This is a genomic window from Gottfriedia acidiceleris, assembly GCF_023115465.1.
In the GTDB taxonomy this organism is placed as follows: Bacteria; Bacillota; Bacilli; order Bacillales; family Bacillaceae_G; genus Gottfriedia; species Gottfriedia acidiceleris_B.
Map to the genome: position 1 here is coordinate 2,017,600 of NZ_CP096034.1, position 115,343 is coordinate 2,132,942.

A 115,343-nucleotide genomic window follows, 5' to 3' on the forward strand; every position below is an offset into this window, starting at 1 on the left:
TGTGGATGGGCATACGAACTGTACCAAGAAGTATTAAGCGGTGGTAAATCAGAGTTAAGTGAACGTCCACAACTACAACGCATGTTAAACAATATTGAATTATATGACGGAATATTGGTAGTAGAGCTAAGCCGTTTAAGCAGAAATGGGCTGATTAGTGAAAAAGTGTTGCAGACATGTGTAGATTATAATAAGCCAATCATTACAAGAGAACGAATTTACGATTTGGCAAATAGTCAATCCGACGTATTAATGTACCGTTTTGGAAGTTTAATTGCTTCACAAGAACACTCCTTAATTGGTGCGCGTAGTAAAAATAATAAGTTATCAATGGTTAAACAAGGTATGCATGTTAGTGGAACTGTCCCTTACGGTTACAAACGTAATAAGAATACTAAACGGTTAGAAATAGATGAGAAAAGTGCAGAAATTATTCGCTACATATTTAAGCTGCAAAATGAAGGATTAGGAAGTTATCGTATACGAGATTTACTTAATGCAGAAGGATATAAAAGTGCAACAGGTAAAGCGTTTAACTTACCGAGTATTAGACGTATCATTCGTAATCCAGCTTATAAGGGGATGGTAGTGTTTAATGATCGTAAGCGAGTTAAACAGAATGGTAAGTACGTTTATGTTAACGTTAACACAATAGAAGTAGAAAATGCACACCCCTCAATTGTTACTGTAGCAGAATGGGAAAAGGCAAACAGTATTCGAGATGCCAGGGCAGAAACGGCAAAGATTATTAGAGAACGACCTAGTTCTGTTACAGGTGTAACGATTTTAAAAGATTTATGTTATTGCCAAAACTGTGGTAGAAAGCTAGTTATTTGTAAAAACAATAGAAATGCAAGTTATTACATTAAAGGGTGCGAGTACTTAATGGAAGATGGTACTAAATGTCCCAATATGGGTATAAACGTTATTTATGTTGAAGAATTAGTAATGGAGGAAGTTGATAAGTTAAGAGGTGAAATAGAGCTAGAAATTGAACGCCTACTTACTAATGATACAACTGATTTAACAATCAATTTAGAAGAACAATTAATTCATATAAACGGAAAAATAGAAGAGCAAACAAAACAATTTAACAAATTAATTGAATTAGCTATTAGTGGAGTATTTACCGTTAATGAAATAGCAAGTAAGAAAGAATCAATAACAGATACAATTGAATTACTTAATGCAGAACGTGAAGAATTGACTGATAGGCTAGCAAATACTAATACTGCAACAGCAACAGAAAAGCTGTCTAATGTTTTATCTGTGTTGGATGATATTGAAAATGGTAATGCAGATCCTATGGAAATAAATACTCACTTAAAACGGTTTATACGTAAAATTTATTATAGACGTATGTTAGAACCAGATTTGAAAAACCTATCACCTAATAACCCGATACGTAGGAACTCACCGTTTACGATTGAATTAGAATACCTTTGATAACATTTGTTAACTCAGGTATTTTTTTATTTTAAATTAGATGTTGGCTCATTTTTCTTTGCAGAATATAAAACAAACAATAGTATTTTGAATGAAATATTATTAAAAAAGCTATTTGTTAGTAAATAAGATAAACAAGCCCTTCGTGTAAAAGGAAAAAAGGTCTTTCATTGAAAAGTAAATCTAAGCAGTAGACTACTTGCTTATCTTATTCAACATAATGGCAGTTTAGTGCAATAAGATACTGTATAATTAAATTCATATTAGGTGGTGGAATTATGAATTTAAAAGAAAAATTGAAGTTATTACTTAAGAAACTGTTTTTGATTTAATAAATAAAGACTTTGTAAAAATTAGTTCCAAACTAATCGAAGAACTTACAATCGAGGACATTAAAGAAGAACTAAATTACTGGGGGACACTTACAATCCCACCTGAATTAGCTTACGAGAATATTAACTATATTGAGTACAATTATGGCGAAGGATATGCAATGGAATTTGAACTTTGGATTGATAATGAGGAAAGTGACTTAACATTGTCTTGTGAAGCAATAATCGACCAATCAGATAACGTTTTATCGTTTTCAATCACAAATTTACACGTTTTATAGTTTATCGTTATTCAACTAACGCATGCATTAGTTGAAGATCATGAGTCACAGAAGTGGCTCATTTTTTATTGAAGTAAATGGCAGTTTAGTTGTATAAGGATTATCTAAAATTCTATGTAGAGAAGGTAAAAATACCCCATTACTAATACTTACTTGGTTGTTATACTTAAATTAAATATTATAATCTGGAGGATAAAAAAATGACTACCCGAGAATTTCTTAAAGAACATAGTATGAACATAACATTTAATATAACATTGATAATCTCAATTATCTTGAGATACACAGGAATATTAGAGAAAGGCAATAAATCTCTAGTCATTATTTTAATTATCTTTTTAGTCAGTTTTATAATAGTTAAGTTATTTAATAAATTATTATTAAAACAAAATTTATTAGGAAATGTGTTAGAGGAAAAAAGTAAAAGAAAATATAAGCGATTTATAAACTGGTCATATATTTTAATAGTTGTTATTGTAATTTTTGGAAGGTAATTCAACTAACGCATGCTTTTGTTTAATAACGGTAGACAAAAATGGGGGATGGAAATGAGTATTCTTGAACTACTCGGATGCTTTACTGTTGTTTTCGTTTTAAGTTATTTTATCGACTCTAAATATAAAAAAACGAAAAAGAAACACATTGTTATTGGAATCGTAATTACTACATTATTAGCTTTTATTATTCAATCGGGGATACGTTTCTTATTCAACTAACGCATGCGTTAGTTGCATAAGGTTTATTGTGTTTTACAGAAAAAATCCTCTGCTAAATTTTTAATAACAAGATAACCCCAGGTTGAAAATGTGGAGTATTTCTCCCATTCTTCTTTGTTTATTGGGCGAATTTTTTCGTAGCCTTTCATTAATTTACAGGTTTCAGAAAATACACTTTCTGATTTAAACATATCAGGAACGATATCATCTTCTTCTAGTGAACGGTAGCCTAGCACCATCCCTTCAAAACCTGTTTCATGGATAGTTTTTATATGAGCATCACCTTGCATTAAAGTCTTTTTTCCTGCAATTGATTCTGAAGTTGGCGGTTCATCACCTACCCAGTCCATTAATCCTGCCAAAAATCCTCGTTTATCTTCCTTTGAAACTTCTATTACACGACCACATGCGAATTTGTTGTTTTTTAATGGAATTGCCCAGAATTGTCCTGGAATTAAAAATGAATTTGACTTTGGTAAGAATGGATAAGATACTTTTCGCATTTTCTATAATTCTCCTATATATTTTGTATCGAACTAACGCATGCGTTAGTTACTTAACACGAGCTGCTTAAATGCGGCTTTTTTTATTGTAGTAAGTGGCAGATTAGTTAAACAATATTAGACAAATTACTTATTTTATTTGTGTTACTATCTTTATAACAACAAGATGGAATTACTTACCAAATTAAAATAGGAGGTTTATTTATGAAAAGAAAATTAGTATTATCAATTGGCTTTGTAAGTGTTCTAGCATTATCAATTGTATTTGCAAAAGACTTTCCAAATGCAAAGGTATATGCACAGACTAATGGAGACCAATACAGATTTGTATCAGTAGAAGAGCAAAATTGGAGTGAAGCTATGTTAGCTGAAGGAAAAACTGAACAAGTTACTAATGGAGATAAATACACATTCATATCAGCAGAAGAGCAAAACATGGTCGAAAATAGTTCTGCTCAACAAGGGTTTGTTCCACAAGAAAATGGGACAGGTTTCTATTTTGTAAGAGTTAAATAAATTAAACTCCTTATTCAACTAACTGATGCGATTCTTCAATAACGAAGGATCGTTTTTCTTATGCAGCTAAATGGCAGTTTAGTTAAATAAGAAAAATGTTTAAAGAACGATTATTTAGTAGATAATCGTTCTTTTTTTCTTTGTCGATTTTTATTAGAAGGATAATATTTCATATTATCGAATACCTTGTATAACAGAGTAATAAAGATATAAAGGATATGAGGTGAGAAAACTGGATATTAACAAAGAGGTTCTAAAAGGTCACATTGATACAATCATACTTTCACTCTTACACACGAAAGAAATGTATGGATATGAGTTGGCGAAGTATGTACGTGAAAAAAGTGATGAACAATTTGAATTAAAAGAAGGAACTCTTTACCTTTCTTTAAAACGCTTAGAAAAAAATGATTGGATTTCTTCTTACTGGGGAGAAGAACAAGGACCTGGTGGAAGACGAAAGTATTATAGCCTTACTGCATTAGGTAAAGAGAATTTTGAACTAAAACGTAAGGAATGGTTCTTTGTTAAACGAATTATCGATTCATTTATTGAAGGGAGCGATTCAAAATGAAACAAATTGACGCATTTGTCGATTCGGTTTATCTAAATGCTGGTGGAAATCGGAAGGAAATCCAAGAGTTAAAAGCAGAGATGAAAAGTCATTTGTTAGAAGCTGTTTACGAATTAAAATCAGAGGGAAAGTCCGAACAGGAAGCTATTAAACGTGCTATTGAGCGTTTTGGTGGAGAAAAAGAAATGCGTTCAATAGTTGGTCAATTGTTTCAAGCACAAAAAACTTTTGCCAAGTGGGTTCTATACTGTTCCATAGCTTTTCTTTTAATATTTTTATCAATCTTTGGGTTCGTTTGGCAATACGAAGAACAACATTCACACGAACTTTCAGTAATCGCTACACAAATAGCAGACGAATTAGCCAACAAGGAGAAAGTTTCTCCAGAATCGAAAAAAGAAATAGCAAAATTAGTAGAAAGTAAGGACTTTATTTCTAAAGTTAGCATTTATAGTTCAAAGAAGGTAAGAACCCAAGGAGAGGATTGGGATACTTTGAACTTAGTGAAACCAGACTATCAATATAAAAAAAACGTCTGGGCTCCTGAATGGTTAGTTCCCGACTTTTATCCTTCTGGAAGTGCAAATAAAGATTGGTATGTCGAAATGGAACACAGAAGCTTTGGTTCTTTTTCAGGTTATGTGTTATTAGCTGGATTAGTTATCTATTGGACTCTATTTACGATTTGGGCAACTGTCAATGCGTATCATAATAAACGATTAAAGACTGGCTGGGTCATTGTGTTTGCTTTGTTTAATGTGTTAGGATATTTAGTTTATAGATATCAATTTGTCTTTAGAAAGTTTAAAACAATAGTAATTAGATAAAGTGCTTATCCAACTAACGCATGCTTTAGTTAAATTAGAAAAAGCAAATGACTATGAAGTGAAGCTTCTGTTTAAGGTTCAAATTATTAGTTTTAGAAAGGTAGTAACTAGATGAGAAAAGCAAGGTTTAGGGATAAAGGAGAATGGATTGGTGATTTTTATAATCATATTCTTGTAGAATGTCCACAATGTAAAAAAGGCACAAAAATAACCTGGGTGGCTGATAAAACGAAACTAAAGTTAACTTGTCAAAAGTGTGGAATTGTTTCTGGATCGAACTTTTTTAGTAGCATCGGTGGTGAAGAAAGTTTGTGGTTACAGACACATTGTTGTGGCAAAACACTTTGGGCATACAATGAAGAGCATCTAGATTTATTAGAGAACTATGTTAGTGCAAGTTTAAGAGAACGTGTGCCAAACATTAATAAAAGTTTAGCGAGTAGATTGCCTAATTGGATCAAGAGCGCAAAAAATAGAGAAGAGGTTTTAAAAGGTATTAGTAAACTAAGAAAAAAAATGAACGAAATATAAAAAATATTTATAAGCTTATATAACTAACGCTTGCATTAGTTGAGCAACAAAATCGGCTTTTTAGTCGATTTTTTTATTCAACAAAATGGCAGTATAGTTGAATAAGAAAACTTCTAAAAATTGGAATTAGAGGACGTAGAACTCTTAAAAAAACACCCAAATTAACAAAACAAAGCCCCCAGCATCTGCTAGGGGCTTTCCATTAATGACCTGGTGGGATATAGCGTTCAAACAGCACTTTTTTCACCTTGTACTCCTTACCTGTCCACTCATATGTCAAAATAAGATCACCAATAGGCGCACCAACGAAGGTAGCTTTCACGCCAACATACGCAGTAAGCTTATTTTTTACTATATAAAAGTCTACTGGATGCGTAAAAACTTCTGTTGCATTCGAATCTATTTTGTACCCAAACAGTTCTTTGATATCGAGTCCAATTTCCTTTTGTACAGTCGTCGTAATCGTAACCCAGTCACCTTTTCTCTTCATTTTGACTAGTCTTTTCACAGCATCATCAGGGTGTTCAACAGGCTCTTCTTTGAAATGACGGGTAGGATTGATGTATTCATTTAACACGTGAATAGGATTGTCGGGATTGTCTAGTGCCACAATAATATCCTTCAGGTTGTCCCCATTTACATCCGCATGATACACATGAGGTCCATATTTGAAATCGCGCCATTTTGGAAAGTAATACAATTCACGACCATCATTTCCGACTTGCACCACATAGTTCTTCGTTGTAAAACCATCTCCTCGATTAGCTAACAAGAACACACTGTCATACCAAACTTCATCGTGTACGTAACCTACCACTACACGTTCTGCGTGAGTTTTCTCATGAATACACAGGAAAGACGCGATCAGACTGATTAGACCAATGATTAACCTTCTAGGCACAGCAGCACCACCTTTATTCATAAGTTCTCCAATTTCGTCATTTCTTATAAAAGGAAGATTAATTGAACTACTTTTGCAACAAAATGGTACCAATTTACTAGCGATGGGCTATTTGGTCAAGCGAGTGAAAAAAGGTCCATGCTGTTTAAGAAACTTCAAAAAGGTAACAGGAGAATATTTTTTCTTATTCAACATAATGGCAGTTTAGTTCAATAAGAAAGGTTTAGAAATTTAGCTAAACAATCTACAAAAGAAGGGAAAATTTTCCTTTAGATAGAAATGAATATACTTGGATATTAATTTTTATAGGGAGAATTTTAAATTATGATAAAACTAAAAGTAGTCATATACACTATTATTGTAATTTCTATATGCATTGGTGCTTTTTATTTTTTTAGTTCTAATCAGACAAACTCCATTACAGCATTGGAGGATGTCAATATTAAAAATCTTGATGTAATTAAACAACTTGAATCTCCTGACAAGAAACATAAACTAACGATTTATTTAAATGGCGGAGTTTTTATGAAGTCAGATTATAGTTATATTGGTCAGTTGAGTTCTAAAGATAAGAAGGAAAAAGAAAAATTCATATTGTGGTTACCAGGTGAACCTTTTAGTATTCAATGGATAAATAATCAAGAAATATTAGTGAATCAGAAACAAATTAATATCAACAGTGAAAACTATGATTTCAGAAATATGTAAAGTCATATCCAACTAACGCATGCATTTGTTGAATAACATGAAAGGAAAAAAGTATAAATGAGTATTGATTTCTGTATAGCAGATACAATTAATGAAGCAGCAAAATCTAGTAGATATGTAGCTTTTGAAGAAGAAGTACACGAATTCCTAATTAAAGAAGAAAAGTTTTATGTTAGAAAGAAGAATAAGGAATCTAAAAATTTAGATTTGCTTCTTGGATTAGATCCATATGGAGATAAAATATTTAATGATCAAGAAATAAAAGAATTGATAAGGATTTGTGAGTATATAATTTATAATTTCAAGAATGATTTTAATGAATTATATATTTTTTCAGTGGAATTAAAGGAACTTTGCTTAAATGCTTTAGATAAAGGAAAACAAATTGTTGCAGTAGGAGATTAATAAATAAAATTAAATTTCCTAATTGAACTAACGCAATGCGTTAGTTCAATAAGGATTAATTATTCTAAAAGAAAGGTTGCTTGAATTATAATATTTAAGTTAATAAAAAAAGACGTAAAAACGTCTTTTCATTTACCTTTTATGGATTTGTTCCTAAACTTACAACGACTGAAAATACATTGTTTTTGTTCCCATCATCATAATGGATAATTGCAATACAAGTACCTACTTCTTCAGGTGAAGGGAATGCAGGGAACACTGTTTTTAACTTATTACTTTTATACTCAATAACTGTTGTCATCTCATCTTTTGCGTATTCTTTTACCTTTGTTGCATCAGAAGGGATAAAGCCTTTGGCAATCGTAACTGCTTCGTTAAAATCTCTTCTTTTTGTCGAGGTACTTTCGAATTGAAGTGTAATATTCCAAGCTTTGTCATCAAGGAATACAGGGAGTATGTAATCATTCTCAAAGCGTCCCAATTCTTTATCACCATTATTTTCTCCATGATGTTTCTCGAATAAAGAAAGTGTATCGCCAAGACCTACTTTTGGTGAGACTGGTGATTCTAAATCTGTTGATTTTTTTACAGGTTCTGATTTCGCCTGTTCTTTTTTCTTTTTAGGTGCTTCTTTCTCAACTGGCTTGTTGTCTTTCTTTTCCTTTGCTACAACTGGAGCTGCCTTTTCTTCTTTTACATTATCTTTGGCTACATTCATAGATGGATCTTCAGAAAAAATTGAAAGAAGAATGAAAATCCCAAAAAATGCTGAAACTATGATTCTTGCAATCACTGGAAAATGTTTGTGTCTCCACATCAAATATAAACCTACTGGAAAGAAAAAAATTAAAAATAAAATTGCTACCCATTGCTTACTCATGAATAAGTACTCCTAACTTTTATTAAAGTATTTTAATTATAGCACCTTGAGGGTATTATGACATCGTTGCCCCCAAAAAATAAGTGACATTATGAAATACAGCTGGTTCGTTTGAGTTCCCAAATAAACTAGAATTTATTGGATTGTCTTGTCTGAATTGGAGAAAAATAAATGGAAGACTCCAAATAAAAGAATGAGTGTCTAATAGAGCATAATAACGAATTTCCTACTTGGAAATGTAAGTTCTTATTGAACTAAAGCGTGCATTAGTTGAACAACAAGATCGGCTGTTTAGTCGATTTTTTTTTATGTCACTAAATGGCAGATTAGTTTAAGTGAAATACTTCACAAATACAGCAGCAAGCAATAATATGCTAATAACAATGAATTTTTGTTTTGATTGGATAATTTTGTAATTTTTCACTTAAGTGTTTTTGTAATGCTAAAGATAATTTTAAAAATGGTATAATAGGCTTAATATTTTGAATTATAAATTTCCAATCGATATAGTTAAACTTATTTAAGCGAAAATATAAGGAGGAGTAGATAATGTACAGAGTTAAATTTTATTCGGCTAACGATTTTGGAGGGACTTCTCAGTTAATAAATGCAGAAAAGGTTTTGAGGGAATTTGACACTAATAAGGATATTTACAACATTAATGAAATAATCGAGTTTTATAATATTAACCAATATATTGAAAGAGGGATATATTTAAAAACTTGGTCAAGACAAGATATTAAAGATTTTAATAGTTGTTCTAAATTTTCAATAAAATTAATCGTAACATTTTTCAAGTCTATTTCGGATGAAAACTTCGGTGCCTTATATCATCAGGTCGATGTTAATTATACAGATGACTTTTGGAAATTAATAGAAAAATATAAAGTATATAAAGAATTATCTAAAGTTGCATTTGAAGAACTACTGAAACAATCGGATGTTCTATGGTACGAGTTACTTAGACATAAAAAAGTTGTAGAGCATTTTGGTGCTGTTATTAGAGAACAACTTCTCATGGAAGATTCATCAGCGGAAATAATATTAGATAAATATGAGGTTGAAAATCAAAAATCATTATTCTTACCAAATGAAATTACAACGGCAGACAAAGAAGTAATAATAAATAACTACATCAAGAGTCAAAATCCTAATCCTAATTATCTCAATTTAATAATAAATATCCAGAGCACTGGCGAATTTAGTATTTCAGATCGTACTCGTTTATACGCTAGAAAACGAGCTGAAGAGGAACAAGAACGACTTTTTGATCACGCTTCAGGCATTTCAATGGAAACTTTGGTAACTTTTCTTCCAAATCAAAAAGAGGTAGTAAAACAAGAAAATAATGAACATAATTGGAAGGTTACATATGATTTAAATTGGATTGAAAACGAAAATGATAATAACACACTTTTGAATAATTTTATTTATTTGTTTGAGTTTGTTGATTTACAAATGCGTTTTTTATTAGTTAATAAGCAGCAAGAAATGGGTGTATTTGAAAAACATTTTATGCGTTCAAAAAAAGCTTATATTAAAGGATTTGCTTTTGATCAAAAGGATATTTTATCAAAGTTACAAATGTTTGCTTATAATAGAGAGCTAAACAAACTAGGTATTAGATTAGAAGAATTGATTGAATGGTTTTTTAAAGAATATCTATTGTTAGAATTTAATATTTCTGATTTTAGAATAAAAATGCCTTCTGAAAAATCATTGTTTATTGAAAAATGTAGAGCAGTTTTACCTGAAATGGAGTCAGTACTAAAACAATTTTGTTTATTTGTTGAAGATAAGGAAATTAATCATGAACTATTACAGATGTCCTCAGGACATCTACGTTTTAGCAATATACCGAGCTTACATAATATTAAGTATGTTTATGCTAATGGAGATGAATTTAATCGCATTACCTATTACCTGTTTTCCGATCAATGTATGTTATCGTATATCGAAAGAATTGGAAGCAAGTACAAAAATTTTTATGAATTATTAATTAATGAAAATGTTTCGGTTGACGATTACGGTGGATATTATGATCTTGATTTAGAGTGGTTAATTAATCATGATTTTATCAAAGTAAATAATGAAGGGTATCTCAAAATATGTGATATTAGTAAAATAAATATATTGAAGGATTTATACAATAATGAGGTAATAAATTATTGGCGATATCCATTGGAACTTCGTGAAAAAATTAATGATATGAATAAAGTATCATTAGTAAAATTTGAAAATACATTATTCTCAAAACCTGAACAAGATTATTTAAATTATTACTTAAATAAGTCAAGATTTAATAATGCTTTAGATTTACGAAATATGTATAGTCATGGTACTCAACCAACAGGTGAAAATGTTCATAATATAAATTATATGATTTTTTTGAGGATATTTATATTAATAATTATAAAAATCAACGATGATATGTGTTTAAAAAGTAGTAGTGTATGATTAGGTAATTATTTATTTTAGTGAATACTGATAGTTTTTAAAAAAAGTGGAAGGAAGGCTCTTCACTTATTTTTTATCGAATACTTAATTTATAGTAAACCGTTAACTATTGAAATTAATCCATTTACAGGCTCAGCTAACACTTCAAATGAAAAAAAGTAACCACAAACTTACTATTCTAGAGCTTTAGTTCAACATCTTGATCGACTATTAAGTCGGTCTTTTTGTGCGACGGGCAGTCGCATAGGTTGCCGACTTTGTCAGCAACCTTCATTTTCTTAACTGGACAGAGACGGCATTGCGGTGTAACGACTGGATGAAGGATAAAATAATGAATTCCAGATGGTGAAAATCCATACTCGAGGAGACTGATCTAGCTCGTGAAGTCTAATCTAGGGCATTATCGTGAGGTAGTGTCTGAAGGAGATGCGGTAAATCGAGAGACCCGTAGACGAAAAGATAGACCCTAATGCAAGAAGTGTGAAGCACGGCGGCGGGATAAGTTGGCGACTCTGCGAAAAGTGAGGAAGCCCACTAAAACGGCATTTTCTTTAGAAGTCAGAGCGAGAAAATGTACCTTATAACGTGATGGTGCAGGGTATGTCTTGAAGGAAAATGCGATGACCCCGTGAGATCTCCACCTTACCGAACAGGCAGGGTTCTAATCTATAAAGGTAATCCGAAGTGATGAAGAACAGGTGGAGAAGTCAGACGTTCTCATAGTACAGAAGTAGTTCGGTGACCATAACACCGAATGAATGGAAGGGGAACGACCTATGGCTCCATGTCATGGACAAGATGTTATGTTAACAATTGACTTACTGCGGTAAAACCGATTGGATGAACATTAAGAAAAGGTATGGAATAGTACTGAGCCAAGAGTGGATGCATAATGCCTGGAAAGCAACTTCTTGGTAATCAATATAACATATGGGTAAGCCGTATGCCTTAATAGGGCACGTACGGTTTGATAAGGGGGAAGTCTCGTAAGAGATTTCCCTACTTTCATTTATTGTGCTGACAATAAAGTTCAATAAGAAGGACTAATATTACTAAAAATAGAATTATGAAAAAGTACGAAAAAAGGGGGAGATTTTATTAAATACGTTTATCATATTGTTCCAAAAAATATGAGTGGAGAAACACTTTTGTCCTTAAATAAAATAAAGCTTTTGGATGCAGAATTATATAAACAGTATGAAAAAAAATATTATGACCACCCTGAACGACCAAAACTTTTGGAAAAAGAAATTCCAAAATTGGATTGCTTGTGGAATGATGTCATTCATTTTTTACCCATACATCCACATCTTGTTTATGATACTCTAAGAACTGTTGGTGTTAAAGTAAAAGCAGATTTAATGTTTTATAAGATCCCGACTAAAAACTTAGTAAATAATATGAATGTGATTTATTTATACCGTAAAGAAAAATATTTAGGACCTTCTTCGAAAATAAATAGCGAAGATGTTCATTTTATTGATATTGAGGAATATGAAGAAATTACTGAGCTTTCAATAGATACCCGAAATTACTATGAAGGAGAAAATAAGAAAGGCAATAAGTTTGGAATGTTTCCATTTATTCCTCACATTTTAAGCTTAGGAGAAGTAAGTGTTTTAGAAGCAGAGGTAATAAATTGGAGACTAAACAACTAGAAATACTATTACCCTATTGAACTAACGCATGCGTTAGTTACATAAGAAACAAAAAGGATCTTTTTCTTTACGATGGATCCTTTTTTTAATTAGTATTTATTTTGGAGGTTTAGAATGCTTAATTGATAAGAGCTTAACCTTTGAAGCAGCTATGTTTCTTTTATTCATTTCCTTATTAAAAAGAAGAGGAGACACACCGAAAGCTATGGTATCTTGCCCAAGTCGTTTTCCTTTTTCCTTGTTTTCGTAAGTTAAAACTGTAAATCGAACTATATACGGATGACTTAAGTTTCTATTTGGTCTAAAACCTTTTATCTCTAAGAATTCATAATTTCAAATTCACTCCTTAAAGGTATTTTTGATTAAAAACCAATAGTTATTCAACCAACCCATACTTTAGTTCAATAGAAGGGCTGTTACGGCAGTCCTTTTTATAATGGATTCAGGATATGAGCAAGGAAATTATTAATTTTATAGAGAATATTGATATATAAAGATGAAATTCTATCACTTATAAGATTATTAGATTTTTGGAGGAACAAAAATGATCGATGTTAGGAAAGATGAAGCAAAGCAAAAAGTTGATATTGGTGGAATCGAGTTACATTATGAGTTTTTTGGAGTAAAAAATGCAAATGTAACAATGGTATTTGACTCTGGATATGGATGGGACCTAAATAATTGGAAAACGATTAGGAATGAAGTATCAAAGTTTGCGAAGATGTTTATATATGATAGAGCAGGAATTGGTGAAAGTGGAAAAGATGATAGACCCCGACATAGTAAGCAAAATGTTGAAAACCTTCGTACTTTACTTCAAAAAGTAGGAGTGAAACCACCATATGTATTAGTTGGACACTCTTTTGGTGGAGCAAATGTTAGGTTATTTGCAAGTGAACATCCTGAAGAAATTGCTGGGGTAATTCTTTTGGACTCAGTTCATGAGGATCAGAATAAATATATGGCACCTTTATTTTCAGATAAAGTTAAAGAAGAATATTATGGTCAATTTAGATTTGAAGCTTCATTAAATGAATTTGAAGAAAGTCTTGAACAAATTCGTGAGACTAAGTCACTCGGAAATATTCCACTTTTGGTCGTTACTGGTGGTACACAACCTTATCATACACCTGAGTCTTGGATTTACTGGACTAAATTTCAAAAAGAACTTGTTAAATTGTCCTCAAATAGTAAACATATCATAGTCAATGATGCTGGTCATGCTATACATATCGATCGTCCAGATGCAGTTATAAAAGCATTAAAAGAAATGAATGAAATCGTAAGATAACACAATGTCAGAAAATTGTCTTATGCAACTAACGCATGCTTAGTTGAATTAGAAATATAAAAAAGCTGCTAACTTAATGCTTAGCAGCCTCATATTTTTTAAGAAGTCAATTCTCTTGTTTTTGCGTTAGCGATCGCTTCGCCTAATCCGCTTAACTGTCCGCCGACTGTTCGGTTTATAATAAATTTCGGATGAAAGAAATTTATAAAATTATCTTCAAAGTTATAAATGGAATATGTTTTATAAGCAAAGATTCTAGTTGTGTCTAAAGCTCTGAAACTGTCAATCGACAACATAGAATTATCTTTATTTCCAAAGATTAAACGGTCAAATTCTTTTTGGTTGCTCCAATGTGCCATAATACGCTTTTTTATATTTTTGCTTTGCCCTATATAAACTTGTTTGTATTCATCGAGAACCATCATGTAATACCCAGTAACATTCTCAAAATCATTAAGATTAGTAACTTCTACAAACACTTCATTATCTAAAAGAAAATCATTAATTTCTACATGAAAATCTTCTTTATTTAAAGAGCTGAAATTTTTCATATTCAGATCAAAGTTATAAAAACAATTTTCTGTATGTCTACTAATAAACTCATCATCGTAAATCTTTGTATATCTTCTAAAATATGGTGGTTCTTCGCATCTTTCGACTGAAGGAAAGGAACTTTTATTACTTACTTTTATGTAGTTTTCTTTAGTTAATTTTAACCCGTCTGATTTTGTACGAACGTTTACTCCAAAGTGTTCAATCATTCCCCGAATAACTTGAAGTTCATCATATTTTATAACTTCACCTTCTTTTGTTCTTATTTCTCCTGTTTTTTCCCACTCTGTACAGTGACTTTTACAACAACCTTTTTTTATGCCTTGCTTGTCACAATCTTCTACAATACAAACTTTAGTATTTCTTGGCACGTTATCCCCTCCTATATCTATCTTCCTATTGGTTTAATTATACAATGCTTAGAGCGAATGGGACGACAAGTCATGCGCGCAGCTCATTTTAATTGCGGCAAATAGGCGCATACTAACAATACTTTTGGCGCATCGCCCCTGATTAGTTCCGCTATTCTTTTTCTTTAAATGGACATACTAACATTGGTTTCTTAATTAAATATCATCGTTTCCGTAATTCCTTAAAGAGCCTTGTTGGTACTGCCCTACCGATAGGGCTTTTTTTGTTTTTTTACAATTTAAAGGAAAACTATTAATTTGAAGTGTATATTGGAAAAAAGAAATGAATGACTGTAGACAATTGCTAATTTATTTGGCAGTTGTCTTTTTTGTTTTTACTTGTGTACATGAGTTATTACAAAAAGCATTTTTATATAAGTACAATTTGTTTTTTATTGAGAATGAAAAAATGTTAACTGGTCATACTATTGGTATTAATTGAAAGGATGATAACCATGAAAAAACATGAAATTCAAAAATTATCTATAGGATCAATTCGATATGTATATGACGAACAAGCAGCATCTAAATGGTTCAACACATATGTAGAAATAGTAAAAGAAAATCTTATCAACAATGCGTCTAAAATAGATGGACAAACGTATATTGAAAATGAAGGGAGTTGATGCAATCAGTGAAAAAAACTGTAGCCTATTTTCGTAATTCCACAGATTTACAAGAGAATTCAATTCAGATGCAAAAATCTATGGCTTTACATTATTCGAGTAAGAAAAGGATTATCATTGATGAAGAATTTGAAGACGTGGATACGTCTGCTAGAAAACGGAGTTTAAAAGATCGACCTGGTATTAGTAAAATAATGAAACAAATAGGACATGGATTAATTGAAGGAATTGTGGTATATAAACGGGATCGCCTAGCAAGAAATATACAAGAACATTTAGAATTGTATCAGCTTTTTAAAAACCATGGTATCACGGTTCACTTTACTTCACAAAATGAAGTACCTATGATGTATACACCTGTTGGGGAATATTTAGAAACAATTCTTGGTGCCATGGCTGAGCACGAAGGTAAGCAAATTGCTCTTCGCATTTTAGAAACCAGGATTGCAAATTATACAAAAGGAATTAAAGTAGGAAATCCTCCATTTGGGTATAAAGTAATTAAAGTTGAAAATGAATTGCCTTCCATTGTAATAGATGAAGAGGATATTAAAATTGTCAAAGCTATATTTGAGGCAGTCTTAAGTGAAAAGTATGAAAGCATTTCGGCTATTTACAATTATTTAAATACTGAAGGGAAAGGATTAACGAGATTTACAAAAGCAGGTGAAGTTCGTAAATGGGATACAAATCAATTACAAGACATAGTGGGAAACATGATGTATGCGGGTACTAGAATCATGAATTTTAATAACGAACCCTTTCCCAAAAAGTACGATGATTTAGCAATTATCACTGAAGAGCAATGGAATGATGCAAATAGAATTTTTGAAAGACTTCTAGAGAATAATGGCAAAAGAGTTAAATTCCGTTGTCCATTTTTAAAATTCCTTTATTGTAAGGAGTGTAAAACAAAGGTAATTCTAAGCAAACAAATGGTCAAAGGGAAAAATTATCGGATTGTAATATGTGAAAACGAGGGATGCTTAACAAAAGCTTATTTAGACGATATTGAACAGAATATTAAAGTACAATCAGTATATTTCTTTGAAAATCTTCTTTCTAAACATTTTAGTGAACTATATAATCGACAGCAAAAAGCAAATATAAATAGATTAAAGTTACTCATTGAGAAAAATAATCGTAACGTAAAACAATTAGAAAAAGAAGCAATTCAAAAGACAGAGAAATTTGCAAAAAATAGAAAACAAATACATAAGGATGAACTAATTATTTGTTATCGTAGGTTAAAAGAGATTAAGAAAGAAATAGCTTATTATTATGAGAAGTTAGAAGAAATTAAGGAGTTTATGGATAAAATGAAGGAGTCGCATGAGCTTTTTAAAAGTGATATTTTAAATAAATTAGCCAATGATGAGTTGGAAGTATTTTATTCTGATATTATTGATAAAATCAATATTAGTCGTTACGAGATAGATTTTCATTTTAAACATCCATTTTTTACAGCAAGGGAGATGTATGATCATGAAACAAAAACAGCTAACTTATCATGAAGTCCTTCAACCTTATCGTAAAGCAGCATTTTATGCTCGATACTCAACAGATAAACAGGACTTCATTATGCAAAAAAACGCTGTTAAGAATTTTCTGGCTGAATATGGTTGTGTTTTTCTTGATGATCACCAGTACATAGATGAGGGTATATCAGCTATTAAGATTCCACTGGAAAAAAGAACGAGATTACAAAAAATGAAAAATGCAGCAAAGAATGGAGAATTTGATTTTATAGTTATCTATAAGGACGATCGAATAGCACGGGACACACTTGAACATCAACAGTTCAGAAAAGAAATGAATGAAATAAATATGCCAGTTGTTAGTGCATCAGACAGGGAATTATATACATCATTGGATGTGATTCCTCGTGCTGTAAAAGATGGGATGACACGAATGGAATATGTAAACATTCGAGAGCGTACCTCTGATACATTAAGAAGCAAAAAAGAAAGAGGAGAGTGGACAGGTGGAAAAGCTCCTTTTGGGTATAAATATGATATTAATACAAAAAGTTTTTCTTTAATTGAAGAGGAAAAACAAATTGTAATTAAAATCTTTGAATGGTTTAAATTAGGATATGGTTTTAATGAAATTGTTGTAAAAATTAAGAATGAATGGAATGATGGAATTAAAAAATGGAGTAAAGATAAAGTGAAAATGATTTTAACAAATCCATTTTATGCAGGATACATTACAGCGAATCGTTTGGAAAACAATAAATTGACTGATCGGAATCAATGGAAATTTGCTAGGAATTCGACGATTATACCCATAATCTCATTTGAAGAATGGGAATATGTAATGCAAATATATGAAAAGAAGAAAAGCAAAGGTCATAATCCTAAACGTTTTAATACACCCTTTTATTTGAAAGATATCTTGAGGTGTCAGTACTGTCATAGTATCTTAAAGACCAAGAATCAAAAGAAGACAGTATATACTACTGTAGGGGATAAAAAGGATTATGGGAACGTATTTTACTTTTGTGACTCTGAAAAATGTTTATTTAGTTTAGAGGCAGATAAAATCCACAAATTTTTTGAAGAGGAAATACTTCCTAGTTTATTGGCATCCAGTAAAGATAAAGCTGAGAGTAAGGCAAAACAAGAATTAAGTATTGATCGTAAAAATTTAGTAGATACAATAGTTCATTTAAAAGAACATGCACGAGAACATAGTGTTTTAATAAGTGAAATGGAAATATTTCAGAAAGAAATGTTTTATAAGGATATGGATGATAATGAAGAAAATGCGTTATTTCTGGAATCTCTGACACATTATCAATTATTTAAGCAGAAAGAAAAAGATCAAATACTTAATCAAATTACGAACTTAGAAAAAAAACTTATGCAGTTAGAAAAAGCAATTAAATATACTGAGAAAGCTCTTTTAGTGACTCCATTGTTGGATGTAGGTGATCAAGTTCAGATTCGAAGATTGATTTTAGAATTAGATCCAGTTCTATATGTAGATTTAGATGGAAAGCTGCATTTAGAGGTAAATCAATTAAATAATTGAGATAAACCAAGAACATTTGAGTTCCTGGTTTTTTTTTGTGAAAATATATTTTTCTTAATTTTTTAAAAATTTATAACTTATAAAAGGCAGAAAAGTAAGAAAAAAAAATAACAAAGATATGTGGAACCTAGATTCACGGAGGGGGTGAATCAAACTGTGGAATAAAAACTAAATTTCTTCACAAATAATCACATAAGATAATTGGGATGGACAGGGCTTTAAAAATGAACTAATACGAACATTCAATTTGATTAAGATACTTAAAGTAGTTTAATTGGGTTAAATATAAATAGATTCGACAATTTTATACAAGTTTTTATTCGGTTAATAGGATACCTTAATATCACCCTTTCGGTTTTTGGGATGGAAACCGATCGGTTTCTATCCTATTTACCGAATAAAAATTTAAAAAAATGTGCTCGTACCTATTGATTTCAAGGGTTCCAGTCCATTGGTTGGTAAATTTAGAATAGTTAGATTTCTGGTTTTCGGTAATTATGATTGCTCGGTATTGGACACGCGGTTATTAAGATTTATCGTTTAGGTAAATTTTTATTTTATTTTAGTAGAAATATAGAAGATGATTACGAAACTCTTAGAGAATTGTCAATTACAGTTTACTGAAGTAAATTTACTTCAGTAAAAGTGGCTAAAATAAAGGGATTTAAGCTTGTCTTGTAAAAAGTTCTGATCATTTTCTATATGTTTAAACTTTAAAAAGAAGTATTTAGTAGTTACACTCTTGATCAAAAATGGACTAATTCTCTCGCTCCAACAATCAAATAAACTGTTTTTTTTAGAGAGTTAGGTTGTAAATTATGTGTTTTTCTTGTGATGAACAAAAGCAGAATTTTAAAGAAGTCTGCTTGAAATGGAATCTTGTAAAAGATAATCCAGAATACAAACCAGCGCTTTTCATTTTTAGTGTACAGCTCATTTTTAATCACGTTAAAGTTGAGTGGATGAATTTTATTTTGTAATAAATTTCAGGGAGATAAATTTTGTTTTGCAATACGAAGTTCTGTTGTATGTACGAAGAGTTATTACATGAAGTAGAAGTGCTAAAAAATATATTAGTAACAATCGCTAATGGTGGTGTATCGAATAAGTATTCTAACCGTGTTACACCAATTCATTCAACAAGCAATTACCAAGTATTAACACCGATTTATGATCCGAGTTTTTCGGAACATAGTTATGGATTTTATACAAAAATAAGAGGGCATGACGCAGTAAGTGTAGCGAAAGGATACACAAAAGAAGTATTTAACTGTGTAGCTGAAAAACGACTTCTTAACCTTTCATACGTTAGTTTTAGCATTCTTAAGCACTAAGATGATAAATGCGACCGTCGAATAATATTAAAATGCAATAAGTTAGTCAATTTTTTTATTTTTCCCACATAAAATTACTTGAGTTATTATGAATAATTAAGGAGAAGCGTAATGAAATATTACACTATCAAAGAAGCATTTATATTGTTAGAGCAATTTGAAATTTCTAAATCGAAACAAGTTGTTACCAGATGGGTCAGTAAAAATATAATAAAAAGTGAGAAAAATGATAATATATATCAGATTAGTGAGGAAGAACTATTTAAATTTATCAATGCAAAGAAGCCTAAAATGCTTGAGTTACTTGATAATACAAAAGAAATAAATAGTTCAATTGATACATTAACCGAAAAGGTAGAATCAATTGAACAAAAAATTGCCCATGCTTTCCAAGTACAGGCTGAAGAACTTATTTCTATAAAAGCAATTGAAAAACAATTAATTCACATAACAAACAGTGTGTCTAGTCTTAATGAAAATTTGAATTTAATCAAGCAAATAATAATTTCTCTTCAAGAAAGCGGATTAAATAATACTGTTACTAGTAAAAGTAAGTTAAAAAATAAGTCAAAAAAAGAGGATGGATTTACTCATCTTGACATTATCGAAAAGCAACCAGTAAATGAGGAAGAATCAATGGTTACAAATATTCCCTTTAAAGATAAACAAATTCTAGATGCAATGCAATTTATACTAACAATTGATATCTTTTCAAAATATAAAGAAGAAATCTTAAGGAGTATCAAAGATACATTATTAAATAGAAATTCAGAATGGAACCAGCCACAAGGTAAAAAGAAATTTAAGTGTTTATTTTCAGGAAAACTGTTTGAAAAAAGTAAACCATTTTTGAAGCAGACAGCCAAATTTGTTTCAGATGAACTTTTGGAAAAGAGAGGGATGAATTGATTTGATTTAAGAATGAAGCAACTAATGAATTACATGAAAAAATTGTATAGTCATTAAAAATCAGATTACTCGTTATCTAACTTTCTTTTCAATAAACCATTTTATATTCGATTCTAGACTAAAAAGAACAAACTCATATGATTCTTCATCCACTTCTTTTAGTAAGTCCATTTGTTGAAATAAACGTCTCATTCTTGAGTTTTCATCTAAATTTAATGGTAATAAAGCAAGTTCTTCTTGAAATCTTTGAAGTAGAGAAAAGGAAATATTCTCAGTTTTACCTGTTTCTAATTGACTTAAGTAACTCGGTGAAATATTTAGTATTTTAGCAAATTCATTTAATCCATACCCTTTTTGAAGCCGCAATTCCCGCATTTTTTCACCTAGGTCTAGTAACATAATTTTCCTCCGAATCATGCTTTGTTAAACATTAATTTCGATAAATATTAATATTTACCTTTAAAATTATGCGTTAATTATATGAATTTTATAGATCTATTTTAAAAGAGTAATAAATAAGTCTATAATCATGAAAGAAATACTGTCCACATATAATGTTTTAAATATTAGAAAGCAAACTAACATTCAAAAATGGAGGGTGAATCATGTTTTTTATTAGCCCAGAACATGAGAAGAATTATGAATTCCTCTTGAATTATTTTAAGAATGAACATAAAGACTATTTAAAGGCTTGCTATGTTGCAGCTATTCCTAAAATTTTTAAACGAATTGATTTTACCAATCGATTACATGGACCGTTTGAATGGTATTTTAAGAAAGAAAATTCCAAATTAGTTTATTCTTTAAAAGATGGAGAAGGTACAAATTATTTAGTTGACTTAGGACTTCATTTTTGGTCAGGGGACAATCCTTTTCATTTAAATAATGCTGCATATGCATGGAGAAATAATGAGGATTATTTTAAGGTACTTCAACAAATTTGTGTTATGTAGTTAGAAATGACCCTTTGTCAATGAGGGTCATTATTTATTTTATACAGGGAGTGTTATTTAGAACAAATATACTTAAATGAATATCGGTATTGGAATTATCGAAATAATGTGTTCTTTTTCTGATTATCGACGTAAATTCAGTAAAGTTATATTTTTATTTTAGAAAAAAATCTTGTCCCTAATACATAAACATTAACAATGCAGCTATTTTACTTTTAAAGATTAAAAACTTCGTATTATCTGTTTCCTTTAGTCCCTTCCTATTGTTATCGTTTTGTAAAAAGAATGATATATAAATTGCACGTTATCTGCACATTTCTAGAATAGTATTAAATTAGTCGTTATTTGACAGAAAATGTAGAAACTTGCACAACGCAATGCGAAGAAAGGCAAAAGAGAAATAAGATGAAACTAAAGAATAATCGAATCGCACTAGTGGTACTTGCAAGCAGTATATCGTTAGCATCACTTCCAGCAAGTGCATTTGCACAAAACAGTTCTAATGCTGAGGTTAATAGAATTCAAGAAAAAAAAGCAACTGTTCATAAGCAAACCCAAGAAGCGAAAAATGAGATTGCCAAATTAGAAAATCAGCAAAGAGCGCTATTAAACTCATTAGATACACTTGAGGCTACAATTAAAGAAGCGAAAAATAAGACTGTAAAAAAAGAAGATGAAATTAATCAGGGTAAAAAGAATATAGAACGATTAGAAAAGGAATTAAATGAGTTGAAAATCCGAATGGATCAACGACAAGAAATATTAAATGAGAGAATGAGATCGCTACAAAAATCAGGTGGAAATGTTACTTATTTAGATGTCATTCTTGGTTCAGCAAGTTTTAATGATTTGATTCAACGAATATCTGCTGTTGGCACATTTATGAAAGCAGATAAAGAAATTATTAATGAACAACAAAATGATTTAAATTCGGTTAAGGAAAAAAAGAATAAACTAGGCGAAACACAAACAGTATTAGAAAAAGATAAAGTGAAATTAGTTACTTTAAGTAATACACTTATAAAACAAGAAAATGAAATGAAGAAATTACTTAATGAAATGAAAGACCAAGTACACGAAAAAGAGCAAAATGTATTAAATTTAGAAGAACAAGAAGAACTGTTAACTCAACAGGAAAAAGCAATGAAAGCAGCAAGAAGTGGCACTAGGAAGACTTTCTCTAATGTTGCTAATTCAAGTGGATTACCAACAGTTTCAAGTGGAAATTTCACAAGACCAGCTGATGGTTTTTTATCTTCAGGTTTTGGATATCGTAAATTTGATAATGAAATGCACTGGGGATTGGATATTGTTAAAAAGGGAAATGTTCCGATTGTATCAACCGCAGACGGAGTAGTAATTCGTGCTTATCAATCTTCTAGTTATGGAAATGTAGTTTATATAACGCATAATATAGATGGTAAAACATTTACTTCTGTTTATGCTCATATGACAAAGTTTATCGTTTCGACAGGACAAACAGTAACGAAAGGTCAACAAATTGGAATTATGGGTAATACAGGTCAATCATTTGGTCAACATTTACACTTTGAACTACATGCAGGACAATGGAACCAAGCAAAATCAAATGCCGTTGACCCAGCGAAGTATATTAATATGTAAATTTGATATAAATCCCCTCTATTAAATAGTTAGCATGATAAAAACGACTGCCTTTTTTGGTAGTCGTTTTTAATTGGATATGTATATAAAAGTCGTTGTTACTTAATAAAACACGACTCGACTTTGAGTCGTTAATTTAGATAATTATTGTATTGTGTGTTAACCAATTCTCTACATTTAGCACATTCAAAATCGTATCCATCAGCTATTGCACTCATTCCGTGAGGATATTCGTCGTTTATGATAATGCTTGATGTACTGTGCTGACAATTAACTTTTGTTTCAATTGAATTATTTTTCATAAATTTAATATTTCCTTTCTGCGCGGGTACTACATCTAGTCTGGCGTAAAAATCAACTGTGTTTAATATAACCATTAAATATGCAGATTATGAGTTTCTATTTTACTTTCAATGGGTAATAAAATGGTGAAAATTGTACCAACATTTACAGTACTTTCAACAGTGATATTGCCATCATGTAAATCAATAATTTCCTTAACAATTGCTAAACCTAATCCAGTCCCACCTGATAGCCTAGTACGAGATTTGTCGACACGGTAAAATTTTTTAAATATGTGTGGTATGTCTTCTTTCGGTATTCCTAAACTATGATCTTGAATTGAAATCGTTATAAAATCATTCTTCACCTCAGAAGTTAAATAGATTGTCGATTGTGGAAAAGCATAGTTTGCTGAGTTCAACAATAAGTTTTGAAATACTTGGATCATACGGTGTTCGTCTACATAAGTAGAAACGTCCGATTCACAAATTACGTGTAACTCGATTTGTTTTTCGTTTAAGATTCCTGAAACTTTTTCTTCGACAGTGTGTATTAAAGAACAGATACTTTTGTACGACTTTGTCAAAGCGAAGTTATGGGTTTCTGTTTGAGCAAGAAATAGTAAATCTTGAACAAGAGCTGTCATCCGATCTGTTTCTTCTTTAATAATGGATAAGTAATTCGTACGTTCTTCTAAACTAATCTTTTCTCTTGAAGCAATATCAGCATAACCTCGTATAAAAGTTAACGGTGTTCTCAATTCATGAGCAACCGAAGCCAAGAATTCATTTCTTTCATTCTTCATTTCATCAAGTTCCGTAGCTAATTTTTGTATCGATTTTGCTAAATCACTTATTTCATCATTTGATTCAATTTTAAAAGAAACCGATAAATTTCCTCTAGCAATTTTCTCCGTTTCATCTTTCATTGAAATTAGTGGTCGAGTTACTCGTTTTGATAAAAATAAGATTGTAATAATTGTGATGAAAAATGTAATGATAGCTGCTAAACTAAAAATGATTTTTAGTCGAGTAACAAGATCCTGAATTGATTTTGTCTTTAAGAACATATATACATAGCCTTTTAGATCTTTGTTAATGATAATCGGGCTGACCGTCGAAATGTAATTAGCTTTTTTCCAATCAGAATGTATTACGGTACCATTGACTTTAATATGAGATTTATTTATGTCTAAATGTTCTTTCATTAAGGTATCGAGTGAATTCGATTTACCTAATATCGTTCCATCTACTGATTGAATAACTACCTTCGTTTCTGCATACGATTCCATTTGAGCAACGTGCATTATAGTAGCTGACGTGAAATCTTTTTCTAATACATCTCGATGACTATTTCCACGTGCCATGAGTGAATGAATTTCTTCATTAACACGTGTATTTACTAATGTGAGATATAGAGTTGAAAAGATTAACGTTTCAATCAATAGTGTAAGTAGTAAAAAAGAAACTCCTAATTTTGTTGAAACTGATTTTAATTTATACATAGTTCTCCTCTAAATAATAGATAGCCATTTATAACCAACACCATAAACAGATTTAAGATGATCATCAACTGGAAAATGTGCTAATCTCAATTTGTCCCTTAAATTGCGAATGTGTGAATCTACGGTTCTTCCTTCTGTGACAGCAGAAAAACCCCAAACTTTTTCAATTAAATGTTCACGACTAAATACTTGATTAGCATTTTTCAAAAATAAACCTAATAAAGAGAATTCAATTGGAGTCAATACAAGAGACTGTTGTTCAAATGTAACGAGATGTGTATGTTCATCCCATGTTAATCCATTAAAAGCTATTTTATCGATTGGAATCACTCTACGTAAGATAGCTTTGATTCGCTCAATAAGTTCTTCTTCATGAAATGGTTTTGAAATGTAATCATCTGCTCCCATTTGTAATCCCTTTACCACATCATTTTTTTGATCTCTTGCTGTAACCATAATAATTGGTAAGTTACTAAATTCTCGTATTTGTTTACAGGTTTGCCATCCGTCCATTTCTGGCATCATCACATCTAGTATTACTAAATCGATATCCATGTCTAGTAGTATTTTGATTGCCTCATTACCTGACGAAGCCTTTATGCAACGATAGTTATGTGGAGTTAAATATAAAGATAGTAAATCTAACATTCTTGGTTCATCGTCTACAAGTAAAATAGAAATCATCTATCCCCATCCTTTACCTTATTTTCATCTAAAATAACATAAAAAAATGCAGAAATAATGCAGAGAAACATGAGCTTTCTGCACGGTTTCTGCACAGTTACATCATACACTAAGTAGGATTAAGGAGGGAACTAAATGAAAAAATCATTAGTAGTCAGTATTCTAACTGTTAGTACACTTATTTTAAGTGCTTGTTCTGGAAATGGTATGGGCGGGCATAATATGTCCAATATGAATAACGATCAACAAACTAATACAGAAAAAATTAATCTTAATAAATTAAAAGAAGGAAAACCACTTGAGGTTTTAAAAGGACCTGAAGTAACTTTAGTTGCAAAAGAAGCAAAACAAACATTAAAAAATGGTGTAGTTGTACCTGTTTGGACGTTTAATGGGGCAGCACCTGGTCCAGAAATCAGAGTAAAGAAAGGTGAGAAGGTAAAGATTACTCTGAAGAATGAGCTACCTGCTCCCGTATCAATTCATTGGCATGGATATCCTGTACCAAATTCAATGGATGGAATTCCAGGAGTAACCCAAGACGCGATAGCTCCTGGTAAATCATTTACTTATGAGTTTGTAGCAAATGAGGTAGGAACTTATTGGTATCATTCACACCAAGACTCTGTAAATCAATTAGACCGTGGATTGTACGGAGCATTTATAGTAGAAGATGATGTGAAATATGATAAAGACTATACTTTGATGTTAGATGAATGGGTTAGTGATGAAAAAAAAATCGCTGAACAAATTTCGGAAATGAAAAATGTTTCAAGTAAAAAAGAAAATGATTCAAAAATGAATATGAATCATATGAATATGGGTGAGCATTCATCTGGTGGGATGATGGATCATAACATGAATGAATATGATGTCTATACAATCAACGGTAGAAGTGGTGAAAAGATCAAACCTTTGAAAGTCAAAAGAGGAGATCGGGTTCGAATTCGGTTAGTTAACGCTGGATATCTTACCCATAATCTTCATCTACATGGACATAATTTTAAAGTAATAGCAACAGATGGACAAAAAATTCAACAACCAAAAGAAATCAAAGACGAGTTGCTTGCGATTGCACCTGGTGAACGTTATGATGTTGAATTCATTGCGGATAAACAAGGGAAATGGTTGATTGAAGAACATGGTGACAATAAAGCATCAAAAGAAATGAAAGAATTTATTCAATATGAGGATAAGACATCCTCAAATGATCATTCAAATGCATCCAAAAAACTACCAATTTTTAATTTATCAAATTATGGTCTATTTGAAAAAACACCTTTTACATTAAATACAAAATATGATATTGAATATACGATGAACCTTGGTACTGAAATGAAAGATAATAATATGGAGTACACAATAAACGGTAAAACGTTCCCGAATGTCCCACCATTAAATGTAAAAAGGAATGATTTAATAAAAGCAACAATGAAAAATACATCAATGATGGATGATCATCCAATGCATTTACATGGTCACTTTTTCCAAGTTTTAAGTAAAAATGGAAAAGTGTTTATTGGAGCTCCAATTATAAAAGATACGTTAAATTTAAAACCTGGAGAAGAATATGTTGTTGCGTTTAAAGCGAATAATCCAGGGAATTGGATGTTCCATTGTCATGATTTACATCATGCAGCAGCAGGTATGGTTTCAGAAATAAAATACAAAGATTACAAATCTACTTATCAACCTGATCCAAACGCTGGAAACATGCCAGAATAAAGAAAAAGCGAATTCAAATACTGAATTCGCTTTTTTGTTTAGTTAAGTTTTATCCATGTATTTCCTTGATTGGAACTAGTGTAAACCAAAGAATTCATTGTGGAAAAAGTAATATTATCTTCATTGTTGTATTGAACAGTTAGAAACGATATCATGTCTTTTGCATCAATTTCTGGTAATACTTTTTCTGTTAGTTTCTTTGTTGAAAGATCATAAATTCCTAAGTAATTTTTATCTTCTCTTTTAAACGCATAATATAAATAATAGGTTGTAAATGTAGAAGCCGTTACCTCGTAATTAGGAGTGATATTCACAAAATTATTTCCCTTGTCTTTAGATAGATACAAACCTTCTTTTGTATTCATTGCAATAATTGAAGTATCATCGGTATGAATTGAAAATGATATAAGGGAATTTGGTAATCCAATAGGAATTATTTTTTTCCATTGTTTCCCTATACCCTCGCTAAAATAAAACCCACTGTCCAAACGATCATTTTTTTCTTGATTAAAAAGTAAAACACTGTGACTGTTATAACCAACTGCTAAGTTATGAAAATCAGACATACCGTAGAAGTCAATGGTTTCAATGGTTTTTCCACCATCTGTACTTCTTAGTAGTCCTAGTGGATTCTTTAAATTACTACCTTCTTCTGGATGACCACTACTGTAAAAACCATTAGATATAGCTTGAAATCCCATATAGTCATGATTGTTATCTTTGGTTTCATACCATTTGTTGTTACTAAAAACTTTTAATCCATGATGTGTTGCTACTGTTAATCCTTCAATATTCCCCGTATATCCGATTCCATGAATATGATCTATTTCAGGTTGTTTGATGGGTTTGTAAAAGGATGTTAATTGGACGCTTATCTGTTTGTTTATTTCTTTTCTATTCTCTTTTTTTACTTCTGGTAAGTTTGATGAGGAGCAGGCTGATAAAAAAAGACTAGTGATTATTATGGAAGATACTATTTTAAATGGTTGCATGTTAGACTCCTAATTTTTTTGTATATATGATAACTGTGCAGACTACCTAAATCATTTATAAAATTTTTTATAAAGTGAGAATAATAAGATTGATACTAAAATGATAAATAACAGTTTACCCATGTTTAGATAAGTTAATAGAACATTGATTGAATACACTTCTAAAAAAATTGCAGGTAACTTTCCAAGCGTACTACTAATAATAAATAAACCAAATGAAATAGGACTAATTGTTGCAAGTAATGTCACTACACTTGATGGGATAAAAGGGATGAGGCGACCTAAAAGAATGATTGCAAATGATTTTACTTTGGAATTGTTTTCAAATTTTAATAGAAAAGTTGGTATTGAATATCGACGGTTTATTATTATATAACCTTTTCGATAAATCAAAAATGAAACTGAGGCTCCAAGTGATTCACCAATAAAACTTATAATCAAACTCTCTTTTACACCAAATATTTCTATATTAAAAGTTGTTAAAAATGTGCTTGGAATAAATCCAATAATACTAATGACAATATTTAACAATATGCTGATTATTATGGATAGAATAAAGTGCTCTGAAAGATTTAAGGATAACTCCTGCATAATATACCTCACTTATTTAATGCTAAAGGTTTTCAGTTAACCTAAAACCATTATACACTGGCACTATATTAGCTAATTAATATTAAGCCAATGCCAAATATTGAACATATCGATATCATTCATAAAAGAGCTTTTGGAGAGAACAAAAGAATTGATAAACAAAGTTGTTACGAAGTACTACTGGTTTTGATGATCATCACCATGATCATGTTCTTCTTCACCATGAACATCATTGGACATTGATTTAGTTACTTCATAGTTTAAAAATGATTTAAGCGGTAGAGCAATAACTAATATTAAAATTAATATTACTCCCCACTGTATTCCAGAAACTTTAGTATTGTTTTTATAAATGAATCCAAATACTGAAAGAACAAATCCAATAGGAATTAAATAAGTAGCGTATATACCAATATCATTAAAATGTTGAATTCCACCACTAACCATTCCGATCCCAATTGAAAGGATTAATGAAAATAAGATAATTCTTATAATTTCAGTTAATTTCATTGATTGTCCTTTTTTTGAGAACTCTGATAAGAATGAAGCAAAAGAAAATAAAATTGCACCAATTATTAAAATTATACTGTAACGAATTGGATCTAGTGGAACGTGTACAATAGATCCCGAAATTAAACCTACCCCTAAAAAGTACATCATGTATAGGATGTAAGGTTTAAAAATGTTGTTTATTAAAATCATAAATACCCCCAAGTACTATTAGTTTTAGTGAATAACTGTTAAACATTCAATGTTTTCATTTCAAATTCTCTCCAAATGGAAGATATCAAAAAAATGTGCAGAAATTATGCATTAAATAAGATTTAACCCAAAAATAGTTATGCATACCTGGCTTAAAGTCATAATTAAAAAAGACACCCTGGAGGTGCCTTTTTTAATGGGAATGTTCATTATGATGAATATTTGTAGTTTTTAGTTGTTCAATGTGTACAAAAGAAAAATACACGGAAAAAATGAGTAAAAGGCTTGTTATTAATACAATCGGAAAGTGCGAGGAAAATAACTTTGGAAACCTATTACTTACAAACGTTACTGAAAAAAACAAAGCGGTACAAGTTATTAATAATAAACAAATTAATAAGAATGTTTTTGCCTCTAAAGGAGTTAGCATAGAAACGGTCATACTCCCCATCATTCCAGACATAATTCCTGTAAACAAGCCTTCAATTAGGGCAATAAAGTGAAGGCGCATACCAATAACTAGACCAACTAATCCCGATATTCCCATTGAAAGTAATAAAGAAATTAAAAAATGCTTTTGTAAAGTTATTGTAGTGATTGCGCCTGTTCCTAATCCTACGGTCATACTTATCATCATTATGTACATCATTAGATTCATTTGATCTTTCTTCGCTGGTAGAAAATAAGTTGAAAAGAAAGTAATTAGAATAGATAAAATTATACATGTCCACCCAATTATCAATTTTGATACCCCCCAAATATCGCTCATTAATATACTATGGACAATATATTATAATTAGAATAAAAAATTGACACCTATACCCCCTAAGAGTATATAATGTTAGTGAGGTGATGGAATGGAACAGTGTCATGACGACCATATGGTCCCTAGAAGTGAAGAAGAAATAAGTGATTTAATGAAACGGCTTCGTAGAATTGAAGGGCAAGTAAGAGGAATTCAAAAAATGGTAGAAGAAGATCGGTATTGTATCGATATATTAACACAAATTATGGCAGTTGAAGCAGCAATGAAAAAAGTAAGTTTTTCATTAATTGAAAGACATGCCAATCATTGTATGGTAAAAGCTGTGAACGAGAATAATGGCGAAGCCTCTGTAAGTGAATTAATGGAAGTAATTAAGCGTTATGTAAAATAAAGGGGTTGGTAAGATGAGTGAGGCAAAGCAGTTAAAACTAGGTATTGAGGGTATGACTTGTGCTGCATGTGCGACACGAATAGAAAAAAGTTTAAATCGGATGGATGGGATAGAAGCGAACGTAAATCTTGCTCTAGAGAAAGCAACCATTACCTACGATAAGAAACAATATCAAACAACTGATTTAATTGATAAAATTCAAAAAATTGGATATGGAGTTTCGGTAGATAGAACCACATTGGATATAGAAGGTATGACGTGTGCTGCATGTTCTGGACGGATTGAAAAAGTAGTTGGAAAAATGGATGGTATTGTGAATATAAATGTGAATTTAGCTATGAATACAGCGACAATTGACTATTTACCAGAAGTGCGTTCAATCCAATCGATTATGGATAAAATTAATAATATTGGTTATTCGGCATCTGTAAAAAGCGAAAGTACAAATAAAGAAAATGATTCAACTAAAAAGAAAAAGATCCAATTAATTGTTTCTATTTTACTTTCTATTCCATTACTTTACTCGATGATATCTCATATACCATTCAGTAATAGTATTTGGATGCCACATATAATAATGAATCCATGGTTTCAGTTAATTTTTGCAACGCCAGTGCAGTTTATTATTGGATGGCACTTTTATGTTGGAGCTTATCGAGCGGTTAGGAACAAAAGTGCAAATATGGATGTACTAGTTGTCCTTGGAACCTCAGCAGCTTATTTTTATAGTTTGGTTGAAGCACTTAAGACGATCAACAATGAATCATATATGCCACATCTTTATTTTGAAACAAGTGCTATATTAATCACGTTAGTCTTGCTTGGAAAATATTTTGAACACATTGCAAAGGGAAGAACGACAGAAGCAATCTCTAAATTATTGGAACTTCAAGCCAAAGTAGCAACAATACTTAAAGATGGAGAAGAATTGAAAGTATCCTTAGAAGATGTGAAAGTAGGAGATATTTTACTTGTTAAACCAGGTGAAAAAATTCCTGTTGATGGTGTTATTTTATCTGGTATATCCACAGTCGATGAATCAATGATAACAGGTGAATCTTTACCAGTAGATAAGAAAAAAGATGATAAAGTTGTCGGTGCAACGGTAAATGGTAACGGAGTTTTGACTTTGCGTGCAGAGAAAGTTGGAAAAGAAACTGCATTAGCTAATATTGTGAAAATAGTTGAAGAAGCACAAGGTTCAAAAGCTCCTATCCAACGATTGGCGGATCGAATTTCAAATGTTTTCGTTCCAATTGTCATAGGAATTGCAATTTTAACATTTTTACTTTGGTATTTTGTATTCGATCAGCAGAATTTACCAAAGGCGATTGAGGTTGGAATTGCTGTTTTAGTAATTGCTTGTCCATGTGCATTAGGTTTAGCGACACCAACCTCTATTATGGTTGGAAGTGGAAAAGGCGCAGAACATGGTATTTTGTACAAAGGTGGAGAATATCTAGAGACCACTCAAAAAATAAATGCAGTAATACTTGATAAAACAGGTACTGTCACAAAAGGTAAACCTGAAGTTACTGATGTGATTAATCAAAATCAACGTAAAGATTTATTAGAACTTGTTGCTAGTGTTGAAAATATGTCTGAGCATCCCTTAGCACAAGCCATTGTTCAACATGCTAAAGAACAAAAGATAAAACTGAAGGAAGTAACGAATTTTGTTGCAATCCCAGGTCATGGAGTAGAAGCAACTATTGATGAGTTTAATATTTATATCGGTACCAGAAAATTAATGAAAGAAATGAATATTAGAATTACTTCTATTGAAGAGCAATTAATAGCTTTAGAGTCTAATGGTAAAACAGGCATGTTAGTAGCAATTAATGGCGAGTTAGAAGGAATCGTAGCTGTTGCAGATACAATCAAAGATTCTTCCGCTAAAGCAATTCAGGCATTAAAAGATTTGAAAATTGATGTATATATGGTAACAGGAGATAACACTCGCACTGCAAAAGCGATAGCAGAGCAAGTAGGTATTGAGCATATTTACGCTGAAGTTCTTCCTGAAAAAAAGGCTGAAATCGTAGCCGATCTACAAAACCGAGGTAAGGTCGTAGCAATGGTTGGAGATGGAATAAATGATGCTCCAGCTCTTGCAAAAGCTGATATTGGTATGGCAATTGGTACAGGTGCCGATGTTGCAATTGAAACAGCTGACGTTACTTTAGTTGGTGGAGATTTATCCCATATACCAAAGGCAATTGCCCTTAGTAAGAAAACGATGAACAATATTCGTCAAAATTTATTTTGGGCATTATTTTATAATAGTTTAGGAATACCTGTTGCAGCATTAGGATTGCTTCAGCCTTGGATTGCAGGGGCAGCAATGGCATTCAGTTCTGTGTCAGTTGTCATAAATGCACTTCGATTAAAACGGGTGAAAATATAAGGAGGAAATAAATAATGGAAACAATTTTAAAAGTTGAAGGAATGACTTGTGGTCATTGTAAAGCCGCGGTAACAAAAGCAATGGAAAGTGTTTCAGACACAAAAAACATTGAAGTTAATTTAGAAGGAAAACAAGTAACATTTCACCATACAACTCCAGAAACAGTTGAAAAAGTGAAAGAAGCTATTGAGGATCAAGGATACGATATCGTTTAAAACCCAAAAAAGAACGGACGGATGTTCGTTCTTTTTTAATACCCTACAACCAATATATATAGGCGTCATATAAACCGAGTAATATTAAGCCATATCCAAATAATTTCTGAACATAACCACCTACTACTCTACCTTTTTTCAATAAATAACTTTGTAAGTTAAATGTATCAATAAAAAACATAAATAGAAGTAAAGGGATGGCAGTACCCATCGCAAATAATAAAGGTAATAAATACCCTATAATACTCGTGAATGAAAGTGGCATCAGTGTAAAGAAAAATAATGAGAACATTGTTGGGCAAAATGCCAGTGAAAACAATATTCCAATGATAAAGTAATTTGATTTAGCAGTAAATCTGAAAATAGGTTTATATAAAAGAATTTTTGCTAATTGTTTATTAAAGAAGCCTAGTAATAGTAGTCCTGATAATATAATAGTTAAACCCATTAGTTTTCTAGTATAAGGAAATAAGAAAACAATATTACTAGAAAATTGACGACCAAACCACCAAGTTAATCCTCCAAGCACGCCAAATGCTACTATCTTTCCTAAAATAAATTTGAACATATTTTTCCATGGAATTGTTTTCTTTAAAGTATCATTGCTAATAATCATAATAACACCCATGTTCCCAGTTAACTGACATGGGGCAAGGGTCCCTACTACCCCTAAGACAAATGCTGCAATAATTGGGATAGACTTTGTTGCATAAAATACATTTATCAAATAATTCATTAAATCATATAACCAGCTAGTCAATGTATTCTCCTTTAATGTAATGCATCTATTTATAGTTATAGTTTATAAAATAAATGTGTAAATTCAGTGTAGAAAAGGTATCGAAACTGCGAACAAATAAATGTAGTATACTATCAAAATACGAGCTAACCATTAACATTGGAAAGATTATTATAACCATATTCTTTATTTAAAGGCATGTATCTTCCCACAAAGACATTAAATCGATTGTATAAATTGATACATTAAATAACAACTGTATCTACTGATTATTCACAAATCGTTCACAAATAAGATAGAAATCTTAATATTTTTATTATTTTTATTCTTAAATTATGAAAGCATAAATTATAATTAATTAGGTTTTTAAGATTTTAATTGGAAGGAATTACACAATGACCGTTTTAAATATTTGGTTAGCATTTGGAGCAGGGTTACAAATTATATGCTTATGAGAACACTACTAATTTGGTGTAAATTTAAATAGTAATAAGAGTAAAATAATTAGGCTTGGTTTCTTTTTCAGAACCAAGCCTAATTATTTATTAAATTGAAATAACTGTAAGTTATAGTAAATAAAATTTACTTTTCAAATTTGAACAATTATTAAAAGCTTAATACAGTTAATCACTTCTATATATATCTGCAAATATTATCTTCTTATTTTTATACTTACATCGCATAGTTACGACAATCTTTAGCGCATTCCATGCACATTTGAGCACACATCTGAGATTCGTGATCGGTATATTTTAAACATTCTTTAGCGCAAGCATCACATATAAATGAACAAGTATGACATAAAGATTTTGAATACATACTATGACGTGCCATATATTTCATACAGAGTTCACAAATATCTGCGCAGTCACGCAATAAATTAAGTTGCACTTTTCTGGATTGAATATCTGGTTTTTCAAGTAACATCATACACATATGTTCACACATCATGGCACAGTCGTGAAGACTTTTCATTGTTTTTGCATGCATTTGTTGCATATCTGGTCTATACTCCATTCTTCATCCACCCCTTTCGTTAATCATTAAACTGTATGATTAATCTAATATTGTTATACATTTATTAAATGAATGGATCTGAAAGAGTAAATGATTGACAATTATTACGATATCGTAATAATATGATCTTAGGGGAGAAGATTTTTATGAATAGGAGAAAACTATGGACCAATTAATATCGCTCTTCCTTAAAAATGCTTTAAAACCTATGTTTATTAATCAGGAGATATTCGAGATTGAAAAATCATTGACGCGTTCGGAAATAATTGCTCTTCTTATGTTAAGACAGAGAAACGAATCAACTATGTCTCAATTAGCCTCTGATTTAGGAATTCCAGTTAGTACAGTTACAAATATTAGTCAGAGACTTATTAAGCGGGGGCTCATTGAACGTAATCAAGATCCGAATGATAAGCGAGTGATATTAGTAACTCTTACAAAAGATGGAGAAACAATCGCAATTCGGGTTTTAAATGTTATTAAAAGCATTTTACAAAGAGTAGAAGATGCCCTTACACCAGAGGAATTACAACAATTTATCCCATTGATTCTAAAGGTTGCTAATGCATTACAGAGTTCAACTAATTCAATAAATCAAAAGAAAGAAACATCTAGAAAGATACAAATCGAAGAATAGAAACTTGGTTTAAACCAAGTTTTATTTTTAGAAATATATTACGATATCGTAATAATTTTAAAGGTGCCAATATTTTTTGCCAGAAGCGTAATTTATCGTATTTAACTTTAGGAGGAAAAGGAAATGAGAATTATTGTTTACACTGGTAAAGGTGGAGTCGGTAAAACAAGTATTGCAGCAGCGACAGCAGTTCAACTAGCTTCACAAGGACTAAAAACATTAGTTATGAGTACGGATGCTGCACATAATTTAAGAGATTCATTTCAAATAGATGAGATAGGATCTGAGCTTACTCAAATTGCTGATTTTCTCTGGGCACAAGAAATAGATAATTTAAAAGAAACTGAGAAAAATTGGAGTGCTATACAGACTTGGTTGAGTGGAGTATTGTCTTGGACTAAGTTAGAGGATGTAAACGCAGAGGAAATGATGGCTTTTCCAGGAATGGATGAACTTTTTAGTCTATTGAAGATTATAGATCACGCAGAAAGTGGGCAATTTGATGTATTGATTATCGATTGTGCGCCCACTGGTGAAACATTACGTTTACTTAGTTATCCGAATGTATTAATTTGGTGGCTGACTAAAGTTTTTCCACACCAACGTCGTTTGTTGAAATTGGCTCGCCCAGTAGCTAAGGTAGTGACTGGTGGCTTGAAACTTCCCGATGATGAAGTACTAAATGACATAGAGAAATTGGTTAAGAAAGTTATACAGGTACAGGATTTACTATTAGATAAAAATATTACATCCGTCCGTATTGTTCTAAATCCAGAGAAAATGATCATTACTGAGGCACAAAGAGCTTTTACCTATTTGAATCTATATAGCCTGAATACTGATGCAATTATAGTTAACCGAGTATTGCCTAAGGAAGCAGAGGGCAGTTATTTTGATGGTTGGAGAAAGATTCAAAAACAATATGAAGAAGTGATTAATCAATCATTCCAGCCTTTGCCTATTTTACGGGTGCCATTGATGAAATCAGAAGTTACAGGAATAGCTTCTTTAAAAGAGTTAGCACAAATAATGTTTAAAAATGTGGATCCTTCTGAAATTCTATATACAGGTAAGATAGAAGAAGTAATAAAAGAAGAAGACAAAAATGTACTGTATTTAACACTACCATTTATTGATAAATCAGATTTAGATCTAACTCAACGAGGAGACGAATTAACGATTCAAGCTGGTTCGTATCGTAGAAAGGTTTACTTACCTAGAGTATTAGTAGGTCGACCTATTCAGGGAGCAAGATTTGTTGAGCAAAGACTTCGAATTGTTTTTGGTGAACGAACTTCAAATAACGATGAAGGAGTTGAATAAGTATGATAGAGCGTGAGAGGATGCATGGTTTGATTGACCAGTTGTTTGATTTACGGAAAGAGATACAAAGCAGTTTCATCCCAGAAGCCTCTAAACGACATTTTAGTAATGCAAAAAAAGAAATTTTATTAGGGATTAGAAATATTATAGATAATAAAATTAATATTATTGAAAGTGAAGAAAAGGAAAACGTAACTGGTAAAAAAATTGTAATTGATGATTAATATAAAGTAACTTACTAGACTCAATAATAAAAGGTATGACTAATAAGAAGCTGAAGCCCAACTTGGGTTTCTTTTTTTGTACAAAAAGTTGATAAATAAAAAGAAAATTAGTTGCAAAATACAAATAAAAAGAATATAAATAAATTATAAACAATATATTAATTGCAGAGTAAGTAAAATATTTAATTGTAAAATACAAATAAAAAGGAGATGGTTTTAATGTTAGATGTTATTATTATCGGTTCGGGTCCATTTGGTATTTCGATAGCAGCCCATACAATTGGGAGTAATCTTGACTACAAATTATTTGGCTATCCAATGGATTTTTGGAGAAACAAAATGCCACAAGATATGTTCATTCGTACACCTCATGAATTTGTCAGCTTTTCAGATCCAAAAGATGAATTAACAGTCCAACAATTTTCATTAGAAACTGGAATTGAGCTTGTTACACCACTACCTAGACCAATTTTTGTTGAGTATGCAAATTGGTTTGCACAAAAAGCAGGAATTGAATTTACAACTGAATTAATTACTAAAGTTGAACATAAAAAAGATTACTATGAAGTTACTTCAGAAAGTGGCGAACGATATTTAACAAAAAACGTTATTGTTGCAACTGGTGTAGAACATTATAAGCACCTTCCAAACATCTTAAAAGAATTTCCTTCAAATTTAGTTTCTCACACATCAGGATATACGAGCTTTGCACAATTTAAAGGGAAAAAAGTAGTCGTTCTTGGTAGTGGTCAGAGTGCATGGGAAGCAGCTGGATTACTGCATAGAGAGGGTGCAGATATTGAATTAGTTTATCGAAAAGAAGGACCGAACTATGCAGGAAGTAGAGAAAATGAAATTGCGCTTCGTGATGTAGGGGATGTTTTTTATAATTTACCAATTGAAGATAAGAAAGAAGGTTGGGGTCAGTCTCCAGGAAGTGTTGCTCATTTCTTAAAACCATATGTCGAAGGAATTGTACCTCAAACAGGAGGAGTGAGTGTAGACCGTATTGAACAATTAAATGATGATGAACTACGAATCTACTTATCAAATGGAGCTGAAAAAACAGTTAATCATATTATTGCAGCAACAGGATTTCATATAAACCTAGATAAAGCACCATTTTTTGATCATAAAATACTTTCAGCAATTGAACGTGAAGAAGGTTTCAATCAATTTCCTAAGCTAAGTGAATCATTTGAATCAAGTTTACCAGGTTTATACTTTGCAGGACCTTTGTCTTCTCATAGCCATGGTCCTACGTTCCGATTTATTTTAGGATTAAGAAAAAATGCATTTTCAATTATTCCTTCAATTGCTAAAAAGAATAAAGCAGCTTCAGTTTAAGCTTCAAGATGAAGGCAAGTATAGCTTTTAATAAGAAATCATTCATGATTGAATTAATTCCAGTACTTTCGATTGTTTTTATCTTAACTATTGGGACTGGAGTTGTTGCCCCGTTACTAGCCTCTTATTCCCTAACAATGGGTGCAAATGGACTTTGGGTGGGGGGAATTTACAGTGGATTTTATATAGTTCGATTTATTGTCGGATCACCGATTGGGATAATAGCAGATCGAATAGGTCCAAAGTGGTTACTTACAATAAGTTTAGGAATCTATCCATTTATTGCTCTGTCATATTACTTTTCCAATAGCTTAGTTACATTATTCGGTGCAAGGCTATTACATGGTCTTGCTTCTGCAATGTTATTACCGATGGCGATGACTTACATAGGTGATGTTACACCAAGAGGAAAAGAAGGTTCGTATATGGGATTGTATAATACAGTACTATTTCTGGCGAACGGAATCGGACCGATATTAGGTGGATGGGTTACTGATCGGTGGAACGTAAAATCGGCTTTCCTATTATTATTTGTTTTATCGATTGCAACTTTAATATTAATTTTTACAACTGTCACTACAACAAGAAAAAGTATTTGTTTGAATAAGGAGAAAGACACAATCAAGAAAATATCAACTAAAATATGGAAGAATGGGAATATCTTCTCCCTTGCTAGTACTTATTTTGCAACTGCTGTTTTGATTATGTTTATTGTTTCATTTTTCCCGTTATTTGGTATAGAAAAGCATTTTTCTACTTTACAAATAGGGATTTTAATTGCAGTTTACAATGTTACAGTTGGTTTATTCCAATTACCTCTAGGAAAACTTGCCGATAAGTACGAAAAGACTAGATTGCTATTAGGTTCATGTATAGGGATAGCAGTCTTACTATTTATCATTCCTAAGCAAGAAACTTTTACATTGATATGTGTTACCATATTAATCTTTTCACTCTTAACAGCATTAGCGATAGCAAGCTCTTCAGCCCTTGCATCTGAATCAGGTAAGAGATATGGAATGGGCAAAACAATGGGATTATTAAGCTCTGCAACAAGTTTAGGGATGATTATTGGACCGTTACTTTCTGGATTTATTATTCAGACATACCCCGTTTCATGGATCTTCTATGCAATAAGTGGATTTTGGTTGATCAGTGCAGTTATTATAAAATATCAATATAAGAAAAAGAAACACAAATGGAGTGCTGTTAAAGATGAGAGAATTTTTTCAAACGATCACACGTAGTTTTGGTTTACTTAATAAATTTTGTTGTTCAGTTGATGGATTAGATTTTTCAGTTGTTCAAAGTCACATTTTATATGAAATAGATACAAAGGAAAATCCATCTATTCAACAAGTAGCAGATTTACTTGGAATAGATGTGACAACCTTTAGCAGACAGATTCAAACACTTGCCAAAATGGATTTAGTTAAGAAGATTCCTTCACCAGAAGATAAACGAGTAACAAATCTTGCTTTAACCGAAAAAGGGAAGAGGGTTGCAAAAGATATCGATCGACAAGTGAACGATTATTTAAACGATATTTTCTTACAAATGAATGATTTTGAACGAGATACAGTTCAACGGTCAATCAAGTTTTTAGCAGATGTTATGAATCGCTCAAGATTAGAGGATAGAAAAGATTGTGAAGATACTACATGTTAAGTAGGGAGAGTATGTTAATGAAGGATGTAGATATTCGTCTTGCAAATGAAAATGATTTAGAATCGATTCAGCGGATTTATAATCAAGGGATCGAGGATCGAATTGCTACGTTAGAAACTGAACCGAAAGATTTAATGTATATGAAGGAATGGTATGGAAATCATCAAGGACGTTTTAAAGTAATTGTTGTAGAAAATGAAGAGGCAGTTATCGGTTGGGCTTCATTGAATCAGTATAATGGTAGATGTGCATACAACGGAGTTGCGGACCTATCAATCTATATTTCTAGAGATTATAGGGGAAAAGGTGTAGGAAGCTTATTACTTGAATCACTTGAACAACTAGCTAAAGAAAATGATTTTCATAAAATTGTATTATTTACTTTCTCATTCAATGGGTTAGGGCAAGGATTGTATCGTAAAAAAGGCTATCGCGAAGTAGGCGTGTTCAAGAATCAGGGGATTTTAGATGGAGAGTTTGTTGACGTAATGGCAATGGAAAAGATAATTGCGCAATAGTTACTTATAGAATTTTAAATAATAAGGATTATGTTATAATAAAATTAATAAAAAGGGTGATGGAGTTCACCTTTAACCGCTAAGGACTCCTGCTAGTACATTTTACTGGCAGGAGTCCTCGTTTTTTTTAGGATTTAAGCTGGGATCGTACTACTAAGACAAGGTGGTCAATGTGAAAATAAATTCTTATTCAAAAACACTTTTGATTTTAGCCATTCCAGCCATTACCGAGAGTCTTCTTCAGAGTATGGTTGGATTTGTTGATACCTTTTTTGTATCGAAAATAGGTTTAAAAGAAGTAGCAGCAGTAGGTATTTCGAATGCGATTCTTCAAATTTATTTTGCTGTATTTCTAGCAATTGGAACGGCTTCGACTGTATTTGTTTCCCGTTATTACGGGGCGAATGATAAAGAAAAAGTAAAAACCATCGCTTCACAATCAATGATTTTAACACTTTTTGTTGGAGCGTTCTTTGGAGTAATCTCATTTTTCTTTTCTGTTCCAATCTTGAAAGTGATGGGTGCAGATAAGGACGTATTAGAAATTGGTTCAGTGTACTTTCGAATCGTTGCAACCCCATCGATTTTAATGTCAATGATGTTTACCATTGGGGCAATTTTAAGGGGATCAGGTGATACAAGGACCCCTATGCGTGTAGGGGTTTCGATGAATGTTGTTCATATGATTTTGGATTATCTCTTGATTTTTGGTGTATTTTTTGAAGGGTTTGGAATTAGGGGAGCAGCTTTATCCAGTGTACTCGCACGATTGTTTGGTGTCATTTTATTACTCCGCCAATTATTAAAAAAAGAAATCATTTCTCGAAATCTGAAAGAATGGAAAATGAAACTAGATGTGATTCAAGATTTAGTGAAATTAGGATTACCTGCATCAATTGAACGTTTATTTATGCGTTTTGGACAAATTATTTACTTTGGTATGATTATCCGAATGGGAACAGAAGTTTACGCAGCCCATACATTGGCAGGAAATTTTACGATCTTTGCGTCGGTTATTGGAACGGGTTTTGCCGTTGCAACAACCACGTTAGTCGGAAAAAGCATTGGCTCAGGACAAATTGAAAATGCAAGGAAATATAGTCAGTCATCAATAACTTTAATGTCTCTATCCATGACCATAACACTCTTCATCACATGTTTGCTTTCTTCTCAAATCAGTCCAATCTTCACAACTGATAGTGAGGTCATTGGTTTGATTACGACTGTTCTTGTCATTGATATGATTACTCAACCCGCAACTGCGGTTGTTGCTTCTTTGACAGCAACATTGCAAGCTGGCGGGGATACTAAGTTTCCGATGTATATGACAGCAATTGGTATATGGGCTATTCGCACAGTAGGGGTTTATTTACTAGGAGTTTACTTTGGATTTGGACTTGTTGGGGTTTGGATTTCGATTGCGATAGATAATTATTTACGAGCAATATTATTATTTTTACGCTATCGTTCTTTTAAATGGATTAAAAGTTTAGAATAGTCATAAGGTGAGAAGAAAATGGGAAATGTATTGGTGAAGTTAAAAGAAACTTCAAAAAAAAATAAAACAAGAAATATTTGTACTGATTGAAGCCTACAAACATCCTAAGGTATCTTGGTATGTAAAACTAATAGCATTATTAATTATAGGGTACGCTCTAAGTCCAATTGACTTAATTCCTGACTTCATACCAGTTTTTGGATATTTGGATGACATCATGCTAATACCACTGGGAATCTCTTTCGTTTTAAATTTGATTCCAAAAGGAATACTTGATGAATGCCGTGAAAAAGTAAGGAATTCAGAAAAGGTAAAAAAGAAAAGCTGGATAGCAGGTATTATTATCATGTGTATATGGATTAGTCTAATTGTTTGGATATACAATATTTTTTTTAATTAATAGTACGAATACATGACCTAAAAAAAGCAGAGCTTATTTAAACTCTGCTTTTTGTTTTTTTGAGTACATTGATGCTTATTAAAAAAATTCAACTATAATTATTAGAAAAATGATAATAATTGGAACTGTGATTGAATCTTTAATAATCAAACTGCTTATGATCATTTAAAAAAGGGGAGGGTGTTTTGTTCATTATTTAGGATAAATTGAATTCTACTTTAAGAAGTTCAATTGTTGCTTCGTTACCTGTTAAATCTAACTTAACCACGTCTGATTCTCCGCTTACATGAAGAGAAAAGTTAATGAAGGGGCAGCAACGGTTTTCAAAAGACACCCATTCAACAATTTTTAAAAGTATTGAAGAGTGATTGGGATATATAAAAGTATAACCAGAGTTTGTTTTTTCAACTTTTACATTTGTAGTTAATTCTTTTCGAAGTTCATCGTACTTAATTCTTTCCTGCTGATCGAAAACAGAAATATTGCAAGCAATTAATGAAGTACAACAACAACTACATTTAGTCATATGGTTTATCATCCTCTAACATTATTTATGAGAACAGTTTGGAGCAGAACAGTTGCATCCTTTTTCAGGACTACATTTAGGATTTCTTTTTAATAATATCTAAATGATTAATGAAATAGAGAGTAGAGCGATTCCCCATTTCCAAAATCCAAGACTGATTCCTGTGATACCTGCTAATGCAACCAATATAGAAGGTAGTAAGCAACAAAGGGCACATAAACCAATGAACCCAATTCCAGCTAAAAATTTTTTCAAGTCATTTCCTCCTTTCTATAATTAAAGTATAATTGTTAAAGTTAACTTTAAGTCAAGAGGTGATATGATGGAGACATATAAATTAATCGGTGAGTTAGCGAAAGAGGCTGATATTAATCCATCTGCGATCCGTTATTATGAATCAATAGGTATGTTACCTAACCCTAAACGAATTAATGGTCAAAGAAGATATAATATCCAAGTATTGGATCAACTAAAGTTTATCAAAACGGCGCAGTTAGCTGGTTTTAGTAACCAAGAAATTATTACGCTTTTGGAAGGTTTTGACGAACAGGACTCTCCATCTGAGAGATGGAAGCAAATGGCATTGAAGAAGCGTTCAGAATTAGAAGTAAAAAAGAAACAAATTGATACAATGATGACCATCTTGAATAATGGATTAGATTGTAAATGCCATACATGGTCAGAATGTTTTTCAAAAGTAAATCCAGACGGTACGTGTAATAGTTGAGTTTGATTGGAGGACCAAGATTGATTACAGCAGTTCTAATTTTTTTGTTAGCTGGTTTAGCGGAAATAGGCGGAGGATACTTAGTATGGTTATGGTTAAGAGAGGGACAATCTGCATATTTAGGTTTAATTGGTGGTATTGTTTTAGCTCTGTACGGTGTAATTGCTACTTTTCAAATCTTTCCTTCTTTTGGAAGGGTTTATGCCGCTTATGGTGGAGTTTTTATCGTATTATCTATTCTTTGGGGATGGGGTGTGGACAAGAAATCTCCAGACTTATATGATTGGTTGGGTGCACTTATTTGTTTAATTGGTGTTTCTGTTATTCTATGGGCACCACGAAATTAGTATATAAACTTTTTAACTAGAATACATATATAATCCCCCTTGTATTAATAGGGGGATTGTTTTGTTTATTTGACTGTAATTGTACCTTTAAACATACCCATGCCACATTCATAATGATAAACGCCTGGTTTTAAAGGTTTAATATGTACGTAGTTGTCTGCGTTTTTGTTTAAAGATAAATTTAGGTCAAGTTCTTTCGATAAGATGATACTTGCACAAACATCTTCTTTTGGTGTTTTAAAATTAATAATTATTGGCTTTCCAGCTTCAACTACAAGATTATTTGGAAAATAACCATCAACTTTTACATTAATCGTTTGAATGCTACTACTTGTTTCCGTAAATTGGATGTCTTTTACTTCAGGTGCATCTGTTCTACTTGCAAATAAGGTTCCTTTTCCGAATACAAATACACCCATGAAAACTAACAGTACAACTAAAACAATTGGGTTTGCGATTAATGGTTTTTTTACTGATGTTTCCTGTTTTTTGTGGCTTGTTTCTTCACTAATTAAGCGAATCAGAATAACAAAAACAAAAACAAATAAAATATCAATGAAATAGACCATAAAATCAATTGATTTTGGTTGTAACATCACACCTAACATTGATCCCATCATTCCACCCATAATGGCTGCTGTTACACCATCTAGTGAAGCCATCAGTGAAACAGGTCTTCCGTTTAAATAGCCAATGATGATCCCGATTGTAATCGAAGCAATTGTAGGTATGGTTAAATCTTTCGTGTGCGCGAAGGTTCCCAAAATCGTCCCTAAAGCAATGCTTGTCATCATTGAGTTTGTCATGCTGATCATCATTCCAGTCATGCAGGTGATTTTTTGTTTATTTCGGTACGTATAGTAGATTACATAACTTGATAAGAGTGCAATTAACGTAATACTAGCTGGTATTAGCATATGTATTTTTTTTCCTCCAATGATAAAGTACTCTATTGAGCACAAACTAAGTAAATTATATATTTAAATGTTATTGAAAACCAGTTAACAATTTTTGACATCTATTGTTCAGCTAACTCATGAAATAGTTTTATAAGAGTGGAAAAGAACCTTCAATTTGAAATTCTTTTTTCTATTGTCGATAATATTGTCATATGTAACTTCACATAAAAAGAATATGCATTCACATATTTCTTTGTTTCTTTTATACTTAAAAGGAATCATGTAAGGTATTCCGAAAGTAGGATGAGTAAAATGATTGAAAATAAAGCATTATTAAAAATTCTAGGACCGTTGGAACTTGAAGTAATGAAAGTTATCTGGACTAGAAATGAAGTAACGGTTCAAAATGTGTTATCAGAATTAAATAAGCAAAATAGCTATGCTTATACAACTATTATGACAATAATGAATCGACTAGATAAAAAAGGAATTCTCACACGTAGTAAACTGGGAAAAGGATACGTATATAAACCATGTTACAGTGCAAATGAACTTATTCAACAAAATTCCTCTGAGCAAGTGGAACATCTCCTTCATCATTATGGAGACATTGCTATTACACAGTTTGTAGATGCTGTTGGTCATAACCCTGATCAGCTTAATAAGCTGAAGGAACTAATCCAAAAGTTAGAGCAGGGTGAAAAATAATGTCACGATTATATCAAACTTCAAATATATACATTTGGTTAATAAGTGTAATTACTCTGTTTATCGGATTTTGCTCTGTTTCTCATTATCACATGATGAAGAGTTGTATGTATCAGATATTGGAATGTTGTAACATTCAGCACTATCATTTACTTTTGTTTATCTTGATTACTTTAGGGATTCTTTTTGTATGTTCCGCTATGTACTTTTTATATCTATCAAAAAAAACGCAAAAATTTGTTTCTAAACTAAATTTATACAATACAGTCAGTTACGAATCAGACATAATCAAGGTCTTCCAACAAAAATATTCTATACAAGTTCAGGTTGTAGATTTTACGCAACCTTTAGCTTTCACGCACGGATTAATTCATCCTCAAATCCTAGTTAGTGCTAGCTTAATAGACTTATTACAACCACATGAATTAGAGGCTGTATTGGAACATGAATATTATCATTGCCTAAACAGAGATCCATTTAAATTATCAATATTGCTTAGCTTAGCACAAGTGTTTTCATTCTTACCAATCTCTCAGAAGTTGTATGAACGTTATATGATAGAAAAAGAAATAAAAGCAGATACTTTTGCGATTCATAAAGTAGGAATTAAGGCTGTTGCATCAGCATTATACAAATTAATGACAAATGTACCTTCTTCTTCATTTGCAACGGTACACTTTCAGAACCATTCTATTCAAGATACGAATACAAGGATAGAGGTTCTTCTCACGGGAACATATAAACGTCCATCCATTTCTACGTTTGAGTGGATGAGAACCACCATTCATATTCTAATTATTACTTTCATAATAGGATGTGTGTCAGTTTTGTGAACTTATCTCCTTTCAAATACTACGGATATGTAGTATTTGATTGACTAAAAAGCAACCACCTACTACAATGTTGTAGTAGGTGGTTGTTTTTTCATCTATACATAAGACAATTGAGGAGAGAAAATAATGAAAAAGATAATAGTAGGTTCAACACTTGTTGCATTAATGGCTTTTGGGGGAAATGCTTTTGCAGCTAGTCCAACTGAAGTGAAATCTGTGAATACTGCAACTTCTGCGTCGAAAACAATGAGTATGGAAGATTGTATGGAAATGATGAAAGCTATGGGTATGAGTGAGAAAGATTGCATGAAAATGATGAAAGACTGCATGGCTATGGGTATCAGTGCGGAAGATTGCATGAAAATGATGAAAGATTGCATGGCTATGGGTATGAGTGCGAAGGATTGCATGAAAATGATGAAAGACTGTATGGCTATGGGTATGAGTGCGGACGATTGCGTGAAAATGATGAAAGACTGTATGGCTATGGGCATGAGTGAGAAAGATTGCATGAAAATGATGAAAGACTGCATGGCTATGGGTATGAGTGCGGAAGACTGCATGAAAATGATGAAAGATTGCATGGATATGGGTATGAGTGCAAAAGATTGTATGAAAATGATGAAAAACATGCAAAAATAAATAAAAAAAGAACTGGTTACTTTTATAATATGTCCCCTATATAGTAGACACTTATAAAAAAGTCTACATATAGGGTACTTTTTTTGTATAAATAATTCTTTCTATTAAATAAGCATAGAGAAATACGTATATCAAAGTAGCCGAAACTGTCCAAAATATCATAGCTTGTTCAACTACCCATATGTTAATTGAACAAGCAGTAGGAGCTTCACGGTGTTATTATACCTTTATAGTAAACAGTAAAATGTCTTCGGTGCCAATCGAACAGCATACAATCATGAATATATGGCTGTGAAATTATCACGTGAGGATTTTAATATCAACTATTGAGTCGAAAGAAAATAACTGCTTCTGATTATACTTATCCATGAACTGAAATGTATCCGTTAGGTGATCTACTTTGAGAATATGACCTACTTCTGTGTAAATATAGCCTTTATTCCAGTGTTTCAAGGCAATCTGATTATTTAATTCAAGAGCTTCTATTAAAATAAAATTAATTCGTTCCTTCTCATCATCTTCTAAAATAGGTTTAGGCATTTTTCGTTGATCTTCAATAATATTAGCGAGTCCCTTGAATTGTTGCGGTATTGAAGCGAATGGCTGCCACTTTTTAATCGTTCTTCCCAACTGATTGTGTTTCATTATGCAAGATGACCTCCAATCTTTTTATTATTATGTCGAATCGTACTATAATCCAAGTAGCTTACAGCTCTTAGAATACTGTTTTTACCGTACTTTCTACGGATTCCATCCATTGCAGCAGTAAGTTTTTTATCTTTTAATCGATTGTTTTCATTTGTAAATAATGATAATTGTTCGTATTCCGTAGAAACGAAATTTTTAAGAGATATTGATATTGTTCTTACGGCTTCATTAGTATAATTTTGATTCAGAATTTTTAAGCAAACTTGGTACCATTCTTTCGTTAAATCGGTAGGGCGATCAATCGTCATGCTTTGACTAAATCCACCGCCTTGACTGTACCCAATTCCAAAATGAATCGTTCTGCATAAGTTTTTTAGACTCCTTAATCGGTAACAAACTTCTTCAAGTTGCTCTAATATGAGTACAGGAATTTCATGCGATTTATAATCTCTTAAAAGTACTTGGCTCTTTCCAATCGATTTATCCGCAGGTTTAAAGTTCTTCATTTCAGCTATACGTGAATAGTCAATACCATTTGCATGTAGATGTAATTCAGTTCCCATTACATTACCAAATCTTTGAATTAATATTTTTTTCGGAAATCTTGCTAATTCACCAATTGTTGTAATCCCTAATCTGTTAAGCTTTTCTTCCGTCTTTTTTGCGATTCCCCAAAACTTACTGAGAGGTTCTATTTTCCACATTTTCGTCTGCACGTCATCATATGTCCACTGCGCAATACCGCTAGGAACTTTCTTACTTTCGATATCCATACATATTTTTGCTAGTAAAAGGTTACACGAAATTCCAATTGAACTAAAAATACCAAAAGTATTTAAAATATCCTGTTGAATTGTATAAGCCAATTCGAGCGGAGGCATTTTATGAATACGATCATAGCCATTTAATTGAAGAGCCATTTCATCAATCGAATATTGCATGTAATCGATAGGAGCAACATATTTTGTGAGAAGTAATTCAGCAATTTGATTTGAAATTTTTACATACGTAGCCATAGAAGGGTTAACAATATGGATATCTTTTTGTCTAGGTATTTCATACAAACGATTGCCAGTTGCTATACCCAATTTTTTCATTTCAGGAGTAGCTGCCAATACCACAGAACCTTCTCTAGATGTATCTCCAACTACTGCAAGTTTCACTTTTAATGGATCTAAGCCTAATAAACGACAACTAACAGAAGCAAAAAAGGACTTCATATCAATAAAAAATATTATGTCATTCGGAAACATTGAATAATCGTACATGGTTTTCACCTCATATTTAAGAACTAATGTTCTTATTATATACAAACAAACGTTCTTTTAGTAGTAATATTTTATGGGGTTTTTTAGAAAAAGTGATAAAAACAGAATACTTGTTCTAGTTTACTGAGAGGTGTAAGGAATAACAAATGGGAATTAAACATGTAAAGTTAATGTAAATTCACCTCAAATATGTTGATATATTAATTTTTTGTTGTTAATATAAGCACATAGTTATATAAGCGAATGGTTATATTGGAGGAGAGGAGGATAAAATATGGTGACTTCAACAATATCGATTGGAGATGTATCTGACATATTTAAATTACTAAGTGATAAAACTCGATTATCAATTGTTGCCATTTTAGATCAACAGGAATGTTGTGTGTGTGAATTTGTAGAGGCTTTTGATATGAGTCAACCAGCTATTAGTCAACATTTACGCAAATTAAAAGTTGGTGGAATTCTAAATGAAACAAAAAAAGGTCAATGGGTTTACTATTCTTTAAATAAAGAATCAGTGTTCTATTCAATGATTCACAATATTCTAGAACACACACCAGCACAAACAGAACTAATCGAAAAATTAATCAAAAACAGTCCTGTTAGACAAAAATGTTGTGAGTAATTTTATTGTTAATTTTTATTTTTAGGTTTTGGGGAGAGGGAGAAAAATATTTATGAAAAAACAGCTTACTGCTGAGTTTCTAGGTACGTACTTTTTAGTATTAGCTGGAACAGGAGCAATAGTCATAAATAAGCTGACTGGGGACCTTACACATGTAGGAGTAGCATTAACATTTGGCTTAGTAGTATCAGCATTGATTTTCGCATTTGGACATATATCAGGTGCACATTTTAATCCAGCAGTTACTATTGGTTTTTTACTATTAAAGAAAATAGATAACAAAACTGCTCTAAAATATATCCTCGTTCAATGTATCGGTGCTGTTTTAGCAAGTTTTACGATCTGTTATCTGTTTGGAAATGTAGCATATTTAGGTGCTACGTTACCGCGTGGTAGCTCACAACAAGCATTTATTTTAGAATTTTTATTAACATTTTTGTTAGTATTGGTAATCTTTTCATCTGCACTTCATAAAAAAGCTAATACATCATTCGCTGCCATAGCAATTGGTGCAACAGTAGGATTAGAAGCAATGTTTGGAGGACCAATTACTGGTGCTTCGATGAACCCAGCACGATCATTAGCACCTGCAATTGTGTCTGGAAATGTTTCGACTTTATGGATTTACTTAATTGCAACAACATTGGGTGCAATTGCTGCTACTTATATTTATAAAATAATACAAGAATAGAGGGAACTTATTATGGAAAAGAAAACAATCTACTTTTTATGCACAGGTAACTCTTGCCGTAGCCAAATGGCAGAAGCGTGGGGTAAAAAATATTTAGGAAACGAATGGAATGTTTTATCTGCGGGGATTGAGGCGCATGGTGTAAATCCGAATGCTATTAAAGCTATGGACGAAGTAGGAATTGATATTCGCAACCAAACTTCTGACATAATCGATAATGAAATCTTAAATAATGCAGATTTAGTTGTTACACTTTGCGGTCATGCGAACGATGTATGTCCAGTAACACCACCACATGTAAAACGCGAGCACTGGGGATTCGATGATCCAGCTGGTCAAGAATGGACAGTATTCCAAAACGTACGTGACCAAATTGGTGATCGTATTAAAAAGTTCGCTGAAACTGGTGAGTAATTAATTATTGAACTAAATAGCCGAGGAATATTCTCGGCTATTTTTTATAGGAGGATTTCATAAATGAAAAAAATAGAAATATTTGACCCAGCAATGTGTTGTTCAACTGGTGTTTGCGGTCCAAGTGTCGATCCAGATTTAATTAGAATGAGTTTGGCAGTTCATAACCTTCAACAAAATGGAGTGGACATCAAACGCTATAACCTAGCTTCAGAGCCTGGGATGTTTACAGAAAATAAACTGGTAAACGATTTACTTCAATCAAAAGGTGCAGATGTATTACCACTGGTACTTGTTGATGGTAAAGTTTTTAAAGAAAGTGTTTATCCAAGTAACGAAGAATTTGCTGAACTAACTGGCATTTCATTAGAAGATTTAGGAAAGAAAAAAGTTGTACGCTTAAATTTAAATGTAAAGTAATTAGGAAGAAGTGACAGAAATGAAACAGTTTAATTTAGCTGAACTAAACTTAACACCATTTTTATTCTTTACTGGAAAAGGCGGAGTAGGAAAAACATCAACTGCTTGTGCAACTGCTATTGCTTTAGCTGACCAAGGGAAAAAAATATTACTTGTTAGTACAGATCCTGCATCTAATTTACAAGATGTTTTTGGGATAACATTAACTAATAAACCAAAACAAGTACCTTCGGTAAGTAATCTTTTTGTAGCAAATTTAGACCCCGAAACGGCAGCTCTTGAATACAAAGAGAAAATCATTGGACCGTATCGTGATAAACTACCTGAAGCTTTAGTAAATCAAATGGAAGAGCAACTTTCAGGAGCTTGTACAGTTGAAATAGCTGCATTTGATGAATTCACTTCGCTTCTAACAAATAAAAATTTAATCGATCAATATGATCATATTATCTTTGATACAGCACCAACAGGACATACACTTCGTTTACTTCAATTGCCAACTGCTTGGAATGGATTTTTAGAAGAAAGTACTCATGGAGCGTCGTGTTTAGGACCATTAGCTGGACTTGCAGATAAGAAAAAATCTTATGAAGCAACAGTTCAAGCTTTATCTGATATAAAACAAACAATACTAATTCTTGTAACAAGACCAGATGAATCACCTCTTAATGAGGCAGCTAGAGCTTCTTTAGAATTAAAAGAATTGGGTATTTCTAATCAATTGCTAGTGATAAATGGTTTACTAAGTGACAAAATTATAGACGACGAAATTTCAATCGCTTTTTATGAACGACAACAATCAGCATTAGAAAAAATACCGAATGATTTAAAAGAATTACCTCAATATATAATTCCATTAATGCCATTTAATGTTACGGGAATAGAGAATCTGCGTAAAATGTTCCATTATAATCAATTCACTTTAGTGAAACCAGTGGATGATATGGACATTTCTTATGAAGTGTTTAATACATTAATTGATGATTTAATTCAACAAGATCAACGTGTTGTGTTTACTATGGGTAAAGGTGGCGTTGGAAAAACTACGATCGCAGCTGCCATTGCAGTGGCTTTAGCAGAACGTGGAAAAAAAGTCCATTTAACAACAACAGATCCAGCAGCCCATTTAGAATATGTCATGAAAGAAAATGAACAACATTCGAATCTTTCTGTCAGTAAAATTGATCCAAAACTTGAAATTCAGAATTATAAACAAGAAGTTTTGTCTTCCTCTATGGAGATGTTAGACGAAGAAGGATTAGCTTATTTAGAAGAAGATTTACGTTCTCCGTGTACTGAGGAAATCGCTGTCTTCCGAAAATTTGCAGAGATTGTTGAAAAGGCTAATGATGAAATAATAGTGATTGATACAGCTCCTACTGGACATACACTTTTATTATTAGATGCTACTCAAACTTATCATCAAGAAATCCAAAGGTCTCAAGGAGACGTACCTGAATCTGTAAAAAATTTATTACCTAGATTGAGGAATCCAAAAGAAACAACGGTAGTTATTGTGACATTAGCAGAAGCAACCCCTGTTTTTGAAGCGAACCGATTAAAACAAGATTTATTACGTGCTAGTATTCAACCAAAATGGTGGGTAATCAATCAGAGTCTATATGCGACTAAAACAATTGATCCAATCTTAAGTGGTAGAGCATCTTCAGAAGCACAATGGATCAAAGAAGTCCAAAAATATTCTTCTAATAATTGTGTGATTGTCCCATGGCAAAAACATGAAATCAAAGGGTATGAAGAGCTACAAAAATTAACAATAAAATAAGTGAAAACGAGGGAGAAAATAATGATTATTACAGATAAAGCAAAAATGTTTATTGAAAATGTTATGAAACAAAATAATGTAGATACTTTACGTTTTGCATCTAATGGAGAAGGTTGCTGCGGACCAAGTTGGGGTGTAGAACTTGCGCCTGCTGAATCAGCTGATGTAGTACAAACAATTAATGGTTTAAATGTTGCAATTGCACCTTCTATTATTGAAATAGTAAGTGATGTAACTCTTGATTTACAAGGTGAAGGTGAAGATGCAGGATTAGTGATTCAAGGTGGAAGTAGTTGTTGCTAAGAAAGCAATATTTAGAGTTAGATATTATTTGGAGGATTAATTATGTCTAAAAATTATCACGAATTATTAAAAGAACGCATTTATATAGGTGGAGCAGACGATGTAGAAGATTTATTAAAGAATGAAAAAATTGATGTTATCTATGATTTAAGAGCAGAAGCTCCAGAAGTAGAATCAAAATATAATCGTGTGCATAGTCCTATTGTTGATGATGCAGAGAATCAAGATGAATCTATTAAGAAGTCAATTGATCATGTAATTAGTGCATATAACGAAGGAAAGAATTTATATTTCCACTGCCAAGGTGGTAGTAACCGAACTGGAACTGTTGCAGTAGGTACATTATTAATGTTAGGTAAAGCATCTACAATTGAAGAAGCAGAACAAATTGCTAAAACGGCAAGACCTAAGATTAATGTAAAACCTGAAATGAAAGAAGCTTTAAAAAGATTATTTCCACATGCATAAACTAAATCGTTGAATTTAGATTTAAGGTTTAAAAGGTATTCATATTTTTAATGAATACCTTTTTTAAAATAAACATAGTAAGTGTTTTAAGGAGAGGATAAATCGTGACAATTCAAACTGAAGCGCTTTGGAATGAATTTAATGAGCGACTTTTATTCTTTATTAAAGGTAAAATTAACAATAAAGCAGATGCCGATGATATTCTTCAAAATGTGTTTTTGAAAATTCATCAAAACTTAGGTGAGTTAAAGGAAGAAAAAAATCTGAAATCATGGATCTTTACAATCGCTAGAAACTCAATCATAGATTATTATCGTTCATCAAAGGTAACAGAAGAGTTTAAAGAAGAGTTAGAAAAAGTAATTGAAAGTGGCGAAGATAATTTTAATGAAGAGATTACTTGTTGTATTGACGATTTTATTAATCTCCTACCTGAAAAATATCAAGAAACAATTCGACTTTATGAGTTTGAAGAGATGAAACATAAAGAAATTGCTGAGAGATTAGAACTATCAGTTTCTGCTTCTAAATCCAGAGTTCAACGTGGGAGAAATCAGCTTAAATTATTACTTGAAGAATGTTGTAAGTTTCAAATTGATAAATACGGTAACATCCTGGATTATCAACAAAAAAATATTTGTTGTGATAAATAAGAAAAAAGTTACTAAATTCTGCGACCTTTTTTCATTTATTACGTCTTACTAAGTGAAAGACAATATAAATGAAAGAGGGTAATTGTTATGAAAGAATTAGAAAAAGATAGTATCCGCCAAACAGTGCGTGATAATTATAAAAAGGTTGCTTTAAATGTATTGGAAAAAGACTGCTGTGGAACGACTGACTGCTGCTCTTCCACTGATAATACGTTAAGTAACTACACAAATAAACTAGGGTATTCAAATGAGGAGCTACAATCAGTCCCTGAGGGATCGAACATGGGGCTAGGATGTGGAAATCCACAAGCTATTGCAAACATTAAACCTGAAGAAACTGTACTTGATTTAGGAAGCGGTGGAGGATTTGATTGTTTTCTAGCTGCACGCAAAGTTGGTGAAAGTGGAAGAGTAATTGGAGTTGATATGACTCCTGAAATGATTAGTAAAGCAAGATTAAATGCAGAGAAAAATTCATTTAAAAATGTTGAATTCCGATTAGGTGAGATAGAAAATTTACCAGTTGCTAATGACTCTGTCGATGTTATTATTTCGAACTGTGTAATTAATTTATCACCAGATAAAAATCGTGTTTTTCAAGAAGCATACCGTGTATTGAAAAAAGGTGGACGCTTAGCTATTTCTGATATTGTTCTCACAGCTGATTTACCTGATGATATTCGTAATGACTTGAGCTTCTATTCAGGGTGTATTTCAGGATCTTCTTATATTAAAGATTTAGAGCAGTACCTTCAATTGGCAGGATTTAATGCAATAAGGATTGTTCCAAAAGATGATTCACATGAGTTTATTAAGGAATGGGCACCAGGTCGTAATGTACAGGATTATATTGTCTCAGCAGTGATTGAAGCAGTTAAATAAAGTTTAAAAAAAGAGGTAGCTTTACTTTGCTACCTCTTTTTTAAACTACATCTAGCACTAGGTACATTTTTAATTATTTTATGCCCATTATCAAATGGTGCTAAAGGATTAAGTATACTCTATTAATGTACTTTTCAAATTTCCAAACAGTCTTCTATTTTCATCAAATCATGTAAAAAAAAGTCCTCTTTTTTATGACAATTAACCGAATAAAATAAATCTAACACAGAGGGATTCTCAAGTTTATGAAATATATGTGCCTGTGAAAATCCTAAAACATTTTTATCTTTAATTAGTAATTTTAAATGTTCTTTTTCTTTTCCGAAATATTGAGATGATGCTATTTTGGTTGCATTACTTTTAAAAATTGGTTTTGGCATACCCATTCCATAAGGTTCTAAAATAGGTAAATCAGACATCAATTCTATAGGAAATGTGTTGATTGGAATATTACTGATATAAAATTGTTGTGGTGTACAAATTTGTTGTTTTGTCGCTTCTTTTTGTATGTTTGTACGAAATAAATTAACCTGTTTATCAGTTAAACTAATTGAAAATCCAGCAGCCATTGGATGTCCACCGAATTTCTTCAATAAATTTTCACAACCAGAAATACAATTAATAATTGAAAATTGACTTCCCTGTAAACTTCTTGCAGATCCAGTACCGTCACTTGATATAACAATTGTTGGTTTTTTGTAATAGTTAGAAGCTCTGGAGGCAAGAATCCCTATAATCCCTTTGTGAAAATCTCCGTTTATCACTAAAACGTCATCGTTTAGTAAATTTTCACTCTGTATTTTTTCTTGAATCGTCAAGAATTGTTCTGCTGTTACTTTTTTTCGTTTGTCATTTAATGCAATTAGTTGATCAATTTCTTCATTAGTTGGATCAGTAGAACGTAGAATGGCAGCAGCAAAATTTGGGTCTCCAATTCGTCCGCACGCATTAAAAATCGGACCCAAAGTAAAGCCAAATGTTGAACTATCAACTGTTTTAATCCTTAATTTATCTATTATTTTTTTGAATGCAGGATGAGGATGATTTTTTATTTTTCGTAATCCGTGCCAACAGATAATTCGGTTTTCTCCAATTAATGGCACGACATCTGCAATTGTTCCTAAAGTTGCTAAGTCGAAAAATTTAAAAGATTCACCAATCCATTCTCTTTTTAACTTAAGATAAATAGCTTGTACTAGCTTTAATGCAACCCCTGCTCCACATAAGTGAGGATTCGGATAGTGGTTGTCAATACGTTTGGGATTGATAAAAGCCAAACAATTAGGTCTCCCATTTAATACTTCGTGATGATCAGTGACAATCACATCAATTCCTTTTATTTTCGCTGCTTTTAAAGCATCATGTGCACTTGACCCATTATCAACTGTAATAATCAATGAATAAGATTTTGAAAGGCTGTTAACTATTTCCTTTGATAATCCGTAACCCTCTGTTCTTAAAGGTAATCGTGTGTCTACATGCCCACCCAATTCAAATAAAGCCTGGCTTAATATAGTCGAAGAAGTCATCCCATATAGTGATAGGTAAGCCTTTGATATGACTCTCTGGCTTTTCCCCCACTCCACACCGTACGTGACAGTTTCCCGTCATACGGCGTTCCATCGATAGCATAGTAAGATATATTAATCTACACAGCTTTACAAGTTTGAACTTGGCATAGTCATCGTCCCTTTATAATTATGAAACGTCCTCTTAGTCTTGCTCGAAACTATGATTGAAATGTTTTATTTTGCTGTGTACTTATTTACTACTATACAACCGACTCGAGCCTATCCCTCCACAGCTTATTATCACTGCTTCATAGGTACTGTGGCTCTACTTTCACTCAGACTAACCAACTTATAGCAAATCGCCTTTCGTTTGGACTGTTTCATAGGTGGTTATACCTCCACATCCTGAGCTTCCCACGTTCCAATTACCTTTATCCGTTCTATATGCCCTTAGATTTCTTCTATAGTCCTGCATGCTTGACTCTGCCAGTAACAGAGTATGGATTTTCATAACTGCGGATTTTTACTCATCCACACATGCGATAGCTTTGCTACCTATTACATTTCTGTAATATCTATGTTTAGACCTGTACATTCGAAGATTCGTCAGTGGATTACTCCACATTCTAATCATAGGCAATTTATAGGACTCCCAGTCTATAGGATACACCATCCACCTCTGGACAGCTTTCGTGTGACATATAGGCAGTCACTTACGGTATCTCTCAACTGACTTCACCGAGCTTCACACTAAGGACTTTATAACCAAAGCCTAAAGCATGTCGGAGTATCAGAGGAAGCATTTCAAGGCGTTACCCTATCATTCTACTTCTAAGATTATCAGTTCTCCATTAACCATTGTTAATGTGCCTAAACTTTTCATTTAGGGACGTGTCGCACCGCAATCATAGTCTCCAAATACTAGAATCTGTTCTTGTCGTGCAATAGCTTGTAAGATTCGAGGGACTGCAATACTCATTTCATCTAGTAAAAATGGATGATGCATCGAATCAAGAGAAGGAATGAGAAAGTCTCCTAGTATTTTAGATGTATTTATCCCTAAATGGAATAAATGTTGGGTAATGATTGGGTGAAGACAATATTGTGATGAGAGGTAGCGAATCATTGCAAATTCTGTTTCATCGTCAATTGGCTTGATTTTATTCCAATTCATTTCAAAGCCTCCAAATTAAATGTCTTACATATAGAATAGACGATATCAAAAGTAATTATTCTTTATTAAAAATATTTTGTTTTTATATAAAAACAAACGGAGTGGATGCTCAAAAAATAGTGGAGTAATAGTAGAGCGGACTAAAGTGGTTAAAATTTTCAACCGATTAATAATAATCTAAACGAAATTAACTTATCCATTTTGAAAAGAGTGGTAAAAAATATTTAAAAAGAACGGTTTAATTTAACAGCAAGTAATGGTTACTTGTTAAATTAAACCGTTCTTTTTTTTGCATATAGTAACGGCTTGCCTATTAGCGATATGTCTTTTTTTGAAATGACATATGAACACAGGCAAGCATACACTACATATAATTTAATACGGTATGTGCGAAAGCACCTAACCGCCCTGTATATAACATCAAGACCAATACAAAAGGGAAGGGCGGGGTAGCATGGTAAACTATGATTCAAAGAATAACAGTGCTACATCAGCTCCTAATAAACCCGTTGGCACAGTTATTCTACGAAATAAACCAAATATCAATTTAATAGCGAGAAGTGTTTTGATAGCCTTTAAAAACGGTACTACAGTAAAAAAGTAGTCCGTTTTTTTTTATTTCTGATCTTTTTCTGGATTATGTAAAGTGGATTAATCTAATAAAAATTCAATTAATAAAGTTACAGTTTTAAGTACATTATTTAAAAAATTTAGTACCTACATTTGTAGTAGATGCACCAGGCGGAGGTGGTAAAATCTCACTTCAACCAAACTATATCGTCTCTCAAAGCAGTAAAAAAACAGTACTAAGAAATTTTGAGGGTGTCATCACATCCTACCCAGAGCCTGAAAACTATAAAGAGGATACTGCAGAAGAGTATTTTTCACTAGTTTACCCTGATTATTTAAATAAGGCAGCTAAGGTTGGGATTGCTAGTATCATGAATGATCAAGTACAAAGTCTTATTCCTTCAGATTTAGAAAGAATGAAAAAGAGAGAACAATATCAAACAGATCCAACACATAGTTCATTAAAAAATAAACGAGAAAAAAGGGATGAATTAAAAGAGAAAAAGTTTCAATCACAAATTCAAAAAATGGATGGAAGTGTAAAGAAAGATGAATAATACTTTAAAATGTGATTGGTGCGGTGAGGAGAATGTACAGGAAACAAAAGCAGTTGTACACTGGGAATTACCAGATGGTTCCCGAGCAATTACAATTACAGGAGTACCATCATTTCATTGTGATCAGTGTAAATTTACCTATCAAAAGGAAGAGATAGTCAAATCGATAGAAGATCAGTTATTTCTCATTTCAACAAAATTACTTCCGGTTTCAGTCACATTTGATGAATTAATGAAGCAGCCGAGATTATTAAAAAGAAATTATTTTGACTTCTCGTCATAGAACGAGTATTTTTAAAATATAAAATAAATCTGTTATTATATAAAGCATAGTCAAAAAGTAATAATTTGGAAAAAGAGACAAAATAAATAATAAAACTGAGGGAGAATCATGAGAAAGTCATTTTACCATTATATGATGAAACATAGAAACTATAAAATTCCTAATGAAATTGGAAAATTGGCAGATCATCTTTTTAATGATCACTCATTTCCAAAACATTCTTCAAGCTATGACGAAATTAGCTCGTATTTAGAATTTGATGGAACTTTCCATCAATCGATGAGCGTTTTTGATGAAGCATGGAACTTATATTTAGAAGATCAATAAGATGTGACTTAGTTTAACCTAAGTTGCATCTTTTTTTAATTGCCACTTTTTCAAACTATCCCATTAATTTATTGATTCTACCATTTCTGAAACTAGCTATTCATTTCTTACCTACAAAATAGGCTAATCCCTTTTTTTATTTACTATGAAAATGACAGACAATTATCTATTGGTTGCATAGTATACAGTAAAAACGAATTAGTCACGACGTATGGAGAAGGAGGTAAGAAGTATGACAAAGAAAAAACAACCAAAATATAACGTAGATGATATTGTCGTGATTACGTTATATGGTACTGTCGGTAAGATAACAAATATAAACTTTCTATTTTTATTGGGAATTCATCACTTACGTAAAATGTATAATGCTAAGGTGATTCCATGTTAGCAGCTATTTATCTCAGACTCTCAAGAAATGAAGAGCAAAAAGATGTAGATGAAGTTCTTCTTAATCATAAAAATGCTTTGATTAAGCTTGCCAATCAGCATAATTTAAAATATATCATTTTTCAGGAAATCTCGAGTGGTGTGAATACGGATCGTGAACAATTAAATTTATTGCTTAAGAAAATACATGAATTTGATTATTTAATTATTATGGATATAGATCGTCTTTCACGTGATAATGCACATGCGGAACAAATCAAACAATTATTAATTTTAAATGATATTAAACTATTAACCCCACAAGGTAAAATCGATTTATCCCAGGAAACGAATGAAATGTTATTTTCATTTCAAGCAGTATTGGCTAATTTTGAATATAAGCAGATAAAGAAGCGGTTATCAAGAGGTAGATTAGCAGCAGCGGAGCAAGGAAAATGGGTAATGAGTAATAAGACCCCACTAGGGTATCGTAAAAATTCGGAAAAAAAATTAGAAATCATTGAAGATGAAGCGAAGATCATTCGATTAATATTCGATAAATCGTTAGAAAAAGTTTCAGTAAATGAAATAGCTCGGCAATTAAATAGGTTAAATTGGAGGAGTAGGCAAGGTAAAATCCTTACTACATCACATATTAGCCAATTACGTACGAATCCTGTATATTATGGGGCCATACAGGCAAAAAGACGTATTCATAATAAGATTATTGATGAAGTTTTTATTGAAAATGCTCATGAGGCTATCATAACAAAGGAGCAATTTTTTGCCGTCCAAACTATATTAGAAAATCATAAAAATGTTTATTTTCAAAACCGAAAAGCAATCCGTAGATTACAAAATTTATTATACTGCAATTGCTGTGGGCGGAAGCGATATATTCAAAAAGATCGTTCAAATATTGATTTTATTAAATCATGTTCATATAAAATATCAAACAATCAATGTAAAGATCGAGGCTATAAATATCAATTAGTTGAAGAATTTGTTTTAAAAAGCATTAAAGAAAAAAAATCAGAGCTAAAGAAAGCGCTAAAAATGCTAGATTCTCAGAAAACAATCGAACTAGAACAAAGATTAACGACTGAACTCGTCTCATTAATTAAACAAAAAGATAAAATTAAAAAACGACAAAATAACGTTAGAGAAATGAGAATGGATGCAGAAATTACTAAAGAGGAATATGAAGAACTAAAAAATGAACTAATCGGCCAAATGAATCAACTGAACGAGCAAATTGAATCCTATCAGACCCAAATAGAGAATTTAAGAAACAAAAACGATGAGCGTCAAAAAATAGAGAAGATCATTGAAACGCTAGACAATTTAGAAGTCATCGATCCTGAAATATGTAATCAATTTTTAAAATCTTTTATTAATAAAATATGGTTTAGTAGTAATATGGATTCAAGTCATGATACTACTCGAAGTAAGGAAATTGCCACTATTAAAATAGAATGGATCTAATGCATCAATTAACATTCTATGAAACGACAAAACTAACCATATTCGGTTTTTAAGAATCTTAAAGTTAAAATAAAAAAGTTCAGTTTACCATCTTCGAAAAGATCGAACTGAACTTTTTTGTAGTGATTTTAAAAATTTATCTGTTATTGATTAATTGAACTAATTCATTAAAATATTTTTCTGCTTCCTTGGTACTTCTTGCACATTTTAACCTTCTCATTAAAAAATTGTAATGAAAATCAACTTCTCCATTTGTTGCATCATTTGTACTGTCATCTTCATTATTTAGTTCGATCCCATCGACAACACCAGTATCTGTTTGATGCATATTTCCCTTGTTATAAGCTGGGGCACTTGTCTTTTTGTTCTCATTTTTCTCTTTCTCCATTTCCTCAAGCGTTGAACTAAAATCAATGATTTTGTTATTAACGTTTTTATCAACCAATTTTTCTAAATAAGCACCGCCGCTAACTCCACAAATAAAAGCATAAATGATAATTGATACAGGAGTTTGATCATTTGTCGTTAAAACAGCAATAAGGTATGATATACAACCTGCCATAGCTCCAAGAATTATTTCACGCTTAGAACCAAGTGAATATCTTTCTCTACCATCAGAATCTTTAAACCGATAACTTCTAATGTAGCCCTCATTAGCTAATAATATATTGGCATAACCACCGATCGCACCAATTAATATTGATAGAAAGGTCAGGAATAAATCATTAGACGATAATGTATTCAGCCAATTCTCGTACATATTGGTACCCTCCCGTTTATGTTAACTATAGGGTGGCTTTTTTTAGAATAGTACAATTAGATGAAATACGTTGATAAAGCTTTTTTTATTTACAAAAACTGTACCAGCAAGCTGAAAATAGGTTGATCTAATTCGATAGATATTAATTTTAAGTCTTAACGGGTTCACGTTTAGTTAAAAAGGAGCGAATCGTTTGATTAAATTTTTCCGCAGCTTCCATTTTTGTTACATGGCCTGTATTTTTGAAAATAACTAATTTTGAATTAGGAATACTTTTATGCATGACTAATTGGAGCCATACTGGCGTAATCGGATCATACTGACCACCAATAATAAGTGTTGGAACCTTTATATTTGGTAACAATTCTCTATTATCAACCTTAAAACATTCTCTCATCGACCTGTCATATCCTTCTGGGTTTGGACGATAATATTGTTTAAATTGTTGTAATGATTCTTCTTCCCATGAAAAAAGGCAAGTTCTTGCTGTCATCTCTTTTATCTGTTGGGATGTGAAAATTTTTGAACGAAACTCTTTATAATGAATAAACCATAATCCTAGTAATCTTGGCGCAAAATGAAATGTACTGACTAGGATTAAAGAGCGACATCTTTCAGGTGCTTGGCGGTACATCTCTTGTGCAACAGTCCCACCCATAGATAAGCCTAATATATGCGCGCTTCCAATTCCTAACTCATCCATTAAATCAAGTACATCTTTGGCGAAATTTTTAATTGAGATGCCTTCAGTTAAATCATTTTCTCCATGGCCACGCAAATCAGGAATAATTAAATCGAACTCATTCGCTAATTCATATTGTTTAAACCAGCTTTCTTTTACTTCACCAAGACCATGAATTAATACGAGAGGTTCTCCAGTACCTAACCGGTCATAATACAGTTTGATACTTTCGGTTTTAATAACGTACAACTTTATCACTCCTTTGTATTTTTTACTAAAATATTTAACGAATAAACGCTATGTTTGAAGTTTTTTGAAAATTTATAATAAATTATATTTACTATATTGACCCTATATTCATATATGTGTAAAATACACCTATTAGATTTTTATATAGAGGTGTTACCAATGAACAATGATAAAGATAAAAATATTACTCCATCAAAAAATTTTATTATGCCTTTTATTCTTCTACTCCTTAGTCGGATGACACTTCATGGCTATGATCTAATTCAAAAGCTCCACGCATTCGGGTTTCAAACACTTGACCAAGGAAATTTATATCGATTATTAAGACAACTAGAGAAAGAAAATCTTGTACAATCAAAATGGGATACGAAAGGAAGCGGACCTGCTAAGCGCTGTTATTCAATTACAGAAGCTGGGAAGGCATACTTAACAAGTAACGCAAGACAACTCGAACTATATCAATCAATGCTTGATCAATTTTTCAAAATGTACACTAGTTTTCTTGAGCTCTACATTCCTCCATTACAAAGAGAGGCTAAAATAGAGAAAAATTCGAAATCAAAAGAGGAGGAAGAAGTTTGACGTTAAAGAAAGCTTCAAAATCAAAGGCAGAAGTTCAAAAAATTAAAGACCAGAAAGTAGAAAAATATTTTATGAATCCTTTTTTTAATACGCTCTGGGATCAATACGAAAGTAGTTTTACATACATAAGAGACAGTAGAGAACAAAGGTTAGATTCGTTTATAAAAGTATTAAAAGAAACAAGGAAATTTAACGAGGAATATCGTAATGCAGTAAATGGTTTATTTGAAGAAATAAAGTATCTTAATCATCATTTAAAAGCAAATACATTAAGAATTAAAATAGATGAATCTTCAGAAATTCAATCAAGTGTTAATCTATTTGAAGAAACGGTAAATAAATTTGGTGAGTTACTATCTACGCCGTTAAAAGCCTCAATCGAGTTTATTGAAAGGGTAGAAGAGCAATATGAACAAACTGGAAATTACTACATAGAGGGTTTAAAGGAAAGAGAGCGAGAATGGTCATCTTTAAATGAACATTACTTGCAATCTTTAAGAGCAGCACATACAAACTTTAACCATCAAATAGAGGATCGGTTTAAACTGTTTACATCTTTTAGTAAATAAGTAATGTTTAGTCCTTTGTATTCAGACTAAAAACAACTCATTAAAATCAGAAGAGTTGTTTTTTTTATGCAATATTGTTTTTCTTATAGCCAGTTTGGTCGATTAAAATACCCACCTCGAACTATAGACAAGACCTTTGAATAGTCTATAGAGGGGTGTTTCTTCATGAATAAGTTTAAATATGAAGAAATTGGAACGTTAAATGTAAAACTTGCTGCAGAAGCATTACTAAAATTAACTTTAAAAATAAAAAATGACGATATAAAAATAAAGACATCTGATAAGCCACTCACGTAAAACTTACTTGAGTGTTTTTTTTGTCTAAAATAGCCAATAAAAATAGAAAGTTAATAAATATTAAACTGATGGATGGCGTTTTTGTTTATGAAGTCAATAATCATGACGGACTTTATGTTGAGAATACTCTTCAGCTTCTCAACGAATATGATGGGAAAAAACTTGAAAAAGAATGGATAGAAGTAAATTATTCATTTTCTTTCGGGGATCTTGTTCAAGTCAATGGCTATGAAAAAGAAATTTTTCGAATTGTTGGGTACCGTACAGAGGTTTGGCGATATAAAAATGACGCGTGGGAAGATACAATATACGAATTAGCGCGTATTACTGATGGAGAATGGTTAGAAGCCGATGAAACAGATTTAACCTTAATTGCATCAGCACAAACTGCAAATGCAATTCTAAAAAAACTAAGAAATGATAAAAATGGCATTACAAAATTAGACTTAGAAAAACTTCGCTCAATGAATGATTTTAATAAAAACAGAAATAAAACAACAAAACAAGAAATAATTGATGGATTATTAGATATATATAATGATTACGCTGTTTTATATTCAATCTTCCAAGACGAAGAATATAAAATTGTGATGGATCTAGTGCTTAAAAATTTAAATAAATTCTCAGAGAAGAAAACAAATTGAGAGAGAGGATATTCTACAATAATTGTAGAATTATATGAATCATAAAAGGTATGCCTATCCCTATTAAAATAAAAAATGCAATTGTCGTCAGTTTTTCAACGGCTTCTTCAAATAGTTCATCATTAACCATAATTTCTTTTAAATTAGCTAGCTTGTCCATTTTTATCATTGGAATCTCGCTCCTTTAACATGTTTTAATTGAATATATGCTTGTCAATGTTGTATTATGCTAAAGGTTACATATTAATATTTTTTTGTGCTTGGTAAGGTTTTTTTCATATTTTCTCATTTTTCACATATTAACTAGTAAGGGGTGATGCTAGTGAAAGAAATTGAGGTAGTTATTGATACGGAAGAAATAGCAGAATTTTTCTATCAACAGCTCATTCAGCGGGGTTATGTTCCTGAGGAAGAGGAAATTGAGGAACTAGCGGATATTACTTTTGAGTACTTACTGGAAAAATGTATGATTGATGAAATTGATGAGGAAGAAGAATAGTCATGAAAGTGACGACGGGAGCTCTCGTCGTTTTTCTTTGTGTATCCAAAGTACAAGCCATTAAGTTGCATTAACTGGTATATATATTGGAGGATTATATGAAAAAAAATAATTGGATACTAATTTTTACTTCTATTTTTCTATTTGTTATTTTAGGACTTATTTATGATTCAAACATGATTCGAAGTTTGGACGATTCAGCGTTTAAATTCTTTGAATTCATTCGAACAGATGCACTAGATTCATTTTGTTATTTTTTAAGAGATTTTGGTTCTTCAAAAATGTATTTAACATTTGCTGTCATTGTTTTAGTTTATTCAATTTTACGTAAGCGTATTTGGACTGGTTTATCATTAATTATTACAATATTGACAGCTAGAGTGGTTGTTTCCTTTTTAAAAGATCTATATGAAAGACCAAGACCAAGTTCAATGTACTATGTAGAAAGTGGATTTAGTTTCCCTAGCGGTCATGCAGTTATGGCAACATCCTTCTTTCTAACTTTAGGCTTTATTTTAATTGTCATTCAACCTGAAATGATGAAACATAAAAAAATGATTCAATTTATCGTTCTTTTAATGATATTTTTAATATCAATGAGTAGAATTTATCTACATGTACATCATTTTTCAGATATTATTGCTGGATGGCTAGTAGGATATGCATGGTACAGTATTTGTAAAAATATATTTATTAATTTACATGAAAGAAAACAGCTTTAACTAAATAGGAAAAAATGACACCTATCATCGAGATGATGTAGGTGTTTCTTTTTGGTTCCCGATAGTGCCTTTAGGAAATCGAACAACATCTTCAATGCAATTAAGTACAATAAATACCTCATGAGATGTATATGATCTAAATCAAGTCCAAATTTGTTATAAATGTTAAAGACAAGTAAACCAGGAATTAGGATATGCATACGAAAACCACAAGGCTCATTCACCTTGTGGTCTAATTTATTTTATTTAAATTTTAGGGATAATCCTATTCACATCAAGATTTAACTTGATATTATTCAAAAGTTGTTAAAAATTCTTCGACTGATTCTGGTGTTTTTGCATTTGCGCTATGTAAGTGACCAATTTTTTCGCCATCTTTAAATACAAGTAAGCTTGGAATTCCCATTACTTGTTGTTGACTAGCGATTTCAGGAAATTCGTCACGATCCATTGTATACCAAGTAAAGGATGGGTGCTCTTCAATTACGTCTCCGATAAAAGCATCTAAACGTGTACAATCAGGACACCAAGTTGCATAAAATTTCACCACGATTGGCTTTTCACTTTTAATTATTTCCTCATATTTTTTTACGTCTTCTATTTTTTCCATAATTGCCTCCTAAAGCTTTAATAAGTTTATTTTGAATCATATTAATTAGTATTTCAATTATTTTAACTTAATAATTCATTTTTATAATTAATGTGATTAAAAAGCATACAAACGTTCGTATGTTGATGTAAAATATAAGATAGAAAAGTTGTTCTATAAATTTAATATCAATGAAAGTAAATAAAATGATGAGGTGTATTTAATGAAGTTTATTCATACAGCAGATTGGCACCTTGGTAAAATTGTACATGGTGTACATATGACAGAAGACCAACGATTTATATTAGATGAATTCATTTCAATCATTAAAGATGAAAAGCCAGATGCAGTTGTTATAGCAGGTGATTTATATGATAAAAGTATATCTCCAACTGAAGCGATTGAACTATTAAATGAGGTATTCCATAAAATTGTAATTGAATGTAATACGCCCATCCTTGCGATTGCTGGAAATCATGATAGCGCTGAACGAATTGAATTTGGTAGCCGTTTTATGGAAAAAGAAGGCTTATATCTAGTAGGAAAATTTCAAACTCCATTTAAGAAAGTTATTCTGAATGATGATGATGGTGAAGTTCATTTTTATTTAATTCCATATGCCGAACCGAGTATTGTACGTTTTATTTTACAAAACGATGATATTCATTCACATGATGACGCTATGAAAGCAATCATAAATAAAATAAGAGATGAAGAATTAGACCCATCAGTACGAAATGTATTTGTTGGACATGCATTTGTTACAAATAATGGTGAGCCTTCAGATGAGGAGACAGAGGGTGAACGAACACTCTCCATCGGTGGAGCTGAATACGTATCACATCATAATTTTAAACATTTTAACTATACAGCCCTAGGACATTTACATCGGGCACATTTTGTAGGAAATCAATCAATTCGTTATTCTGGATCACCTTTAAAGTACTCACTTTCTGAAGAAAACCATAAAAAAGGCTGCTTAATTGTTGAAATAAAAGCTGACGGTGAGCTATCAGTCGTTAAGAAAGATTTTCATCCAAAACGAGATTTAAGATCGATTGAAGGAACAATTGAGGAAATCAGACAGCATTCTGTGAATGATGATTATGTATTTGTAAAATTAACTGATGAGCATATGGTAGTACATCCGATGGAGCAAATCAGAACAGTTTATCCAAATGCAATGCATGTTAGTCGAAAACGAACGACATTACAAACAGATAAAACAAATCAGCTGAGTTTAGTGGAAAAACAATCAAAAAATCAACTTGAGTTGTTCCAATCTTTTTATAAAGAAATGAAAAATGAAGATTTGAAAATTGAAGATGAACAATACATGAAAGAGATTATTCAAGAAATCTTTGTAAGGGAGGAATAGATTTGAAGCCATTAAAAGTAGTACTTCACGCATTTGGACCTTACAAGGATAAGGTATATGTTGACTTTAGTCGACTAAACGAAAAAGGACTATTTGCAATAACTGGTCCAACCGGTGCAGGTAAAACAACAATATTTGATGGAATTTGTTTTGCTCTTTTTGGTGAGGCGAGCGGTGAAAATAGGAATGACCAAACATTGCTTCGAAGTCATTTTGCTGATGATGATCTATATACTAGTGTTGAATTGACATTTGAATTAAAAGGAAACCATTATAATATTTTTAGACAAAAGGGTCATCAAAAGAAGCAAAATAAAGGTATTACAGGCGATAAAATCGAGTTTTATAAAATTGAGAATGAAGAAAAAGTACCTTATTGCCAGGAATTTAACAAAACTTCAATCGTCAATAAAAAAGTAGAAGAATTATTAGGAATCAATGCAGATCAATTTAAACAAATCGTATTACTTCCTCAAGGTGAATTTAGAAAATTATTAGTTTCGGATACAAAAGAAAAGGAAGAAATTTTGCGAAAAATTTTCAGAACTGAACTATTTGAAAAAGTAACTGAAACTCTAAATTTAGCTCGAAAAAAAATGGAAAGTAAATTTACTAATTTAAAGCAAAAAATCGTTATTAAATTAGAAGTGATTGAAAAATTGTTAAGCGAAAAAGGAATTCAAATTGCTGACGAATCTCAAATTAATCTTCATATTGTTAATGAGATTTTGACTGAACATATAGTAAGTATATTGGATGATTTAAAAAGACTTGAAGAAAATGAGAAAATGCAAAAATCACAATTAGAAGTTAGTCAGCAAAAGCTATTTTCAGCAGAAGTCCATAATAAAAATATTGATCGATTAATTGAAGTAATTGAATTAATAACAATGTTAAAAGGTCAAGAGTTAGAAATAGAAGATAAAAAAGTAAAAATAAAATTAGCCACAAATGCTGAAAAAGTATTGCCTATAAAAACTGAACTTGAGAAACTAAAAAATTCACTTCAAGTAACGAACGATAAATTATTATTTGAAATAGATAGTTTAAAAGAAACAATTATTAAAATTGAAAAAATCTCTGCGGAAGTAGCTACATTACCTGAAGATCAAAAAAAATTAGGTAGCTTAGAAAGCCAATTGAGTAATTTATTAGCGTTAAAAGAAGATGTCGATCAATTTCAAAACCACAAGGTAGCGTTTCATACTAAGTCGAAACAGATTCTATTATTTGAAAATGAAGAAAAGACATTACAAGATGGTTTAAAGAAAGCGAACGATGAATTAAATCAATTAAAACAGCAACTAAATGATTTAGAAGGTGTTCATGATCAATGGGCAAAACTCTCCTTATTAAACAAGGAAATTAAACTAAAAGGTGGGTTTGCTAAACGAATCTTTATTGCAAAAAAAGAATTAGAGCAAAAACGAAATGAATATCAAATAAAAAATTTAGACCATATAAAGCTAAAAAATGAATTGGACAGAATTGAAAGTGAAATGCATCTGCAAAAAGCCGCTTTTTTAGCAAAAGATTTAAGAGATCAAGAGCAATGTCCAGTTTGTGGAAGCACACATCACCCATCACTTGCTAAATTTAATGGAACTGTCAATGAAGAAGAAGCAGAAAAATTGAAAATACAAGTAAATCAATTTCAGACTGAACTAGCAACAATTCAAGGAGAAATAAAAAGTAAAGAAAACTCATTAAAAATTGATGAACAATCATTTTTTGAAGAGCATGGACAATTTGATTTTACAAATGAAGGTCTTAAAACACTTGCTAATGAGTTTAATGAAAATGAATCAAACTTAAAAAGTCTGACTGAGAAAAAAGCTGTTTTCGAAAAGATTAATAATGTAATAAAAACAAAAGAACAATTAATGAGGGATTTAACCGTAAAAGTTACTGAAAAGACTGAGGCAATGAATAAGTTTACGAATGAATTAAATGAATTAAAAATTCAGATCGTACAAATTGAATCAAAATTACCGGAATCTTTAAGAACACTTGAGAAATGGCAATTGGAAAAAAATGAAATTGAAAAAAATATAGCACTATTAAAAGCTAAAATTTCAAAAATTGAAGAAGAATTTAGCATCCTAACTGAACAGAAGACGGTTAAAGTGACTACTCGCACTCATCTTGAGAAAGAAGTTTTAAAATTAAATGAAGAGATTCAATCAACAACGATTCTTTATCATGAAAAACTAGCTGAGTACGACTTTAATGGTGAATCAGAGTTTATAAGTGCAATTGATTCTATTCGAATGATTGATCAATATCGAAATGATTTATCAATGTTCGAGGAGAATCTTCAAAGATTAAGTACAGAAAAAGAGTTGCTAGAAAAACAAGTTCAATCGATGGAAAAAATTGATGTAAGTGAACTTAAAATGAAGGTACAGGAAATTACTCAGCATTTAGACGCGATCGTTAACGAGATGATCCGTATTCAAGAATTAAATAAGCGATTAAGTCAATTGAAAAGTGACCTAAAAATCTATCAAGAGGATTTTGTAAAAACTGAACAAAAATTAGCAGGCTTAACTGATTTATATAAAGTTACAAAAGGCGATAATGATAAAATGATTTCGTTTGAGCGATATGTCTTATTGGATTACTTTGAACAAATTATTGAATCGGCAAATATTCGACTTGATCATTTATCAAATGGCCAATTTCAATTGCAACGAAAAGATGCAGTTGAAAAAGGTAGGAAACAAAGTGGATTAGGACTGGAAGTGTATGATTCCTATACAGGTCTGGCTAGGGATGTAAAAACACTATCTGGTGGAGAGCAGTTTAATGCATCACTTTGTTTAGCTCTAGGGATGGCAGATATTATTCAAGCACATAAAGGCGGTGTATCAATTGATACGTTGTTTATAGATGAAGGATTTGGATCACTAGATGATGAATTATTATCAAAAGCAATTGATACACTTATTCAGCTTCAAAAATCTGGCCGATTAATTGGCGTTATTTCCCATGTGCAAGATGTAAAGGATGCAATGCCTGCAGTAATTGAAGTTCATAAAACGAACAAAGGATATTCAGAGTTATCAATTTTAATTAAATAAAGCAGTAAGAGCCGGAAACTAAGCGTATGTTTCCGGTTTTTTATTTTTACTAAAAAGAGTTCTACTAGAATTTTTTTGAATTAAATATAGTTATCTGTAAATACATTAAAAATATAAATTCTTATTTTACTGTTTAATGGAGGGGATTAGCAATAGTTGACATAGTATTGCATATTTAAACAAGAATAGATATAATGATTAAAAATCTAAATATATTAAATTTTCAATAAATTTATTCGAATCAGAAATTTATTACATAAATCAAAAATAATTGGGGGTATTGAAATGAAAAATGTTAAAAAACTATCGTTTGCATTTGCTGTGACGACAGCTCTTATTTTATCAGGTTGTGGTAAGGATGCTAAAACAAGCGGAAAAGCAGACAAACCATTACGAGTTGTTACTGATGCTGCTTATGCGCCATTTGAATATCTTAATAACGGTAAAATAGTAGGATTCGATGTTGATTTTACTAATGCAGTTGCGAAAGAAGCTGGGGTAAAAATCAAAATTGTGAATACTGGATGGGACCCATTATTTGCTGAAATTGGTGGGAAAACTGCTGATATTGGTATGTCTTCTATTTCCATCAATGCAGATCGTGAGAAAACATATGATTTTACAACTCCTTATTTTCTTTCGATTAATAAAATCCTAGTTCCTGAGGGTAGTAGTATTAAATCAGCTGCAGATTTAAAAGGTAAAGTTGTAGCAGTGCAAAATGGTACAACAGGACAAGAAGCTGTTGAAAAAATGTTTGGTAAAAACAATAAAAATCTTAAAAAATTCGAAAATAACAATTTAGCAATTTTAGAGCTTCTTAGTGGAGGAGCTGATGCAGTAGTTGCGGACAATGGTGTTTTAGAAGCATATGCAAAAAATAATCCAGATAAAAAGCTAGTTGTTATTGATGATAAAAATAGCTTTGAACCTGAATATTACGGACTATTACTTCAAGATGGAAGTAAATTAAAAGGTAAACTTGATAAAGCAATTAAAGAAGTAGTGAACAATGGTACTTATGAAAAAATTTATAAAGAGCATTTTGGATCAGAGCCAGATCTTGAAACATTAAAAGCAGAAGAAAATAAATAGGAAATTAAAAATTGCGTAACAGGCATTTGTGTTACGCAATTTTATCTAAATGGGGGAAAAGAAATGGGATTTGATTTTGGAATTATAAAAGAATACATACCGTTTTTCCTAAAAGGAACTGCATTAACAATTGGCTTATCTTTTGCAGGAATATTCTTAGGTACAATAATTGGACTATTTATTGGATTAGGTAAAATGCAATCAAATAAATGGTTTGCATTACCCTTTGTTTGGTATATCAATTTCTTTAGAGGAACACCGCTATTTGTACAAATTCTATTAATACACTTTGGGGTAGTTCCGTATTTTATAGGGGAGACAAACGCAATAGCGGCCGCAATCATTGCACTATCATTAAATGCAGCAGCTTATATTGCAGAAATCTTTCGTGCTGGGATTCAATCAATCGATAAGGGGCAAATGGAGGCTTCTCGTTCTTTAGGAATGACGCATGTACAAGCTATGAAACATGTTATTTTACCTCAAGCTGTAAAACGTATGATCCCTCCACTTGGAAACGAATTTATTGTCTTAATTAAGGAATCTTCAATTGCAGCTATTATTGCTGCACCTGAACTTATGTATTGGAGTAGAGCAATGCAAGGGCAGTATTATAAAGTGTGGGAGCCGTACATATCTGCTGCTGTAATCTATTTAGTCCTAACATTAACATTAAGCTTTGTTTTAAATCGCATTGAAAGAAGGTTGACTACGGGATGATTAAAGTAGAAAAATTAAAAAAATCATTTGGTTCGCTAGAAGTATTAAAAGATATCAACATTACAATTCAACCACGTGAAGTTTGCGTTGTAATCGGTCCTTCTGGTTCTGGTAAATCAACCTTCCTTCGATGTTTAAATATGTTGGAAACAATAACAGCGGGTAAAGTTTTTATCGAAGACGTCGATCTTACAGATAAAAAGACAAATATAAATAAAATTCGTACTGAAGTAGGCATGGTATTCCAACATTTTAATCTATTTCCACATTTAACAGTTATAGAAAATATTACTCTAGCACCTAAAAAAGTAAGAAATCGAGCGAATGATTTTGCTAAAACGAAAGCACTTGAACTTTTAAAAAAAGTCGGGCTTTCAGATAAAGCAAATGTATATCCTGATTCATTATCTGGAGGACAAAAACAACGTGTTGCGATTGCAAGGGCACTTGCAATGGAACCAAAAATTATGTTATTCGACGAACCTACGTCCGCTTTAGATCCCGAAATGGTCGGAGAAGTTTTAGAGGTTATGAAACAACTAGCTAAAGAAGGAATGACAATGGTCATCGTTACACACGAAATGGGATTTGCTCGTGAAGTTGGTGATCGCGTAATCTTTATGGATCAAGGTTACATAGTAGAAGAAAACAGTCCTTTGCAAATATTTGATTTCCCAAAACACGAGCGTACGAAAAGCTTTTTAAGTAAAGTTTTATAAGGAAGATATTAAATAGATGAGGTTATCCCGACTTTTTTTAGGGAAGCCTCTTTTTTTATGTCATAGGAGATTTAGTATTCAGTCTGGCTGGAAATAAAATCTTCGTGATTCGGAAATAACGAATTCAAATGTGCAAATAAACGATGAAAAGTTGCAAATTAAGGACTAACTGCAAATAAATTTGGAGAATCGCAAATCAAAATGACAGAACAGCAATTACATATGTCAAAACAGCAAATAAAATCAATAGAACAGCAATTAAATCCGTAAGTATTGCAAATAAGAGTAAGAATTACTCATACCAGTTAGAGTATTATAACGTGATTACTGTATAATAGTAGATTATTTAATGGAAAACTAGCAAATATCACCTAATTATTTCTAAATCGCTTAAATAGTTGATAAAAACCATCTAATTATGAGTTAAAAAGAAGCAATAGGTCATCTAGATCCCCTTTTAGATTGGAGAGAAAAGGTCTCGAATCCTATTTTATTAATCGAAGTGTTTTCTTTTCATTCTTTTCGGAATATTATGCTAAAATTTATTTAAGACAAAAAAAGGAGTGTAGGACAATGGAAATTCAAAGAATTCTAGTAACTAGCCGAATTCATCATAAGCTAAAAGATCTAATTGAATCTCATAATCTATCAAAAGAGTTTCGTTTTTTACCTGAAGATGAAGTAACAAAAGAGGATTATGAGTGGGCTGATACATTTGTTGGTTTTCGTCCAACACCAAATTTTGAATTTGGAAACATAAAGTGGATCCATTCATTAGCAGCGGGCGTAGATAGTTTCATGAAAATTAAATGGAAAAATGATGTACTTTTAACGCGAACGATTGATGTTTTTGGTCCGAAAATGAGTCAATATTGTTTAAGTTACATACTCCAAGATTCACAATTACATGAACAATTTTCAAATTTACAGAATGAAAATAAGTGGGAATTTCATATTCCAAAATCTTTAGAAGACCAAAAAGTTGTCATTTATGGTACAGGAGAAATTGGAGGACATATTGGTAAGGTTTTATCAAGCTTAGGAATGAAAGTATATGGCGTTTCTATGAGTGGTAATCAAAAACAATATTTTGAAAAAATAGTTCCGTTCCAAGAAGCATCTACAATTTTAGATCAGACAGATTGGATTATTAGTGTTCTTCCGTCTACGAATGAAACTAAAAATATATTAGATATGAATACATTTAAACAGTTAAATAATGTAGGGTTTATAAATGTTGGTAGAGGAGCAACTGTATGTGAGGACTCTTTAAAGGAAGCTTTGAATAATGGGTATATACGAAAAGCTATTTTAGATGTTTTTGCCGTTGAACCACTTCCAGCCGAATCTGAATTGTGGCAAATGCCTAATGTAAAAATAACTCCACATATTTCGGCTGTTACTTTACCAAATGATGGTGTAAAATGTTTTGTCAATACACTTTCAACATTAGAAAATAACGGGAAATTAAGAAATGTAGTGAAGATTGAAAAGGGATATTAATTTTATGATGTAGAATGGGGATAATTTGCCAAAGGCCGCCATGCAATAAGTAGTTAAATTTTTCATTTCCCATTAAAAAATTATAAATTTGCAGCTATGAAGGGGACTTGACGTAGTTGTAAATTTTAGGAATTAAGGATAAGTACAACAACGCCACTGTCTTTCTTAAAGCACGCCAATCGTTGAGTTTTCTTTATTATCACAAACATGTTAGGATATACAGGTAACAAATTGATAAAAAAGGAGAATACAAAAATGGCAATTATTGACGTTTCAATCGTACCAATTGGCACAGAAACACCTAGTGTAAGTGCGTATGTAGCAAATATACATAAAGTTCTAGAAAAGTATAATGGCGAAGTGAAATTCCAACTTACACCAATGAATACAATTATTGAAGGCGAATTACCGTTATTATTAAAAGTTGTACAAGAAATGCATGAGGTACCATTTGAAAATGGAATTTCAAGAGTTGCAACGACTATTCGAATTGATGATCGTCGCGATAAGAAGAGCACAATGGAAGGTAAATTAGCTTCTGTTCAAGCAAAACTTGAACTAAACTAATTTTGACTTGATAAAGTGACTTGATAGGTTTAACAACTTATCGTCACTTTTTTTTGTGATTTGAAAATAATCGCGTGATTATTTTGAATATTCTCTTGAAATTCCAAAATTTAGTTGATAAACTAAACTAATCAGTCAGTTTAAATATATTTAGTGAGTAAAGGAATGTGTTCAATGCCAAAAGTCTCAGATGATTACAAAGAACGCAAAAGAGAGAGTCTTCTTGAAAGTGCATTAAAATGTTTTGGAGAAAAAGGATATCATTCGACTACAATGGATGATATTGTTGCATATTCCAAAACGAGTAAAGGGCTAATCTATAATTATTTTAAAAGTAAGGAAGAGCTCTATTTAACGTTAATGCAAGAAAGAACAGTCCAAACTTTTGAAAAAATTAATCAACGATTCCAAACTATTAGTTCGTCAAAAGATAAGCTAAAAGAGCTATTTCAAATGTATAGTGAAATTTCATTAACAGAAAAATGGCGAAATATGATTAGAGTCCATATGGAGTTTTGGATTAATTCAGCTAGGCATGAAAATCTACAAGCCATTATGATTGAAAGGTACAAAAATCAATACCGATTATTTTTAAGTGAAATTATTAAACAAGGAATAGCAACTGGTGAATTTAAGAAATCAATCGATCCTGATATTATTTCTAGTTTGTTTTGGGCTAATATCGATGGCATTTGTTTACATTATTCAGTTGTAGAAGAAGATGAAATTTACAAAGCACAATTTAAAGCCGCAGAAGAAATGATTATGTCTTATATAGTTCAAAATTAAAGTTTTTGGTAGAGAAGGTGAATACTTTCCTACCAAGACTTTAAATTCAGAAAATTTTTTATGTTAAAAATAAAGCAAACAACATACACTAATCATAGAATAAAATAAACTTAATAGTCAGTTTTAATTGAAAAGGAGGTATTACGATGAATGCAGTCCAAATTAGAATTATTTTTTTGTCTATGTATTAATAAGTGTGTCTGTTTAATTTTAGTAGAATGAAGGGATTATAGTTGGAAAGAAAGTCTATTTTTTATATACAAAGGCGTTCTCGGATATAGGTAGTATGATGGAATTAGTTGTAATGAATGCAGTAATCTACTCGATGACGAAAAGTACATCATGGCTGGCTGCGGTTTTAGCCCTACGAGTTTGTGGAGGCATTTTAACAAGTTTATTTTCTGGTGTATTTGCCGATCGATATAATCGAAGAAAGCTAATGATATTTAGCGATATTACTAGAGGAATAAGTATTCTTACCTTATGTATTTTCCCTTCACCATTAATGTTTGCAATTGTAGCATTTATCATTGGTGCATTAGGAAGCTTTTTTTCAGTTAGTTTTAGTGCAGATTTACCACAAATATTTGGTGAAGAAAATATTTTAAAAATAAACGCTTTTATTTCGCGCCTTGCTGCAATTAGTATGGTTATTGGATTTTTAGGATCAGCATTCTTATCAACGGTTGTAGATTATCGTGTAATCATCGGAATAGATGCCCTTTCTTATTTCTTATCCGCATTTGTTCTAATCTTTTATAAATGGGAAAATACGGTTAAAAAAGGTGTCAACAATCAATGGAAACAACTATTTAATGATTTGAAAGAAGTAAAAACATATGTGCTAATTAAACCGCTATTAGTATTTGTATTCATTGTATTTTTATTTCAAACATTCTCAACAAGCTCTCATAATGTCGGAGTACCAATATTAGCAGAAAAAATTAGCACAGAACATGCAACATTTTACCAAGGACTGATTTGGGGAACTTGGGGTATTGGAGGAATCCTATCGACTTTTTTAATCCCAAAGGTCTCTTGGTTAAAAAAACATTATCTATTTATGTATTACGGAACTTCAGTTTTAACATCAATTGGCTTCATTTTATTTTTATCGAATCAAATTTTATGGGTAGTATTTTTCTTCGCATTTTTTACAGGCTTTTTTGATAATGCAGCAGGTACTTATTTTTCAACAATGATTCAAAAAACCGAAAATTCTATAAGAGGTAGAATCTTTGGAGTCGCAAATTTGTTAAATAGGGTTGGTTTTACGATCGGTTTTGTAGCTGCATCACCATTATTATCATTTTTATCAATGCCACATCTTTTTTGGTTGTTTCATGGTAGTCTAATCATTATGATTTTATGTGTAACTAGTTACTTACTAATTAAGAAAAAAATTGCTTTTAACTATGAGCAAATTCAACAAAATGAAAATGAACTCATCATTTCTAAATAAAAAAGGACGTGTTTATATGGAAACAAATTTGAAGAAGAATATTGAGCTAGAAAAAATAAATTATTTTAGATGTAGCGAAGTAGACGTTGAATTAGCTTATCAAGCATTTTCCATAGGTTTTTCAGATTATATCGTTAAATTCAATTATTCTAAGGAACAGTTTGTAAATTTGTTTTTTGGTCCAGAAGGTAACAAACCTGAGCACTCTTTCGTTGCAATTTATGAAAATGAAGCGGTAGGTGTGATTTTAGGCGGGATTAAAATGTATGAATCGATTAAAACAATGCGATGTGGTACATTGGCAATTAGTCCAGATTATAGGGGATTAGGTGTTAGCCAAAAATTATTTGAACTGCATAAAGAAGAAGCAGAGAAAAACGAGTGCAAACAACTATTCCTAGAAGTAATTGTAGGAAATGATCGAGCAATTAATTTTTATAATAAACTTGGATACGAAAAGATTTATGACCTTACTTATTTTTCTAAATCAGATTTAACAAGTTTACACCAAATACAATTACATCCTAGTTCAGAAATAAATAAAGTTGACTTTAAAACTTTCAAGGAAACAATTACAATATGGGACTATCATATAAACTGGCAAAATGATATTGATTATTTAGAAAAACTAACTAATTTTAGTTATTTTCTAGCTAAAGTTAACGATGAAAATGTTGGTGCTTTAGCAGTTAATGAAAATGGTAGAATAAGCGTCCTGATAGTTGATAAAGTTTACCGTAATCAAAAAATAGCAACTTCTTTATTACAATCTGCGGCTAGTGATCTAAATTTAAAATCTTTTTCAACTTCAATCCCAAATAACAATAGCCTTGAAGGTTTCTTGCATAAACTAGAATTTAAGAAAGAAAAAATAGCTCAATATGAAATGTACAAAATGATTTAGGATAAGAAGGAAACCCGTAAAATGATCTTCACTTAAGAATTTGTACATTAGCCTATTACATGACCTTGCTCCTAAATGAGCTAATCTCCGTAAATTAGATAGTATGGAGGTGATTTATAATGTATGATTATCGTCAACAAAATGAGCAACCATATTATCCATATTCCGGAGTACCGCAACAAGAAGATGAAAGATTTTTCCCATTTTTCTTTCCTTTTTTACTTGGTGCAGCGGCATTTGGCCCATGGGGCTGGGGAAGACCTTGGGGATTTTATCATCCATGGGGTTGGGGCCGTCCATGGGGCTGGGGAAGACCTTGGGGATTTTATCGTCCATGGGGCTGGGGAAGACGTTGGTAAATTGGTAAATTAAAATAATATTGAAATTGGTGTCTCCTAGGTCATTGTACTTTTGAGACACCTTTTTATGTTTAAAAAAACGCTTAATTCAAAAAATATCCCACAAGGAACATAAGTGCCTTGTGGGGAGTTTTATTTCAATAATAATTTTATGAAAAAGGGAATAAGAATAGAGGCAAATATCGCACTAAGCGTCATTGCTATCGAACTTATTGCTTGTTCAATTTTTCCATATTCTGCTGCTTTTGCTGTACCTACTCCATGTGATGAGATTCCATACGATGCACCAATCGCAACAGGGTGGTCTATTTTAAGTTTTGATAGAATAGCAGGACCAAACATTGATCCTGAAATACCAGCAATCATTACATATACAACCGTTAAAGACGGAATACCACCGATCATTGAAGTAATCCCCATAGCTAAAGGGGTTGTAACTGATTTTGCTGCTAAAGAAAGCATGATGATTTTTTTTAATCCGAGCCATAGTGATAAGTATACACCTGAAAGTAGACCGACGATCGTACCAGCCATTACACTAACTACTATGGACATACAATGTTTCTTTAATGTTGCCCGATGCTCGTATAATGGATAGGCAAAAGAAACAACAGCAGGACCTAAAAGTAAATTAATCCATTTTCCTCCAAGCATATACGAATCATATGTAATGTGAAGATTTACAAGAATGATGATAATAACTGTAGTAGAAGTAACAATCGGAATCAGTAACGAGTATGTGAATTTAGCGTACAATTTTTTAGCAAGAATATAACAAAAAATCGTTATGAGGATAAATAGTAAACTTTTAATGTCCTTCATTCGTATCCCTCCCAATTAATAAATCTTTTGTTTGTTTTTTATGGGCTTTCGAAGTAAGATACGAACTAATGCTTGCAGTAATAGTAAATACAACTGCTGTACTAACTAATACGATTATAATAGAAATTAAACCGTGAAAATTTAAAATAGAAGAATAATTCATTATCCCTACAGTAGCTGGAATAAACAAAAGGGTTAAATGCTTACTTAAAAAATTACTCCCATTTCGAATCCATTTTACGTTAAAGAATGGTATAAATAGTAAACAAAATAATAACAGCATACCAATAATACTTCCCGGAATAATTAGATGAAATTGTTGCTGAATACTATTTCCAATAAAAAATAATAAGTAAAGAAAGCTTATTTGAACAATCAATTTTACAAAATTCATTTTCAACATCCTTTGATTCTTACTAACTAATAGACTATTAATCTTATTATTGTACAATAAATTATGGCGAAAATGTGAACTTTTTTCGTTATGATAAAAATGCATCTTTTTCTAAAAAAGATTATAATAGTTTTATCATATAAATAGAGGAAGTTATATAATATGAAATCATTTGTAGCGTTCGATTTTGAAACGGCAAATTACAATCGACATAGCATTTGTGCTGCCGGTTTTGTATTTGTTGAAGAAGGAGTAATTGTTGATCAAGTTTACTCACTAATTAATCCTGAAGAAGAATTTTATTCGATGAATATTTCAGTGCACGGAATTAGGCCAAGAGATGTACAAGGTGCACTTCTTTTCCCAGAATTTTATGAAACTATTAAAGATAAAATTGAGGGGAAAACATTAGTTGCACATAATCTAGCATTTGATGGTTATGCATTAAAAGATAATTTATCAAGATATGGTGTACCTTCAGCTTTAAATAATTTACTATGTTCACTACAGCTTGCTAAGAAGGTATTGCCAAAACAATCCCGTTATTCTTTAGATACTTTATCAAATCAATTTGGTATTTTATTAGAACATCATCACCATGCATTAGCGGATGCGGAAAGCTGTGCGAAAATATTTCTTCATTTAACGAAGGAATATGAAATCTCATCATTTGAAGAGTTATATGAGAAAACTTCAATTTATTATGGGCAAATTCATCAGTTTGATTATCGTTCATCATTAGTAAAACCGAAACCTAAACGTAAATTGGAGAAGAAAGTATGAAATTAATATCTTGGAATGTAAATGGAATAAGAGCATGTGTACAAAAGGGATTTTTAGATTATTTTAAAGAACAAAAAGCGGATCTATTTTGTATACAAGAAACGAAGTGCCAAGAAGATCAAATAACGTTGGAATTAGACGGTTATTATCAATTTTGGCATTCTGCAGTAAGAAAGGGTTATTCAGGTACTGCAATTTTTTCGAAACATAAACCTTTAAATGTAAGTTTTGGATTTAATGGTAAAGAAGAAGATCTAGAAGGTAGGGTATTAACCTTAGAATTCGATAAATTTTATATGGTAAATGTTTATACACCTAATTCTCAGCGAGATTTAGCTAGACTACCAATAAGATTAAAATGGGAAGATGATTTTAAAAACTATTTAAATAAGCTCGATGAACATAAACCTGTCATCCTATGTGGGGATTTAAATGTCGCACATAATGAAATTGATTTAGCAAATCCAAAATCAAATCGTACGAATTCTGGCTTTACGGAAGAAGAACGGGGTAAAATGACCGCATTATTAGAAAGTGGTTTTACTGACAGCTTTCGATTTTTAAATCCAACTAAAGAAGGTTCATATAGTTGGTGGTCTTATATGGCAAAAGTCCGTGAACGAAATATTGGATGGCGTATTGATTATTTTATTATTTCAAATAGACTTCAAAATGAGCTAATAAATTCAGAAATTCACACTCACATTATGGGAAGTGACCACTGTCCCGTTGTTTTAACGATGGAAGATTCAATCATTTAAATATAGACAAAGTACAAAAATTTGATTTTCAGACTGATTGCAAGCGCTTGTCTTTCAAGGCGCCAAGCCTGGTAAGGAGCGGAGTTACCCATAGAGGGTAATGAGCACCGCTCAACAGGCGAAGCAACAAAGAAAGCGAGCGTTTGTCAACAGTCTGAAAGCTCTAAGGTTTTAGAGCTTTCTTTTTTTATATAGGCATTTAGTAAATCAACGAGAAGCAATTGTGCGTAAACTAAAGTTAGGACAAAGTATTAAATTGTTTGTAATACTACCTAAAAGTAGAAAAGGAAGTGGATTCCTATGAGTATAAAATGGCTAGAATGGGCACAGAGAATCCAAGCAATTTCTCAAGCAGGATTGACCTTTACGAAAGATGTTTTTGATAAAGAAAGGTATGAAGAACTAAGACATATAAGTGCTGATATTTTAAATCATTATTCAGAATTACAAATTGAAGAAATCGAAGGATTGTTTCGCAACGAACGGGGGTATCCCACACCAAAGCTTGATGTTAGAGGTGTCGTTTTTAAAAACGGTAAACTATTATTAGTAAAAGAAAAGCTAGAAAATAAATGGTCTTTACCAGGTGGTTTTTGTGACGTTGGATTGTCAGCTTCAGAAAATGTAGTAAAAGAAATTTTTGAAGAATCAGGCTATAAAGTTGAAGTGAAGAAACTACTAGCAGTTTTAGACATGACAAAGCACGACCATCCACCTCATTCATATCACTACTACAAATTATTTATACAATGTGAAATTGTTGGTGGTAATCCCTCAATTGGAATAGAAACAAGCGATATTGATTTCTTTGATAAAGAGCATTTACCAGAGCTCTCTCTCAATCGAAATACTGCTTCTCAATTAGAATTAATGTTTGAATATTATCAAAATCCTAATAAAGAAACTTGTTTTGATTAAAGATCATTTTAAAAAATAGATAAGATGTTAAATATAAATCATTTTTGAGTTGCTAAAGCAGCTCGATTTTGTTTTAAAGGGGACAAAGTTTTAAAAATGATTTGAACGAATGAAAAATATACATATTTAGAATTAAATTAAAAGGAATTTACTAAAGCAACTTGAGAGGGGAAATGATTTGAAAACAAATTCTATGAACTATGTAAAATTCGAAAATGAATTAAAGAAAGAACGCATTTCAACTTGTCTTATTTATCAAAATGGAGAAATTAAATATAATTTTTATAAAAATTATAAAAGCGAAACAAAACTATTCAAAATCAATTCTGTTACGAAAAGTGTATTATCGATGTTAATAGGAATTGCAATTGATAAAGGATTTATAGAGAGTGTTGAAGTACCAATATCTAAATTTTTTCCGAATATTGAAACGAAAAAAAGTGAAATTACGATCGAACATTTGCTCACAATGACACCTGGATATGATTGGCAAGAGTGGGGAGAATGGGGTGGGCGTCCATTTCCAATGATTAATAGTAAAGACTGGATCCAATATGTACTTGAAAAAGAAATGGTTAATAATCCAGGTGAAAAAATGATTTATGATTCTGGAGCATCTCAAGTACTAAGTGCAATTATTCAGAAGGTAACGGATGAAAAACTATCTATTTTCGCAAAACGAATGTTATTTGATCCGTTAGGCATTAAAGAGTTTATTTGGCATGAAGATTCAAAAGGAATTAATATTGGGGGATTTGGCTTAAGTTTAACGACAGATGATCTACTAAAGCTAGGAATATTAATGATGCAAAAAGGAAAATGGAATAATAGACAAATTATTTCAAGTGAGTGGATTGAAAAATCAACAAAAGCGAAGTACCTTACATATCGGAATGTTGGTTCATATGCCTATCATTGGTGGGTGCTTGAAAATAATGAATTAAAGGATCTTGATTCAACGATTTATTTTGCCATGGGTTATGGAGGCCAATTCATTTTTATTTCACCAAAAAATCAATTCGTAGCTGTTTTTACAAGTGCAAAATATATCAATACTTTTACCCCATTAAAAATCATTCAAAAATACTATCCTTTCATATTAACTAGTGAATAGGGCTGGAAATGAAAGTAAAATTGGCTACACAGACCAAGAATTAATAATCCATGATGATTGCGCTACTCTTTCATTTAATCTTATTTAAAATACCCTTTGTCCGGTCATTCCTATTCCTACCTCAAAATTTTGTATGATTTTTTAATTTGAAAATAGGATTTTACTTAAAAAATGTCGAATTAAGTAATTAGAAAATATAAATAACAACTTGATAATAGCTCCAAGAAGGGATGAAGATTGATGTTTTTGGTAACAGAAGACTTCAAAACGTTTATTAGGAAATATCCAATCACTACAATAATGGTTGGTTTATGTACTATCTTAGCGATTATTACGACATTTTTAGGTGGGTATACGATTGAAAATATCATCAATTTAGGTGGTTATCAGCACGAATTAGTAAAACAAGGTGAGATATGGAGACTTTTTACTTATGCATTTATGCACGGTAGCTACGCTCATTTTTTTATGAATATGACTTTTATGATTATTTTAGGTAGACCATTAGAAAGAGCGTTAGGTTCAGTTAAATTCTTATTATTTTATTTATTATCGGTTATTCTTACAGGACTTATTATTAATTTTAATTATTCGCCTAATACAGTTGAGACTGGGGCATCCGGTGTAGGCTATGCTTTTTTAGGGATGTATTTATTTATTACTTTATTTAGAAAAAACATGCTCTTTTCAGATGATCGTAAGTTTGTCATAACATTTTTAGGAATTGGATTACTATCTTCATTAATTATCCCGTCGACAAGTTTAACTGGTCACTTGGCAGGTATGGTTATCGGTTTTATTATAACTCCTCTATTATTAAAAAAGAGTGCAAGGTTTCAAAACGCTGTTAATGTTTAGAATACATATATGAGAATATTTTTTAACAATATATACTATTTTCAAAGCAAACCTAGTTCTTGATTGGACTAGGTTTTTTTGACTTTGTTTTGGTTAAAAGTTAACGTTGATTATTGTTGTTTTCCATATTTTTGACGTTGAGAAACGTAAGTCTATAAGTTAAAATAACCTTAAGTTAATTATTCTAAGATAATAATTAAGTGTGGATATAAAACCAGAAAGGTTTTGTCAATGCAGAAAACCCTGAGAAGACACAAAAAATTCTCGTTCTATGCACTTTCATATTACTTCTTGTTCGGTGTTATTTGGATTATTTAGTGGTTTGCATTTTTACACTTTATTAATAAAAAAAAGTAAAGTAGTTATTTCAGTAGAAGACCGTTAAAAAAGACCGTTAAAAATTGTAAATACGCACAAGGTTATTTCTATAGTAAACCATTACCTGTTGCGGATTTAGAAAATAAGTTTTATGACCAGCTTAAATACGCCAAAAATATTAGGAGTGTTGGCTTATGAACCGTAAACGTATCCCATTATTGTTGGTCATCTTAGTATCAATCATTTTTGTAGGTAGTTCACTTTATTATTTTAATAAAACTGAAACAACTAAGTTTGAAAAAAGCTTTAATATTGATTATCACAACATACAAGATTATTCAAAAACAGGTTCTGATTTCACTGAAGTTTTAAAAATCTATTCAAATGAATTTTTAAATAAAGATGAAAGTAATAATGCCGCAAAAGACACGAGTTACATCCATTATGATCCGATAAAAAAAGAGTTCAATAGTGATTCAATCAAAGATACTCTGAGTGAAAATAAAAAAGGGAATATTACAGGTATCGGAAAGCCAAATGATAATCCTGTGAAATTTAAGGAAATTTTGTTGGCTGATCGATTAAATAACTATTTTTCAGAAATATATAGTTCGTATCCTGAAATTACTTGGATTTATTATACAAGCATCTCTGGGTTTAATAATTTATATCCTTTTGTACCGTCGAATGAATTTAAATTTTCAAATGAATTATTAAAAGAAGAAAGTACGACATTAGGAACAATCGAAACAAATCCGTATCGCAAACCTTATTGGAGCAGTCCTTATTTGGACAGTGCAGGAAAAGGGATGATGGTAACAGTATCTTCACCTGTTGATTATAAACAAAGATATGTTGGATCAATTTCAATTGATATTACCTTTGAAAATTTAAGTAGAGAATTAAATAAAGATTATACAGCAATTTTATCTGACAATGAGGGAAATATCATAGCTTCTTCAAATAAAGAATTTTTATCATCTAATAAAATCATAAATATGACAAAATTAGATCAAAAGTTTTCTAAAGGATCTTTAGCTAAAATAAATACAATGCAGAATGAAACACTCACAACGATAAACGGCATGAAAGTGCTAAAATGTGATTTTCCAGGTACGGACTGGACGTTTTATTATATTTTGACAACCTCAGCTTTGCTAAAAATCATTGGCATGAAGATTCTACCAATACTATTTATCACAATTCTTTTAGTATGGATTACTTGGATAGCTGAAAAAAGAATGGATGCTGAAAAAAAATTAAAGTTATTAGTAAATGATTTAGAATTTAAGAAAAACGAGTTAGAAGATCTTTCATCAAAGGATCCTTTAACTGGAGTTTTAAATCGAAGAGGGCTCCACGACTTGATCCTATCTGATTTAGAAAAAACAACTGAAACGGAATTAAACTGCTCATTTTTGATTTTTGATATCGATAATTTTAAAAAAATTAATGATCAATATGGGCATACAATGGGAGATTTTGTATTAAATCAGAGTGCTAAACTAATTAAAGAATTGATTCGTAATGATGATTATTTAGGACGATGGGGTGGCGAAGAGTTTTTAATCGTATTACCCAATACACCGTTTAATCAATCGAAAGAAATAGCTGAAAGACTTAGATGTGCGATTGAGGAACACGTATTTCATTTCGAAAGTATAAACATACACGTAACGATGACCTTTGGATTGGCGAGATTTAACTCTAAAAAGGGTGTTGTTGAAAGTATTAATCGTGCTGATAAGGCTATGTATGTAGGAAAACAAAACGGGAAAAATTGTGTTATTTGTTACGAAGATTTGAACGGTGAAACACCTTCTAGTTTATAGAAGGTGTTTCTTTTGTTAGATTGATCTTTTTAATTTAAGGCTTTGTTATAAAGATTGTTGATTTTCTTATGCAACTATATGGAAGTTTAGTTCAATAAGGTTTAATTTTATAACTTCATTAGTACCTAGAGAAGGAAAAATCATTAAAAGGTAGAATTTACATATTATGGAAAAAATGAGAAGGTTTTGAGGAGATGTATATGTTGATAGATTACGGATTATTGATTATAGGTATAGCAATTTTTACTTGTGGCTTACCTAATCGCTGTAAAAAAACAAACATGGTTGTTAGCTGGTTTTAATGAGAAAATGATTAAAAATAAGTCCTTGTTAGGTAAAGTAGTAGGTGGATGTTTTTTTTCTGCCTTTCAGCTTATTAATAATTTTCTATAGTTTTACTGACTATCCTTATGAGGTAACGGTTCTTATAATAATAATGTTGATTTTATTAACAATGGTGTACTTATTTATCAATAGAAAATTAATCGATTAATTCAACTAAAGCATGCATTAGTTGAACAAATGCTTTTAGCCGATTCGGTCATTTAACTGTAAGGAGGAATTGATCATGAAGGAAAAGTTAGATAGTATCTTTTTAAATAGTGCAAACTCACAGGTAGAATTGTATAGTTCTATTGCTAGTATAATCCTTGGAGTAATTATTTTCTTTGTAGCACTTCACTTTAAGAAAAAGCAAAAGAACTGGTGGGTAATCGTTTCATTGATTGGGATGGTTGCGATTATCATCAATGGTGTAAAACTAATTAATTAAAGAAGTTCGGTAAGCGGAACTGAAAGTAAGCGTCAGACTATGCCCGTGGTTTGGCGCTTTTTTCTATTAAACATTGGCGGGTGGGAATTCTGGAAGAGAATTTTATTTTGAATTAGATGTATACGGTTCTTGGGATAAAAAATCATTAAATAAAAACAGTATTGAAATGATTTATGTCTGTAAGAAGTGAATGAACTTATTCAACTACCTTGGGAGTACGATATAAACTTCTATTCACTGTTGTGAATCTGAGGATTCATGGATGGCTAACGCATGCTTTAGTTGTATAAGAAAAAGCAAAGACTACTATTTTTGTGGTCTTATTCTTTTGTACAAAAATCAACAATTTACTTTAACAGAGCCTAATTTAAAAATCATATAGATTTATAATCCTGTCTGCCGTTTGACGGTTTCTACATAATTTGTAGATATCATTAAAAAATCGTTCAACTTCATTAGGAGTACGCGGAATTGGTATTTTTACTTGAAGTGAACCAAATACTTGTTTAAAATAAGCTTTTCGTTCAGCGTTTTTACCGTCACGTTTCAATGGATTATATTTCCAAACTAAAGAAAATTGTCCATCTTGCTCACTAATTTCTCTTATTTCTGCAGCGGTTGTTGATTTATTTTCAACATATATGACTAAATAAAAATTTTCATTTCGATGCCAGTCGATTAATAGTAAATAATAGCTTTCTTCTTCGACTTTCCTTAAGTGAAACGCTGAAACAATCGGTTTTCCGTTTGTCCATTGTTGAAAATTTAGTAATGTATTGAAAGTTGTTGGTATTTCTTCAATATTAAATAAAGAATTATTTGAAACCATCCAATTTTTAATCTGATTTGAAATACTGATTGCAAATTCTTTTTTCATCTTCTACCTCAACGATTAATTTAGTCCTTTTTATTATCATATCATCAATTTCAGTCTAATAAAATTCCTCCTTGTCATAATCTACCATCTATAAGTTAAAGTCCAAATACTCATATTATTAATGATGATTTAACTAAGGAGGATTTTATAATGGCAAGAGGTAAAAGCTTTAATCATAAGAAAAAAGGTCATGAACCAACTCATCCAAAAGGAACACTAGTCGCACCTGAAGACCGTAAACATGAAGATCGAGAAGAAGATTATATTGTAACAGAAGAAGCATTTAAAAATCGTATTCAATAAAAATTGATAAAAATGGGACTCAGATTTTATAGATTTGAGTCCATTTTTATTTTAGCTACCTTATATTAACTTTCGTTGAAGTTTAATAAATTGATTAGCTGATTTTTATTCACTACTTGAAACAACAATGGAATAGGTGGTCCACTTGTTCTATTTAAAACAAGCTGATAAATCATTGTGAAAAAAGTTTTTTGATTTGCTTTCATTATTTTTTTATCTTCATGATAACAAATCGCATATAATTCTTTCATTAATTCAGTTTGATCTAGGGCCTCATTATTTAATAGATAGCTACATAAATTTTTCAGCCAAAATTTCTGACCTTCAGTTAAAGAGTGATAAAATCCAATACCTTGTTTTTCGTTTATCATGCTATTTTTTTGTGGATTGTATTTTTTAATCCAATATTCTGCCATAAGACTAATTTTCTCTATTTCAATGGATGAGTAATTTTCTCCATTATTAACAAATATGTCTTTTAATAAATCTACATTGTAATTAATGAGAGGCAGAACGTTAGCTACATGATTAAATTTTGGATATTTTTTATCAATTTTGCCAATATGTGCAAATTCGACCGATTGGCAAATATCTAAATAGTGTAAAGATTGATCAATATAATTTGATTGATACCGTTCAAATTCTGAATAGTTTTTAATCACATCTTCATCTAGACCAATATTAAATGCTGCTGTTGGTTTATATTTAGCAAACATAAAGAGAATCACTTCTGGTAAATAGATTTCCAATAACTCAGCAGGTGTTATTAAATTACCAGTGGAGCTCGACATTTTTTGGTTTTGACCTTTTATTCCAATAAACTCATACGGTGTATAATGAGGTGCATCATAGTCAAATATGGCTTTAGCAATTTCTTTTGAAACATTGTAACTACCGGTTTCAGATGAATGATCTCTTCCACCAGGTTCAAATACAACGTCTTCTTTCATCCACCTCATAGCCCAATCAAATTTCCATTTTAATTTAATATTGTCTGCAACTTCTACAGATAATTGATTTGAAAATCCACAGCGACAAGTATAATGTAAAGTTTTGCTTTCCTTATTATATTGGGTTATTGAAGGATCATCTTTCTCGCAATTTTCACAGTAAAGAGTAATAGGGTAAAAATCATTACGTTCTTGTTCATTTGGCATGCTTGTTTTGAACTTCATTAAAATATTATAAATTTCTTTTCTTTTCTCAATAGCATGTATTATGTCTTCATTGTATCTACCAGATTTGTATTCTTTACTTTGATAAATAAACTCAACCTCAATGCCTAGTTCACATAAGGAATTTTCAAATTCTGTTTCAAAGTGTTCAGCGTATGTTGAGTGACAGCCATATGGATCAGGAATATTTGAATAAGCTTTCCCTATAAAACGATGATAAGTTGGATCAATTTTATTCGGGACCTTCCTAAAACGATCAAAATCATCCCAAGAAAAGATAAATCTTGTTTTCTTACCTAAATTATTTAAAGCTTTCACAACAAAATAAGTTGTAATGATCTCACGAAAATTTCCAATATGAACCGACCCCGATGGACTTATGCCAGATGCACATACATAAGTTTCTTTATTTGGATATTTTTCAATTAATTCATTTGCGATTTTAATTGCCCAATGCATGTTTTCACCTCAAAATTTTTTATTTAACTTTCAAATTGCAAATAAAAAAACTCCCACCCCCAAGATTTAATCATCTTGAGGACGAGAGTTTGTTAACTTCGTGGTACCACCCCAGTTTATTGATATGTTACCATACCAACCTCATTTAGGTACGGCACGAATGCTTATACCCTATCTCTATAACGGGAGAACCCGGCGTACCATCCCTAAAGTGAACTTTAGTTCCATACGAAGCTCCAAGTCTTTTTACATAAAGTTCATTATTACTCCTTTTTCAGCAAACAGGAGCTCTCTGTAAATAATTTTAGCTTTACTACTTTTCTCTTCATAGCTTTTAAATTTCGAAATATTAATTGTTATTATATTAATCAAAACAATATTAATTGTCAATTAAATTTAAAGTTGAATAAACTAGTTTAAATACTGTTTGAATGGAGGTGCCAAATTGAGGGATTTAGTTGATGATTTACCCCTAATCGGTGCGTATTTTTTATTATTTGGTACAACAACGGCGGCTGTTGGTATTTCAAGTAAAAAGATCGTTAGTGAAAACTTTGGTAGAAGTTTATTCGCTAAAGGTAATGCAATCGAAGCATTTGGCAACAGTATTCAAGCTATTGGAAGAGAAAAATTATATAAGAGAGCAAAAATAGAAAATGAAAATGAAATAGAAAAAGAATTTGAATTAACAATGATGATTGGTGCTTGGCTTCAAGCGATTGGAAATGGTACAAATACATTTGCAACAAATTTAGAAATAGAAGGATTGGAAAGAGAAGGATTTAGATTAAATGCGATTGGTGGTGTCATTCAATCAATTGGTGCACAAATTGAAACAATTGGAGCATTGATGGAAGGGACGCAACTAGATAAAATTGAGGCATATGGCAATCAATTAATCGGTTTAGGTGCTTTAATTGACGGAATTGCTAATGCTGCATTACTACGTGATAAGATGATTTTAGGAGAAGATTTATTACTTGTTGGTAGCTGGGTTCAAGTGTTCGGAGCAATTTTAATTATTTATGCACTACGAAATAAAAGAAGCGAATATGAGAGAGAACAATTAGAATATCGTTATGGCTATTATCCAAATAAACAGTTCGAATGGTAAATTACTAATTTTTTGTGAAGAATATGAAAAAAAGAAGGTATATAGTAGTTAATAGCAAATATTATTATTATTAAAATTATATTAAAACTTTTTATTTTTCTGTAAAACCATTTTGTGAGAGAATAGAATTTATCAGTTTAAATAGGCTAAACCAATTTTTTGAAACAGAGGTATGATTAGATGAATTTAAAAATAATTACGGATAGTGCGGCGGATTTACCAAAAGAGATCATCGAACAATATAATATTGATGTCATTCCATTACGCGTTTATTCGGAAGATGAAAAAGAATATTTTGATGGTTTAACATTGGATTCAAAGACTTTATTTAATGAAATGCGTAATGGAAAAGTATTTAAAACGTCTCTTCCGTCGTATGAGTATATTTATAACACCTTCGTTAAATATGCGAAAGAAAATACACCATGTATTTATATTGCGTTTTCTTCTGAACTTTCTGGTACATATCAATCTGCAGTAATGGTAAAAAATGAGTTTGGCGAGGAATTTCCTGATTTTGATATAGAGATATTTGATACAAAAAGTGCATCAATCGGACAAGGGTTAATTGCTGTTAATGCTGCAAGGCTTGCGATGAACGGAGCTACAAAAGAAGAGGTTGTTAATAATATACAAGATAGTATACAACATATTGAACATATCTTTACAGTAGATGACCTTCAATATTTGGTGCGTGGAGGTCGCTTAAGTAAAGTGGCTGGTTTTGTAGGTAATTTATTAAATATTAAACCGATTCTACACGTTGAAGATGGAAAGTTAATTCCAATTGAGAAAATTAGAGGTTCAAAAAAATTGATAAAAAGAATTCTTGAAATTATGGAATCTCGAGGGACGAATTTATCAACTCAATTAATTGGTATTTCTCACGGTGACGATCTTGACAAAGCAATTGAAATTAAAAATGCGATGGCAGAGACAGTTGGATGTAAGGAATTTGTCATTAATTCAATCGGATCTGCTATAGGTGCTCATGCAGGACCTGGTACTTTAGCGATATTTTTTATGAACGAAAATAAAAAATAATATGATAAAAAGAGCTAACTTTGCAAAATGATTAGCTCTTTTTATTTTAATTTTCTGACAATATTACCCGGATAATAATTCATACATAATTACTTTAAAAAAGGTAAATAGTATTTATGTAATCTTCAACAACTATTATGATGAGGTGAAAAACGATGTCAATTTTAGATAACTGGGATCAATGGAAAGATTTTTTAGGTGATCGATTAGAAGCAACAGGTGACAAAGGTGTTGGTGAAGGGGCTATTTCTGAAATGGCATATCGCTTAGGAAATTACTTAGCAAATGAAGTAGAACCAAAAAATGCAGAAGAGCAAATTCTAAAAGACCTTTGGAATGTTGCAGATGAACAAGAACAACATACAATTGCTCATCTAATGATGAAGTATGTAAAAAATAAATAATAAAAATAAATGTGATTAAAAAATAGCCCAATGAATAGAATCATAAGGGCTATTTTTTATTTGTTTTATTTTATTCTGTTTGAAGTAGCTAAGTATGTTTACAAAAAATCAACAAAAATAATTAAAAATTAAACTTGAAATGGACAGATAATTAACATATACTGTACTTATTGTGAGTACTGTTTTCGGATTAAGGACAATTACTATTTACATTTTAATTGTTTTTTTGTATGATAGACTTTCTGTTCAAATTTCGCTTTTATCATAATATGGTTTTTTGCACTAATAAGTAGAATGGAAAATTTGAACGAATTTCAATACCGCTTAACAAAAATAGATTGAGGAAATGGGGATAATATATGAATAATCAGCAAAACTCGGCTGACACGCAGTTTAGCGTAAAAACGATTATTGGTCCAATGATGGCAGTAATCGTAGGTATGATCATGGTTATTTTAGATAGTACGGTAGTAAACGTAGCATTACCTGGAATTACCACATATTTTAAATCAGATTTAACAAAAATGCAGTGGACGATTACAGGTTATACATTGGCATTATCAGCTGTTATACCACTTGCAGGCTGGATGTCTGATCGTTTTGGAGCTAAGAAAATTTTCTTATTAACGATTTTGTTTTTTACAATCGGTTCAGTTCTTTGTTCAGTAGCACAATCTCCTGAACAGTTAATTTTATTTCGAGTAATACAAGGTATTGGTGGAGGAATGGTTGCGCCAATCGGTATGGCAATTATCTTTCGATTAGCTCCTCCAGAAAAAATCGGTTCAATTATGGGAATGCTTGGAATTCCGATGTTACTTGCACCTGCATTAGGTCCGGTTATCTCAGGATGGTTTGTAGAGTATTCTACTTGGCATTGGATTTTCCTAATTAATTTACCAATCGGTATTATTGCAATGTTAATTGGTGCTAAATTTTTACCTAACTTTGAATCTAAATCAGTACCTGCTTTAGACGGATTAGGAATAATCATTGCTCCAATCGCTTTTTCAATGTTAGCTTACGGAGTTAGTCAAAGTTCAACAAGTTGGACTTCAAAAGGAACATTAACAGGTTTAATTGTTGGTGGTGTTGCATTATTACTTTTCATCTTTGTTGAGCTTCGCCTAAAACAACCTTTACTTGAGTTACGTGTATTTAAATCGTCTGATTTTGTTAGGAGTATTTTAATTACATGGATTATGCAAATTGCTTTATTCGGTTCTTTCCTAATTGTTCCATTATTTTTACAAACAGTTAAACAATATGGGGCTTTTGAAACGGGCTTAATTATGTTACCTCAAGCATTAGCTTCTGCTTTAATGATGCCAATTGGTGGTAAAATGTATGATAAAGTTGGAGCTAGACCGATGGCGTTAGTTGGTTTAACAATTATTACATCTGCACTATTTATTTTCTCTAAAATTTCAGTCGACTCATCAGATACATTTATTATGTTAACACTTGCTATGATGGGTGCTGGAATGGGATTATCAATGATGCCGATTAATACACATGTATTGCAATCTGCACCAAGACATTTAGTAAGTCGTGTAACACCTTTAACTGCAGCTGCTCAGCAAGTAATGGTATCATTTGCAGTAGCAGGTATGGCTGGGTTTTTAACTTCTAGTACAAAGGATTACATGGCTAAAACAACAAATCCATTAAATGCAATGATTTCAGCATTTGGTGATACATTCTTACTAGCAGCAGGTATCGCATTAGTAGGAGCGTTGTTAGCAATTATTTTACGTAAACCAAAAATGCTAGACGCAGATGCGTCAAAAGCAGATCTTGACGAGTCAAAATCTTCAATGATGGTCGGACATTAATAAATTAAAAAGAAGCCAAATTTAAAATTGGCTTCTTTTTTTGTCATTTTTGATTATAATTTAAATAGTATCGAAAAAATTTTAATAATTGCTACAATTTTAAGAGAACTGTTATAAATCTAATTGAATTGTAATAAAAATGTCCTTATTATGTAAGGTTGGTTATGTATAATAAAGGCTCGAATATAGATTTACTTTACAATGGAGCTGATTTAATGATTAAAAGTATTTACAAAACAACTTTGGCACTATCAATTTTAACTGGAGGTTTACTCTATGGAAATACTACTCCGAGTTCAAATAAAACCGTGGAAGCTGCGACGATAAGCGGTACAGTAACTGCATCAGTTTTAAATGTAAGAAGCGGTCCTAGTACTAGTTATAAAGTAATTGGGACACTTAAAAAGGGTGCGAAAGTTACGATTACAAGCATAAGTGGATCTTGGTATAAAATAAAAAGTGGAACAAAAATTGGATGGGTTTCAAGTAAATATATTAAAAAAGCTCCAATAACTGTTTCCGCCACAACCGTGAATAAAATGAAAACTTTAGGTACTTCAAAACAATTAATCATTGTGTCAGCAGAAAATGAAAGTACAAGAAATGTTTTAATTGAAACATTTGAAAAAAGCGGTACTAGTTGGAAAAAATTACATACATATTCAGGTGTGATCGGTAAAAACGGCATGATTAGTAGTAAGCAAGAGGGTGATTATGAAACACCTGAAGGGAAATATACAATTACAACAGCATTCGGTAGATATTCAAATCCAGGTACGAAAATGACATACCGCAAAATTACTGCAAATGATGTATTTGTAGATGATTCAAATAGTAAATTATATAATACTTGGCAATTGGCATCAGAAAATAATGGTAGATGGAAAACTGCCGAAAAGATGAATATATCTCAATATGATTATGGATTTGTTATTAACTATAATACTGCGAGAACCCCAGGAAAAGGTAGTGCAATCTTTTTTCACGTAGCTGGAGCTTCGGGATATACTGCAGGCTGCACAGCTACATCTAAAACAAATGTAATCTCTATTTTAAAATGGTTAGATCCTGCAAAAAAACCACTAATTATTCAAACACCATTGAATAAATTAACTCAATATTAATATGAGTTGAAACTGGTCAATGATTTGATCAGTTTTTTTTGTTTCAATCTAAGTACTTACTAAAATTCATGCTGTTTAATTCATGGATGAATGTCTTGTTTATCATTAGATTGAAGCGGAAGAAGGGGTGTCTTATTAAATTTAAATGGTAAGAATTATTGAACTAAAAAAAGGCTGTCTAAATAGACAACCTTTAGGAACTCTTATTACTTCTTTGTTTGTAAGTTTTATTTTACACTATTAACAAGTTGCCTCATTGAGTTTAACTGTGAAGATAGCTCCTTAAACCAATCCTCATCTCCAGTTGAGAGGGCCAAGTCAATTAGAAAGTGAATCTGTTCTTTGTTTGTCACTTTCGAATCAGGAATTTTCTTTACGTTTCTATTTAACATTTGAATGGTCTTTCCAACAGTCTTTTTATGATCTGAAGTTATGACATTTACCTTTACTACTTCATCAAAATTAGTAAGTGATTCAACATAACCTATTACTAATTCTCCATGCAATGATATACCCTTAACCCAATCACCTATTTTTAAAATAGAATCATTATTTAAGTTCATTTTTTTCCACCTTCTTATTTAGAGTACTAGTTAAAAAATTTGTGATCATTACAGCCATTAAAACTAACTGTAATTTTTTTTATTACACTTAAATTAAAAGAAGGCTTAGCCTTCACTTTTTTAGCTTCACTTCTCACATTTGATATGATCGACAATGTCCTTAATAGTATATTGCTTTAAATATCCCCCAAGATGTTTTTCTGCACCTAAGAAAATATTAAAAAGAACATTTTGCATATTTGCCCCAACAACACACTTTTCATTTGATTCTGGGCACTTAGGCTGTAGTGCTCCCTCAGAGGTGATTATATAAATGTCCCATAGATTAACTTCATTTAAATCTACTGCGAATATAAATCCACCACCAGTTCCTTCCTTCGATTTTATAAATCCATGCTTTTTTAACAAACTAAGCACTTTACGAATACGAACTGGATGGACACAGGCACTTTCTGATATTGCATCACTTGTAGACATCCGATCCGGCTGCAGCGCAAGATAAGTTAAACTATGAATGGCAAGAGTAAAATCACTATTCATGGTCTGCCTCCTAAAATCGTTAATTTCTTTAAATATCGTGATTATAATTAGTACTTAAATAGAATGTGTTAGAAAACAGACATTTTAATAATTAATATAATTATTAATTAGCTACTTTTTGTGATTTAATGTATGAAAATGTACGTAGCTTACGAGGAAGAAAACTACGAATTTCCTCTTCATTATAACCAACCTGTAATCTTTTTTCGTCTACGATTATTGGCATGCGCAACATTTTTGGATTATTTATGATTAATTTATATAATTCATTAAGTGGGAGCGATTCAATATTTATATTTAATTCCTGAAACGTTTTTGATTTTTTCGATATAATCTCTTCAGTACCAGTTTCTGTCATACGAAGAATAGATTTAATCTCCTCAAGTGTAAGTGATTCGTTCATAATATTTTTCACACTATAATCAATATCATGTTCCTCTAGCCAAGCTTTTGCTTTTCGACAGGATGTACAACTTGGTGTTACATATAGATTCACCATTCTTTTACACACTCCTTATATTTAAAATGTAATAAAAAAAATTACAGTTGAGATAAAAAACTAGTTATAATGTATTAACTAAAAAACATAATAGTTTGGCTCCCGTACTCAATTTAAATGAGTATACTGTAATTTTATTATTTACAGTTAAAAGTGTCAACTATATTTTTTGAGTTTAAATGATGGATTGTGTTTATACATAAACGAATACAAAAATGAACTATACAATAGGCACAAGTTTAATATTCTACGACGAATTATAAGAATTACTATTGCTAGAATTAATATAGTAAAGTGTAAAAAGTTAGTTTATTTTGAAACTTCTAAGTATAATAGAATATACAAAAAAATAACGAGAAATTTTAGAGGTGGAATATGAGCAAACTAGAATTTTTTGAAATAGAGACTAGTCGATTAAAACTTAGAAGGTTTAAAGATGAAGATGTTAGCAACTTTTATAAATATCGTTCAAATGCGGATGTGGCGATTTATCAAGGCTGGGAAAATTATACATACGAACAAGCGACTAATTTTATCGAAAAACAAAAGTCAGCTGAAATGAATATTCCTGATTCATGGGTTCAAGTAGCGATTGAAAATAAAATGGATGGTCAACTAATAGGGGATATTGGAGTACACACTTTATCGAATCCTAAAAATCAAGTTGAAGTCGGCTTTACGTTAGAGCCAATGTACCAGCATAAGGGATATGCCTTTGAAGCATTACAAGGGATTCTTGATTATTTATTTAATGAATTAAATAAAGAAAAAATTAACGCAATCGCTGTAGAACAAAATTCTTCTTCAATTAAATTACTAAAAAAATTAGGATTTCATGAAATGAAAAAAATAGAAAATTCTTTGTTTAAAGGCCAATATGTAACTGAATTTATGTTTGGGCTTTCGAAAAATGATTGGAATAAAAAGTAGGAGATGGGAATTAAGTGAATTTCTTTAAGGGAGCTTTGTATTTATCATTGGCCGCAAGTATATGGGGCATGACTTATGTTGTCAGTAAAGTAGTATTAGATCGGATTTCTCCATGGTTATTGCTAGAAATGAGATTTCTATTAGCTTTATTCACATTAGGGGTAATCAGTCTTTTCCAAAAAAGCTGGAAAATTAATAAAAAAGATTTGGTTCCTCTCGCAGTTATTTCTTTAGTCGGATATACTGGCTCAATTGGTTTTCAATTTGTTGGTACAAAGCTTTCAGGCGCTGCAATGGGCTCTTTAATTACTTCAGCTTCACCTGCATTAATATCATTATTTGCATTTTTTATTTTAAAAGAAAAAATTAATAGCCGTAAGATAGTTTCGTTAATTTTAGCAACAATTGGCGTAATCGTTGTAATAGGATTACCAAAAGGTGGATCAAATTTAGGTGCATATTTTGGAAATCTCATACTAGTAGGTGCAGCCATTACCTGGGCATTATATACAGTTTTAAGTAAAGTTCAGACTAGTAAATATTCATCATTAACCGTAACAACCTGGGCGACGGTATTTGGCGTAATTTTTACATTACCATTTACGGTTATTGAACAAAGTAATCACATTACTCACTTACCATCAAATGGTTGGATTTGGATGGGGGTCCTATTTTTAGGTACAATCTCAACAGCAGGTGCCTTTTATCTTTGGAACAAAGGATTTGAATTTATTGATACTTCCACAGGATCATTATTTTTCTTTTTACAACCATTAATTGGTACGATATTTGGTTATTTTTTATTAAATGAAGAAATTAGTCCTTCTTTCTTCATAGGAAGTGTTCTAATAGTAGTAGCTGTGTATCTATCGATTAAAGAACCTAAGCAGAAAACGACGCTTCAATATAACTCGAAAAAAGCATGATACATTTTTAAGTAGTTGATATATTCAACTGCTTTTTTTATTGGCTAATTTACCTAAATATACGAATCTTAAGATTAGATGGAATGAATTTTATGAATGCAGACTTTTCTATGTATTTAAATTGACAAATGCAGTAAGGACAAATAATATAAATCTTGTGCGATACATCGTATAAGATTTATTTTACTTAGAAGTATTTTGTTGGAGGGATAAAATGGTAGAACGACCAGAATTTATTCGTGAATCAATCGATTTTTTACAGCGTTTTTTAATGAAAAGCCTTCAAAAGCATTCGGAGGAACATGGAGTTACAATTCCACAAGCAAGAGTTATTGGCGAAGTATATGCTCATAAAACAATGAGTATTAAACAACTTTCTAAAAATCTTAAAATGACGCAAAGTACTGTATCAGATATCGTTGAGCGTCTGACTACAAAAGGCCTTTTATTGAAAACACCTAATCCAAAAGATAAACGTTTCGTCGAGATTTCTTTACCTGATAATATTGCAGATGAAATACATGATAACATTACTGAAATTGCAAATAAGTCAGTAAATAGTGCATTAAGTCTTCTAGACTCTGATGAACAAGAGATTGTAGAAAAAGGGATGAAATTATTAGTTTCAGCTGTTAAGAAAAAGATGGAGACAGATGGAATGGATAATTATGAATTCTTTGATGTATTGTACTTTCTTGATGACGAAAAAGAAAAAAAAGGAAAATAAATTAATGTAGGAGGGGACCATGTGAACAAAATCATAAAGGGTCGTTGGATCATTTTTTCCATATGGTTGATTGCAACAGTATTGTTAACAGTTCTTCAGCCTGATATAAATGCAATTCTGCGGAATAAGGGGCAGGAAGGAGCAAATAGTGATTCACCTTCTGTTATGGCAGATCATATCCTCAAAAAAATGGATTCTGCAAAAGGAACGAATAATCTGATTGTTTTTTATGATAAAAATAAAATTTCAAATGACGAAATGAAAAAAATTGGTGATGCTGTTAAAGAAATACATGATAGTAGTAAAGAACTTAGAATTTCGGAAATCATTGATCCTTTTAATATTCCAAATGCAAAAAGTTCATTAGTCTCAAAAGATGGAACCACACTAATGGTGAGTTATAAGCTAGATAAGAACGGAAGAGAAATAGATGATATTAAAAAGCAAATAGATAATAAATTAAGTAAAGTACCAGTTAAATATTATTTAAGTGGTGAAGATTTTATCAATAATGATTATTTAAAAGCTTCGCAAGCGGGAGTCGAAAAAAGTGCTGCTTTGACAGTTATTTTTATTTTAGTCGTACTTATTCTTGCGTTTAGATCAATCGTTACACCATTTGTATCATTGATTGCAGTTGCATTTTCTTATCTATGTTCTATGGGAATAGCTGCCCAATTAATCGATAAAGCTGGATTTCCAATTACTAGTCTTACTCAAATGCTTTTAGTACTTATTCTTTTTGGGATTGGTACTGATTACAACATACTCCTTTTTAATCGTTTCAAAGAGGAACTTTCACTCGGACATTCAGTTGATGAATCAATTGTAAACACATATAAAACGGCTGGTAAAACAATTGCCTATAGTATTTTAACTGTGTTTATTGCATTCCTTGCACTTGTATTTGCAGAATCTCCAATTTATAAGTCAGGTGTTGTAGTTGTTATAGGTGTATGCATATTATTATTAGAAATTTTGACGTTAACACCATTTATAATGAAGGTATTAGGAAAAAAACTTTTCTGGCCATCTAAAAATGTTGGGGGACACAAGGAAAATAAATTTTTTGGTAATTCGTCTGCTTTTGCCATAAAGAAACCAATTATAACAATTGTCGTAATACTATTAATTTTATCTCCAATGGTCTATTTCCATCAAGAAAAGCTAAACTTTGATACAATTGGAGAACTGGGAAATAAATATCCTTCATCAAAAGGATTTAATATCGTTTCAGATCATTTTGGTAAAGGTCAGGCAATGCCTGCAACAGTCGTTATTGAAAACAACAAAGCGCTTGATAATAACCAATCACTTGCAGTAATTGATAATGTTACAAAACGACTAAAGAAGATAAAGGGTGTTAAGCAAGTTTCTTCAGTAACACAACCTGAAAGCAAACAAATTGATAGTTTTTATGTTGATCGTCAAATGGGTACAGTGACAGATGGTATTTCAAAAACAAAAGATGGAGTTAACGAAATACATGACGGATTAAGTTTGGCCCAAGATAAACTAGGATCAGCGGATTTCTCAAAGGTTAACCAAATGGTAGATGGAACAACGGAACTACAAAATGGTGTGACAGCATTAAGTGGTGGATTAAAACAAATTCAAGCAGGGATTGGCAATGGTTCTAGTAAATCTCAATCAATCTCTAGTGGTATAGCAACGATCGAAATGAATCTAAGAAAAATGAGTAGTGGTGTTACATTATTAACAAAAAATTATGAGAAGATGCAATCGGGTTATAAGGAACTAGGAACTCATTACCAAGAATCAGCACAAGCACTTCTTGGTCTAAAAGGCGCAATTTCTCAAATGCAATCAATGGTGACAGCACTAGGTAGTAGTTATTCGAATTCAAAAGATGATGTAAATTACCAATCTTTAAAGCAAACGATTGATCAAACGGTTGCCTCCTTAAATCAAATTACTCCAGAAGGAATCGAAGCTTTAAATGAGAATTATAATGCTGTAACTGCTGGTTTTGCTACTGCTAACAGTAATCTTTCTAGTATGAGTAATGGTTTAACCCAAATGGCTGATGGTTTGAAAAAACTTGAAAGTGGCTTAAGCGATGCATCATCTGGAATTGGAAAAATTGTCACAAATATGAATAAAGTATCAGATGGACTTGGTCAAATGAAATCAGGTCAGCAACAACTAGTATCTGGCATCAATGGCTTTAGTACTTTCGGGGAAAAACTATCAGATGTAAACGGTGGGTTAGAGAAAATATCTGACGGATTAGGAAAGACAAATGATTTCTTAACTCAGTATAATTCTAATAAAACTTTCTTTATTCCAAAAGAAGCATTAACTGACGAGAACTTTAAAAAATCATTAGACATGTTTATGTCAAAAGATAAAAAGATTACAAAGCTAACAATTGTTTTGGAGAATGATCCATATTCAAAAGAATCTTTAAATACGATCAATAAAATAAGTTCGGCTGTTAAAAGTGGACTTAAAGGCACAGAACTTTCAAATGCAAAGTCAGGTGTTTCAGGTCCAAGTGCAACAACAAATGATATGAACAATATTTTGAGTAGTGACTTAAATAAAACAACAACAATTGTTATTATTGGGGTATTACTTGTATTATTCCTAGTGATAAAATCATTCTGGACACCAGTATTTATCACTGCATCACTTTTAGGAGCATACTACTGCGCTATGTTTATGATCAATTATATTTTCATAGATTTGCTAGGATATCAAGGAATATCTTCTTTTGTTCCCTTCTTCTCTTTCATAATTATCGTAGCTTTAGGAGTGGATTATAGTATTTTCCTAATGATGAGATTTAAGGAATATACTCATTTGGCACCAAAAGAGGCTATCGTATTAGCATCTAAGCATACTGGTGGAGTCATTATTTCAGCTGTAATCATACTTGGTGGTACATTTGCAACACTTATGCCATCTGGAATCCTTTTATTGTTTGAATTAGCAATAGCGGTAATAACTGGTCTAGTCGTACTTTGCTTCATCTTATTACCAATCTTTTTACCAGCAATGATTGCATTACCTGAAGCATTGGCTAATCTATTTTCAAGAAACAAGGAAGCAAATGTTGATACAGAAAAACATGTAATTTAATAGATTAATAAATTTAGTTTAAAAATGCCGACTTGCTATCCAAATAATAGTAGGTTCGGCTTTTTTATTAAGGATTTTTGTTCTAAAAATAAATTACCATTAATTGTGCAAAAAAAAGTGGATGCTAAATAAAATGTACCCTATAGAGTAGACACTTAAAAAAAGTGACCTCTATAGGGTACTTTTGTTTATAATTAGAAAAAACGGGATCGGGGAAATATTAGATGAGCGATAAAATATTTACAGATAAAGAAATTAATCTACTTTCCAAAAACCAACACGTAAAGTCAGTTAGTTCGAAAGGGATCACTTACACCGATGAGTTCAAGCGTATTTTTATTTCGGAAAATAAGAAAGGAAAATTACCAAGACAAATATTTGAAGAGTGTGGATTTGATATAGAAGTGATTGGAATGAAAAGAGTTCAAGCTGCTGGTAGTAGATGGCGTTCTGCGTATAGAGAGAATGGTGAACTTGGTCTTCGTGACACGAGATCCGATAGCTCAGGAAGACCTTTAAATAGAGAACTAACTTTAGAGGAAAAGAACGCTCGTTTAGAAGCAGAAATTAATCTACTTAAAGCTGAAAATGAACTACTAAAAAAGATTCGTTTCTTAGAAGGGAGGATGAAGTAGTCGTTATTTCTCCTAGCCAAAAATATACTCTAATACGTTCCATAATTGAAAAGTTTGAAATAAAACATATGGTAACTTACCTTTGTAAGATAGCTGGCGTATCAAGAAGTGGTTATTATCATTACTTTTCTATTAAGTCACAAGAACGAAGAAAGCAACAAGATGAAAAGGATGAAATTGTAAGGGTAAATATATTAAAGGCTTATCGCTTTAAACGTTATAAAAAAGGGGCACGTCAAATCAAGAGTACATTGGCGGGTCAATTTAAGATTGTCTACAATTTAAAACGTATACGAAGAATCATGAAAAAATACGGTATAGTTTGCCCAATTAGAAAGGCAAATCCCTACAGACGAATGATGAAGGCTACAAAAGAACATAGGGTTGTGCCAAACCGATTGAATCGTCAATTTAAACAAGAAGTACCTGGGAAAGTACTTCTAACACATATAACCTATCTAAAATATGGTAAAGGTCAGAAAGCATATTTATCAACAATTTTAGATAGTTCAACAAATGAAATAATGGCATACCATGTTTCAGACCGAATAACAATGGAGTTAGCTACAGATACTCTTCGGAAGTTAAAAAGGAATCGTAACTTTAAGAAAGTAGAAGGTTCACTCATTCATTCAGATCAAGGAACACATTATACACACCCAAACTTTCAAAAACTAGTAAAAAAATTAGGTTTAATTCAATCAATGTCTAGACGTGGAAACTGTTGGGATAACGCTCCACAAGAATCATTTTTTGGCCATTTTAAAGATGAAGCCTCTATTAAGTCATGTCAAAATTTAGAAGAGCTTAATAAAGAAATAAAACATTATATGAACTATTACAATCATTATAGATATCAGTGGAATTTAAAGAAGATGACCCCTGTTCAATACAGAAATCATCTCCTTAAAGTTGCATAGACTTTTTTTCAATGTCCTTTACAAAGGGTACATTTTAAAAAACATCCACTTTTTTATTAGTCCACTTGTATTTCATTATTAACATCAAGAGCTTCAACTAATTCTAATTCCTCATGACGTTCTTTAAAACGATTAAACGTAAATTCATTGGCAAATAAGAATAGAGGACGTTCGAAACGGTCATAAACAAGCATGTTCCGCATATCTTGATATTTCTTAAGTCCTTTTACGTCATCTGTTTTAACCCATCGAGCTATATTGAAATCAACATGGTCTTTACGGATATCAGATCCATATTCATTTTTTAAGCGGTATTCAAATACTTCAAATTGAAGTTGACCTACAGCACCTAAAATGACTTCATTAAATTCATTTTTATAAACTTGAATTGCACCTTCTTGAGCTAATTGCTCAACACCTTTATGGAAGTGTTTCGATTTTAATGAGTTAACTGGGCTAACTCGTAAGAATAACTCAGGTGGGAATGTAGGTAATGGCTCAAAGAATAATTTTTGTTTGCTAGATGTTATTGTATCTCCGATTTGATAAGTACCTGAATCGTAAATACCAATTACGTCACCTGCATATGCACGGTCAATCGTTTCACGGTCATTAGCCATCAATTGAGTTGATTGACTTAATTTAATTTGTTTTCCTGTACGAGAAAGCATAACGTTCATTCCACGTTCAAATACGCCCGAACAAATTCGCAAGAATGCAATACGGTCACGGTGAGCAGGATTCATATTAGCTTGAATCTTAAAGATAAAACCACTAAATACTTCATCAGTTGGATTAACTTCACCATTAATTGTTTTACGAGGTCCCGGTGCAGGTGACATATCTAAGAAATGATTTAAAAATGGTGTTACCCCAAAATCGACTAATGCTGTACCGAAGAAAACAGGAGTAAGTTCCCCAGCTCGAACTAAGTCTAAATTGAATTCATTTCCTGCACCTTGTAAAAGATCAACTTCATCTCGTAAATTTTCTAAATTGGAAGGCTCTAAATGTGCTTCTAATTCAGGACCATGAACGCCATCTTGACCAAGTTTAATCACTTCATCTTTACGGAAAAGATGAACTTCATTTTCTAATCGATCATAAACACCTTCAAATTGCATTCCACTACCAATTGGCCAAGTAACTGCAACAGAAGGCATTCCTAGAACTTCTTCTAATTCTTCCATTAATTCTAATGGATCTTTAGCTTGGCGGTCTAATTTATTCATAAAGGTAAAAATAGGAATACCACGTAAACGACAAACTTGGAAAAGTTTCTTAGTTTGTGCCTCAATACCTTTTGCAGCATCAATTACCATAACTGCAGAGTCAACAGAAGTTAGTACACGATATGTATCTTCACCAAAATCATTATGACCAGGAGTATCCATAATTGACACCATTTTTTCATCGTATTCAAACTGCATAACAGAAGAAGTAACAGAAATTCCACGTTGCTTCTCAATTTCCATCCAATCAGATTTTGCATATTTTGAATTTTTTTGAGCTTTTACAGTACCAGCTTCACGAATTGCTCCACCATGAAGTAGTAATTTTTCAGTTAAAGTTGTTTTACCAGCATCCGGGTGAGAGATGATCCCAAAAATACGGCGTTTAGCAACTTGATTAATTAATTCTTTATTTGCCATCTATTATAAAGTCCTTTCTAAATCAAAGATCATAAACAAATTTTTACATCTTATCTATTATACTAGAATTCAGCGTTTGATGAAACAGTTAGTAACTAAGTTATATACAAAGTATTACCAAGTTATGAAATAAGAATTTTCTTTTTTATCGTTTATTTTTATACAACTTTGTATGTGTTGGAGCATATTTGGTAGTTCTCCATTTTTAATTTTTTACTATTGTATAATTTTTAGCTTTCAATACCTTTACTGGTATAGGTAATTATCAATTTTATTTGCAGTCCAGGCCACTCTTCTTTTCCAACAGTTCATCTTCCACTCCATATTTACCGTTAAAAAATGAGGGTGCCCATATTGTTTTATTTTTGGGAACCCTCTTAATGTGAGTACTCATATTATTTTTGATTAAAGTCTAATGGTCGCAAACTTGCTTCGATTTTAGCACGTTTAGGCTCTAGAAATGGGGGCAAAGCTAATCGTTCACCCAAAGTTTCAATATTTTCATCGACATCAAATCCAGGGGTATCAGTTGATAATTCAAATAAAATATGATTTGGTTCTCTAAAATAGAGTGCTTTAAAATAGTAGCGTTCTACTTTTCCTGAATTCATGATCCCAAGTGAATTTAATTTGTCGGCCCATTTATTATATTCTTCTTCGTTCGGTACTCTAAAAGCTACATGATGTACACTACCTCGTCCTGGTCTGGCTCTTGGTAAGTCTGGTCTTACTTCTAAGTGCACTTCTGCTCCAGCACCACCTAATCCAGTTTCGTAAACTTCTATACTTGCAAAATTCCCTTCAGTAGAAGGGTAAGTACCAACAAGTCTAAATCCTAAAACTTCCGTTAAAGTTTTACTTGTAGGAATCGAATCTTTTACGGTAAGTGTCACTGGACCTAAGCCAAGAATTCCATGCTCGGTTGGGATATCTGATTTATTCCAAGGAGTACCCGGTGAAATACCTTTTTCACCATTATCTGCTACTAAAATTAATCTTGTACCTTCAAAATCTTGAAATGCGAGTGTATTTCGATTTGCTCTTTTAATTATTTCATCATGTGAAATATTAAGCTTTTCAAAGCGATTCTTCCAATAATGTAGTGACTCAGTTGTGGCCACTCTTAATGAAGTTGAAGATACGATCGAGTGACCTGGATATGTAGTTCCTAGATGAGGGATATCGAAAAAGGTTATTTCTGTCCCGGGATTTGCTTTTGCATCACCGTAAAATAAGTGATAACTGGAAGTGTTATCTTGATTTACAGTTTTCTTAACAAGTCTCATCCCTAAAACCTTAGTGTAAAACTCGTAATTTTTTTCAGCCTTTGTAGTAAGTAGTGAAACATGATGGATTGCCAATAATTCCACATTCATCACTCCCTTAAATTTTTATTTAAACGATGACCTGCATTATTTATATGTACACATTGTAAATGGCTAGAGATTGAAATAGAGTTTTATGTTAAACTGTTATCTAATAATTATAATATTCAGATAAATGGTTCGGAAAGGGGAAAATGCTTTGTATTTTGGTTATTTATTAATATTAATATCTGCAATAGCCTTTGGATTAATGCCTATTTTTGCACTTTATGCTTATGATCAAAATGTAAGTGTGAATACATTATTATTTTTAAGGTTTACATTTGCAACAATTATGTTCTTTAGTTACTTAGTGGTTAGTAAAAAATTAGTTAAAATTACGAAAAAACAATTAGTATTGTTTGTTTTACTAGGTGGAATATTGTATATGCTTCAATCAAGTTTTTATTTCAGTTCAGTAAAATATATTCCTGCTTCATTAGCTGCATTAATTCTCTATTTATATCCCATTTTTGTAGCGATTCTATCTTTTTTGGTAAATAAAGAGCAATTAACAAAAAATATAATGTTATCAATTGTACTATCGTTGATTGGAATTGTACTAGTACTTGGAGCTCCTGCGGAAAATATAAATCCAATCGGAATTATATTAGCACTAGCAGCAGCAATAGTTTACTCAATATACATAATAGTTGGTGGGAGGGTTTCAATCCATGTTCCTCCACTAGTAACAAGTGCATATATTTCTCTATTTGCAAGCATATCATTTTTACTAGTTGGCGTATCGACAAGCACGATACATATTCATTTTAAATTTATTGGTTGGATCTCAATTTTAGGTATTTCGATTATATCAAGTGTTATATCAATGGGTACATTTTTTGCTGGTGTAAAACGAATAGGACCGACAAAAGGGGCAGTATTAAGTATGGTTGAACCAGTAGTGACAATCACTTTTTCAACCATTCTATTTCATGAAAATATGAGTTTACTTCAAATAATAGGTGGGAGTATTGTTCTATGTGGAGCGCTTTTAGTTGTTCTTACTAGTGAGAAAAGAAAGAGTGTAGAGAATAAAATGGATTTTTAAAATGTATATGATAAACTGTATTCTGACTATTAGTTTAATAATATGTAAATGTTTAAAATGGCTATTTATATAGCTATTTTTTAATTTGAAAAGGAGTAAAATAGAATGTTTGAATTAAAATTAAAAAATGGAAAAATAGTAAAAGTTCGTCAAGCAATAGGAACTGATGCTAAATCTATTATAGATTTTTATAACATCGTAGGTGGGGAAACGAACTTTTTATCATTTGGAGGAAATGAGTTTAAAAGAAATGAAGCAGAATATGAGACATTTTTAGAAGATACCTTCAATGAAAATAATTCAATTATTTTATTAGTTACAATCAATGATCAAATAATAAGTATTGGTTCAATCAATTCCAGTCAAAAGGAACGTACTAAGCATGTTGGTACGCTAGGTATTGTAGTTAAAAAAGAATATTGGGGATTAAGTTTAGGGAAGTTATTAATGCAATCCTTAATTGATTGGGCTAAACATAATGATCTAACTCGAAAAATTCAATTAGTTACGAATGAAGATAATCTTACAGCCATTCAATTGTATAAAAATTTAGGATTTGAAATTGAAGGGGTAATGAAAGAAGATACTTATATAAATGGAAAGTACTCTAATACTTTAATGATGGGCTTATTTATTAAATAGTACTGAAAATAAAATGTTTTAATGGCTCTATTATAGACACTCAAATGAATAAAATTTTAAATCTACTAGCAGACGAACTATAATCTAATTAGAGCATTTATATAATTAGAAAGATAATGATTTTATAAGGGTGTAAATATGTTTAAAGATTTATTTTTTAATTTTTCATTGTTTATATTTTTCTTAATTGGGTTTAATCGAATTCAACATTTTTTAAAGCAAAAATTTCAAAAAGAATATCCAATTATTGTAGGTGATATTGTTTCATTTAAAATATTCAATGATACTGATGGTCATTTAGAAGGAGATAAATGTCTACAAGCTGTAGCAAATGGCATTTCGATCAATTTATTAAGAGATAATGATTTCTCTGCAAGATATGGTGGAGAAGAGTTTGTAGGTATATTATCAGAAACAAGTGAAAGAGAAGCAGTAAATATTGCAGAAAAAATTCGAAATGTAATAGTAGATTTAAAGATTCCGAATGAAAAGTCATTCGTTTCCCCATATGTAAGTGTTAGTATTGGGTTGGTAAAATTTAGTGCCAAATGATTCAATTGACATTGTAGATGGCATAAATTTTGCAGACAAAGCTCTGTATTTGGGTAAGATGAATGGTAGAATTCAAGTAAAAGTATATTCTAGTAATTTGGAAATGTCGTTCGTTTAAAAAGCCTTGTGATCATTAATCACAAGGCTTTTTAAAGTAGCATAGTTTTTTAGAAACATGTAAACGATCTAATTCGATTTGTATCAATTCCAAAGAAAACCCATCTCCAGCCAATCCATCTCCAGCCTGAAACTGAATGTCTGCCCACGAAGGTTGGAAAGTACCAAAATTGTTCTCCATTATTCAACCAAACATAAGTATTTCTAAATCTACAACCAGCGATTGCACCTGGATCTACTGCAAATGCTGTAGCTTGCGACATCTGTGGTGTAAATGAAGGTGGTGGTGCAGTCGGTTGACCTTGAGATTGACCTTGACCTCCACCACCCGGTTGTCCCGGAAATCCTGGGAATCCACCTGGTTGCCCTGGGAACCCGCCCGGTTGTCCTGGAAAGCCAGGAAATGTCCGATATTGAGGGAAAAAGTTCATTTTATCAACTCCTTTTTAGTTTTATCTTTATTAAAGTATGAAAATTAATGTTTTTTGTTTGGGCTGATAGTTAAATATCCATATTAATAGGATATTTGAAATAACATTTTTATAAAGGTTTCTGTTTCATTTTGAATCACATCAAAGAGAAGACTAATCCACTACTCTTTTTTTAATGTTCATAGATAGGAAATTCTATTTAGTTCTACCTGATTAAAAAAACCAAATCATTTCCAAAAATATAGCGCTTTTAGTGAATAATATCCGTTTTTACTTTTTAAGGTAAAAAAAATACTCTTTAAAGTAAAAAACGCTTGCATAATTCTGTAAATTCGAATAAATTAAACTTAAAGGAGGAGAAAAATGGAAAATATACGTTTGAATGTCGCATTGTTACGCCGAAGAGTACCAAGTTTGACTACTTCTGCGAAATCTGTTGGACTTCGACCAGCAACTGTTTCAAATTTATGTACTGGAAAAATTCCAATTGGTCGCTCAGAAGTAAGAACACTAGTCGCTTTAGCTGCTTTAGCAGAATGTACATTGGATGAACTGATCATTAGAGGGGAGAAGATTGAGATGATTGAAACAGGAATAAAAACGCTTGATTTATTTGCTCCATTAGTAAAAGGTGGAACAGTCGGGTTGGTTGCAAGACCAGGTATGGGCCAATTAGTTGTATTAGCGGAAATGTTTTATAAATTAAAGAGTGATTCATATTATACGATTTTACTAAAACCAGAAGGTGAGCATCCTGAAATTGACGATATTTTAGCTGATGTAAATTTAGTATGTTATTCAATTGATGAAGTGTATGAAGCGATTGCAAAAGCGGGAAAAAATGTTGAGTTTGCTTTTGCAGCAGATCGTTCAAACGTCATTACAGGTGATATAAACCGACTACAACAAAAATTAGCAGATATCGGTATTGAAGATGTAACGACTTTTTTAGTTGATTTAAAAGGAGAAGCGGTGGACGAAGATTTCCCTTACGGACCTTTAGAAACATTATGGCAGTTTGATGCAGACTTAGCTTTTAGACATAAATACCCTGCAATTAATCCTATTCATTCAACATCCACAGTTTTAGAAGATAATCAACCAGATCAAACCCACAACCAAGTGCAAAAAGCAGCTCAGAAATTACTACGTCGATATCGCGAGTTAAGATCATTCGTAGCAGTACATGGATTAGATTCATTACCAGAAAATGAAAAATTAACATATAAACGTGGTGAATTATTAGAAGCCTATTTAACTCAACCATTTTTCGTAGCAGAAGAATTCACAGGTACAAAAGGAGCATCTGTTAATTTGCAAAATACCTTACAAGATGTTCGAAAACTAATCGATGGTGCTTACGATTCAATGGAAGTAGATAAAATGAATTTTATTGGTAGTTTGTAGAAAAGTTAATGAAAAGTGTGACACTAATGCCTGTGTCACACTTTTTTTTATTTTACTTAAATATGGTTTTCTGGCGGATGGAAGTATAAAATTTAAGAATTATTTAAGAATTTAATAATGGGGAATTAATTTTTTCGATTTATACTATGCCACAAACAAGTATCAAAAACTGAAATAAAGTTATAGTTCATCACACGTCTGAAAGTTGGAATTTATTTGTCGATTCGAAAACGGTTAATCTTATCTAATATAGCAATGATTGTTATTCCAATCATTTCTTTTATCCTCATCGAGATTTTACTCGGTGTGTTTTACTATAAAGTGTTTGTACCTAAATTTAATGGTCATCCACCACATTCATTTTATTTTTTCCGTTTCGGGATGATCGTCCCTATTTTTGCAATTACAAATGGAGTGCTATCCTATTTTGTTTCAAGAAGTATACTAAGACCAGTAAAAAATCTTACAAATGCTGCTAAACAAATAAGTGAAGGGAATTTAAATTTTGAAGTTAAACCAATAAACAATGATGAACTCGGTCAATTAGCCATTAGCTTTGAATTAATGAGAAAAAATCTAAAAGAGTCAGCTGAAATACAGAAAAAATACGAAGAAAATCGTAAAGAATTAATTGCAAATATTTCACATGATCTAAAAACGCCAATTACTTCAATAAAGGGATATATTGAAGGAATTAAAGATGGTGTGGCGAATACACCAGAAAAAATGGACCGGTATATTGAAACAATTTATCTGAAAACCTTGGATATGGATCAATTAATTAATGAACTATTCCTTTATTCGAAGTTAGATTTAAAACGAGTACCATTTCATTTTGAAGAAGTTAATATTCACGATTATTTAGTCGATCGAATCGAGGAATTGAAATTTGATTTAGAACCGATAAATGTAAGTATTACTTTTAGTGAGAATGTGGATCGAGAAAATAGTATTGTACTAATAGACCGGGAACAATTCAAACGAGTAATGACAAATATCATTCAAAATAGTTTGAAATACATGGATAAAAATGAAAAACAAATTTCCATAAAATTAATAGATGACAAAGAAAAAATAAAGATAAAATTTCATGATAACGGTAAAGGGATTTCGAATGAAGCGCTTCCGTTTATTTTTGATCGTTTTTACCGAGCCGATCCATCAAGAAATCTATCAACAGGTGGGACTGGATTAGGTCTGGCTATTGCAAAAAGAATCATTGAAGAGCACGGTGGAGAAGTATGGGCAGAAAGTCAAATTGGTGAATATACAAACATTTTTCTTTCATTAAATAAGAAATCAATAGTAAAGGTGACAAAATGAAAAAGGTTTTAATTATTGAAGATGATCAAAGTATCGCATTATTACAAAGAGATTATTTAGAAATAAATGATTTTGAAGTTGAAATAGAATCTAATGGAAAAAGCGGACTTCAAAAAGCTATATCGAATGAATATGATTTAATCATACTCGACTTAATGTTACCAGAATTAAATGGATTTGAAATATGTAAAAAAATCCGAGAAAGTAAAGACATTCCGATCCTAATTGTTTCAGCAAAAACAGAAGATATTGATAAAATTAGGGGTTTTGGTCTAGGGGCAGATGATTTTATCGTGAAACCATTTAGTCCAAGTGAATTAATAGCCAGAGTGAAAGCTCATCTTTCAAGGTATCAACGTTTAGCAAGTAAAGGTCAAATTAATGAAGAAGAAATTCAAATTAGAGGTCTTACAATTCAAAAAGATTCTAGAAAAGTTCTCGTTAATGGAGAAGAAAAAATATTCACAACGAAGGAATTTAACTTACTTACCTTTCTTGCTTCAAATCCAAATAAAGTATTTAGTAAAGAATTATTATTTGATCGAATTTGGGGATTTGAAACAGTTGGAGATATTTCTACTGTAACTGTTCATATCCGAAAAATCCGAGAAAAAATAGAAGTTGACCCGTCCAACCCAAATTATATTGAGACGATATGGGGAGCGGGA

At 31.5% G+C, this 115,343-nt stretch carries 126 protein-coding genes, 1 pseudogene, 1 riboswitch and 1 other annotated feature (2 of these 129 only partly in view); of the genes and pseudogenes, 93 read left to right on the plus strand and 34 right to left on the minus strand.

Annotated elements, in window-relative coordinates; all coding sequences use genetic code 11:
* From MY490_RS09770 to MY490_RS09780, 4 genes are all read left to right on the plus strand, one after another.
* On the plus strand, nt 1–1,446 hold the 3' portion of the coding sequence (locus MY490_RS09770; RefSeq protein ID WP_248269008.1) for a recombinase family protein. Its footprint begins 141 nt before the window's first position; the window shows 1,446 of its 1,587 coding nt (coding positions 142–1,587); its start codon lies off the left edge, out of view; the stop codon is at nt 1,444–1,446.
* A 391-nt stretch (nt 1,447–1,837) separates the two neighbouring features.
* Nucleotides 1,838–2,059 (plus strand): DUF7668 domain-containing protein, encoded by a 222-nt coding sequence (locus MY490_RS22320; protein ID WP_432707070.1) that lies wholly within the window; start codon nt 1,838–1,840, stop codon nt 2,057–2,059.
* Between the two features lie 200 nt (nt 2,060–2,259).
* Nucleotides 2,260–2,553, plus strand: a complete 294-nt coding sequence (locus MY490_RS09775) for a hypothetical protein (RefSeq protein ID WP_248269009.1) — start codon at nt 2,260–2,262, stop codon at nt 2,551–2,553.
* Between the two features lie 54 nt (nt 2,554–2,607).
* Nucleotides 2,608–2,775, plus strand: a complete 168-nt coding sequence (locus MY490_RS09780) for a hypothetical protein (protein WP_248269010.1) — start codon at nt 2,608–2,610, stop codon at nt 2,773–2,775.
* Nucleotides 2,776–2,798: 23 nt separating this feature from the next.
* On the opposite strand, the gene MY490_RS09785 is transcribed toward MY490_RS09780, so the two are convergent.
* Entirely contained in the window at nt 2,799–3,278 is a 480-nt protein-coding gene (locus MY490_RS09785) for an Imm26 family immunity protein (protein WP_248269011.1), read from the minus strand.
* Between the two features lie 204 nt (nt 3,279–3,482).
* Between MY490_RS09785 and MY490_RS09790 the strand changes: the two genes are divergently transcribed.
* From MY490_RS09790 to MY490_RS09805, 4 genes are all read left to right on the plus strand, one after another.
* Nucleotides 3,483–3,794 carry a hypothetical protein gene (locus MY490_RS09790; RefSeq protein ID WP_248269012.1) on the plus strand — a complete coding sequence of 104 codons (312 nt, stop codon included), beginning with the start codon at nt 3,483–3,485 and terminating at the stop codon, nt 3,792–3,794.
* Nucleotides 3,795–4,026: 232 nt separating this feature from the next.
* Entirely contained in the window at nt 4,027–4,368 is a 342-nt protein-coding gene (locus MY490_RS09795) for a PadR family transcriptional regulator (protein ID WP_248269351.1), read from the plus strand.
* Nucleotides 4,365–5,195, plus strand: a complete 831-nt coding sequence (locus MY490_RS09800) for a permease prefix domain 1-containing protein (RefSeq protein ID WP_248269013.1) — start codon at nt 4,365–4,367, stop codon at nt 5,193–5,195. Before MY490_RS09795 ends, MY490_RS09800 begins: the two co-directional genes overlap by 4 nt.
* A 111-nt stretch (nt 5,196–5,306) precedes the next feature.
* Entirely contained in the window at nt 5,307–5,726 is a 420-nt protein-coding gene (locus tag MY490_RS09805) for a hypothetical protein (protein ID WP_248269014.1), read from the plus strand.
* A gap of 202 nt (nt 5,727–5,928) precedes the next feature.
* Here MY490_RS09805 and MY490_RS09810 read toward each other — a convergent pair whose 3' ends face one another.
* Nucleotides 5,929–6,720, minus strand: a complete 792-nt coding sequence (locus MY490_RS09810) for a hypothetical protein (protein ID WP_248269015.1) — start codon at nt 6,718–6,720, stop codon at nt 5,929–5,931.
* A gap of 231 nt (nt 6,721–6,951) precedes the next feature.
* Between MY490_RS09810 and MY490_RS09815 the strand changes: the two genes are divergently transcribed.
* Together MY490_RS09815 and MY490_RS09820 are read left to right on the plus strand one after the other, a co-directional pair.
* Nucleotides 6,952–7,335, plus strand: a complete 384-nt coding sequence (locus MY490_RS09815; RefSeq protein WP_248269016.1) for a DUF5412 family protein — start codon at nt 6,952–6,954, stop codon at nt 7,333–7,335.
* A gap of 57 nt (nt 7,336–7,392) precedes the next feature.
* On the plus strand, nt 7,393–7,740 hold the full coding sequence (locus MY490_RS09820) for a hypothetical protein (protein ID WP_248269017.1): 348 nt from the start codon (nt 7,393–7,395) through the stop codon (nt 7,738–7,740).
* A gap of 139 nt (nt 7,741–7,879) precedes the next feature.
* Here MY490_RS09820 and MY490_RS09825 read toward each other — a convergent pair whose 3' ends face one another.
* A complete protein-coding gene (locus tag MY490_RS09825; RefSeq protein ID WP_248269018.1) occupies nt 7,880–8,620 on the minus strand; it encodes a hypothetical protein in 741 nt (246 codons plus the stop codon).
* A 549-nt stretch (nt 8,621–9,169) separates the two neighbouring features.
* Between MY490_RS09825 and MY490_RS09830 the strand changes: the two genes are divergently transcribed.
* From MY490_RS09830 to MY490_RS09840, 3 genes are all read left to right on the plus strand, one after another.
* Nucleotides 9,170–11,077 carry a hypothetical protein gene (locus MY490_RS09830; protein WP_248269019.1) on the plus strand — a complete coding sequence of 636 codons (1,908 nt, stop codon included), beginning with the start codon at nt 9,170–9,172 and terminating at the stop codon, nt 11,075–11,077.
* Between the two features lie 1,148 nt (nt 11,078–12,225).
* A complete protein-coding gene (locus MY490_RS09835; RefSeq protein WP_248269020.1) occupies nt 12,226–12,735 on the plus strand; it encodes a group-specific protein in 510 nt (169 codons plus the stop codon).
* A gap of 544 nt (nt 12,736–13,279) precedes the next feature.
* Nucleotides 13,280–14,026: an alpha/beta fold hydrolase gene (locus MY490_RS09840; RefSeq protein ID WP_248269021.1), complete on the plus strand. Its 747-nt coding sequence runs from the start codon at nt 13,280–13,282 to the stop codon at nt 14,024–14,026.
* A 98-nt stretch (nt 14,027–14,124) separates the two neighbouring features.
* Here the strand turns inward: MY490_RS09840 and MY490_RS09845 are convergent, their stop codons facing one another.
* On the minus strand, nt 14,125–14,949 hold the full coding sequence (locus MY490_RS09845; RefSeq protein WP_248269022.1) for a GIY-YIG nuclease family protein: 825 nt from the start codon (nt 14,947–14,949) through the stop codon (nt 14,125–14,127).
* A 494-nt stretch (nt 14,950–15,443) separates the two neighbouring features.
* Here MY490_RS09845 and MY490_RS09850 point away from each other — a divergent pair, with 494 nt between their 5' ends.
* The 5 genes from MY490_RS09850 (at nt 15,444) to MY490_RS09870 (ending at nt 20,893) form a co-directional block, all read left to right on the plus strand.
* Nucleotides 15,444–15,614 (plus strand): hypothetical protein, encoded by a 171-nt coding sequence (locus MY490_RS09850; RefSeq protein ID WP_248269023.1) that lies wholly within the window; start codon nt 15,444–15,446, stop codon nt 15,612–15,614.
* A complete protein-coding gene (locus MY490_RS09855) occupies nt 15,614–17,128 on the plus strand; it encodes a recombinase family protein (protein WP_248269024.1) in 1,515 nt (504 codons plus the stop codon). The genes MY490_RS09850 and MY490_RS09855 overlap by 1 nt, the downstream gene beginning before the upstream one ends.
* Nucleotides 17,100–18,650, plus strand: coding sequence for a recombinase family protein (locus MY490_RS09860; protein WP_248269025.1), 1,551 nt, complete (start codon nt 17,100–17,102; stop codon nt 18,648–18,650). Before MY490_RS09855 ends, MY490_RS09860 begins: the two co-directional genes overlap by 29 nt.
* A 1,028-nt stretch (nt 18,651–19,678) precedes the next feature.
* Nucleotides 19,679–19,984, plus strand: a complete 306-nt coding sequence (locus tag MY490_RS09865; RefSeq protein WP_248269026.1) for a hypothetical protein — start codon at nt 19,679–19,681, stop codon at nt 19,982–19,984.
* 111 nt (nt 19,985–20,095) lie between these two features.
* Nucleotides 20,096–20,893, plus strand: coding sequence for a hypothetical protein (locus tag MY490_RS09870; protein ID WP_248269027.1), 798 nt, complete (start codon nt 20,096–20,098; stop codon nt 20,891–20,893).
* 72 nt (nt 20,894–20,965) lie between these two features.
* On the opposite strand, the gene MY490_RS09875 is transcribed toward MY490_RS09870, so the two are convergent.
* A complete protein-coding gene (locus tag MY490_RS09875) occupies nt 20,966–21,292 on the minus strand; it encodes a helix-turn-helix domain-containing protein (protein WP_248269028.1) in 327 nt (108 codons plus the stop codon).
* 206 nt (nt 21,293–21,498) lie between these two features.
* Between MY490_RS09875 and MY490_RS09880 the strand changes: the two genes are divergently transcribed.
* Nucleotides 21,499–21,846 carry a DUF2538 family protein gene (locus MY490_RS09880; RefSeq protein WP_248269029.1) on the plus strand — a complete coding sequence of 116 codons (348 nt, stop codon included), beginning with the start codon at nt 21,499–21,501 and terminating at the stop codon, nt 21,844–21,846.
* Between the two features lie 405 nt (nt 21,847–22,251).
* The gene (locus tag MY490_RS09885) at nt 22,252–23,469 is read left to right on the plus strand and encodes a murein hydrolase activator EnvC family protein (protein ID WP_248269030.1); all 1,218 of its coding nucleotides are present in this window, start codon (nt 22,252–22,254) and stop codon (nt 23,467–23,469) included.
* 376 nt (nt 23,470–23,845) lie between these two features.
* On the opposite strand, the gene MY490_RS09890 is transcribed toward MY490_RS09885, so the two are convergent.
* Both MY490_RS09890 and MY490_RS09895 read right to left on the minus strand, forming a co-directional pair.
* Nucleotides 23,846–25,255, minus strand: coding sequence for a sensor histidine kinase (locus MY490_RS09890; RefSeq protein ID WP_248269031.1), 1,410 nt, complete (start codon nt 25,253–25,255; stop codon nt 23,846–23,848).
* A 9-nt stretch (nt 25,256–25,264) separates the two neighbouring features.
* Nucleotides 25,265–25,939 (minus strand): response regulator transcription factor, encoded by a 675-nt coding sequence (locus MY490_RS09895; protein WP_248269032.1) that lies wholly within the window; start codon nt 25,937–25,939, stop codon nt 25,265–25,267.
* 135 nt (nt 25,940–26,074) lie between these two features.
* Between MY490_RS09895 and MY490_RS09900 the strand changes: the two genes are divergently transcribed.
* Nucleotides 26,075–27,664 (plus strand): multicopper oxidase family protein, encoded by a 1,590-nt coding sequence (locus MY490_RS09900; RefSeq protein WP_248269033.1) that lies wholly within the window; start codon nt 26,075–26,077, stop codon nt 27,662–27,664.
* Nucleotides 27,665–27,702: 38 nt separating this feature from the next.
* Here MY490_RS09900 and MY490_RS09905 read toward each other — a convergent pair whose 3' ends face one another.
* The 4 genes from MY490_RS09905 to MY490_RS09920 form a co-directional block, all read right to left on the minus strand.
* Nucleotides 27,703–28,656: a F510_1955 family glycosylhydrolase gene (locus MY490_RS09905; protein WP_248269034.1), complete on the minus strand. Its 954-nt coding sequence runs from the start codon at nt 28,654–28,656 to the stop codon at nt 27,703–27,705.
* A gap of 51 nt (nt 28,657–28,707) precedes the next feature.
* Nucleotides 28,708–29,247: a TVP38/TMEM64 family protein gene (locus MY490_RS09910; RefSeq protein ID WP_248269035.1), complete on the minus strand. Its 540-nt coding sequence runs from the start codon at nt 29,245–29,247 to the stop codon at nt 28,708–28,710.
* A 177-nt stretch (nt 29,248–29,424) separates the two neighbouring features.
* On the minus strand, nt 29,425–29,949 hold the full coding sequence (locus MY490_RS09915) for a hypothetical protein (RefSeq protein WP_248269036.1): 525 nt from the start codon (nt 29,947–29,949) through the stop codon (nt 29,425–29,427).
* A gap of 193 nt (nt 29,950–30,142) precedes the next feature.
* Entirely contained in the window at nt 30,143–30,691 is a 549-nt protein-coding gene (locus MY490_RS09920; protein ID WP_248269037.1) for a hypothetical protein, read from the minus strand.
* 115 nt (nt 30,692–30,806) lie between these two features.
* Here MY490_RS09920 and MY490_RS09925 point away from each other — a divergent pair, with 115 nt between their 5' ends.
* From MY490_RS09925 to MY490_RS09935, 3 genes are read left to right on the plus strand one after another with little or no spacing between them, the layout of a single operon-like run.
* Nucleotides 30,807–31,106 (plus strand): metal-sensitive transcriptional regulator, encoded by a 300-nt coding sequence (locus MY490_RS09925; protein WP_248269038.1) that lies wholly within the window; start codon nt 30,807–30,809, stop codon nt 31,104–31,106.
* Nucleotides 31,107–31,119: 13 nt separating this feature from the next.
* On the plus strand, nt 31,120–33,513 hold the full coding sequence (locus tag MY490_RS09930; protein WP_248269039.1) for a heavy metal translocating P-type ATPase: 2,394 nt from the start codon (nt 31,120–31,122) through the stop codon (nt 33,511–33,513).
* Nucleotides 33,514–33,527: 14 nt separating this feature from the next.
* Nucleotides 33,528–33,728: a cation transporter gene (locus tag MY490_RS09935; protein ID WP_248269040.1), complete on the plus strand. Its 201-nt coding sequence runs from the start codon at nt 33,528–33,530 to the stop codon at nt 33,726–33,728.
* A 43-nt stretch (nt 33,729–33,771) separates the two neighbouring features.
* Here the strand turns inward: MY490_RS09935 and MY490_RS09940 are convergent, their stop codons facing one another.
* Together MY490_RS09940 and MY490_RS09945 are read right to left on the minus strand one after the other, a co-directional pair.
* Nucleotides 33,772–34,488 carry an urease accessory protein UreH domain-containing protein gene (locus MY490_RS09940; protein ID WP_248269041.1) on the minus strand — a complete coding sequence of 239 codons (717 nt, stop codon included), beginning with the start codon at nt 34,486–34,488 and terminating at the stop codon, nt 33,772–33,774.
* A 651-nt stretch (nt 34,489–35,139) separates the two neighbouring features.
* A complete protein-coding gene (locus MY490_RS09945) occupies nt 35,140–35,484 on the minus strand; it encodes a four-helix bundle copper-binding protein (protein ID WP_248269042.1) in 345 nt (114 codons plus the stop codon).
* Between the two features lie 163 nt (nt 35,485–35,647).
* Between MY490_RS09945 and MY490_RS09950 the strand changes: the two genes are divergently transcribed.
* The 9 genes from MY490_RS09950 (at nt 35,648) to MY490_RS09990 (ending at nt 43,099) form a co-directional block, all read left to right on the plus strand.
* The gene (locus tag MY490_RS09950; RefSeq protein WP_248269043.1) at nt 35,648–36,121 is read left to right on the plus strand and encodes a MarR family winged helix-turn-helix transcriptional regulator; all 474 of its coding nucleotides are present in this window, start codon (nt 35,648–35,650) and stop codon (nt 36,119–36,121) included.
* Between the two features lie 123 nt (nt 36,122–36,244).
* Nucleotides 36,245–37,444 (plus strand): ArsA family ATPase, encoded by a 1,200-nt coding sequence (locus tag MY490_RS09955; RefSeq protein WP_248269044.1) that lies wholly within the window; start codon nt 36,245–36,247, stop codon nt 37,442–37,444.
* Nucleotides 37,445–37,446: 2 nt separating this feature from the next.
* Complete coding sequence (locus tag MY490_RS09960) at nt 37,447–37,668, plus strand: hypothetical protein (protein WP_248269045.1); 222 nt, start codon at nt 37,447–37,449, stop codon at nt 37,666–37,668.
* A gap of 219 nt (nt 37,669–37,887) precedes the next feature.
* Nucleotides 37,888–39,015, plus strand: a complete 1,128-nt coding sequence (locus tag MY490_RS09965; RefSeq protein ID WP_248269046.1) for an NAD(P)-binding domain-containing protein — start codon at nt 37,888–37,890, stop codon at nt 39,013–39,015.
* Between the two features lie 8 nt (nt 39,016–39,023).
* Nucleotides 39,024–40,262, plus strand: coding sequence for an MFS transporter (locus tag MY490_RS09970; RefSeq protein WP_248269047.1), 1,239 nt, complete (start codon nt 39,024–39,026; stop codon nt 40,260–40,262).
* Nucleotides 40,222–40,683, plus strand: coding sequence for a MarR family winged helix-turn-helix transcriptional regulator (locus tag MY490_RS09975; protein WP_248269352.1), 462 nt, complete (start codon nt 40,222–40,224; stop codon nt 40,681–40,683). The genes MY490_RS09970 and MY490_RS09975 overlap by 41 nt, the downstream gene beginning before the upstream one ends.
* 17 nt (nt 40,684–40,700) lie before the next feature.
* Nucleotides 40,701–41,201 carry an arsinothricin resistance N-acetyltransferase ArsN1 family A gene (locus MY490_RS09980; protein ID WP_248269048.1) on the plus strand — a complete coding sequence of 167 codons (501 nt, stop codon included), beginning with the start codon at nt 40,701–40,703 and terminating at the stop codon, nt 41,199–41,201.
* Nucleotides 41,202–41,247: 46 nt separating this feature from the next.
* Nucleotides 41,248–41,300: riboswitch (Fluoride riboswitch) on the plus strand.
* A 73-nt stretch (nt 41,301–41,373) separates the two neighbouring features.
* Nucleotides 41,374–42,699 (plus strand): MATE family efflux transporter, encoded by a 1,326-nt coding sequence (locus MY490_RS09985; RefSeq protein WP_248269049.1) that lies wholly within the window; start codon nt 41,374–41,376, stop codon nt 42,697–42,699.
* A 166-nt stretch (nt 42,700–42,865) separates the two neighbouring features.
* A complete protein-coding gene (locus MY490_RS09990) occupies nt 42,866–43,099 on the plus strand; it encodes a YkvA family protein (protein ID WP_248269353.1) in 234 nt (77 codons plus the stop codon).
* Between the two features lie 196 nt (nt 43,100–43,295).
* On the opposite strand, the gene MY490_RS09995 is transcribed toward MY490_RS09990, so the two are convergent.
* Nucleotides 43,296–43,625, minus strand: a complete 330-nt coding sequence (locus MY490_RS09995) for a hypothetical protein (RefSeq protein ID WP_248269050.1) — start codon at nt 43,623–43,625, stop codon at nt 43,296–43,298.
* A gap of 99 nt (nt 43,626–43,724) precedes the next feature.
* Nucleotides 43,725–43,880: a hypothetical protein gene (locus MY490_RS10000; RefSeq protein ID WP_248269051.1), complete on the minus strand. Its 156-nt coding sequence runs from the start codon at nt 43,878–43,880 to the stop codon at nt 43,725–43,727.
* A gap of 67 nt (nt 43,881–43,947) precedes the next feature.
* On the opposite strand from MY490_RS10000, the gene MY490_RS10005 reads away from it, so the two are divergent.
* Both MY490_RS10005 and MY490_RS10010 read left to right on the plus strand, forming a co-directional pair.
* Nucleotides 43,948–44,352, plus strand: coding sequence for a MerR family transcriptional regulator (locus tag MY490_RS10005; RefSeq protein ID WP_248269052.1), 405 nt, complete (start codon nt 43,948–43,950; stop codon nt 44,350–44,352).
* A gap of 23 nt (nt 44,353–44,375) precedes the next feature.
* Nucleotides 44,376–44,699 carry a YnfA family protein gene (locus MY490_RS10010; protein ID WP_432707071.1) on the plus strand — a complete coding sequence of 108 codons (324 nt, stop codon included), beginning with the start codon at nt 44,376–44,378 and terminating at the stop codon, nt 44,697–44,699.
* Nucleotides 44,700–44,764: 65 nt separating this feature from the next.
* Here the strand turns inward: MY490_RS10010 and MY490_RS10015 are convergent, their stop codons facing one another.
* On the minus strand, nt 44,765–45,616 hold the full coding sequence (locus tag MY490_RS10015; protein ID WP_248269054.1) for a cupredoxin domain-containing protein: 852 nt from the start codon (nt 45,614–45,616) through the stop codon (nt 44,765–44,767).
* Between the two features lie 294 nt (nt 45,617–45,910).
* Here MY490_RS10015 and MY490_RS10020 point away from each other — a divergent pair, with 294 nt between their 5' ends.
* The 3 genes from MY490_RS10020 to MY490_RS10030 all read left to right on the plus strand — a co-directional run bounded on the left by MY490_RS10020 (nt 45,911) and on the right by MY490_RS10030 (nt 47,781).
* On the plus strand, nt 45,911–46,306 hold the full coding sequence (locus MY490_RS10020) for a BlaI/MecI/CopY family transcriptional regulator (protein ID WP_248269055.1): 396 nt from the start codon (nt 45,911–45,913) through the stop codon (nt 46,304–46,306).
* Entirely contained in the window at nt 46,306–47,139 is an 834-nt protein-coding gene (locus MY490_RS10025) for a M56 family metallopeptidase (RefSeq protein WP_248269056.1), read from the plus strand. Before MY490_RS10020 ends, MY490_RS10025 begins: the two co-directional genes overlap by 1 nt.
* Before the next feature lie 126 nt (nt 47,140–47,265).
* On the plus strand, nt 47,266–47,781 hold the full coding sequence (locus MY490_RS10030) for a hypothetical protein (RefSeq protein WP_248269057.1): 516 nt from the start codon (nt 47,266–47,268) through the stop codon (nt 47,779–47,781).
* 300 nt (nt 47,782–48,081) lie between these two features.
* On the opposite strand, the gene MY490_RS10035 is transcribed toward MY490_RS10030, so the two are convergent.
* On the minus strand, nt 48,082–48,426 hold the full coding sequence (locus MY490_RS10035) for a YolD-like family protein (RefSeq protein ID WP_248269058.1): 345 nt from the start codon (nt 48,424–48,426) through the stop codon (nt 48,082–48,084).
* Nucleotides 48,426–49,697: a Y-family DNA polymerase gene (locus tag MY490_RS10040; protein WP_248269059.1), complete on the minus strand. Its 1,272-nt coding sequence runs from the start codon at nt 49,695–49,697 to the stop codon at nt 48,426–48,428. Before MY490_RS10040 ends, MY490_RS10035 begins: the two co-directional genes overlap by 1 nt.
* 274 nt (nt 49,698–49,971) lie before the next feature.
* Between MY490_RS10040 and MY490_RS10045 the strand changes: the two genes are divergently transcribed.
* The 9 genes from MY490_RS10045 (at nt 49,972) to MY490_RS10085 (ending at nt 55,939) form a co-directional block, all read left to right on the plus strand.
* Nucleotides 49,972–50,322 carry an ArsR/SmtB family transcription factor gene (locus tag MY490_RS10045; RefSeq protein WP_248269060.1) on the plus strand — a complete coding sequence of 117 codons (351 nt, stop codon included), beginning with the start codon at nt 49,972–49,974 and terminating at the stop codon, nt 50,320–50,322.
* A 52-nt stretch (nt 50,323–50,374) separates the two neighbouring features.
* Nucleotides 50,375–51,013, plus strand: coding sequence for an MIP/aquaporin family protein (locus tag MY490_RS10050; protein ID WP_248269061.1), 639 nt, complete (start codon nt 50,375–50,377; stop codon nt 51,011–51,013).
* Between the two features lie 9 nt (nt 51,014–51,022).
* Entirely contained in the window at nt 51,023–51,427 is a 405-nt protein-coding gene (gene arsC, locus MY490_RS10055; protein ID WP_248269354.1) for an arsenate reductase (thioredoxin), read from the plus strand.
* 63 nt (nt 51,428–51,490) lie between these two features.
* A complete protein-coding gene (arsD, locus tag MY490_RS10060; RefSeq protein ID WP_248269062.1) occupies nt 51,491–51,847 on the plus strand; it encodes an arsenite efflux transporter metallochaperone ArsD in 357 nt (118 codons plus the stop codon).
* Between the two features lie 19 nt (nt 51,848–51,866).
* Nucleotides 51,867–53,633, plus strand: a complete 1,767-nt coding sequence (gene arsA, locus MY490_RS10065) for an arsenical pump-driving ATPase (protein WP_248269063.1) — start codon at nt 51,867–51,869, stop codon at nt 53,631–53,633.
* A 21-nt stretch (nt 53,634–53,654) separates the two neighbouring features.
* Nucleotides 53,655–53,936, plus strand: coding sequence for an adhesin (locus MY490_RS10070; protein ID WP_248269064.1), 282 nt, complete (start codon nt 53,655–53,657; stop codon nt 53,934–53,936).
* A 42-nt stretch (nt 53,937–53,978) separates the two neighbouring features.
* Complete coding sequence (locus tag MY490_RS10075; protein ID WP_432707053.1) at nt 53,979–54,404, plus strand: protein-tyrosine phosphatase family protein; 426 nt, start codon at nt 53,979–53,981, stop codon at nt 54,402–54,404.
* 104 nt (nt 54,405–54,508) lie between these two features.
* Entirely contained in the window at nt 54,509–55,057 is a 549-nt protein-coding gene (gene sigZ / locus MY490_RS10080) for an RNA polymerase sigma factor SigZ (protein ID WP_248269065.1), read from the plus strand.
* Between the two features lie 87 nt (nt 55,058–55,144).
* Nucleotides 55,145–55,939 carry an arsenite methyltransferase gene (locus MY490_RS10085; protein WP_248269066.1) on the plus strand — a complete coding sequence of 265 codons (795 nt, stop codon included), beginning with the start codon at nt 55,145–55,147 and terminating at the stop codon, nt 55,937–55,939.
* A 134-nt stretch (nt 55,940–56,073) separates the two neighbouring features.
* Here the strand turns inward: MY490_RS10085 and MY490_RS10090 are convergent, their stop codons facing one another.
* Nucleotides 56,074–57,525, minus strand: coding sequence for a single-stranded-DNA-specific exonuclease RecJ (locus MY490_RS10090; RefSeq protein WP_248269067.1), 1,452 nt, complete (start codon nt 57,523–57,525; stop codon nt 56,074–56,076).
* Between the two features lie 808 nt (nt 57,526–58,333).
* Nucleotides 58,334–58,624: a hypothetical protein gene (locus MY490_RS10095; RefSeq protein ID WP_248269068.1), complete on the minus strand. Its 291-nt coding sequence runs from the start codon at nt 58,622–58,624 to the stop codon at nt 58,334–58,336.
* 713 nt (nt 58,625–59,337) lie between these two features.
* Here MY490_RS10095 and MY490_RS10100 point away from each other — a divergent pair.
* The 5 genes and pseudogenes from MY490_RS10100 to MY490_RS10120 form a co-directional block, all read left to right on the plus strand.
* A pseudogene (locus tag MY490_RS10100) lies at nt 59,338–59,751 on the plus strand (lysine 2,3-aminomutase); the annotation flags it as partial.
* Nucleotides 59,744–60,034, plus strand: a complete 291-nt coding sequence (locus MY490_RS10105; RefSeq protein WP_248269069.1) for a YokU family protein — start codon at nt 59,744–59,746, stop codon at nt 60,032–60,034. The pseudogene MY490_RS10100 and the gene MY490_RS10105, both read left to right, overlap by 8 nt.
* A 108-nt stretch (nt 60,035–60,142) precedes the next feature.
* Nucleotides 60,143–60,361, plus strand: a complete 219-nt coding sequence (locus MY490_RS10110; protein WP_248269070.1) for a YozE family protein — start codon at nt 60,143–60,145, stop codon at nt 60,359–60,361.
* A gap of 232 nt (nt 60,362–60,593) precedes the next feature.
* Complete coding sequence (locus MY490_RS10115; RefSeq protein WP_248269460.1) at nt 60,594–60,749, plus strand: hypothetical protein; 156 nt, start codon at nt 60,594–60,596, stop codon at nt 60,747–60,749.
* Entirely contained in the window at nt 60,743–62,212 is a 1,470-nt protein-coding gene (locus MY490_RS10120; protein WP_248269071.1) for a recombinase family protein, read from the plus strand. The genes MY490_RS10115 and MY490_RS10120 overlap by 7 nt, the downstream gene beginning before the upstream one ends.
* A 136-nt stretch (nt 62,213–62,348) precedes the next feature.
* Here the strand turns inward: MY490_RS10120 and MY490_RS10125 are convergent, their stop codons facing one another.
* Together MY490_RS10125 and MY490_RS10130 are read right to left on the minus strand one after the other, a co-directional pair.
* Entirely contained in the window at nt 62,349–62,972 is a 624-nt protein-coding gene (locus tag MY490_RS10125; RefSeq protein WP_248269072.1) for a hypothetical protein, read from the minus strand.
* A 148-nt stretch (nt 62,973–63,120) separates the two neighbouring features.
* Nucleotides 63,121–63,903, minus strand: a complete 783-nt coding sequence (locus tag MY490_RS10130) for an alpha/beta fold hydrolase (protein WP_248269073.1) — start codon at nt 63,901–63,903, stop codon at nt 63,121–63,123.
* Nucleotides 63,904–64,062: 159 nt separating this feature from the next.
* Between MY490_RS10130 and phaQ the strand changes: the two genes are divergently transcribed.
* From phaQ to MY490_RS10145, 4 genes are all read left to right on the plus strand, one after another.
* A complete protein-coding gene (gene phaQ / locus MY490_RS10135) occupies nt 64,063–64,485 on the plus strand; it encodes a poly-beta-hydroxybutyrate-responsive repressor (RefSeq protein ID WP_248269074.1) in 423 nt (140 codons plus the stop codon).
* Entirely contained in the window at nt 64,482–65,054 is a 573-nt protein-coding gene (locus MY490_RS10140; protein ID WP_248269075.1) for a hypothetical protein, read from the plus strand. The genes phaQ and MY490_RS10140 overlap by 4 nt, the downstream gene beginning before the upstream one ends.
* Before the next feature lie 165 nt (nt 65,055–65,219).
* Nucleotides 65,220–65,351, plus strand: a complete 132-nt coding sequence (locus tag MY490_RS22125) for a hypothetical protein (protein WP_282439854.1) — start codon at nt 65,220–65,222, stop codon at nt 65,349–65,351.
* Nucleotides 65,352–65,419: 68 nt separating this feature from the next.
* On the plus strand, nt 65,420–65,995 hold the full coding sequence (locus MY490_RS10145) for a hypothetical protein (protein WP_069032034.1): 576 nt from the start codon (nt 65,420–65,422) through the stop codon (nt 65,993–65,995).
* Nucleotides 65,996–66,008: 13 nt separating this feature from the next.
* On the opposite strand, the gene MY490_RS10150 is transcribed toward MY490_RS10145, so the two are convergent.
* Nucleotides 66,009–66,164 carry a hypothetical protein gene (locus MY490_RS10150; RefSeq protein ID WP_175403429.1) on the minus strand — a complete coding sequence of 52 codons (156 nt, stop codon included), beginning with the start codon at nt 66,162–66,164 and terminating at the stop codon, nt 66,009–66,011.
* 153 nt (nt 66,165–66,317) lie between these two features.
* Here MY490_RS10150 and MY490_RS10155 point away from each other — a divergent pair, with 153 nt between their 5' ends.
* Both MY490_RS10155 and MY490_RS10160 read left to right on the plus strand, forming a co-directional pair.
* Complete coding sequence (locus MY490_RS10155; protein WP_069032035.1) at nt 66,318–66,494, plus strand: YozD family protein; 177 nt, start codon at nt 66,318–66,320, stop codon at nt 66,492–66,494.
* A gap of 98 nt (nt 66,495–66,592) precedes the next feature.
* Nucleotides 66,593–67,216 (plus strand): phosphatase PAP2 family protein, encoded by a 624-nt coding sequence (locus MY490_RS10160; RefSeq protein WP_248269076.1) that lies wholly within the window; start codon nt 66,593–66,595, stop codon nt 67,214–67,216.
* A 292-nt stretch (nt 67,217–67,508) separates the two neighbouring features.
* Here MY490_RS10160 and MY490_RS10165 read toward each other — a convergent pair whose 3' ends face one another.
* Nucleotides 67,509–67,826 (minus strand): thioredoxin family protein, encoded by a 318-nt coding sequence (locus MY490_RS10165; RefSeq protein WP_248269077.1) that lies wholly within the window; start codon nt 67,824–67,826, stop codon nt 67,509–67,511.
* 202 nt (nt 67,827–68,028) lie between these two features.
* Between MY490_RS10165 and MY490_RS10170 the strand changes: the two genes are divergently transcribed.
* The 11 genes from MY490_RS10170 (at nt 68,029) to MY490_RS10220 (ending at nt 80,384) form a co-directional block, all read left to right on the plus strand.
* Entirely contained in the window at nt 68,029–69,183 is a 1,155-nt protein-coding gene (locus tag MY490_RS10170) for an exonuclease SbcCD subunit D (protein ID WP_248269078.1), read from the plus strand.
* Between the two features lie 2 nt (nt 69,184–69,185).
* Nucleotides 69,186–72,266, plus strand: a complete 3,081-nt coding sequence (locus MY490_RS10175; RefSeq protein ID WP_248269079.1) for an AAA family ATPase — start codon at nt 69,186–69,188, stop codon at nt 72,264–72,266.
* Between the two features lie 285 nt (nt 72,267–72,551).
* The gene (locus tag MY490_RS10180; protein ID WP_248269080.1) at nt 72,552–73,361 is read left to right on the plus strand and encodes a basic amino acid ABC transporter substrate-binding protein; all 810 of its coding nucleotides are present in this window, start codon (nt 72,552–72,554) and stop codon (nt 73,359–73,361) included.
* 63 nt (nt 73,362–73,424) lie between these two features.
* On the plus strand, nt 73,425–74,081 hold the full coding sequence (locus MY490_RS10185; RefSeq protein ID WP_248269081.1) for an amino acid ABC transporter permease: 657 nt from the start codon (nt 73,425–73,427) through the stop codon (nt 74,079–74,081).
* The gene (locus MY490_RS10190; protein WP_248269082.1) at nt 74,078–74,800 is read left to right on the plus strand and encodes an amino acid ABC transporter ATP-binding protein; all 723 of its coding nucleotides are present in this window, start codon (nt 74,078–74,080) and stop codon (nt 74,798–74,800) included. Before MY490_RS10185 ends, MY490_RS10190 begins: the two co-directional genes overlap by 4 nt.
* Before the next feature lie 573 nt (nt 74,801–75,373).
* Nucleotides 75,374–76,303 (plus strand): D-2-hydroxyacid dehydrogenase, encoded by a 930-nt coding sequence (locus MY490_RS10195; RefSeq protein WP_248269083.1) that lies wholly within the window; start codon nt 75,374–75,376, stop codon nt 76,301–76,303.
* 255 nt (nt 76,304–76,558) lie between these two features.
* Nucleotides 76,559–76,870, plus strand: coding sequence for an MTH1187 family thiamine-binding protein (locus MY490_RS10200; RefSeq protein ID WP_248269084.1), 312 nt, complete (start codon nt 76,559–76,561; stop codon nt 76,868–76,870).
* A gap of 174 nt (nt 76,871–77,044) precedes the next feature.
* The gene (locus tag MY490_RS10205; RefSeq protein WP_248269085.1) at nt 77,045–77,659 is read left to right on the plus strand and encodes a TetR/AcrR family transcriptional regulator; all 615 of its coding nucleotides are present in this window, start codon (nt 77,045–77,047) and stop codon (nt 77,657–77,659) included.
* A gap of 286 nt (nt 77,660–77,945) precedes the next feature.
* Nucleotides 77,946–79,121 carry an MFS transporter gene (locus tag MY490_RS10210; RefSeq protein ID WP_248269086.1) on the plus strand — a complete coding sequence of 392 codons (1,176 nt, stop codon included), beginning with the start codon at nt 77,946–77,948 and terminating at the stop codon, nt 79,119–79,121.
* Nucleotides 79,122–79,137: 16 nt separating this feature from the next.
* Nucleotides 79,138–80,025 carry a GNAT family N-acetyltransferase gene (locus MY490_RS10215; protein WP_248269087.1) on the plus strand — a complete coding sequence of 296 codons (888 nt, stop codon included), beginning with the start codon at nt 79,138–79,140 and terminating at the stop codon, nt 80,023–80,025.
* Between the two features lie 119 nt (nt 80,026–80,144).
* Entirely contained in the window at nt 80,145–80,384 is a 240-nt protein-coding gene (locus tag MY490_RS10220; RefSeq protein ID WP_248269088.1) for a hypothetical protein, read from the plus strand.
* A 132-nt stretch (nt 80,385–80,516) separates the two neighbouring features.
* On the opposite strand, the gene MY490_RS10225 is transcribed toward MY490_RS10220, so the two are convergent.
* Together MY490_RS10225 and MY490_RS10230 are read right to left on the minus strand one after the other, a co-directional pair.
* Nucleotides 80,517–81,206, minus strand: coding sequence for an LrgB family protein (locus MY490_RS10225; RefSeq protein ID WP_248269089.1), 690 nt, complete (start codon nt 81,204–81,206; stop codon nt 80,517–80,519).
* Complete coding sequence (locus MY490_RS10230) at nt 81,193–81,600, minus strand: CidA/LrgA family protein (RefSeq protein WP_248269090.1); 408 nt, start codon at nt 81,598–81,600, stop codon at nt 81,193–81,195. The genes MY490_RS10225 and MY490_RS10230 overlap by 14 nt, the downstream gene beginning before the upstream one ends.
* 162 nt (nt 81,601–81,762) lie before the next feature.
* On the opposite strand from MY490_RS10230, the gene MY490_RS10235 reads away from it, so the two are divergent.
* The 7 genes from MY490_RS10235 to MY490_RS10265 all read left to right on the plus strand — a co-directional run bounded on the left by MY490_RS10235 (nt 81,763) and on the right by MY490_RS10265 (nt 88,956).
* Nucleotides 81,763–82,383 (plus strand): 3'-5' exonuclease, encoded by a 621-nt coding sequence (locus tag MY490_RS10235; RefSeq protein WP_248269091.1) that lies wholly within the window; start codon nt 81,763–81,765, stop codon nt 82,381–82,383.
* Nucleotides 82,380–83,144, plus strand: a complete 765-nt coding sequence (locus tag MY490_RS10240; protein ID WP_248269092.1) for an exodeoxyribonuclease III — start codon at nt 82,380–82,382, stop codon at nt 83,142–83,144. Before MY490_RS10235 ends, MY490_RS10240 begins: the two co-directional genes overlap by 4 nt.
* 300 nt (nt 83,145–83,444) lie before the next feature.
* Nucleotides 83,445–84,062 carry an NUDIX hydrolase gene (locus tag MY490_RS10245; RefSeq protein ID WP_248269093.1) on the plus strand — a complete coding sequence of 206 codons (618 nt, stop codon included), beginning with the start codon at nt 83,445–83,447 and terminating at the stop codon, nt 84,060–84,062.
* A gap of 178 nt (nt 84,063–84,240) precedes the next feature.
* Nucleotides 84,241–85,176 (plus strand): serine hydrolase domain-containing protein, encoded by a 936-nt coding sequence (locus tag MY490_RS10250; RefSeq protein ID WP_248269094.1) that lies wholly within the window; start codon nt 84,241–84,243, stop codon nt 85,174–85,176.
* 240 nt (nt 85,177–85,416) lie between these two features.
* Nucleotides 85,417–86,034 (plus strand): rhomboid family intramembrane serine protease, encoded by a 618-nt coding sequence (locus MY490_RS10255; RefSeq protein ID WP_248269095.1) that lies wholly within the window; start codon nt 85,417–85,419, stop codon nt 86,032–86,034.
* A gap of 512 nt (nt 86,035–86,546) precedes the next feature.
* Complete coding sequence (locus MY490_RS10260; protein WP_248269096.1) at nt 86,547–88,184, plus strand: sensor domain-containing diguanylate cyclase; 1,638 nt, start codon at nt 86,547–86,549, stop codon at nt 88,182–88,184.
* A 568-nt stretch (nt 88,185–88,752) separates the two neighbouring features.
* Nucleotides 88,753–88,956: a hypothetical protein gene (locus MY490_RS10265; protein ID WP_248269097.1), complete on the plus strand. Its 204-nt coding sequence runs from the start codon at nt 88,753–88,755 to the stop codon at nt 88,954–88,956.
* Between the two features lie 367 nt (nt 88,957–89,323).
* Here MY490_RS10265 and MY490_RS10270 read toward each other — a convergent pair whose 3' ends face one another.
* On the minus strand, nt 89,324–89,833 hold the full coding sequence (locus MY490_RS10270; protein WP_248269098.1) for a hypothetical protein: 510 nt from the start codon (nt 89,831–89,833) through the stop codon (nt 89,324–89,326).
* 150 nt (nt 89,834–89,983) lie between these two features.
* Between MY490_RS10270 and MY490_RS10275 the strand changes: the two genes are divergently transcribed.
* Nucleotides 89,984–90,136, plus strand: a complete 153-nt coding sequence (locus MY490_RS10275; protein ID WP_167374910.1) for a hypothetical protein — start codon at nt 89,984–89,986, stop codon at nt 90,134–90,136.
* Between the two features lie 65 nt (nt 90,137–90,201).
* Here MY490_RS10275 and lysS read toward each other — a convergent pair whose 3' ends face one another.
* On the minus strand, nt 90,202–91,770 hold the full coding sequence (gene lysS, locus MY490_RS10280) for a lysine--tRNA ligase (RefSeq protein ID WP_248269099.1): 1,569 nt from the start codon (nt 91,768–91,770) through the stop codon (nt 90,202–90,204).
* A 74-nt stretch (nt 91,771–91,844) separates the two neighbouring features.
* Nucleotides 91,845–92,108, minus strand: a binding site (T-box leader).
* A 107-nt stretch (nt 92,109–92,215) separates the two neighbouring features.
* Here lysS and MY490_RS10285 point away from each other — a divergent pair.
* The 5 genes from MY490_RS10285 to MY490_RS10305 all read left to right on the plus strand — a co-directional run bounded on the left by MY490_RS10285 (nt 92,216) and on the right by MY490_RS10305 (nt 97,291).
* The gene (locus MY490_RS10285) at nt 92,216–92,884 is read left to right on the plus strand and encodes a DUF6944 family repetitive protein (protein WP_248269100.1); all 669 of its coding nucleotides are present in this window, start codon (nt 92,216–92,218) and stop codon (nt 92,882–92,884) included.
* A gap of 180 nt (nt 92,885–93,064) precedes the next feature.
* A complete protein-coding gene (locus tag MY490_RS10290) occupies nt 93,065–93,928 on the plus strand; it encodes a DegV family protein (RefSeq protein WP_248269101.1) in 864 nt (287 codons plus the stop codon).
* 155 nt (nt 93,929–94,083) lie between these two features.
* Entirely contained in the window at nt 94,084–94,332 is a 249-nt protein-coding gene (locus MY490_RS10295; RefSeq protein WP_098843777.1) for a DUF3243 domain-containing protein, read from the plus strand.
* A gap of 359 nt (nt 94,333–94,691) precedes the next feature.
* The gene (locus MY490_RS10300; RefSeq protein WP_248269102.1) at nt 94,692–96,167 is read left to right on the plus strand and encodes a DHA2 family efflux MFS transporter permease subunit; all 1,476 of its coding nucleotides are present in this window, start codon (nt 94,692–94,694) and stop codon (nt 96,165–96,167) included.
* Nucleotides 96,168–96,382: 215 nt separating this feature from the next.
* Entirely contained in the window at nt 96,383–97,291 is a 909-nt protein-coding gene (locus tag MY490_RS10305) for an SH3 domain-containing protein (RefSeq protein WP_248269103.1), read from the plus strand.
* Nucleotides 97,292–97,518: 227 nt separating this feature from the next.
* Here MY490_RS10305 and MY490_RS10310 read toward each other — a convergent pair whose 3' ends face one another.
* The 3 genes from MY490_RS10310 to spxA form a co-directional block, all read right to left on the minus strand.
* Entirely contained in the window at nt 97,519–97,854 is a 336-nt protein-coding gene (locus tag MY490_RS10310; RefSeq protein WP_248269104.1) for an IDEAL domain-containing protein, read from the minus strand.
* Between the two features lie 126 nt (nt 97,855–97,980).
* Entirely contained in the window at nt 97,981–98,394 is a 414-nt protein-coding gene (locus MY490_RS10315) for an RrF2 family transcriptional regulator (RefSeq protein WP_248269105.1), read from the minus strand.
* A gap of 103 nt (nt 98,395–98,497) precedes the next feature.
* Nucleotides 98,498–98,893, minus strand: a complete 396-nt coding sequence (spxA, locus tag MY490_RS10320; protein WP_248269106.1) for a transcriptional regulator SpxA — start codon at nt 98,891–98,893, stop codon at nt 98,498–98,500.
* Nucleotides 98,894–99,268: 375 nt separating this feature from the next.
* On the opposite strand from spxA, the gene MY490_RS10325 reads away from it, so the two are divergent.
* The 5 genes from MY490_RS10325 to MY490_RS10345 all read left to right on the plus strand — a co-directional run bounded on the left by MY490_RS10325 (nt 99,269) and on the right by MY490_RS10345 (nt 106,136).
* Nucleotides 99,269–99,823, plus strand: a complete 555-nt coding sequence (locus tag MY490_RS10325) for a GNAT family N-acetyltransferase (RefSeq protein ID WP_248269107.1) — start codon at nt 99,269–99,271, stop codon at nt 99,821–99,823.
* Between the two features lie 68 nt (nt 99,824–99,891).
* Complete coding sequence (locus MY490_RS10330) at nt 99,892–100,749, plus strand: DMT family transporter (protein WP_248269356.1); 858 nt, start codon at nt 99,892–99,894, stop codon at nt 100,747–100,749.
* 214 nt (nt 100,750–100,963) lie between these two features.
* Nucleotides 100,964–101,476, plus strand: coding sequence for a MarR family winged helix-turn-helix transcriptional regulator (locus tag MY490_RS10335; RefSeq protein WP_248269108.1), 513 nt, complete (start codon nt 100,964–100,966; stop codon nt 101,474–101,476).
* A gap of 21 nt (nt 101,477–101,497) precedes the next feature.
* Nucleotides 101,498–104,581 carry an MMPL family transporter gene (locus MY490_RS10340; RefSeq protein WP_248269109.1) on the plus strand — a complete coding sequence of 1,028 codons (3,084 nt, stop codon included), beginning with the start codon at nt 101,498–101,500 and terminating at the stop codon, nt 104,579–104,581.
* Nucleotides 104,582–104,805: 224 nt separating this feature from the next.
* Nucleotides 104,806–106,136, plus strand: a protein-coding gene (locus MY490_RS10345) for an IS3 family transposase (protein WP_282439856.1) whose coding sequence is annotated in 2 segments (ribosomal slippage) — nt 104,806–105,193 and nt 105,193–106,136 — 1,332 coding nt in all. Because the reading frame shifts where the segments join, the coding sequence is not laid out codon by codon here.
* A gap of 56 nt (nt 106,137–106,192) precedes the next feature.
* Here the strand turns inward: MY490_RS10345 and MY490_RS10350 are convergent.
* Together MY490_RS10350 and MY490_RS10355 are read right to left on the minus strand one after the other, a co-directional pair.
* A complete protein-coding gene (locus MY490_RS10350) occupies nt 106,193–107,788 on the minus strand; it encodes a peptide chain release factor 3 (protein WP_248269110.1) in 1,596 nt (531 codons plus the stop codon).
* Between the two features lie 395 nt (nt 107,789–108,183).
* Entirely contained in the window at nt 108,184–109,158 is a 975-nt protein-coding gene (locus MY490_RS10355; RefSeq protein ID WP_248269111.1) for a ring-cleaving dioxygenase, read from the minus strand.
* A gap of 154 nt (nt 109,159–109,312) precedes the next feature.
* Here MY490_RS10355 and MY490_RS10360 point away from each other — a divergent pair, with 154 nt between their 5' ends.
* From MY490_RS10360 to MY490_RS10370, 3 genes are all read left to right on the plus strand, one after another.
* Nucleotides 109,313–110,203 carry a DMT family transporter gene (locus tag MY490_RS10360; protein WP_248269112.1) on the plus strand — a complete coding sequence of 297 codons (891 nt, stop codon included), beginning with the start codon at nt 109,313–109,315 and terminating at the stop codon, nt 110,201–110,203.
* A gap of 105 nt (nt 110,204–110,308) precedes the next feature.
* Complete coding sequence (locus MY490_RS10365) at nt 110,309–110,845, plus strand: GNAT family N-acetyltransferase (RefSeq protein WP_248269113.1); 537 nt, start codon at nt 110,309–110,311, stop codon at nt 110,843–110,845.
* A gap of 138 nt (nt 110,846–110,983) precedes the next feature.
* A complete protein-coding gene (locus tag MY490_RS10370) occupies nt 110,984–111,397 on the plus strand; it encodes a GGDEF domain-containing protein (protein WP_248269114.1) in 414 nt (137 codons plus the stop codon).
* Between the two features lie 167 nt (nt 111,398–111,564).
* Here the strand turns inward: MY490_RS10370 and MY490_RS10375 are convergent, their stop codons facing one another.
* Nucleotides 111,565–111,945, minus strand: a complete 381-nt coding sequence (locus MY490_RS10375; protein ID WP_248269115.1) for a collagen-like protein — start codon at nt 111,943–111,945, stop codon at nt 111,565–111,567.
* A gap of 363 nt (nt 111,946–112,308) precedes the next feature.
* Between MY490_RS10375 and MY490_RS10380 the strand changes: the two genes are divergently transcribed.
* The 3 genes from MY490_RS10380 to MY490_RS10390 form a co-directional block, all read left to right on the plus strand.
* Entirely contained in the window at nt 112,309–113,352 is a 1,044-nt protein-coding gene (locus MY490_RS10380) for an ATP synthase beta subunit C-terminal domain-containing protein (RefSeq protein WP_248269116.1), read from the plus strand.
* A gap of 216 nt (nt 113,353–113,568) precedes the next feature.
* Nucleotides 113,569–114,675, plus strand: coding sequence for a sensor histidine kinase (locus MY490_RS10385; RefSeq protein ID WP_248269117.1), 1,107 nt, complete (start codon nt 113,569–113,571; stop codon nt 114,673–114,675).
* On the plus strand, nt 114,672–115,343 hold the 5' portion of the coding sequence (locus MY490_RS10390) for a response regulator transcription factor (RefSeq protein ID WP_248269118.1). Its footprint extends 18 nt past the window's final position; only the first 672 of its 690 coding nucleotides appear in the window; the start codon lies at nt 114,672–114,674; its stop codon lies off the right edge, out of view. The genes MY490_RS10385 and MY490_RS10390 overlap by 4 nt, the downstream gene beginning before the upstream one ends.

Coding starts and splice junctions, on each gene's coding strand:
- MY490_RS10030 (WP_248269057.1), top strand. CDS start 47,266: ATGAAAAAGATAATAGTAGGTTCAACACTTGTTGCATTAATGGCTTTT.
- MY490_RS10110 (WP_248269070.1), top strand. CDS start 60,143: ATGAGAAAGTCATTTTACCATTATATGATGAAACATAGAAACTATAAA.
- MY490_RS10035 (WP_248269058.1), bottom strand. CDS start 48,426: ATGAAACACAATCAGTTGGGAAGAACGATTAAAAAGTGGCAGCCATTC.
- lysS (WP_248269099.1), bottom strand. CDS start 91,770: ATGCATTGGGCAATTAAAATCGCAAATGAATTAATTGAAAAATATCCA.
- MY490_RS10370 (WP_248269114.1), top strand. CDS start 110,984: ATGTTTAAAGATTTATTTTTTAATTTTTCATTGTTTATATTTTTCTTA.
- MY490_RS10365 (WP_248269113.1), top strand. CDS start 110,309: ATGTTTGAATTAAAATTAAAAAATGGAAAAATAGTAAAAGTTCGTCAA.
- MY490_RS10095 (WP_248269068.1), bottom strand. CDS start 58,624: ATGAATTGGAATAAAATCAAGCCAATTGACGATGAAACAGAATTTGCA.
- MY490_RS10185 (WP_248269081.1), top strand. CDS start 73,425: ATGGGATTTGATTTTGGAATTATAAAAGAATACATACCGTTTTTCCTA.
- MY490_RS10215 (WP_248269087.1), top strand. CDS start 79,138: ATGGAAACAAATTTGAAGAAGAATATTGAGCTAGAAAAAATAAATTAT.
- MY490_RS09955 (WP_248269044.1), top strand. CDS start 36,245: ATGAGAATTATTGTTTACACTGGTAAAGGTGGAGTCGGTAAAACAAGT.
- arsA (WP_248269063.1), top strand. CDS start 51,867: ATGAAACAGTTTAATTTAGCTGAACTAAACTTAACACCATTTTTATTC.
- MY490_RS09840 (WP_248269021.1), top strand. CDS start 13,280: ATGATCGATGTTAGGAAAGATGAAGCAAAGCAAAAAGTTGATATTGGT.
- spxA (WP_248269106.1), bottom strand. CDS start 98,893: ATGGTGAATCTATATGTAACACCAAGTTGTACATCCTGTCGAAAAGCA.
- MY490_RS10115 (WP_248269460.1), top strand. CDS start 60,594: ATGACAAAGAAAAAACAACCAAAATATAACGTAGATGATATTGTCGTG.
- MY490_RS10085 (WP_248269066.1), top strand. CDS start 55,145: ATGAAAGAATTAGAAAAAGATAGTATCCGCCAAACAGTGCGTGATAAT.
- MY490_RS09800 (WP_248269013.1), top strand. CDS start 4,365: ATGAAACAAATTGACGCATTTGTCGATTCGGTTTATCTAAATGCTGGT.
- MY490_RS09830 (WP_248269019.1), top strand. CDS start 9,170: ATGTACAGAGTTAAATTTTATTCGGCTAACGATTTTGGAGGGACTTCT.
- MY490_RS09805 (WP_248269014.1), top strand. CDS start 5,307: ATGAGAAAAGCAAGGTTTAGGGATAAAGGAGAATGGATTGGTGATTTT.
- MY490_RS09895 (WP_248269032.1), bottom strand. CDS start 25,939: ATGATTTCTATTTTACTTGTAGACGATGAACCAAGAATGTTAGATTTA.
- MY490_RS10050 (WP_248269061.1), top strand. CDS start 50,375: ATGAAAAAACAGCTTACTGCTGAGTTTCTAGGTACGTACTTTTTAGTA.
- MY490_RS10210 (WP_248269086.1), top strand. CDS start 77,946: ATGATGGAATTAGTTGTAATGAATGCAGTAATCTACTCGATGACGAAA.
- MY490_RS10165 (WP_248269077.1), bottom strand. CDS start 67,826: ATGGAAAAAATAGAAGACGTAAAAAAATATGAGGAAATAATTAAAAGT.
- MY490_RS10180 (WP_248269080.1), top strand. CDS start 72,552: ATGAAAAATGTTAAAAAACTATCGTTTGCATTTGCTGTGACGACAGCT.
- MY490_RS10125 (WP_248269072.1), bottom strand. CDS start 62,972: ATGTACGAGAATTGGCTGAATACATTATCGTCTAATGATTTATTCCTG.
- MY490_RS10255 (WP_248269095.1), top strand. CDS start 85,417: ATGTTTTTGGTAACAGAAGACTTCAAAACGTTTATTAGGAAATATCCA.
- MY490_RS10265 (WP_248269097.1), top strand. CDS start 88,753: ATGAAGGAAAAGTTAGATAGTATCTTTTTAAATAGTGCAAACTCACAG.
- MY490_RS10025 (WP_248269056.1), top strand. CDS start 46,306: ATGTCACGATTATATCAAACTTCAAATATATACATTTGGTTAATAAGT.
- MY490_RS09775 (WP_248269009.1), top strand. CDS start 2,260: ATGACTACCCGAGAATTTCTTAAAGAACATAGTATGAACATAACATTT.
- MY490_RS09785 (WP_248269011.1), bottom strand. CDS start 3,278: ATGCGAAAAGTATCTTATCCATTCTTACCAAAGTCAAATTCATTTTTA.
- MY490_RS09925 (WP_248269038.1), top strand. CDS start 30,807: ATGGAACAGTGTCATGACGACCATATGGTCCCTAGAAGTGAAGAAGAA.
- MY490_RS10005 (WP_248269052.1), top strand. CDS start 43,948: ATGGAGACATATAAATTAATCGGTGAGTTAGCGAAAGAGGCTGATATT.
- MY490_RS10225 (WP_248269089.1), bottom strand. CDS start 81,206: ATGAAGGACATTAAAAGTTTACTATTTATCCTCATAACGATTTTTTGT.
- MY490_RS10240 (WP_248269092.1), top strand. CDS start 82,380: ATGAAATTAATATCTTGGAATGTAAATGGAATAAGAGCATGTGTACAA.
- MY490_RS09790 (WP_248269012.1), top strand. CDS start 3,483: ATGAAAAGAAAATTAGTATTATCAATTGGCTTTGTAAGTGTTCTAGCA.
- MY490_RS09850 (WP_248269023.1), top strand. CDS start 15,444: ATGAAAAAACATGAAATTCAAAAATTATCTATAGGATCAATTCGATAT.
- MY490_RS10295 (WP_098843777.1), top strand. CDS start 94,084: ATGTCAATTTTAGATAACTGGGATCAATGGAAAGATTTTTTAGGTGAT.
- MY490_RS10270 (WP_248269098.1), bottom strand. CDS start 89,833: ATGAAAAAAGAATTTGCAATCAGTATTTCAAATCAGATTAAAAATTGG.
- MY490_RS10375 (WP_248269115.1), bottom strand. CDS start 111,945: ATGAACTTTTTCCCTCAATATCGGACATTTCCTGGCTTTCCAGGACAA.
- MY490_RS10205 (WP_248269085.1), top strand. CDS start 77,045: ATGCCAAAAGTCTCAGATGATTACAAAGAACGCAAAAGAGAGAGTCTT.
- MY490_RS09865 (WP_248269026.1), top strand. CDS start 19,679: ATGTACGAAGAGTTATTACATGAAGTAGAAGTGCTAAAAAATATATTA.
- MY490_RS09820 (WP_248269017.1), top strand. CDS start 7,393: ATGAGTATTGATTTCTGTATAGCAGATACAATTAATGAAGCAGCAAAA.
- MY490_RS10350 (WP_248269110.1), bottom strand. CDS start 107,788: ATGGCAAATAAAGAATTAATTAATCAAGTTGCTAAACGCCGTATTTTT.
- MY490_RS09945 (WP_248269042.1), bottom strand. CDS start 35,484: ATGGAGTATAGACCAGATATGCAACAAATGCATGCAAAAACAATGAAA.
- MY490_RS09950 (WP_248269043.1), top strand. CDS start 35,648: ATGGACCAATTAATATCGCTCTTCCTTAAAAATGCTTTAAAACCTATG.
- MY490_RS09875 (WP_248269028.1), bottom strand. CDS start 21,292: ATGTTACTAGACCTAGGTGAAAAAATGCGGGAATTGCGGCTTCAAAAA.
- MY490_RS10160 (WP_248269076.1), top strand. CDS start 66,593: ATGAAAAAAAATAATTGGATACTAATTTTTACTTCTATTTTTCTATTT.
- MY490_RS10170 (WP_248269078.1), top strand. CDS start 68,029: ATGAAGTTTATTCATACAGCAGATTGGCACCTTGGTAAAATTGTACAT.
- MY490_RS09880 (WP_248269029.1), top strand. CDS start 21,499: ATGTTTTTTATTAGCCCAGAACATGAGAAGAATTATGAATTCCTCTTG.
- MY490_RS10120 (WP_248269071.1), top strand. CDS start 60,743: ATGTTAGCAGCTATTTATCTCAGACTCTCAAGAAATGAAGAGCAAAAA.
- MY490_RS10070 (WP_248269064.1), top strand. CDS start 53,655: ATGATTATTACAGATAAAGCAAAAATGTTTATTGAAAATGTTATGAAA.
- MY490_RS09915 (WP_248269036.1), bottom strand. CDS start 29,949: ATGATTTTAATAAACAACATTTTTAAACCTTACATCCTATACATGATG.
- phaQ (WP_248269074.1), top strand. CDS start 64,063: ATGAACAATGATAAAGATAAAAATATTACTCCATCAAAAAATTTTATT.
- MY490_RS09885 (WP_248269030.1), top strand. CDS start 22,252: ATGAAACTAAAGAATAATCGAATCGCACTAGTGGTACTTGCAAGCAGT.
- MY490_RS09890 (WP_248269031.1), bottom strand. CDS start 25,255: ATGTATAAATTAAAATCAGTTTCAACAAAATTAGGAGTTTCTTTTTTA.
- MY490_RS09935 (WP_248269040.1), top strand. CDS start 33,528: ATGGAAACAATTTTAAAAGTTGAAGGAATGACTTGTGGTCATTGTAAA.
- MY490_RS09970 (WP_248269047.1), top strand. CDS start 39,024: ATGAAGGCAAGTATAGCTTTTAATAAGAAATCATTCATGATTGAATTA.
- MY490_RS10015 (WP_248269054.1), bottom strand. CDS start 45,616: ATGCTAATACCAGCTAGTATTACGTTAATTGCACTCTTATCAAGTTAT.
- MY490_RS09960 (WP_248269045.1), top strand. CDS start 37,447: ATGATAGAGCGTGAGAGGATGCATGGTTTGATTGACCAGTTGTTTGAT.
- MY490_RS09910 (WP_248269035.1), bottom strand. CDS start 29,247: ATGCAGGAGTTATCCTTAAATCTTTCAGAGCACTTTATTCTATCCATA.
- MY490_RS09905 (WP_248269034.1), bottom strand. CDS start 28,656: ATGCAACCATTTAAAATAGTATCTTCCATAATAATCACTAGTCTTTTT.
- MY490_RS10330 (WP_248269356.1), top strand. CDS start 99,892: ATGACTTATGTTGTCAGTAAAGTAGTATTAGATCGGATTTCTCCATGG.
- MY490_RS09900 (WP_248269033.1), top strand. CDS start 26,075: ATGAAAAAATCATTAGTAGTCAGTATTCTAACTGTTAGTACACTTATT.
- MY490_RS10245 (WP_248269093.1), top strand. CDS start 83,445: ATGAGTATAAAATGGCTAGAATGGGCACAGAGAATCCAAGCAATTTCT.
- MY490_RS10045 (WP_248269060.1), top strand. CDS start 49,972: ATGGTGACTTCAACAATATCGATTGGAGATGTATCTGACATATTTAAA.
- arsD (WP_248269062.1), top strand. CDS start 51,491: ATGAAAAAAATAGAAATATTTGACCCAGCAATGTGTTGTTCAACTGGT.
- MY490_RS10195 (WP_248269083.1), top strand. CDS start 75,374: ATGGAAATTCAAAGAATTCTAGTAACTAGCCGAATTCATCATAAGCTA.
- MY490_RS10335 (WP_248269108.1), top strand. CDS start 100,964: ATGGTAGAACGACCAGAATTTATTCGTGAATCAATCGATTTTTTACAG.
- MY490_RS10260 (WP_248269096.1), top strand. CDS start 86,547: ATGAACCGTAAACGTATCCCATTATTGTTGGTCATCTTAGTATCAATC.
- MY490_RS09780 (WP_248269010.1), top strand. CDS start 2,608: ATGAGTATTCTTGAACTACTCGGATGCTTTACTGTTGTTTTCGTTTTA.
- MY490_RS10190 (WP_248269082.1), top strand. CDS start 74,078: ATGATTAAAGTAGAAAAATTAAAAAAATCATTTGGTTCGCTAGAAGTA.
- MY490_RS10040 (WP_248269059.1), bottom strand. CDS start 49,697: ATGTACGATTATTCAATGTTTCCGAATGACATAATATTTTTTATTGAT.
- MY490_RS10275 (WP_167374910.1), top strand. CDS start 89,984: ATGGCAAGAGGTAAAAGCTTTAATCATAAGAAAAAAGGTCATGAACCA.
- MY490_RS09980 (WP_248269048.1), top strand. CDS start 40,701: ATGAAGGATGTAGATATTCGTCTTGCAAATGAAAATGATTTAGAATCG.
- MY490_RS09825 (WP_248269018.1), bottom strand. CDS start 8,620: ATGAGTAAGCAATGGGTAGCAATTTTATTTTTAATTTTTTTCTTTCCA.
- MY490_RS10200 (WP_248269084.1), top strand. CDS start 76,559: ATGGCAATTATTGACGTTTCAATCGTACCAATTGGCACAGAAACACCT.
- MY490_RS10305 (WP_248269103.1), top strand. CDS start 96,383: ATGATTAAAAGTATTTACAAAACAACTTTGGCACTATCAATTTTAACT.
- MY490_RS09995 (WP_248269050.1), bottom strand. CDS start 43,625: ATGACTAAATGTAGTTGTTGTTGTACTTCATTAATTGCTTGCAATATT.
- MY490_RS10105 (WP_248269069.1), top strand. CDS start 59,744: ATGAATAATACTTTAAAATGTGATTGGTGCGGTGAGGAGAATGTACAG.
- MY490_RS10145 (WP_069032034.1), top strand. CDS start 65,420: ATGGATGGCGTTTTTGTTTATGAAGTCAATAATCATGACGGACTTTAT.
- MY490_RS09870 (WP_248269027.1), top strand. CDS start 20,096: ATGAAATATTACACTATCAAAGAAGCATTTATATTGTTAGAGCAATTT.
- MY490_RS09965 (WP_248269046.1), top strand. CDS start 37,888: ATGTTAGATGTTATTATTATCGGTTCGGGTCCATTTGGTATTTCGATA.
- MY490_RS10230 (WP_248269090.1), bottom strand. CDS start 81,600: ATGAATTTTGTAAAATTGATTGTTCAAATAAGCTTTCTTTACTTATTA.
- MY490_RS10235 (WP_248269091.1), top strand. CDS start 81,763: ATGAAATCATTTGTAGCGTTCGATTTTGAAACGGCAAATTACAATCGA.
- MY490_RS10290 (WP_248269101.1), top strand. CDS start 93,065: ATGAATTTAAAAATAATTACGGATAGTGCGGCGGATTTACCAAAAGAG.
- MY490_RS10020 (WP_248269055.1), top strand. CDS start 45,911: ATGATTGAAAATAAAGCATTATTAAAAATTCTAGGACCGTTGGAACTT.
- MY490_RS09815 (WP_248269016.1), top strand. CDS start 6,952: ATGATAAAACTAAAAGTAGTCATATACACTATTATTGTAATTTCTATA.
- MY490_RS09930 (WP_248269039.1), top strand. CDS start 31,120: ATGAGTGAGGCAAAGCAGTTAAAACTAGGTATTGAGGGTATGACTTGT.
- MY490_RS10150 (WP_175403429.1), bottom strand. CDS start 66,164: ATGATAAAAATGGACAAGCTAGCTAATTTAAAAGAAATTATGGTTAAT.
- MY490_RS10220 (WP_248269088.1), top strand. CDS start 80,145: ATGTATGATTATCGTCAACAAAATGAGCAACCATATTATCCATATTCC.
- MY490_RS10325 (WP_248269107.1), top strand. CDS start 99,269: ATGAGCAAACTAGAATTTTTTGAAATAGAGACTAGTCGATTAAAACTT.
- MY490_RS10310 (WP_248269104.1), bottom strand. CDS start 97,854: ATGAACTTAAATAATGATTCTATTTTAAAAATAGGTGATTGGGTTAAG.
- MY490_RS09855 (WP_248269024.1), top strand. CDS start 15,614: ATGCAATCAGTGAAAAAAACTGTAGCCTATTTTCGTAATTCCACAGAT.
- MY490_RS10380 (WP_248269116.1), top strand. CDS start 112,309: ATGGAAAATATACGTTTGAATGTCGCATTGTTACGCCGAAGAGTACCA.
- MY490_RS10315 (WP_248269105.1), bottom strand. CDS start 98,394: ATGAATAGTGATTTTACTCTTGCCATTCATAGTTTAACTTATCTTGCG.
- MY490_RS22125 (WP_282439854.1), top strand. CDS start 65,220: ATGAATAAGTTTAAATATGAAGAAATTGGAACGTTAAATGTAAAACTT.
- MY490_RS10300 (WP_248269102.1), top strand. CDS start 94,692: ATGAATAATCAGCAAAACTCGGCTGACACGCAGTTTAGCGTAAAAACG.
- MY490_RS10075 (WP_432707053.1), top strand. CDS start 53,979: ATGTCTAAAAATTATCACGAATTATTAAAAGAACGCATTTATATAGGT.
- MY490_RS09860 (WP_248269025.1), top strand. CDS start 17,100: ATGAAACAAAAACAGCTAACTTATCATGAAGTCCTTCAACCTTATCGT.